This is a genomic window from Pseudomonas sp. 13159349 (assembly GCF_013305685.1).
Taxonomy (GTDB): domain Bacteria; phylum Pseudomonadota; class Gammaproteobacteria; order Pseudomonadales; family Pseudomonadaceae; genus Aquipseudomonas; species Aquipseudomonas asiatica.
Map to the genome: position 1 here is coordinate 488,061 of NZ_CP045553.1, position 115,091 is coordinate 603,151.

General features: G+C 60.6%; 95 protein-coding genes, 5 tRNA genes, 3 rRNA genes and 1 pseudogene (2 of these 104 cut by a window edge). 60 read left to right on the forward strand and 44 right to left on the reverse strand.

Annotated features, from left to right (window positions below; genetic code table 11):
* Positions 1-768 carry the final stretch of an acyl-CoA dehydrogenase C-terminal domain-containing protein gene (locus GEV38_RS02165; RefSeq protein ID WP_054573689.1) on the forward strand. The gene continues 1,011 nt to the left of window position 1, outside the view, so 768 of the gene's 1,779 nt are visible here — the last part of the coding sequence; its start codon lies beyond the left edge, outside the window; the stop codon is at positions 766-768.
* Positions 769-1,124: 356 nt separating this feature from the next.
* On the opposite strand, the gene GEV38_RS02170 is transcribed toward GEV38_RS02165, so the two are convergent.
* Positions 1,125-2,048: a LysR family transcriptional regulator gene (locus GEV38_RS02170; RefSeq protein ID WP_004375209.1), complete on the reverse strand. Its 924-nt coding sequence runs from the start codon at positions 2,046-2,048 to the stop codon at positions 1,125-1,127.
* 208 nt (positions 2,049-2,256) lie between these two features.
* Between GEV38_RS02170 and GEV38_RS02175 the strand changes: the two genes are divergently transcribed.
* Positions 2,257-3,537, forward strand: coding sequence for an aspartate aminotransferase family protein (locus GEV38_RS02175; protein ID WP_015268704.1), 1,281 nt, complete (start codon positions 2,257-2,259; stop codon positions 3,535-3,537).
* A gap of 153 nt (positions 3,538-3,690) precedes the next feature.
* A complete protein-coding gene (locus GEV38_RS02180; protein ID WP_009681539.1) occupies positions 3,691-3,849 on the forward strand; it encodes a YqaE/Pmp3 family membrane protein in 159 nt (52 codons plus the stop codon).
* 132 nt (positions 3,850-3,981) lie between these two features.
* Here the strand turns inward: GEV38_RS02180 and GEV38_RS02185 are convergent, their stop codons facing one another.
* From GEV38_RS02185 to GEV38_RS02225, 9 genes are all read right to left on the reverse strand, one after another.
* Positions 3,982-5,805, reverse strand: a complete 1,824-nt coding sequence (locus GEV38_RS02185) for a S9 family peptidase (RefSeq protein WP_054573690.1) — start codon at positions 5,803-5,805, stop codon at positions 3,982-3,984.
* The gene (gene pqqE, locus GEV38_RS02190) at positions 5,771-6,931 is read right to left on the reverse strand and encodes a pyrroloquinoline quinone biosynthesis protein PqqE (protein WP_015268706.1); all 1,161 of its coding nucleotides are present in this window, start codon (positions 6,929-6,931) and stop codon (positions 5,771-5,773) included. Before pqqE ends, GEV38_RS02185 begins: the two co-directional genes overlap by 35 nt.
* Positions 6,903-7,178 (reverse strand): pyrroloquinoline quinone biosynthesis peptide chaperone PqqD, encoded by a 276-nt coding sequence (gene pqqD, locus GEV38_RS02195; protein ID WP_004375207.1) that lies wholly within the window; start codon positions 7,176-7,178, stop codon positions 6,903-6,905. Before pqqD ends, pqqE begins: the two co-directional genes overlap by 29 nt.
* Positions 7,175-7,930: a pyrroloquinoline-quinone synthase PqqC gene (gene pqqC / locus GEV38_RS02200; protein ID WP_003255592.1), complete on the reverse strand. Its 756-nt coding sequence runs from the start codon at positions 7,928-7,930 to the stop codon at positions 7,175-7,177. Before pqqC ends, pqqD begins: the two co-directional genes overlap by 4 nt.
* 153 nt (positions 7,931-8,083) lie before the next feature.
* Entirely contained in the window at positions 8,084-8,995 is a 912-nt protein-coding gene (gene pqqB, locus GEV38_RS02205; RefSeq protein WP_024086143.1) for a pyrroloquinoline quinone biosynthesis protein PqqB, read from the reverse strand.
* A gap of 78 nt (positions 8,996-9,073) precedes the next feature.
* Positions 9,074-9,145, reverse strand: coding sequence for a pyrroloquinoline quinone precursor peptide PqqA (pqqA, locus tag GEV38_RS02210; protein WP_003243383.1), 72 nt, complete (start codon positions 9,143-9,145; stop codon positions 9,074-9,076).
* Positions 9,146-9,303: 158 nt separating this feature from the next.
* Positions 9,304-11,604 (reverse strand): pyrroloquinoline quinone biosynthesis protein PqqF, encoded by a 2,301-nt coding sequence (pqqF, locus tag GEV38_RS02215; RefSeq protein ID WP_054573691.1) that lies wholly within the window; start codon positions 11,602-11,604, stop codon positions 9,304-9,306.
* A gap of 159 nt (positions 11,605-11,763) precedes the next feature.
* Complete coding sequence (locus tag GEV38_RS02220) at positions 11,764-12,558, reverse strand: carbon-nitrogen hydrolase family protein (protein ID WP_054573692.1); 795 nt, start codon at positions 12,556-12,558, stop codon at positions 11,764-11,766.
* Between the two features lie 14 nt (positions 12,559-12,572).
* The gene (locus GEV38_RS02225; protein WP_025337446.1) at positions 12,573-14,255 is read right to left on the reverse strand and encodes an NAD(P)/FAD-dependent oxidoreductase; all 1,683 of its coding nucleotides are present in this window, start codon (positions 14,253-14,255) and stop codon (positions 12,573-12,575) included.
* Positions 14,256-14,855: 600 nt separating this feature from the next.
* Between GEV38_RS02225 and GEV38_RS02230 the strand changes: the two genes are divergently transcribed.
* The gene (locus tag GEV38_RS02230; RefSeq protein WP_015268711.1) at positions 14,856-15,146 is read left to right on the forward strand and encodes a hypothetical protein; all 291 of its coding nucleotides are present in this window, start codon (positions 14,856-14,858) and stop codon (positions 15,144-15,146) included.
* Between the two features lie 13 nt (positions 15,147-15,159).
* On the opposite strand, the gene GEV38_RS02235 is transcribed toward GEV38_RS02230, so the two are convergent.
* A complete protein-coding gene (locus tag GEV38_RS02235; protein WP_054573693.1) occupies positions 15,160-15,621 on the reverse strand; it encodes an Lrp/AsnC family transcriptional regulator in 462 nt (153 codons plus the stop codon).
* 469 nt (positions 15,622-16,090) lie between these two features.
* On the opposite strand from GEV38_RS02235, the gene nicB reads away from it, so the two are divergent.
* Positions 16,091-17,029, forward strand: coding sequence for a 6-hydroxy-3-succinoylpyridine 3-monooxygenase (gene nicB, locus GEV38_RS02240; protein WP_015268713.1), 939 nt, complete (start codon positions 16,091-16,093; stop codon positions 17,027-17,029).
* A 599-nt stretch (positions 17,030-17,628) separates the two neighbouring features.
* A pseudogene (locus GEV38_RS02245) lies at positions 17,629-18,207 on the forward strand (transposase); the annotation flags it as partial.
* Between the two features lie 182 nt (positions 18,208-18,389).
* On the opposite strand, the gene pqqA (GEV38_RS02250) reads toward GEV38_RS02245, so the two are convergent.
* On the reverse strand, positions 18,390-18,461 hold the full coding sequence (gene pqqA / locus GEV38_RS02250) for a pyrroloquinoline quinone precursor peptide PqqA (protein ID WP_003253598.1): 72 nt from the start codon (positions 18,459-18,461) through the stop codon (positions 18,390-18,392).
* Positions 18,462-18,690: 229 nt separating this feature from the next.
* Between pqqA (GEV38_RS02250) and GEV38_RS02255 the strand changes: the two genes are divergently transcribed.
* The 3 genes from GEV38_RS02255 to GEV38_RS02265 all read left to right on the forward strand — a co-directional run bounded on the left by GEV38_RS02255 (position 18,691) and on the right by GEV38_RS02265 (position 24,072).
* Positions 18,691-19,847, forward strand: a protein-coding gene (locus GEV38_RS02255; protein WP_173895541.1) for an IS3 family transposase whose coding sequence is annotated in 2 segments (ribosomal slippage) — positions 18,691-18,949 and positions 18,949-19,847 — 1,158 coding nt in all. Because the reading frame shifts where the segments join, the coding sequence is not laid out codon by codon here.
* Between the two features lie 382 nt (positions 19,848-20,229).
* On the forward strand, positions 20,230-22,665 hold the full coding sequence (locus GEV38_RS02260) for a membrane-bound PQQ-dependent dehydrogenase, glucose/quinate/shikimate family (RefSeq protein ID WP_054573694.1): 2,436 nt from the start codon (positions 20,230-20,232) through the stop codon (positions 22,663-22,665).
* A gap of 114 nt (positions 22,666-22,779) precedes the next feature.
* Positions 22,780-24,072, forward strand: a complete 1,293-nt coding sequence (locus tag GEV38_RS02265) for a carbohydrate porin (RefSeq protein WP_054573695.1) — start codon at positions 22,780-22,782, stop codon at positions 24,070-24,072.
* Positions 24,073-24,544: 472 nt separating this feature from the next.
* On the opposite strand, the gene GEV38_RS02270 is transcribed toward GEV38_RS02265, so the two are convergent.
* Positions 24,545-25,084 carry a mobilization protein gene (locus tag GEV38_RS02270; protein ID WP_081014020.1) on the reverse strand — a complete coding sequence of 180 codons (540 nt, stop codon included), beginning with the start codon at positions 25,082-25,084 and terminating at the stop codon, positions 24,545-24,547.
* 392 nt (positions 25,085-25,476) lie between these two features.
* Between GEV38_RS02270 and virB5 the strand changes: the two genes are divergently transcribed.
* From virB5 to GEV38_RS02295, 5 genes are all read left to right on the forward strand, one after another.
* Positions 25,477-26,241, forward strand: coding sequence for a P-type DNA transfer protein VirB5 (gene virB5, locus GEV38_RS02275; RefSeq protein WP_054573696.1), 765 nt, complete (start codon positions 25,477-25,479; stop codon positions 26,239-26,241).
* 1 nt (position 26,242) lies between these two features.
* Complete coding sequence (locus GEV38_RS02280) at positions 26,243-26,734, forward strand: hypothetical protein (RefSeq protein WP_054573697.1); 492 nt, start codon at positions 26,243-26,245, stop codon at positions 26,732-26,734.
* Positions 26,731-26,985: an EexN family lipoprotein gene (locus GEV38_RS02285; RefSeq protein ID WP_054573698.1), complete on the forward strand. Its 255-nt coding sequence runs from the start codon at positions 26,731-26,733 to the stop codon at positions 26,983-26,985. The genes GEV38_RS02280 and GEV38_RS02285 overlap by 4 nt, the downstream gene beginning before the upstream one ends.
* Positions 26,982-28,067: a type IV secretion system protein gene (locus GEV38_RS02290; RefSeq protein ID WP_239688304.1), complete on the forward strand. Its 1,086-nt coding sequence runs from the start codon at positions 26,982-26,984 to the stop codon at positions 28,065-28,067. The genes GEV38_RS02285 and GEV38_RS02290 overlap by 4 nt, the downstream gene beginning before the upstream one ends.
* A gap of 287 nt (positions 28,068-28,354) precedes the next feature.
* Complete coding sequence (locus tag GEV38_RS02295) at positions 28,355-28,546, forward strand: antitoxin VbhA family protein (protein WP_054573699.1); 192 nt, start codon at positions 28,355-28,357, stop codon at positions 28,544-28,546.
* Between the two features lie 275 nt (positions 28,547-28,821).
* Here the strand turns inward: GEV38_RS02295 and GEV38_RS02300 are convergent, their stop codons facing one another.
* The 8 genes from GEV38_RS02300 to rpsU form a co-directional block, all read right to left on the reverse strand.
* Positions 28,822-29,655, reverse strand: a complete 834-nt coding sequence (locus GEV38_RS02300) for a hypothetical protein (protein WP_054573700.1) — start codon at positions 29,653-29,655, stop codon at positions 28,822-28,824.
* Positions 29,652-29,888 carry a hypothetical protein gene (locus GEV38_RS27530; RefSeq protein WP_054573701.1) on the reverse strand — a complete coding sequence of 79 codons (237 nt, stop codon included), beginning with the start codon at positions 29,886-29,888 and terminating at the stop codon, positions 29,652-29,654. The genes GEV38_RS02300 and GEV38_RS27530 overlap by 4 nt, the downstream gene beginning before the upstream one ends.
* A 238-nt stretch (positions 29,889-30,126) precedes the next feature.
* A complete protein-coding gene (locus GEV38_RS02305; protein WP_004887790.1) occupies positions 30,127-31,191 on the reverse strand; it encodes a site-specific integrase in 1,065 nt (354 codons plus the stop codon).
* Between the two features lie 126 nt (positions 31,192-31,317).
* A tRNA-Ile gene (locus GEV38_RS02310) sits at positions 31,318-31,394 on the reverse strand.
* 16 nt (positions 31,395-31,410) lie between these two features.
* Complete coding sequence (locus GEV38_RS02315) at positions 31,411-35,154, reverse strand: bifunctional diguanylate cyclase/phosphodiesterase (protein WP_054573702.1); 3,744 nt, start codon at positions 35,152-35,154, stop codon at positions 31,411-31,413.
* A gap of 313 nt (positions 35,155-35,467) precedes the next feature.
* Positions 35,468-37,318: an RNA polymerase sigma factor RpoD gene (gene rpoD, locus GEV38_RS02320; protein WP_013970578.1), complete on the reverse strand. Its 1,851-nt coding sequence runs from the start codon at positions 37,316-37,318 to the stop codon at positions 35,468-35,470.
* A 67-nt stretch (positions 37,319-37,385) separates the two neighbouring features.
* Positions 37,386-39,368: a DNA primase gene (gene dnaG, locus GEV38_RS02325; RefSeq protein WP_054573703.1), complete on the reverse strand. Its 1,983-nt coding sequence runs from the start codon at positions 39,366-39,368 to the stop codon at positions 37,386-37,388.
* A gap of 303 nt (positions 39,369-39,671) precedes the next feature.
* Entirely contained in the window at positions 39,672-39,887 is a 216-nt protein-coding gene (rpsU, locus tag GEV38_RS02330; RefSeq protein WP_003255575.1) for a 30S ribosomal protein S21, read from the reverse strand.
* 204 nt (positions 39,888-40,091) lie between these two features.
* On the opposite strand from rpsU, the gene tsaD reads away from it, so the two are divergent.
* Positions 40,092-41,117 (forward strand): tRNA (adenosine(37)-N6)-threonylcarbamoyltransferase complex transferase subunit TsaD, encoded by a 1,026-nt coding sequence (gene tsaD, locus GEV38_RS02335; protein ID WP_023661234.1) that lies wholly within the window; start codon positions 40,092-40,094, stop codon positions 41,115-41,117.
* 3 nt (positions 41,118-41,120) lie between these two features.
* Here tsaD and plsY read toward each other — a convergent pair whose 3' ends face one another.
* The gene (gene plsY, locus GEV38_RS02340) at positions 41,121-41,690 is read right to left on the reverse strand and encodes a glycerol-3-phosphate 1-O-acyltransferase PlsY (RefSeq protein ID WP_013970581.1); all 570 of its coding nucleotides are present in this window, start codon (positions 41,688-41,690) and stop codon (positions 41,121-41,123) included.
* Positions 41,691-41,764: 74 nt separating this feature from the next.
* On the opposite strand from plsY, the gene folB reads away from it, so the two are divergent.
* Complete coding sequence (gene folB / locus GEV38_RS02345) at positions 41,765-42,121, forward strand: dihydroneopterin aldolase (protein ID WP_004375185.1); 357 nt, start codon at positions 41,765-41,767, stop codon at positions 42,119-42,121.
* The gene (gene folK / locus GEV38_RS02350) at positions 42,112-42,621 is read left to right on the forward strand and encodes a 2-amino-4-hydroxy-6-hydroxymethyldihydropteridine diphosphokinase (RefSeq protein WP_013970583.1); all 510 of its coding nucleotides are present in this window, start codon (positions 42,112-42,114) and stop codon (positions 42,619-42,621) included. Before folB ends, folK begins: the two co-directional genes overlap by 10 nt.
* A gap of 110 nt (positions 42,622-42,731) precedes the next feature.
* Here folK and GEV38_RS02355 read toward each other — a convergent pair whose 3' ends face one another.
* From GEV38_RS02355 to GEV38_RS02405, 11 genes are all read right to left on the reverse strand, one after another.
* Positions 42,732-43,838: a multifunctional CCA addition/repair protein gene (locus GEV38_RS02355; protein ID WP_054573704.1), complete on the reverse strand. Its 1,107-nt coding sequence runs from the start codon at positions 43,836-43,838 to the stop codon at positions 42,732-42,734.
* Positions 43,839-43,893: 55 nt separating this feature from the next.
* Positions 43,894-45,462: a SpoVR family protein gene (locus tag GEV38_RS02360; protein WP_013970585.1), complete on the reverse strand. Its 1,569-nt coding sequence runs from the start codon at positions 45,460-45,462 to the stop codon at positions 43,894-43,896.
* Positions 45,459-46,730, reverse strand: coding sequence for a YeaH/YhbH family protein (locus GEV38_RS02365; protein ID WP_013970586.1), 1,272 nt, complete (start codon positions 46,728-46,730; stop codon positions 45,459-45,461). Before GEV38_RS02365 ends, GEV38_RS02360 begins: the two co-directional genes overlap by 4 nt.
* Before the next feature lie 130 nt (positions 46,731-46,860).
* Complete coding sequence (locus GEV38_RS02370) at positions 46,861-48,783, reverse strand: PrkA family serine protein kinase (protein WP_015268718.1); 1,923 nt, start codon at positions 48,781-48,783, stop codon at positions 46,861-46,863.
* A 283-nt stretch (positions 48,784-49,066) separates the two neighbouring features.
* The gene (glpE, locus tag GEV38_RS02375) at positions 49,067-49,396 is read right to left on the reverse strand and encodes a thiosulfate sulfurtransferase GlpE (RefSeq protein WP_015268719.1); all 330 of its coding nucleotides are present in this window, start codon (positions 49,394-49,396) and stop codon (positions 49,067-49,069) included.
* A 14-nt stretch (positions 49,397-49,410) separates the two neighbouring features.
* Positions 49,411-50,277 carry a symmetrical bis(5'-nucleosyl)-tetraphosphatase gene (locus tag GEV38_RS02380; protein ID WP_015268720.1) on the reverse strand — a complete coding sequence of 289 codons (867 nt, stop codon included), beginning with the start codon at positions 50,275-50,277 and terminating at the stop codon, positions 49,411-49,413.
* The gene (gene apaG, locus GEV38_RS02385) at positions 50,277-50,657 is read right to left on the reverse strand and encodes a Co2+/Mg2+ efflux protein ApaG (protein ID WP_013970590.1); all 381 of its coding nucleotides are present in this window, start codon (positions 50,655-50,657) and stop codon (positions 50,277-50,279) included. Before apaG ends, GEV38_RS02380 begins: the two co-directional genes overlap by 1 nt.
* A gap of 320 nt (positions 50,658-50,977) precedes the next feature.
* The gene (gene rsmA / locus GEV38_RS02390) at positions 50,978-51,778 is read right to left on the reverse strand and encodes a 16S rRNA (adenine(1518)-N(6)/adenine(1519)-N(6))-dimethyltransferase RsmA (RefSeq protein ID WP_054573705.1); all 801 of its coding nucleotides are present in this window, start codon (positions 51,776-51,778) and stop codon (positions 50,978-50,980) included.
* A complete protein-coding gene (gene pdxA / locus GEV38_RS02395) occupies positions 51,775-52,764 on the reverse strand; it encodes a 4-hydroxythreonine-4-phosphate dehydrogenase PdxA (RefSeq protein WP_038408583.1) in 990 nt (329 codons plus the stop codon). Before pdxA ends, rsmA begins: the two co-directional genes overlap by 4 nt.
* Positions 52,761-54,080 (reverse strand): peptidylprolyl isomerase, encoded by a 1,320-nt coding sequence (locus GEV38_RS02400; protein WP_054573706.1) that lies wholly within the window; start codon positions 54,078-54,080, stop codon positions 52,761-52,763. Before GEV38_RS02400 ends, pdxA begins: the two co-directional genes overlap by 4 nt.
* A complete protein-coding gene (locus tag GEV38_RS02405; protein ID WP_015268723.1) occupies positions 54,061-56,862 on the reverse strand; it encodes an LPS-assembly protein LptD in 2,802 nt (933 codons plus the stop codon). The genes GEV38_RS02400 and GEV38_RS02405 overlap by 20 nt, the downstream gene beginning before the upstream one ends.
* 130 nt (positions 56,863-56,992) lie before the next feature.
* Here GEV38_RS02405 and GEV38_RS02410 point away from each other — a divergent pair, with 130 nt between their 5' ends.
* The 3 genes from GEV38_RS02410 to GEV38_RS02420 are packed head-to-tail and all read left to right on the forward strand — an operon-like array spanning position 56,993 to position 59,449.
* Entirely contained in the window at positions 56,993-58,012 is a 1,020-nt protein-coding gene (locus tag GEV38_RS02410) for an aminoglycoside phosphotransferase family protein (RefSeq protein WP_054573707.1), read from the forward strand.
* Entirely contained in the window at positions 58,009-58,680 is a 672-nt protein-coding gene (gene murU / locus GEV38_RS02415) for an N-acetylmuramate alpha-1-phosphate uridylyltransferase MurU (RefSeq protein ID WP_054573708.1), read from the forward strand. Before GEV38_RS02410 ends, murU begins: the two co-directional genes overlap by 4 nt.
* A 1-nt stretch (position 58,681) precedes the next feature.
* On the forward strand, positions 58,682-59,449 hold the full coding sequence (locus tag GEV38_RS02420) for a TerB family tellurite resistance protein (RefSeq protein ID WP_015268726.1): 768 nt from the start codon (positions 58,682-58,684) through the stop codon (positions 59,447-59,449).
* Between the two features lie 108 nt (positions 59,450-59,557).
* Here the strand turns inward: GEV38_RS02420 and GEV38_RS02425 are convergent, their stop codons facing one another.
* Positions 59,558-60,556, reverse strand: a complete 999-nt coding sequence (locus tag GEV38_RS02425; RefSeq protein WP_054573709.1) for an alpha/beta hydrolase family protein — start codon at positions 60,554-60,556, stop codon at positions 59,558-59,560.
* Positions 60,557-60,650: 94 nt separating this feature from the next.
* Between GEV38_RS02425 and GEV38_RS02430 the strand changes: the two genes are divergently transcribed.
* From GEV38_RS02430 to trpE, 9 genes are all read left to right on the forward strand, one after another.
* Positions 60,651-63,038, forward strand: coding sequence for a PAS domain S-box protein (locus tag GEV38_RS02430; RefSeq protein ID WP_054573710.1), 2,388 nt, complete (start codon positions 60,651-60,653; stop codon positions 63,036-63,038).
* Positions 63,039-63,045: 7 nt separating this feature from the next.
* Positions 63,046-63,678, forward strand: coding sequence for a response regulator transcription factor (locus tag GEV38_RS02435; RefSeq protein WP_169774891.1), 633 nt, complete (start codon positions 63,046-63,048; stop codon positions 63,676-63,678).
* Between the two features lie 294 nt (positions 63,679-63,972).
* A complete protein-coding gene (locus GEV38_RS02440; protein WP_012270208.1) occupies positions 63,973-65,097 on the forward strand; it encodes an ABC transporter ATP-binding protein in 1,125 nt (374 codons plus the stop codon).
* 40 nt (positions 65,098-65,137) lie between these two features.
* On the forward strand, positions 65,138-66,172 hold the full coding sequence (locus GEV38_RS02445) for an ABC transporter substrate-binding protein (RefSeq protein WP_015268730.1): 1,035 nt from the start codon (positions 65,138-65,140) through the stop codon (positions 66,170-66,172).
* 154 nt (positions 66,173-66,326) lie between these two features.
* The gene (locus GEV38_RS02450; RefSeq protein ID WP_013970602.1) at positions 66,327-67,574 is read left to right on the forward strand and encodes an ABC transporter permease; all 1,248 of its coding nucleotides are present in this window, start codon (positions 66,327-66,329) and stop codon (positions 67,572-67,574) included.
* 11 nt (positions 67,575-67,585) lie between these two features.
* A complete protein-coding gene (locus tag GEV38_RS02455) occupies positions 67,586-68,413 on the forward strand; it encodes an ABC transporter permease (protein WP_015268731.1) in 828 nt (275 codons plus the stop codon).
* Positions 68,414-68,631: 218 nt separating this feature from the next.
* The gene (rpe, locus tag GEV38_RS02460; RefSeq protein ID WP_003260678.1) at positions 68,632-69,306 is read left to right on the forward strand and encodes a ribulose-phosphate 3-epimerase; all 675 of its coding nucleotides are present in this window, start codon (positions 68,632-68,634) and stop codon (positions 69,304-69,306) included.
* Positions 69,303-70,121 (forward strand): phosphoglycolate phosphatase, encoded by an 819-nt coding sequence (locus tag GEV38_RS02465; protein WP_013970605.1) that lies wholly within the window; start codon positions 69,303-69,305, stop codon positions 70,119-70,121. Before rpe ends, GEV38_RS02465 begins: the two co-directional genes overlap by 4 nt.
* 69 nt (positions 70,122-70,190) lie before the next feature.
* Positions 70,191-71,672: an anthranilate synthase component I gene (gene trpE, locus GEV38_RS02470; RefSeq protein ID WP_054573711.1), complete on the forward strand. Its 1,482-nt coding sequence runs from the start codon at positions 70,191-70,193 to the stop codon at positions 71,670-71,672.
* A gap of 32 nt (positions 71,673-71,704) precedes the next feature.
* Here the strand turns inward: trpE and estP are convergent, their stop codons facing one another.
* Positions 71,705-73,585: an esterase EstP gene (gene estP, locus GEV38_RS02475; RefSeq protein WP_173895550.1), complete on the reverse strand. Its 1,881-nt coding sequence runs from the start codon at positions 73,583-73,585 to the stop codon at positions 71,705-71,707.
* A 368-nt stretch (positions 73,586-73,953) separates the two neighbouring features.
* On the opposite strand from estP, the gene GEV38_RS02480 reads away from it, so the two are divergent.
* The 4 genes from GEV38_RS02480 (at position 73,954) to GEV38_RS02495 (ending at position 77,244) form a co-directional block, all read left to right on the forward strand.
* Positions 73,954-74,547 (forward strand): aminodeoxychorismate/anthranilate synthase component II, encoded by a 594-nt coding sequence (locus tag GEV38_RS02480; RefSeq protein WP_015268734.1) that lies wholly within the window; start codon positions 73,954-73,956, stop codon positions 74,545-74,547.
* Positions 74,548-74,556: 9 nt separating this feature from the next.
* A complete protein-coding gene (gene trpD / locus GEV38_RS02485) occupies positions 74,557-75,606 on the forward strand; it encodes an anthranilate phosphoribosyltransferase (protein ID WP_013970609.1) in 1,050 nt (349 codons plus the stop codon).
* Positions 75,603-76,436 carry an indole-3-glycerol phosphate synthase TrpC gene (gene trpC, locus GEV38_RS02490; RefSeq protein ID WP_015268735.1) on the forward strand — a complete coding sequence of 278 codons (834 nt, stop codon included), beginning with the start codon at positions 75,603-75,605 and terminating at the stop codon, positions 76,434-76,436. Before trpD ends, trpC begins: the two co-directional genes overlap by 4 nt.
* Before the next feature lie 103 nt (positions 76,437-76,539).
* Positions 76,540-77,244 (forward strand): lipoate--protein ligase family protein, encoded by a 705-nt coding sequence (locus GEV38_RS02495; protein WP_015268736.1) that lies wholly within the window; start codon positions 76,540-76,542, stop codon positions 77,242-77,244.
* Here the strand turns inward: GEV38_RS02495 and crp are convergent.
* Complete coding sequence (gene crp / locus GEV38_RS02500) at positions 77,241-77,885, reverse strand: cAMP-activated global transcriptional regulator CRP (RefSeq protein WP_012270218.1); 645 nt, start codon at positions 77,883-77,885, stop codon at positions 77,241-77,243. The genes GEV38_RS02495 and crp overlap by 4 nt on opposite strands.
* 191 nt (positions 77,886-78,076) lie before the next feature.
* On the opposite strand from crp, the gene GEV38_RS02505 reads away from it, so the two are divergent.
* A complete protein-coding gene (locus GEV38_RS02505; RefSeq protein ID WP_013970613.1) occupies positions 78,077-78,505 on the forward strand; it encodes an OsmC family protein in 429 nt (142 codons plus the stop codon).
* 116 nt (positions 78,506-78,621) lie between these two features.
* Here the strand turns inward: GEV38_RS02505 and GEV38_RS02510 are convergent, their stop codons facing one another.
* From GEV38_RS02510 to hemJ, 6 genes are all read right to left on the reverse strand, one after another.
* Positions 78,622-79,662 carry a hypothetical protein gene (locus tag GEV38_RS02510; protein ID WP_015268737.1) on the reverse strand — a complete coding sequence of 347 codons (1,041 nt, stop codon included), beginning with the start codon at positions 79,660-79,662 and terminating at the stop codon, positions 78,622-78,624.
* Between the two features lie 10 nt (positions 79,663-79,672).
* On the reverse strand, positions 79,673-80,320 hold the full coding sequence (gene coq7 / locus GEV38_RS02515; RefSeq protein ID WP_015268738.1) for a 2-polyprenyl-3-methyl-6-methoxy-1,4-benzoquinone monooxygenase: 648 nt from the start codon (positions 80,318-80,320) through the stop codon (positions 79,673-79,675).
* 65 nt (positions 80,321-80,385) lie between these two features.
* Positions 80,386-80,724: a histidine triad nucleotide-binding protein gene (locus tag GEV38_RS02520; RefSeq protein WP_013970615.1), complete on the reverse strand. Its 339-nt coding sequence runs from the start codon at positions 80,722-80,724 to the stop codon at positions 80,386-80,388.
* A 63-nt stretch (positions 80,725-80,787) separates the two neighbouring features.
* Complete coding sequence (locus GEV38_RS02525; protein ID WP_013970616.1) at positions 80,788-81,570, reverse strand: SDR family oxidoreductase; 783 nt, start codon at positions 81,568-81,570, stop codon at positions 80,788-80,790.
* A 67-nt stretch (positions 81,571-81,637) separates the two neighbouring features.
* Positions 81,638-82,594: a nitronate monooxygenase family protein gene (locus GEV38_RS02530; protein WP_015268739.1), complete on the reverse strand. Its 957-nt coding sequence runs from the start codon at positions 82,592-82,594 to the stop codon at positions 81,638-81,640.
* Between the two features lie 28 nt (positions 82,595-82,622).
* The gene (gene hemJ, locus GEV38_RS02535) at positions 82,623-83,048 is read right to left on the reverse strand and encodes a protoporphyrinogen oxidase HemJ (protein ID WP_003258833.1); all 426 of its coding nucleotides are present in this window, start codon (positions 83,046-83,048) and stop codon (positions 82,623-82,625) included.
* 141 nt (positions 83,049-83,189) lie between these two features.
* Between hemJ and argC the strand changes: the two genes are divergently transcribed.
* Positions 83,190-84,224, forward strand: coding sequence for an N-acetyl-gamma-glutamyl-phosphate reductase (gene argC, locus GEV38_RS02540; protein WP_025337480.1), 1,035 nt, complete (start codon positions 83,190-83,192; stop codon positions 84,222-84,224).
* A 146-nt stretch (positions 84,225-84,370) separates the two neighbouring features.
* Positions 84,371-84,721: an iron-sulfur cluster insertion protein ErpA gene (gene erpA / locus GEV38_RS02545; protein WP_015268740.1), complete on the forward strand. Its 351-nt coding sequence runs from the start codon at positions 84,371-84,373 to the stop codon at positions 84,719-84,721.
* Between the two features lie 59 nt (positions 84,722-84,780).
* On the opposite strand, the gene GEV38_RS02550 is transcribed toward erpA, so the two are convergent.
* Together GEV38_RS02550 and GEV38_RS02555 are read right to left on the reverse strand one after the other, a co-directional pair.
* Entirely contained in the window at positions 84,781-85,872 is a 1,092-nt protein-coding gene (locus tag GEV38_RS02550; protein ID WP_015268741.1) for an anhydro-N-acetylmuramic acid kinase, read from the reverse strand.
* 4 nt (positions 85,873-85,876) lie between these two features.
* Positions 85,877-87,298, reverse strand: coding sequence for a peptidoglycan DD-metalloendopeptidase family protein (locus GEV38_RS02555; protein ID WP_015268742.1), 1,422 nt, complete (start codon positions 87,296-87,298; stop codon positions 85,877-85,879).
* Between the two features lie 213 nt (positions 87,299-87,511).
* Here GEV38_RS02555 and tyrS point away from each other — a divergent pair, with 213 nt between their 5' ends.
* The 24 genes from tyrS to tuf (GEV38_RS02675) form a co-directional block, all read left to right on the forward strand.
* Positions 87,512-88,711 carry a tyrosine--tRNA ligase gene (gene tyrS / locus GEV38_RS02560; RefSeq protein ID WP_013970622.1) on the forward strand — a complete coding sequence of 400 codons (1,200 nt, stop codon included), beginning with the start codon at positions 87,512-87,514 and terminating at the stop codon, positions 88,709-88,711.
* Between the two features lie 950 nt (positions 88,712-89,661).
* Positions 89,662-91,197: ribosomal RNA gene (locus GEV38_RS02565) — 16S ribosomal RNA — on the forward strand.
* 316 nt (positions 91,198-91,513) lie between these two features.
* Positions 91,514-94,405: ribosomal RNA gene (locus GEV38_RS02570) — 23S ribosomal RNA — on the forward strand.
* Positions 94,406-94,536: 131 nt separating this feature from the next.
* Positions 94,537-94,652: ribosomal RNA gene (rrf, locus tag GEV38_RS02575) — 5S ribosomal RNA — on the forward strand.
* The 16S, 23S and 5S rRNA genes sit together here, the layout of an rRNA operon.
* Before the next feature lie 270 nt (positions 94,653-94,922).
* Complete coding sequence (gene birA, locus GEV38_RS02580; RefSeq protein ID WP_015268743.1) at positions 94,923-95,882, forward strand: bifunctional biotin--[acetyl-CoA-carboxylase] ligase/biotin operon repressor BirA; 960 nt, start codon at positions 94,923-94,925, stop codon at positions 95,880-95,882.
* On the forward strand, positions 95,872-96,621 hold the full coding sequence (locus GEV38_RS02585) for a pantothenate kinase (RefSeq protein WP_015268744.1): 750 nt from the start codon (positions 95,872-95,874) through the stop codon (positions 96,619-96,621). The genes birA and GEV38_RS02585 overlap by 11 nt, the downstream gene beginning before the upstream one ends.
* 7 nt (positions 96,622-96,628) lie before the next feature.
* Entirely contained in the window at positions 96,629-97,054 is a 426-nt protein-coding gene (locus GEV38_RS02590; RefSeq protein ID WP_015268745.1) for a hypothetical protein, read from the forward strand.
* A 153-nt stretch (positions 97,055-97,207) separates the two neighbouring features.
* A tRNA-Tyr gene (locus GEV38_RS02595) sits at positions 97,208-97,291 on the forward strand.
* Between the two features lie 24 nt (positions 97,292-97,315).
* Positions 97,316-97,389 (forward strand) — tRNA-Gly (locus GEV38_RS02600).
* Between the two features lie 29 nt (positions 97,390-97,418).
* Positions 97,419-97,494: transfer RNA gene (locus GEV38_RS02605), tRNA-Thr, on the forward strand.
* Between the two features lie 78 nt (positions 97,495-97,572).
* Positions 97,573-98,766 (forward strand): elongation factor Tu, encoded by a 1,194-nt coding sequence (gene tuf / locus GEV38_RS02610; protein ID WP_013970626.1) that lies wholly within the window; start codon positions 97,573-97,575, stop codon positions 98,764-98,766.
* Positions 98,767-98,820: 54 nt separating this feature from the next.
* Positions 98,821-98,896 (forward strand) — tRNA-Trp (locus GEV38_RS02615).
* 44 nt (positions 98,897-98,940) lie between these two features.
* Positions 98,941-99,309, forward strand: a complete 369-nt coding sequence (gene secE / locus GEV38_RS02620) for a preprotein translocase subunit SecE (RefSeq protein ID WP_003257081.1) — start codon at positions 98,941-98,943, stop codon at positions 99,307-99,309.
* 9 nt (positions 99,310-99,318) lie between these two features.
* Positions 99,319-99,852: a transcription termination/antitermination protein NusG gene (nusG, locus tag GEV38_RS02625; protein WP_003255501.1), complete on the forward strand. Its 534-nt coding sequence runs from the start codon at positions 99,319-99,321 to the stop codon at positions 99,850-99,852.
* Between the two features lie 119 nt (positions 99,853-99,971).
* Positions 99,972-100,403, forward strand: coding sequence for a 50S ribosomal protein L11 (gene rplK, locus GEV38_RS02630; protein ID WP_003255500.1), 432 nt, complete (start codon positions 99,972-99,974; stop codon positions 100,401-100,403).
* Complete coding sequence (gene rplA / locus GEV38_RS02635) at positions 100,403-101,098, forward strand: 50S ribosomal protein L1 (RefSeq protein ID WP_013970629.1); 696 nt, start codon at positions 100,403-100,405, stop codon at positions 101,096-101,098. The genes rplK and rplA overlap by 1 nt, the downstream gene beginning before the upstream one ends.
* A gap of 197 nt (positions 101,099-101,295) precedes the next feature.
* Positions 101,296-101,796, forward strand: a complete 501-nt coding sequence (gene rplJ, locus GEV38_RS02640) for a 50S ribosomal protein L10 (protein ID WP_003257082.1) — start codon at positions 101,296-101,298, stop codon at positions 101,794-101,796.
* Between the two features lie 78 nt (positions 101,797-101,874).
* The gene (gene rplL / locus GEV38_RS02645) at positions 101,875-102,246 is read left to right on the forward strand and encodes a 50S ribosomal protein L7/L12 (RefSeq protein ID WP_013970630.1); all 372 of its coding nucleotides are present in this window, start codon (positions 101,875-101,877) and stop codon (positions 102,244-102,246) included.
* Positions 102,247-102,466: 220 nt separating this feature from the next.
* Positions 102,467-106,540 carry a DNA-directed RNA polymerase subunit beta gene (gene rpoB, locus GEV38_RS02650; protein WP_013970631.1) on the forward strand — a complete coding sequence of 1,358 codons (4,074 nt, stop codon included), beginning with the start codon at positions 102,467-102,469 and terminating at the stop codon, positions 106,538-106,540.
* Between the two features lie 64 nt (positions 106,541-106,604).
* Positions 106,605-110,804: a DNA-directed RNA polymerase subunit beta' gene (gene rpoC, locus GEV38_RS02655; RefSeq protein ID WP_173895552.1), complete on the forward strand. Its 4,200-nt coding sequence runs from the start codon at positions 106,605-106,607 to the stop codon at positions 110,802-110,804.
* Between the two features lie 211 nt (positions 110,805-111,015).
* A complete protein-coding gene (gene rpsL, locus GEV38_RS02660) occupies positions 111,016-111,387 on the forward strand; it encodes a 30S ribosomal protein S12 (RefSeq protein WP_003257088.1) in 372 nt (123 codons plus the stop codon).
* 106 nt (positions 111,388-111,493) lie between these two features.
* Positions 111,494-111,964 carry a 30S ribosomal protein S7 gene (gene rpsG / locus GEV38_RS02665; RefSeq protein ID WP_003246741.1) on the forward strand — a complete coding sequence of 157 codons (471 nt, stop codon included), beginning with the start codon at positions 111,494-111,496 and terminating at the stop codon, positions 111,962-111,964.
* Between the two features lie 30 nt (positions 111,965-111,994).
* Positions 111,995-114,142: an elongation factor G gene (gene fusA, locus GEV38_RS02670; protein WP_015268748.1), complete on the forward strand. Its 2,148-nt coding sequence runs from the start codon at positions 111,995-111,997 to the stop codon at positions 114,140-114,142.
* 27 nt (positions 114,143-114,169) lie between these two features.
* On the forward strand, positions 114,170-115,091 hold the 5' portion of the coding sequence (gene tuf, locus GEV38_RS02675; protein WP_013970626.1) for an elongation factor Tu. The gene runs 272 nt beyond the window's last position; only the first 922 of its 1,194 coding nucleotides appear in the window; its start codon is at positions 114,170-114,172; its stop codon lies off the right edge, out of view.

Consider the following 115,091-nt stretch of genomic DNA (forward strand, 5'->3'; position numbering starts at 1 on the left):
GCTGACCCGATCATCGTCCACCCGGACGTGCGCCGCATGCTGTTGACCATGAAGGCGCTGATCGAGGGTGGCCGTGCCTTCTCCAGCTACGTGGCCATGCAGCTGGACAGTGCCAAGTTCAGCGAAGACACCGCCGTGCGCAAGCGCAGCGAAGAACTGGTGGCACTGCTGACGCCGGTTGCCAAGGCCTTCCTCACCGACCTGGGCCTGGAGTGCGCGGTGCACGGCCAGCAGGTGTTCGGCGGGCATGGCTACATTCGCGAATGGGGGCAGGAGCAACTGGTGCGCGATGTGCGTATCACGCAGATCTACGAAGGCACCAACGGCATCCAGGCCCTCGACCTGATGGGGCGCAAGGTGGTGGCCAGTGGCGGGGCGTACTACCGGCTGTTCTCCGACGAGATTCGCCAGTTCATTGCCAGCGCAGGTAGCGAGCTGGATGAATTTGCCAAGCCGTTGGGTGCCTGTCTCGATCAGCTCGACGGGCTGACCGAGTGGGTGCTGGAACAGGCCAAGGGCAACCCGAACGAGATTGGCGCGGCTTCTGTCGAGTACCTGCATGCCTTTGGTTATGTCGCCTATGCCTACATGTGGGCATTGATGGCGCGGGCGGCGCAGGCGGGTGAGGGGGATGCAGCGTTCTATTCGGGCAAGCTGGGTACGGCGCAGTTCTACTTTGCGCGGTTGCTGCCGCGGGTGGATTCGCTGGTGGCTTCGGTGAAGGCGGGGAGTGAGTCGTTGTACCTGCTGGATGCCGAGCAATTCTGAGGGATTTTGGGGGGCTGCTTTGCAGCCCATCGCGACACAAGGCCGCTCCTACAGGTACCGCGCAAGCTCGAATGGCTATGCGTTCCCCTGTAGGAGCGGCCTTGTGTCGCGATGGGCCGCAAAGCGGCCCCTGTCGTGTAAGCCTTTTCCTACACAACGTGGTGACTTTTCACCACTGTTCTCAGATTGGATCCACGGTTATTCTTTACCACATGGACGTTGCGCAGGAAGCGCAAAGGACAGATCAAGGATGACGACGAAGGACACCTGCCAGGATGGCGGGGCGATACGGATGTCACAGGGAAACAGTCTGGAAAACCCCGCTTCGGCGGGGTTTTCTTTGTGCGCGTGTTTTTTCAGCCCAGCACATCCAGCGGTGATGCACCCAACAGGCGGGCGTCCGTCTCTTCCTCCAGCAGCGTGCGCAGCAGCTCCACAGATGCCTGCTGGCGTTGGGCATCGCGGAACACCAAGCCAACCTTCAGCGGTACCCGTGGCTCGCTCAATGGCTTCCACAGCAGCCCCTGGTCATCCTCGGCGGCCTCCTTGGCCCGCCCCGGCAGGATGGTGGCCAGCGCGGTATGGGCCAGGCTGTCGAGAATCCCCGCCATGTTGTTCATCTCTGCCTGCACCTGCGGCCGACGCCCCTGGCTGGCCAGTTGCGCCTGCCAGATCTGGCGGATCTGGAATTCCTCGCCCAGCATCAGCATGGGCAGCTCGGCGGCCTGGCGAATGGACACCTTCTTGAAGTCCTTTAGCGGGTGGGTAGCGGGGATGACCAGTTGCAGTTCATCTTCATAGAGCAGCAGACCATGCAGCCCCGGCTGGCGTGGCGGCAGGTAACTGATACCGATGTCCAGGCTGCCATTGAGCAAGCGCCGTTCGATCTCCAGCCCTGACAATTCGTAGATCTGCACCACCAGGTGCGGCTGTGCCCTGCGCAGGCGTTCAAGCAGCTGCGGCACCAGGCTCGGCCGCACGGTCTGCAGCACGCCGATGGCCAAGGTACGCAGCGACTGGCCCTTGAAGTTGCGCATGGCCTCGTGGGCGCGCTGCAGGCCGTCGAGCAACGGCAGGGCGTGGTTGTACAGGGTGTGGGCGGCCAGAGTCGGCAGCAGGCGCTTGTTGCTGCGTTCGAACAGGCTCAGGTCGAGGCTGTGCTCCAGCTGGCGTATCTGCTGGGAAAGCGCTGGCTGGGACAGCGACAGGCGCTCGGCGGCGCGGCCCACGTGGCCTTCTTCATACACCGCGACGAAATAACGCAGTTGGCGGAAATCCATAAGTGATACTTATCGAAAATGCTGGAAAAACGAAATGGTCGAAACCCCTCGCGAGGCCTAGTCTATCGCCGTATTCCAGAGGGTTACAGCGATGAATCGATCGATTGTTACCCCGGATGAAAAACACTTTTGATAGGCAAGGCAAAATATCGAGTGCCGCACCCAAGCCGCACCGTGACCGCCCCTGTCGTGATTGGTTGGAGCCCTGATGAACCTGTTCAACCTGCGCCGCCCGGCCCCTGCCGCCGTCGCCGAGCCCAAGCGTGCGCCGGTGATCGCGCCGGAAGCGCCGCAGCTGTCGCGTGAGCGCCTGATGCCCAGCACCGAACGCGCAGCGCAGGTATTCGTGCGTGGCCAGGGCTCCTGGTTGTGGGACAACGAAGGGCATGCCTACCTGGACTTCACCCAGGGTGGTGCAGTCAACAGCCTGGGCCACAGCCCCAGTGTGCTGGCGAAGGCGCTGGGCAGCCAGGCCCAGGCGTTGATCAACCCGGGCTCGGGCTTCCACAGCCGTGGCCTGCTGGGGCTGGTCAACCGCCTGTGCCAGAGCACCGGCAGCGACCAGGCCTACCTGCTCAACAGCGGTGCCGAAGCCTGCGAAGGCGCGATCAAGCTGGCGCGCAAGTGGGGCCAGCTGCACCGCAACGGCGCCTATCACATCATCACCGCCACCCAGGCCTGCCATGGCCGCAGCCTGGGCGCGTTGTCAGCGTCCGACCCGCTGCCCTGCAACCGCTGCGAACCGGGCCTGCCTGGCTTCAGCAAGGTGCCATTCAACGACTTGGCGGCGCTGCACGCCGAGGTGGACTCGCGCACCGTGGCGATCATGCTCGAGCCGATCCAAGGTGAGGCGGGTGTCATCCCGGCCACGCAGGAATACCTCAAGGGTGTGGAAACGCTGTGCCGCGAACTGGGCATCCTGCTGATCCTCGACGAGGTGCAGACCGGCATTGGCCGCTGTGGCGCGCTGCTGGCCGAGGAAACCTACGGCGTGCGCGCCGATATCATCACGCTGGGCAAGGGTTTGGGCGGTGGCGTGCCGCTGGCGGCCTTGCTGGCCCGGGGCACGGCGTGCTGCGCCGAGCCTGGCGAACTGGAAGGCAGCCACCATGGCAACGCGCTGATGTGCGCTGCCGGCCTGGCCGTGCTGGATACCGTGCTGGAGCCTGGCTTCTTCACCCAGGTGCGGGACAACGGCCGCCACCTGCGTGAAGGCCTGAGCCGGCTGGCCGGGCGCTATGGCCAGGGCGAAGTGCGCGGGCAAGGCCTGCTGTGGGCCCTGCAGATGAAAGAAAACCTGGCCCGCCAGCTGGTGGCGGCTGCCTTGCACGAAGGCCTGTTGCTCAACGCACCGCAGGCGGATGTGGTGCGTTTTTCGCCAGCGCTGACCGTGAGCAAGGGCAACATCGACGAAATGCTGCTGCGCCTTGCCCGTGCCTTTGCCCGCCTGCATGCCCAGCAGCAGGCCCGCCGCGAAATGCCAGCCTAGCGGCCTGGTGACATCGAGAATTCTACGAACCGTCTGGCGTTCCTGCGCATCGCCCTAGGCCTGTTTCATTCGGCCCGGGGCGTTTTTTTTTGCCTGTTGAACCTCTGTGGCGGGCGGCTAGTCTCTGATGTAACCCCTTCAGGAGAGACTCGCATGGACTTTATACGCATCATCATCGCCATCATCCTGCCGCCGCTGGGCGTTTTCCTGCAGGTGGGGTTTGGCGGGGCGTTCTGGCTGAACATCTTGCTTACCTTGCTGGGGTACATTCCGGGGATCGTGCATGCGGTGTATATCATCGCCAAGCGCTGAGATTTTTGGGGCTGCTTTGCAGCCCATCGCGACACAAGGCCGCTCCTACAGGTACAGCGCCACATTCGGGCTTGTGCGATCCCTGTAGGAGCGGCCTTGTGTCGCGATGGGCCGCAAAGCGGCCCCAGAATCTCAGCCCCCCAACACCCGGCAATAGAATTTCCATTCTTCTTCCAGCGCATGCGCCAGGTTTTCCGCCTTGCGGAACCCGTGCCGCTCCCCCGCGTAGAAGTGCCCTTCAGCCTCGATCCCGTTAGCCTGCAGCGCCGCCAGCATCGACCGCGTCTGCTCCGGCACCACCACCGCATCCAGTTCGCCCTGGAAGAAAATCACCGGTACCTTGATCTGCCCCGCATGCAGCAGCGGCGTACGCTGGCGATAGCGCTCGGCATCCTGCAGCGGGTCGCCAATCAGCCAGTCCAGGTAGTCCCCTTCGAACTTGTGGGTGGCCCGGCCCAGGGCAACCGGGTCGCTGACCCCGTACAGGCTGGCACCGGCGCGGAACACATCATGGAACGCCAGGGCGCATAGGGTGGTGTAGCCGCCCGCACTACCGCCACGGATGAACGCCTTGCGGCCATCGATCAGCCCGCGTCCGGCCAGGTATTCCACCGCTGCGCAGGCATCGGCCACATCGCTTTCGCCCCAGCGCAGGTGCAAGGCCTGGCGGTATTCCCGGCCATATCCGGAGCTGCCCCGGTAGTTGAGGTCGGCGACGGCGAAGCCGCGTTGGGTCCAGTACTGGATGCGCGGGTCGAGCACGGGATAACAGGCCGAGGTCGGGCCGCCATGGATGAACACCACCAGCGGTGCGGCTCCTTGCGACCGGGCTGCCGGGTAGAAGAAACCGTGGGCGCGATGACCGTCACTGCCGTAGTGGATCGACTGCGGCAGGCTGATATGCCTTGCCGGCAGCACTTCGGCGCCACCAGCCAATACGCTGACCTCGTGGTTGCTGCGGGCGATGGCGATGACCGCCGGCGGGCTGATCGGCGAGGCGGCAATGGCAAACAGGTGTTCGGCATCCATGGCCAGGCTGCGAAAACGCGTGTAGGCACTGGCGAAACGCTCCAGGCTACCATCGGCAGTACGCAGCCCCAGTTGCCCGAAGCCGTCTTCGAACCAGCTGGCCAGATAGCTTTGCTGTCCCAGTGCCAACCAGGTGCTGGCGCCGAGTTGCCAGGGCGCCGCAGCGTGGTCCGCGGGCTCGGCAGGCAGGGCCTGCCAGCAGTCATCGACCTCGCCCCAGGGTTGCCAGAAGCCATTGCGGTCAGACAGGCAGTAGAGTCGGCCTTCGCTATCGAAGCGCGGCTGCTGCAGCGATTCGTCAGCGCCGGCCACACATTGCGCGGGCCCCCAGTGGCCACTTGCATCACGTGTGCGGCACATCAGCCTGGTGACGGTCCAGGGTTGTGCCGGGCGGTCCCATTCGACCCAAGCCAGGCGCTGGCCGTCGGTACTCACCGTAGGTGAGGCATAGAAGTCGGCCCCCTCAGCGAGCACTTCGCGAGCTTGTTCCCACAGGGCGACCAAGCGATGCTCGACCCGTTCGCCATGCTGCTCCTCGACCGCCAGCACCAGGCCGTCGTGCCACTGCACATCGCCGTAGCGGCAGCTGGCATCATCAGTCAGGGCGCGCGGTACCGCGCCTTCCAGGGTCTGGGTATAGACCTGCTGGTCCTTTTCATTGACGAACAGCAGCCCATCACCACCCAGGCAAAAACTGCCACCGCCGTATTCGTACACCCGGCTACGTACGCTGAAGCCATCAGGTGTCAGGCAGCGGGCCTGCTGGTGCTGCCAGTGCCAGATGCGACAGGCACCATCGGCCGGGCGAAACTCGTTCCAGAACAGCCCCGCGGCGCTGACCTTGAGTTCGGCGAAGTCGGTGCCGGCGGCAACTGCCTGGGCCGCGCTGAACTCAGCCGCGGACGATGACACGGGAGTTCCGTTCATTGCGGAAGGTCATCTGTTCAATGGTGAGCTGGGCGCTTTCCGCCTCCTCGCGGGCCTTGAGGATGATGCCGTGGTCGGCCGACTTGGCGCACACCGGGTCGGCGTTGCTGGCATCGCCGGTGAGCATGAAGGCCTGGCAGCGGCAGCCGCCGAAGTCCTTTTCCTTCTCGTCGCAGGAACGGCAGGGTTCGGGCATCCACTCATAGCCACGGAAGCGGTTGAAGCCGAACGAGTCGTACCAGATGTGGTGCAGGTCGTGGTCGCGCACGTTGGGGAACTGCACCGGCAGCTGGCGCGCGCCGTGGCAGGGCAGGGCGGTGCCGTCCGGGGTGATGGTGAGGAACAGGCTGCCCCAGCCATTCATGCAGGCCTTGGGGCGCTCCTCGTAGTAGTCCGGTGTGACGAAGATCAGCTTGCACGGGTTGCCCTCGGCCTTGAGCTTTTCCCGATACTCGTTGGTGATGCGTTCGGCCCGTTCCAGCTGCGCGCGGGTTGGCAGCAGGCCCAGCCGGTTGAGGTGGGCCCAGCCGTAGAACTGGCAGGTGGCAAGCTCGACGAAGTCGGCTTCCAGGGCGATGCACAGCTCGATGATGCGGTCGATCTTGTCGATGTTGTGCCGGTGGGTGACGAAGTTGAGCACCATCGGGTAGCCATGGGCCTTCACCGCACGGGCCATTTCCAGCTTTTGCGCAAAGGCCTTCTTCGAGCCGGCCAGCAGATTGTTGACCTGCTCGTCACTGGCCTGGAAGCTGATCTGGATATGGTCCAGGCCGGCCTTCTTGAAGTCGGCGATGCGCGCCTCGGTCAGTCCGATGCCCGAGGTGATCAGGTTGGTGTAGTAGCCCAGCCGGCGGGCCTCGCCGATCAGTTCGGCGAGGTCCTGACGTACCAGCGGTTCTCCGCCGGAGAAACCGATTTGCGCGGCACCCATTTCCCGGGCTTCGGCCATCACCTTGAACCACTGTGCGGTACTCAGCTCCTGGCCCTGGGCTGCGAAGTCCAGTGGGTTGGAGCAGTACGGGCACTGCAGCGGGCAACGGTAGGTCAGCTCGGCCAGCAGCCACAGCGGCAGGCCGACTGCGGGCGTGGGCGGTAACTCAGGCGAGGACGATCCAGTGTTCGGCACGGGCCACCTCCATGAACTGCTCGATGTCATCGGCCACTTCCGGGACACCGGGGAACTGTTGTTCGAGTTCGCTGATGATCGCGGCAACGTCGCGTTGGCCGTCGATCAGGCCACCGATCAGGGCCGCGCTGTCGTTGAGCTTGATCATGCCCTCGGGGTACAGCAGCACATGGCCCTTTTGCGCCGGCTCGTACTGGAAGCGGTAGCCGGGGCGCCAGGCTGGCACTTGATTACGGTCGAAACTCATAGGGTGATCCCTTTGTGCCACACCCGTTCCTGGGTGACGGAATGATAGGGCGGGCGGTTCAGCTCGTAGGCCATGCTCATGGCGTCGAGCATGCTCCAGAGAATATCCAGCTTGAACTGCAGTATCTCCAGCATACGCTCCTGGCCCGCGCGGGTGGTGTAGTGCTGCAAGGTAATCGCCAGGCCATGCTCCACGTCACGCCGGGCCTGGCCCAGGCGGGTGCGGAAGTATTCGTAGCCGGCCGGGTCGATCCACGGGTAGTGCTGCGGCCAGCTGTCCAGGCGCGACTGGTGGATTTGCGGGGCGAACAGCTCGGTCAGCGAGCTGCTGGCCGCTTCCTGCCAACTGGCCCGGCGGGCGAAGTTGACGTAGGCGTCCACGGCAAAGCGTACACCGGGCAGTACCAGCTCCTGGGAGCGCAGCTGGTCCGGGTCCAGGCCCACGGCCTGGCCCAGGCGCAGCCAGGCTTCGATACCACCGTCCTCGCCGGGCGCGCCATCGTGGTCGAGCAGGCGCTGGATCCACTCGCGGCGTACTTCGCGGTCCGGGCAGTTGGCCAGGATCGCGGCATCCTTCATCGGGATGTTGACCTGGTAGTAGAAGCGGTTGGCTACCCAGCCCTGGATCTGTTCGCGGGTGGCGCGACCCTGGTACATCGCCACGTGGTACGGGTGATGAATGTGATAGTAGGCGCCCTTGGCGCGCAGGGCCTGCTCGAATTCGGCAGGGGACATTGGCAGTGCGTCGCTCATTCGGCTGGCTCCTGTATAGCTGAGTCTCGGCGCGATCCCTGTGGGAGCGGGTTTACCCGCGAACACCGGCGAAGCCGGTGCCATACACTGTGTGGGATTCTTCGCGGGTGAACCCGCTCCCACAGGGCCTGTGTTGCTTGTGCGATCTGGCTGTTACAACTCGATACTCATGCCATCGAAGGCCACTTCCACACCCCGGCGCAGCACTTCGGCACGCTCGGGCGAGTCTTCGTCGAGAATCGGGTTGGTGTTGTTGATGTGGATAAGTACCTTGCGCTGGCGCGGGAAGCCATCCAGCACTTCCAGCATGCCGCCGGGGCCGTTCTGCGCCAGGTGGCCCATCTCGCGGCCGGTTCGGGTGCCCACGCCACGGCGCTGCATTTCATCATCTTCCCACAGGGTGCCGTCGACCAGCAGGCAGTCGGCGCCATGCATCATCGTCAGCAGCTTGTCGTCCACCTGGCCCAGGCCCGGGGCGTAGAACAGCTTGCCGCCGGTGCGGGTGTCCTCGACCAGCAGGCCAAGGTTGTCGCCCGGGTGCGGGTCGAAGCGGTGCGGCGAGTAGGGCGGCGCGGCGCTGCGCAGGGGGAACGGGGTGAAGCGCAGGTTGGGGCAGGCGTCGATGACGAAGCTGCCTTCCAGCTCGATGCGGTTCCACTGCAGGCCACCGTTCCAGTGGCTGAGCATGTTGAACAGCGGAAAGCCCGTGGTCAGGTCCTGGTGGACCATGTCGGTGCACCACACCTGGTGCGGGCAGCCTTCGCGCAGGCTGAGCAGGCCAGTGGTGTGGTCGATCTGGCTGTCCAGCAGGATGATGGCGTTGATGCCGGTGTCGCGCAGGGCACGGGCCGGCTGCATCGGGGCAAAGGCCTGGAGTTGGGCGCGGATGTCGGGCGAGGCATTGCACAGCACCCAGTGCACGCCATCGTCGGACAGGGCGATGGAGGACTGGGTGCGCGGCGTGGCCCGCAAGGTGCCGTCACGCAAGCCCTTGCAGTTGACGCAGTTGCAGTTCCACTGGGGGAACCCGCCGCCGGCGGCGGAACCGAGAACCTGGATGTACATGGCCACTCTCTCTGCAGAAACCGTAGCGAAAAAACGAAAACGCCCCGGCAGGCCGAGGCGTTGAACCGTAAGCCGGGCTTAGCGGTTGGCGAAGTACATGGTGACTTCGAAGCCGATGCGCAGATCAGTGTATGCAGGTTTGGTCCACATGGAATTACTCCTTCCGGATGAGGGGGTGGGTTTGTCAGCTACTACTTGGGTACCGCCATTTGCTGGAGGTTCCCATGGCTGGGATTGCGCTATCTTACAAGAAAAATTTGTACCGAAAGGTTAATTATTCGAAAACTCCGTTGCGGTTTTCGTAACAATCATGGGTTTGAACCCAGCCAGGAAGTATCTGGTGCGACTGCGTTGGCAAGGCATAGCCAAGTGGAATCTTTATCGAGCAAGTGGTTCAGCAACTGGTCCATATCCGTCTGCCGCGTTTTCAGGATAGACCTGCGCAGCGCATCCAGCCTGCCGGGTTGTGTGGCCAGGAATGTCTGCCACGCCCATTCGGCGACTTCGGCGTTGCCCATCGCCGGTTCATCGAATTGCCTGGCCAGGGCCTGACGAGCGGCAGGGGCCAGGGTAACGCCCTGGCGCAGCAAGGCGAGCAGGTGGTCGAGGATCTGTACCTGGCTGGCATGAGGCGACTGGACCCCGAACAGCAGGCCGCCGACACCCTCTACCTGACGAAAGGTACTGAATACCGCATAGCCGAGTTGCAGTTCTACCCGTAGCCGTTGGTAAACCGGCCCTTGCAGCAACTGCGCGAGCAGGCGGCCAGCGGCTTCCATGGCCGCTGGCAGTGGGCAGAACAGCAGCAGGGCATGCTCACTGCCGGGTACTTCGGCATGTTGCCAACGGTGGTTGGCTAAGGCGGGCAGAGGGCCAGGCGCTGAGCCTTGCCCAGGGCAGTGCTGCAGCACGGTGCCCAATGCGTTCAGGGCGCCATCGTCGAAGCCGGCAGCCAGGCTGTGCCAGCGTGCTTGCTGCCACAGTTTGTCGAGATGCGTCTGTGCCAGGGTGCAGGCCGCAGGAGGTGCAGGCGTGGCGCCCAGCACGGCGTCGGGCAGCTGCTTGAGCAGGGCCCGGATGGGAATCAGTGCCGGAGGCTGCGTCGAACTGGGCAGCCAGCTGCCTGCCGGGGGCTTGCGCATCAGCGCCAAGGCTTGGTCTACAGTGCGCAGTACCGCTGCCGGCAGCCCGGCGCAGCGAAGTTGCCAGTATTCGCCAGCGGCATTGAACTGCAACTGCACCGATACGCGCTCGCAGCGCTCCTGCAGGGGGTGCAAGGCGCGTTCGAGCAGCGCATGCAGCCGCTGGCGCAACGGCGAAGGGACATGCCAGCGCAGGTACAGCGCCGCGTACTGACGAGCACCAGGCAGCTGGTCGCTGACTTTCAGTACCGCTGGCAGCGGGTGCGGCCTGGCATCAGGCAAGTCGGCCAGGAGCAAGGGGTCGACTGCGGGTAGTTGCCAATGCCCATGTGCGCGGCCCGGCAGGCCTTCCAGCAGGGCACGGAGCGCCTGCAAGCCTTGTGTGTCCAAACCGCTGAACGGCTGGCCGGCGCTGTCCCGGCGGGCCAGCTCAAGCGCGCTGGCACTGCGTTCGCGGCTTTGCTGCAGCAGCTCGAATTCGGCACTCAATTGCTCAGGGGCGGCCTGGCGGATGAAGCCGAACCAGCCCTGCAACAGGGCATCGGCTTCCTCTGGGCAGGCGTCCTCGCTCAGCTTCAGGTCAATGTGCCACAGCAACTGCCCGGCGAAGGCATACAGCGCCTCGGCCTTGAAGCCTTGCAGCCAGCCACGCTGGCGAAGCGCATGCAGCCAGGTGCCCGGGCGGCTATCGCCGAGGCAGGCGATGAGCAACTCAAGGGCCTGCTCGGTACCTGCCGGCAGGTTTTCGTGGCTGAACAGCAGGTGCGTGTCGGTCGCCGATAAAGGCGGTGGCAGAGCTTGTGGCACCCGTTCACCTGTTGCGAACAGCTTGGCATGCTGCCGGCCCAGTAATTCCAGTTCATCCAGCGGTTGCGGGCCGCACAGGCTCAGGGTGACCTGGCCGCCTTGGTAGAAGCGCTGGTGAAAGCCACCCAGCGCTTGCTGGAAGGCAGGGTCCTGCAAGGCCAGGGTGTGCCGGTTACCGGCATGAAAAGCGCTCAATGGATGGCCGGGCGCTGCCGATTGCAGCAAGGCGAACTGCTGCTGGGCCTGAGGGTTGCGCGACCAGGCAATGAACTCGGCATGGATTACTTCGCGTTCGCGGCGTTGGCGCTCGATGCCCAGGTCTGGTTCGGCCAACATCTGGCACAGGCGCTCCAGCCCCCCGGCCAGGGCGCTGGGCGGGACCTCGAAGAAGAAGTCGGTGGTGCGTTCGCGGGTGCTGGCATTGACCTGGCCGCCGAGGGCCTGCACATAGCGCATCAGGCCGTCGTCGAGAGGGAAGCGCGAGGTGCCGAGGAAGAACAGGTGCTCCAGGAAGTGGGCCAGGCCGGGCCATTTGGTCGGCGTGTCGTGGCTACCCGCGTGCACCCGCAGGGCCGCGGCCGAGCGCTTCAGGCGCGGGGCGTGGCGCAGGGTCAGCTGCAGGCCGTTGGCGAGGGTGAGGTGGCGGGTGGCGTCAGGCATGGAAACTCCGGGGCAGGTGTTCATGCTAACCCATTTGTGTTGGCAGGCTTGGCCCTATCGCCGGCAAGCCGGCTCCCACAGGGAATGCACATGCCTTGAAACCGGTGCGGTCGAGGTGGGAGCTGGCTTGCCGGCGAATGGGCCGCACAGCGGCCCCTGTCAGCCCTTACGCAGGTGCAGCTCCTGGCGCAGATCGCTCAGGTAAGGAAACGCCGCCCGCCCCTGTACCACCCGCTCATGCTCCAGCTCCGCCAGCAACTGGCACTCGTCTCGCCCTGCCATGGCCAGCAGGCTGCCATCCGGGCCGACGATGCTGCTCTGCCCGCAATACTGGATCTCGTCTTCCGAGCCGCAGTAGTTGGCATACACCAGGTAGCACTGATTCTCCTGCGCCCGCGCCCTCACGGTCACTTGGCAGATGAAGTCGTACGGCGACATGTTCGCAGTCGGCACCAGGATCAGCTCGGCACCGTCCAGCGCCAGGCGTCGCGCGTTTTCCGGGAACTCGATGTCGTAGCAGATCAGCAGGCCGACCTTCCAGCCATCCAGCTCCACCACCGGGAAGTGATCGGCACCTGCGCTGAACATCGAGCGGTCCAGCTCGCCGAACAGGTGGGTCTTGCGATAGTTGCTCAGGCTGCGGCCGTGACCATCGATCAACTGCACGCTGTTGTAGATCGCGCCATCATCGCCACGCTCCGGATACCCGTAGACGATGGCGATGCGGTGCGCCTGGGCGATTTCCACCACCTCCATGGCCGTCGGGCCATCGGCGGCCTCGGCCAGGCGCTCGACCTGGGCCAGGCCGATGTTGTAGCCGGTCAGGAACATCTCCGGGCACACCAGCAAACTGGCGCCGCGTTCGGCCGCCAGTTGCGCCTGGTGGCGCAACCGTTGCAGGTTGCCGGGCTCGTCGAGTGGCTTGGGCGAGCCCTGAAACAGAGCGATACGCATGCTGCCTCCTTGTCTCAGTCCGGCAGGGCGATCGGGCCGATTTCGTCGAACACGTCGCCTGGGCCGGGGTTGTCCGGGTGGGTGCGGCCACCGAAGTGGTTCATGATACCCCACACCGCATTCAGCGATGTCTGTACCGCGCCTTCCACCCAGGCCGGCGTCCACGACACGTCGTCACCGGCGATGAACATGCCGCGCTGCTCGGCAGGCATGTCCTGCTGCATGAAGTGCGCGTACATGCGCTGGTTGTAGCGGTAGTGCCCAGGCAGCGCGCCCTTGAAGGCGCCGAGGAAGTGCGGGTCGGCCTCCCAGGAAACGGTGATCGGGTCGCCGATGATGTGCCCGGCGATGTCGGTCTTCGGGTAGATCTTCTTCAGTGCGTCCAGGGCCAGTTGCACGCGTTTTTCCACTGGGTGCGGCAGCATCTTCAGCGCGTCGCTCATCCACGAGTACGACAGGCAGATCACCCCCGGCTTGTCGTCACCGTTGTCGAACAGGTAAGTGCCGCGGGTGAGGCGATCGGTGAGGGTCATGCTCATCAGGTCGCGGCCGGTTTCCGGGTCCTTGTCCTTCCAGAACGGCCGGTCGACCATGACGAAGGTCTTCGACGACTGCATGTAGCGGGTGCGGTCCAGGGCCATCCACATCTTTTGCGAGAACAGCGATTCCTCGCAGTCGATCTGGGTGGTCAGCAGCCAGGTCTGGCAGGTGGCGAGCACGGCGCTGTAGTGACGGGTGTCGCCCCAATTATCGGTGACCGCCAGGCGGCCATCGGCAGCGCGGGCGATGCGCTTGACCCCGGTACGCGGTGCGCCGCCATGCAGCCCGCTCAGGCTGGTGCCTTCCGGCCAATGCACGCAGCGCTCCGGTACATGGCGCCAGATGCCTTGCGGTACCTGTTCCACACCGCCGACTACCAGGTGCTGGTGGTCGTCGCAGTTGGTCATCACCACGCGGAAGATTTCCAGCATCGAGTTGGGGAAGTCCGAGTCCCAGCCGCCGGTGCCGAAGCCGACCTGGCCGAACACTTCGCGGTGCTGGAAGCTCAGCTGGGCGAACGAGCGCGAGGTGGCGACGAAGTCGTAGAACGTGCGGTCGTCCCACAGCGGTACCAGCTTGTTCCAAAGCTCTTTCAGGCGCGGTACGTCACGGTCGCGGATGGCCTGCTGGATGTCGGCGAACTGGGCACCGCTTTCCAGCGCGTCGGCCCAGGCATCGGCCACTTCGTGGAACAGCTTGGGCAGGTCGGTGGGTTTTTCGGCGTAGTAGGTCTGGCCTTCCAGGTCGATCACGGTGCTGCCCGAGGCCGGGGTCAGCGGGTTGGGGAACGGTTTGGTCTCCAGGCCCAGCTTGTCCACGTAGTGGTAGAAGGCAGTGGACGACACCGGGAAGCGCATGCCACCCAGTTCGGCGATGATCCCGTCAGTGCCGTTGAAGGTTTGCGAGCGCAGCCGGCCACCCAGCTTGGATGCTTCGTACACCACCGGCTTGAGGCCCAGCTTCATCAGCTCGTAGGCCGCCACCAGGCCGGCGATACCGGCGCCCACGATTGCCACTTCCTCACCATGGCGCTCGGCCGGGATGCTGCCCAGGCCTGCGGGGTGTTCCAGCCAGTCGTCGAAGGCGAAGGGGAAATCCGGGCCGAAGATGGTGACGGGTTTTTTACCATCGGCGGGGTGGCGGTTTTTCTTGTTCATGAAGTGACCTTGCCAGAGAGGCTGCGCAGGGGCGGAGCCTGAGTATAGGAGATGCCTGGAGGCCATTTTAGGGAGTGGGGTGTTCGTTATTAAGGTGCATATTGTTGTCTGAATGTAGCTTGAATCGTCGAAATGTATAAACAAGATTGCTTTATGACGAACAGGAAGCCTACCCATCTCAAGCACAGCATCGGCCCCCTGTGGGAGCGGGCGAGCCCGCGAAGAAGCCCCCGCGGTGTATGGCACGGGCTTCGCCCGTGTTCGCGGGCACGCCCGCTCCCACAGGGTGTGATCAGACAGTTCCTACACCCATGCCATGAATTAAAGAATTACCCTACGCCCGCTATAGCCTCGGTCTGGCTGCGTGGGAAACGCCTCATCGTTAACTTCACTGGGTCGCCGCTGTTCGGGCGACTGGGTGTGAGAACCCATCTCCAACTTCGTACCAAGGCTTATGTCATGGCAGCTGTGCGCGGGCAGGCTTTCGCCTGGCCGGATTTCCAAGTTGGCCGGTTCTCACCCCGTGCATGGCTGCCACCTATTTCCCGTGAGAAGGAGTTGGTAGGCGGTTTTCTCAAGACTCAATTTGGAAACTGCATCATGAAGAAGACTTATTCCGACCAACCCGAAAAACTGAAACCCACCGCAGAAAAAACCTTCTGCAACTGCGAAACCAGCCACCCGCCATTATTCGCCATACGCCCCGGCATCGACGCCGCAGACGCCTTGGTCCACGCCTGCCTGCTGGCCCGTGGCCTCAATCAGATCGCCACCGACTATGCCCAGCATCACGCCCCCGAGCGCAGCCGTGACATCGTCTGGTCGATGCAGCATTCCGCCGAAAGCCTTTCGGCGATTCTGGAAGGCCTGCTCGACGGCCAGGAGGCCTGACCGCCAGCCAGGTTCAGAGCGGCTGCCCTCGGTCCACCTTGCTGCTGAGAATGATCGACGTGGTGGTCTTCTCCACCCCGTCGACACTGCCGATCTGGTCGAGCAACTGGTCCAGTTGCTCGGGCGAATCCGTACGCAGCCAGGCCACATAGTCGAACTCGCCGCTCACTGCGCACAGCTGCTGTACCTGGCCTATGGCACTCAGGCGCCGCACCACCTCCTTGCCCGAGCGCGGCTGCACCTTGATCCCCACATACGCCTGCAGCCCACCCCCCATCACCCGCTGGCCCAGGCGCACGCCATAGCCGGAGATGACCTTGTTCTTCTCCAGCCGCTCCAGACGCGAGTTGACGGTAGTACGAGCGATGCCCAGCTGGCGGGCGAGGGTGGCGACGCTTTCGCGGGCGTTTATCTGCAACAGGGCGATCAGCTGGCGATCGATTTCATCCAGCGTGATGGAGCGGGAATCCGACATGGCGAGTCTCTACGGTTGACCCGCTAGCCTAGCCAGCCTGCGGTAAGCAGGGCAAGGGTAGACAGTTGGCCATGCGTTGCATCAGTGCTGCAATCCCGGGGCAGCTTCGCGGCCCTTTCGCGACACAAGGCCGCTCCTACAGCTGCTGCGCCGGCATGTAAGCATCGGGCGCAATGACAGAACTGCTCGATTGGTCCGGCAGGTCGAGGTGCGGTCTAGGGTGGAATAGGAGCTCACAAAATCTAACGATTTATAGCTGTTTAGATAGCCATGCCTGAGCAGAGAATGGCCCTCTCACGAACGTTGTGTTTCGGAGGACGAGGATGCCAGCCTACTACCTTGCATCAGCTCCCTCATTGCGCAATACTGCCGACAACAACTAACCCTCACGACCGGCGTGGCATGACCATCTGGTTGGAGGGGGAAAAAGCCGGCTTAAGCCGGTTTTTTCGTTTCTGGAGTGCAAAAAATGCAGAGAAAGCTTGATTCTGAGCCTCTGCGCACTCGTATCTATATCGACGGCTACAACTTCTACTACGGCTGCTTGCGCGGCACACCGTACAAGTGGCTCGACCTGCTACCTCTCTTTGAAAAGCACATCTTGCCTTCCATACTGGTCACGGACAGCCATGGCCAGATCAGGGCATGGCGGCTCCTGGAATCCCCCTCGATCAAATATTTCACGGCAAAGATCATCGAGTCGGTCGCCCGTGCTGGCGATTCAGTGTCGTCACAAGCTCGCTACCACACTGCTTTGCGCAAGCTGCATGACGGTCGAATAGAGCTCATCGAAGGTTATTACGCCGTCAATAAAATGAAGGTGAAGATCGTCGACCCTGAAAATCCGGACAAGGCTCCGCGTGAGTGCCAGGAAATCCAGGCCTGGAAGGTGGAGGAGAAACAGAGCGACGTGAATCTGGCCCTCCAGGCTTACCATGATTCGATCACGGGGCAGGTTGACCATGCCGTCATCGTTACCAACGATACTGACATCGCTCCTGCACTTCAGATGATTCGTGCTCACACAGATGTGCGGATTGGCGTGGTTGTGCCGACGTCGGGGCAAAACCGCTCGGCGAATACCGACCTGATCAAGTTTGCGCACTGGAAGCGAGAGCACATCAATTCAGGCGAGCTTGCGGCCTGTCAGCTACCGAGAGTGATTCCAGGGAGGAAACCAACCATCAAGCCGGAGTCCTGGTATGGACAACCTGAACTGCTGCAGGAAATTCTGGATTTGGCCATTCCTGTACGCGGAAGCAGGGCGGCAGCGTTCAAGTGGATGGAGCAGCCCAATCAGTTCCTCAGTGGTGAGCGGCCGATAGAGCTGGTGGAAACTGCCGAAGGTGCGACACGGGTTCTTCAGTACATACACAGCTGGATAGCCCAGCAAGAGGAGTTGCCCTAGTCAGGAGAACATGACGACTGCAGTCCCTGAAATGACAAAGGCCTACGTTCTGCAACGTAGGCCTTTGAGTTTTCTGGTGGGCCCACACGGACTCGAACCGTGGACCAAAGGATTATGAGTTGCCCGGCCAACCGATATGCCTAGCGAAACCACTCAAAGCAGAGCGTAGGCTAGCATAGCTGGAGGCCATGTAACACTTGCCGTTGAGCGTAATTTAGAAAAGCTTGGCCAAGCTGGGCAATGTACCTTGGCTGTACTGTTTTTGCCGGTTACTCGGTATAGGTATGCGTTCCTGTAGATTCCACTGATCGCGTGCAGTGCCACCGTCTAGCAATCGAGCGGCATGCTTTCTGTTACCCGGCCGATGAATAGCAGCTGTGGCTTCTAACATTCGGCGATCCGGTTGGGAAATTGCACCTGACTTGACCAAGCGCTTGCATCCCACTTGACCACCTGTTTGCATTCGATTTGACCAAGGCATTTGCCTCGGATGTGACCAGCCCACGGTACGTCTTGACCGGCAGCTATCGACCCAGGCTGTGTGAAAACACCTGCGATTGTCTAACCTTCTGATCGTCGAGATCGTGGCGGGGACGATCATGAAGCGGTTCATTGAGGGTGAGGCCCGGACGCAAGTCACGCTGCTGCCGGAGTGCCTGGATGATTACATCACCGAAGAGAACCCTGTTCGGGTGGTTGACGTTTTCGTCGATGAACTCGACCTCGGAGTGCTCGGGTTCGAGGGTGTCGATCCGGCTGCAACGGGTCGTCCGGCCTACCATCCAGCAGTCCTGCTGAAAATCTACATCTATGGCTACCTCAACCGGATTCAGTCCAGCCGCCGGCTTGAGCGCGAGGCAGAGCGCAATGTTGAGCTGATGTGGTTAACGGGCCGGTTGGCTCCTGACTTCAAAACGATTGCCGACTTTCGCAGAGACAACGGCAAAGCCATTCGTAGCGTCTGCCGGCAATTCGTAGTGCTTTGCCGCTACCTCAATCTTTTCTCCCAGTCGATCATTGCCATCGACGGCAGCAAATTCAAAGCCGTAAATAACCGCGACCGCAACTTTACCCAGGGCAAGATCAAGGCGCGCATGCAGCAGATCGAGCAGAGCATTGACCGCTATCTTGCGGCGATGGATTCGGCGGATCGGGCAGCGCCCAAGGCGCCGAGACCAAGGCTGAACGGCTGGCGGAGCCCCTATTGAGGTACGTATCTGGCATCTCAGATGCGTTACATATGCCTTAAATGTTGGTTCTAGTTTTTTCTACAGGTCCTGAATGGCCGTCTTCTATTTCAGAAATATTTTCGAAAAAGGAAGATCCCCGGCAGGCCGAGGCGTGAAGTTGCATTAGAGATTTAGCGATTAGCAAAATACATAGTGACCTCAAAGCCAATGCGCAGGTCAGTGAATGCAGGTTTTGTCCACATAATATGGCTCCTTTTGGAAAAGTGGGGGTATGATCTCACCCCTATCAGTTGGGACTCATATAGATGGGGTCAAATAATCTTACAAGAAGACTGCCCGTCTAACTCTGTCGGTTTTGGAGAAAGTCTTTTGCAAGTAACGCAACAAATCAGGCTCATTGGAACGCTAGAGGTGATCTTGCCCAGTCCCAGTGGACACCCCGTTAAGCGATAAACTGCAACGAGGTGAATCATGGCAAGACAAGCAACCCCAATGAAGCAGACCCGCACCCGCCATTCCCAAGCCTACAAGGACGAAGCGCTGGCTTTGGCCGAGCGCATTGGCGTCAGCAAGGCTGCCGAACAGCTCGGCCTGCATGCTTCCCAGCTCTACGGCTGGCGGAGCAAGAAGCACCAGACTCAGGCCGGCAGCGAGCGCGAGCAGTCGCTGGCCGACGAGAATGCCCGACTCAAGCGGCTGTTGGCCGAGCACGCCGAGGGGCTGGCCATCGTAAAAAAGGCCGCCGCGTACTTTGCCAAGAGCCTCAAGTGAAGTACGCCTTCATGAGGACTCATACCGCGCATTTCTCGATCCAGGCCATGTGTCGCGTGTTGGGCGTTGCCCGCAGCGGTTACTACGCTTGGTGCTCTCGCAGGCCGTCAATGCGCCAGCGGCGAAGAGCCGAACTGGATCGGCAGGTCGCTCAGGCATACAGCGCATGCAAGGGCCGCAGCGGGGCTCCACGGCTGTGCCACGACCTGCGGGAAGCCGGCCTACCCTGCAATCGCAAGACGGTAGCCGCCTCGATGCAACGGCAAGGACTGCGTGCCAAGGCCGCCAAGAAGTTCAAGGCCACGACCAATTCTCAGCACTCCCTGCCAGTGGCAGAGAACTTGCTCAAGCAGGATTTCAAGGCATCTGCGCCAAATCAGAAATGGGTGGGTGACATCACCTACCTGCATACGGAGGAAGGCTGGCTGTATCTGGCAGTGGTCATCGATCTGTATTCACGGATGGTGATCGGCTGGGCCATGAACGAACGCATGACGGCCGACTTGGTTTGCGATGCCTTGCACATGGCGCTGTGGCGACGCAGGCAGCCTAATGACGTGATCGTGCATAGCGACCGCGGCAGCCAGTACTGCTCAGCGGCTTACCAGGAGCTGATCCGCGCCCATCACTTGCGATGCAGCATGAGCGCCAAAGGCAACTGCTACGACAATGCCTGTGCAGAGAGCTTCTTCCACAGCCTGAAGGTCGAGTGCATCCACGGCGAGCGCTTCACGAGCCGCGCCCAGATGCGTGAAACCGTGTTTGAATACGTCGAAACCGATTACAACCGCCAGCGGCGACACAGCACGCTGGGGCACATCAGCCCAGAGGCCTTCGAGGCCAGGATGTGTGCTTAAACCCGTGTCCACGGCTGCTGGGCAAGATCACTAGACTGATTGTTGCTGATTTGCAAACAATCTTTCTCAATCGTGTGGATGTATTTGGGCGGCTGTTTTGGATTATTCTTCTAGTAGCGTTAAGCTATAGGCTACGGGCTTTAATGCAGGGCTTATACCAAGCTTATAGATCTTTCGTGTCAGCAGGCTCACCTGATTTGTTCTACAGCTAGTAGCATTTAATCTGTATCGCTGACGCTTTACACGAGATCTACTGCTGGCGAAAACCTTCCCGAAGCTTTTGTTCGTATCACCTGCTAAAACCAGAAGCCACCCTTTCCTTGGCTCGGTTGCTCGCGCCCTGAGGGAACCGCTATGTACTCACCAATTGAGCTTACACACTATGACGGATGAAAATTGCAGCAACGCTGGGAGGCGCTCGTTAAGCGGTGCCGGGCGAATTCTTTTCTCGCTACTTGTAATGTGTGTAGCGCTGGCATTGATTTATGGCGGTGCCAAGCTTCTGGCCTTGGGCGGTTCAAGTTATTACTTGCTGGCAGGGCTGGCTTACGTCGTGCTGGCTGTACTCGCATTCTTGCGCAAGAAAATCAGTACTGTACTTTCCATTCTGATATTTCTTGCCACTTGCGTCTGGGCCTTCTACGAAGTTGGCCAGTTTAGTTACTGGCAACTGCTGCCTCGCCTGGTTGTTCCAGCCATCATCCTGACCCTGAGCCTGTGGGTCGGAGCTGCGCTACCCGATACCGCGTCGGGTACACGTCGAGCCGCCAATCGCGCCGGGTTTGCTGTGTTCCTGGCCTTGATCGCCACGTTCATCGCCGCCTTCTTCCCGCACGGCGGGATCTCCAACCCGATTGCAGCTGGTAGCCAGGCAATCCCGGATGCAACCGCCGAGGCCCCGGAGAACTGGGAGTTCTTCGGGCGCAACGCTTCGGGAACGCGCTTTGCCCCCTACACACAAATTACCCCAGAAAACGTCAAGGACCTGCAAGTTGCCTGGACCTACCGGACTGGCCGCAGAACCACTGGCCCAGGTGCCGGCGTTGACGAGAACACTCCGTTGCAGATCGGCAACGTGCTCTACTCATGCACCCCGGAAAACCTGATCACCGCGCTTGATGGCGACAGCGGCAAGCCGCTCTGGAAGTTCGATCCGCACGCCAAGAGCGCCGAGCACGTGACCTGTCGAGGTGTGGGCTATTACGACATCGACCGCGACGACAGCCTGAGCGCCGAGGCCAAGGCCTCCCATGCCAGCGAACAGCAATGTCGCCAGCGCATCCTGGTGTCGTCGGTGGATGCCCGCTTGTTTGCCCTGGACGCACACACTGGCAACTTGTGCCCCAACTTTGGCGAGCAAGGTTTCGTTGACCTCAAGAAAGGCATGGGACCAACGGAAGACAGCAAGCGCTACCACCCGACATCGCTGCCTGTCGTCATGGGCCACCTCACGGTGGTGGGCGGTTGGGTACGTGACATCGTGGCCGGCGAGCCTTCCGGTGCCGTACGTGCATTCGATGTGCTGACCGGTGCGCTGGTATGGGCGTGGGATGTCGGCGCGCCTGAAGGCACCGACACCGCAGCAGCTGACCATCAGTTCGCGCTGGAAACACCTAACGTATGGACTGTTCCTACCTACGATAAGGAATTGAACCTGGTCTATCTGCCAACCGGTAACGGCCCGCCTGACTATTGGGGTGGCGATCGTAATCAGGTGAAGGAGAAGTTCGGCACAGCGATTGTCGCGGTCGACGCGTCGACGGGTAAGGCGAAGTGGGTTTACCAGACTGTCCATCATGATGTCTGGGACTACGACCTGCCTTCGCAACCCGTGCTCTACGAAATGAACAATGCGCAAGGTGTGAAGACCCCGGTGCTGATTCAGACCACCAAGACCGGCAATATCTTCGTACTGGACCGTCGTACTGGTCAGCCCGTCACTGAGGTCCAGGAACGCCCCGTTCCCACCTCACCGGCTGCAGAAGGCGAACACCTTTCGCCAACCCAACCGTTCTCGACCGGCATGCCGGTGATTGGTGCGGACCCATTGACCGAGCAATCGATGTGGGGGGTATCCACCTTCGACCAACTCTACTGCCGCATCATGTTCAAGGACTCGGTATACGTCGGCCCGTTCACACCGCCCACCGAGAAGCCGTACATCGAATGGCCAGGGCTGTTGGGTGGCATGAACTGGGGTGGTATTTCCATCGATGAAAACACCGGCATGATGTTCGTCAACGACATGCGCATGCCGTTACGCATGTCGCTGGTAACCCAGGAAAACACCCGCAAGTACAAAGTCTCGACCGATGAAGTGCCTGGTTTCATGGGCACCATTCGCCCGCAGGTTGCAGGTATCTATGGCGGCGTGAAGATCGACATTCTCCAGTCACCGCTGGGCGTGCCATGCAATACCCCACCGTTTGGCAGCATGAGCGCGATCGACCTGAATACCCAGAAGCTGGTATGGCAGGTGCCACTGGGCACGGTTCAGGATACTGGCCCCCTGGGGATCAAGACGCATATGCAGATCCCGCTGGGTATGCCGACGCTGGGTGGCCCGACCTCGACGGCATCCGGCTTGGTGTTCTTCGCAGGCACTCAGGACTACTACCTGCGTGCACTCGACTCGAAAACCGGTAAGGAAGTCTGGAAGGCCCGCTTGCCAGTGGGCGCCGTGGCGGCCCCGCTGATCTACAAGTCGCCCACCACCGGCAAACAGTATGTGGTGATCTCCGCTGGTGGCATGAGCCATTCGCCAGATGTGGGCGACTACATCATCGCGTACGCGCTGCCTGACAGCAGCAAGCCGTAACGCTTCGTTGATGCCCTATGAAAAATCCCCGTTCGCGGGGATTTTTCTTTCCAGTCGGCCCTCTCGCAAGCCTGGGCTGTGCAACGATTTCTCACGCAAGGGAGCCTGCCCACCATGTCATTACCCCTCCGCACCGTGCTGGCCTGCAGCCTGTGCAGCGGCTTGTCCCTGTGTTTCCTGCCCCTGCCTTGCGCACTGGCAGGTACTTCCAGCCTGATGACGCAACCTACGCTCACTGGCAACTGGGGCGGACAGCGCCAGAAGCTGGAGGAGCAAGGTATAAAGCTGACGGGTGACTACACCTCGGAAACCCTTTCCAACCTGAATGGCGGCATCAAGCGCGGCACCCGCTATGCACAACAGATACGTCTGGGCGCGCAGTTTGACTTGAGCAAACTGCTCGACATTCCAGATGCCGGTCGTGTGCAAGTGCTGGTCAATGATCGTCGCGGCCACAGTGCCACCGAGGACCTGATTGGCAACCGCATGTCCGCGCAAGAAATCTATGGGGGCGAGTACACCCGGCTGACGGAGTTGAGTTACCAGCGCAATCTGTTCTCCCCCGACTTGTCCGCCAAGGTTGGCTACATGGTCATGGGCACCGAGTTCGGTGGCATGCCGATCCTGGCCAACTTTGTCAGCGCCGGCTTTTGTGCACACCCGCTGACCATGTCCAGCGGCAGTGGCTGGGGTAACTACCCGACAGCCCACTGGGGTGGCGAGTTGCGGTATGACGTCAACCCGTCGCTGACGCTGCAAACGGCGTTGTTCCAAGTCAACCCGGAGTACAACGCGCGCGTATCCAAAGCCTTCGCCATGCCCGCCAATGGCACGACGGGCGCCATCATGCCACTGGAGGCGATCATCAATAACGGCGCCTTCCTCAACGGCCAGTACAAGGTGGGCTGGTACTACGATACCTCCGATTACCCCAAGATTGGCGGCACCGGTAAAAGCAGCAGTCGTACAGGCGCTTACTTGCTGGTCGACCAGGCGATCTGGCGCGATGAGCAAGACCCGGCGAGTGCCCTACGGTTGTTCGGGCAAGCTGCCACCAGTAACGCTGCGACCTCACCCATGCGTCGCTGGTACTCCGTGGGCCTGGTTAGGCAAAAGCCGTTTGACAGCCGCCCGCAAGACTCCATTTCCTTTGGCTATGGCCGCGCCGTGATCAACCCGCGCGCCCGCGATTTGCAGGAAGCCGCTGCAGCCAGTGCAGAGCAATATGCAATGTTCAGTGGCCTGGATAGCGGGGAGCAAGTGCTGGAGCTGAACTACGGCGCGCAAGTGACCCCCTGGCTACTGCTGCGCCCCGATGTGCAGTACTACATCGAGCCTGGTGCATTCTTTGGTAAGCAAAGAGGAAACGCGCTGGCGGTTGGGTTTCAAATAAAAATGACGCTTTAACGGTTTGCCTTGGCTTGCTTGCTGGTTTGATTTTTAAAGTGATCGTGGAAGGCTTGTTTGTGCGCACTGGGCTTTCGGCGATCAGAGCAGGGGAGTCCCGATAGCAAAATTCGGAGCGTTCCAGGCATCGCCCCCAAGGGTGTCGGGAAGCTCACTACGTTCGAAGGATCGGATGACGAAACGGGAACAATACGGGGAAGATTTGTGCCCTGAAACAGAAATGGCCTACGTCGATTAGACGTAAGCCATTGATTTTTTTGTGGGCCCATATGGACTCGAACCGTGGACCTTTGCCAGTTCACCGACTTCAGCTGGAAGCTCTAAATTCAAATCAAGCATATATTCCTCCGTGATGATGAAAGGGACAGGCAGATAAATTTATCAACATTCTCCCTTGGCGGTGTGTGCTTAACTATCGCTCCTACACCGTCAATGGCGCGCGTAATGCTAGTGGTCAAGTTGGGTGAACAAGCTAATCAAGGCTCCAGCGCTCTAGGCTCGCCCGGATAGCTCGACTAACTCTGGTGGTATGGTTGTCAATTAGGTACCTAAGAGCGTCTATCCGTTCTACTGTCACCGGCTCGTAACGCCCCTCATTCAAAGCCCTGGAAATTTGATTTAAGTTTCTCCCTAAAGCAAGCAGCTGATAATTAGACTCACCTAGCTGATCGATCTCTGACATTGAAAATTGTGGTTCGTGAGTCAAGCCCATACGAATGGCATCTACAATCCAGCGTCTCATAGAGCACCTCTCGGCTTGTGAACGTTGTGCAATAGCAGCTTTCTCTGATTTAGTCAGAAGTATTTCGAAGCGTTGCTTTCGCTCTTTGAATTGCTCGTTTTGTCGATAGATTTTCGGTGTCGTGCTGACATCCGCGTTAGCTAGCTGATGTTCGATTGCCTCTTTAAGCGCAGCCCCTGGTGTTTTACCTCGTACATCACAATAGGCGACCCAGCGCGCCTTTAGATCTGCCCCCAGGTGGACGTTCATAGCTCGGTTGGGCTTTCGCATAACGACCTCTCACACGCTGCAAGGTATCTCTTGAAAACTGTGTGCGCACACTTTACCGGCGATTAGCCTATCCTGCAGTAGTCCTTCGTAGCAATCGAGATTTCGTCATGACGAAGAATTTGGGATGTATGGCACTTTCAGATAGTGCGCCAAAGTGAGATAATAGATATTGCCAAAGTACAGTGCTTTGGTTTAATTGCATGAATGCTGTAATCGTCTCGCTGATGCTTAATGCATTATGGGCGCGGCCCTTAAAAGACGGGGCCTACACCGGGTAAGACTGGCGCATAGTCACCCCAAGAACGGTACATCCGTGCTGGGTGCGATTCCTAAACAGATCGACAGGTCGGACAGACGGCCCAGTGTTCACCATGTCCAATGGAGAGGTGACTATGGGTCTGTTCAAGCGTCTCGCCTACAAAGGCGTCCGGCCATTTAGTTTCGCGACAACGCTCGCGTTGATGCTCGGCTCGCAGCAGGGATACGCGCAAATCCCTGTAACCGTTACTACCCAAGTGACGGATTCCCCCATGACTGTTGCAGAGTTCGCATCTAACACGACTCGCTGGGCACAGCAGGTTCAGCAGATGACATCTCAGATTGATCAGATGAAGCAGCAGTACGGTGCGCTCACAGGGTCGCGTGGACTCGGTCGAGTATTCGATGACCCGCAGCTGCGAGATTATCTGCCACAAGATTGGCAGGCTGTGTATGACGCAGTGAAGCGTGGCGGCTATTTAGGCCTAAATGGTCGTGCTGGTTCGATCTATGCGGATAACAAGGTGTTCGATGCTTGCGGAAGCCTGGTTCAGGATCAGCAGCGCGATGCTTGCCGAGCACAGGCGGTGAAGCCTTCGCAAGATAAAGCGTTTGCGCTGGAAGCCTATGACCAGGCCGAAGCCCGACTACGCCAGATTGACCAGCTCATGGGGCAGATCAATCAAACGCAAGATCCCAAAGGGATCGCAGAGCTGCAAGGTCGCATCGCGGCAGAGCAAGCGATGATCCAGAACGAGCAGACCAAATTGCAGATGTTCCAAATGGTCGCTGAGGCTGAGGGCAAGATCCAGGAGCAGCGACAACGGGAATTGAATGCCCAGGTGCTCGACAAGAGAGGCTACAAGAATCGCGAAGTGCTGAACCTGGGAGGCAACTGAAATGATCTCGTACGCTCATATCCTCCCCTTGGTCGTGTGCTTCTTCATCCTCACTTCCTTACGACGATTCTGGATTTGTATTGGCCGGTTCGGGGCTTTGAAAGAGGTGTCACGACGTGCACCCGAGTTGTTTCAGAGCGATCTCCTGGCAGCGTCGGCCGCGATCATGCCTTTTGTGCTCGCGTTTGCGGATTGGTTGCAGATAGTGCCGCCCCGAGCAACTGGGCCAATCTCGTCAACGCTCGCCGTTTTGATCTCGTTCGCATGTGCACTGGGTTCGTCGCTATTGATTTCGAGGTCTGAATACCGCATCGCGGGTAGTTGGGCAGGGACAAGGGAAAGCGCGTTGAGAACGCTTGCAGCACTCGAGATTATCAACGCTGCTGAGCTGGCCTATTCGCTGAAATTTGCTGGGGAATTCCGCACGGAGGCGGAGCATGTGCTGCCTCGCGAAGTGAATGGGGCGGATCAGAATCGGGAGGGCCGGAAATGACAGCCTATCGTTTCTCAATTGTCGCTTTGTTCCTGCTCACGGGCTGCGGGGCGGATGAATCGGTCCATTCTGTCGATTGGTACAAAGCCCACAGTTCGGAAAGGGATATCCGTATAGCGGAGTGTGAGCGACATGCCGGGACTCTGGCCCTTACGCCGAACTGCGTTAATGCCAAGCAAGCCAGGAATGAGCAGCAGCTTGATCAGCGCGGCTATCGGAAGCGTGAAATGCTGAATCTGGAGGGGCAATGACCATGGAGTCCAATATCTACGAATGGATAGGTGGCTCAGTCGACGCGGTGTTGAATAGCTACGTTCAGCTGATGGCACATAGTGTCATTGATGACTTCTCGGGCTTGTTCGTTGTCGGCGGTGGCCTGTTTTTCATGACCCTGGGCCTTTTGTCGGTCGGTGGGTTCATCGAGCATCCCCTTCCACATCTCTTTAAGCTGATGCTGAAGTGGGTGTTTATCGGCGCACTGGCACTCAATGCTGATACGTACCTTGGTTGGGTGGTGGAAGCGATTCACGGCCTTGAGGCTGGCTTGGCAGATGCATTTTCGCCAAACGGCGACGGTGTAGCTGCGACATCGGTCTATCAGGTGATTGATAGAGCTATGACCGACGGCTTGGATATCTTTTCTGATCTCATTGCTCGTGCAGGGAGGCGTGGGATTACCGAAATAGGCATGATTCTTTATGACGGGGTCATCGCTGGAACGATGCTCTTTGCAACATTCCTGATCACGCTACCCGCTGGAGCGATGATCATTACAGCGAAGGTACTTTTAGCGTTTTTGCTTGGGTGCGGTCCGTTGTTCATTGCAATGCTGCTGTTCGGCCAGATGACCAGCAAGTGGTTCGATCAATGGTTCGCCCAGGTGATGACCTATGTCATTCAGTGTGCTGCTGTCACGTCAGTGCTGACGCTTGGGATGAAATTCTTTTCGGTAATGTTGGCAGATGTGCAGCCCACTGCTGGAAACGGCCCAGCGACCGACATGTTGGAGATCCTCGCGTTGAGCGGGATCGTGCTCTACATGGTTTATCAGGCTTACTCTTTAGGAGGTCAGCTTGCAGGTGGTTTGTCGTCCAGTGCGATCACATTGCGGCAGATGGCGCAGGCGGCGTTGAATCCAGCCAAGGCGGTCTTCAACACAGTTAATCCGATGTCAACGCGCCGTGATCTGCAGTCGGGCATGATGACCACTGCAAGAGGCTTAAATCATGTGATCGCAGGGAACAGCGTTTGGAATCCCGCCTACCGGCAGCACGTCATGCAGAACCTGGGCAAGAACTGGGGTAGGGCGAGAGGAGGGAAAGTCGGCAGTTAAAGGTCTATTGGTGCCGTGGAGCATGCTGCGCGCCCTGGCGGGCTTACCCAAAGGGGCTCTGCCCCTCTGGACTTCCCGCCCTCGCCGGTAGCAGGGGCCGCTGGGAAAGGCATCCAGCAGCCCCCGCATATAGGATTGGAGGTGCGCAGCGTCAAGGGTTCGCTTCGCCGTCATCCTCGCCCGGTCCCGTTTCACGGGCTGCGGCCTCCGGTGACGCCCTTGACACTCGTTGATCTGTTCAGCGCTGAAATTGTCTTGTTTTAGTCACCGACACGAAGGGAAAGCCCGTGAATACTTCGGAGAGCATCATCGTCACGAATGCTGAGCGGGAGCGGCGTCGGAAGGCTGTCGAGTATGCGTGCGTGTCAATCGGGCTTGAGGGCTTTGTATTGAGCGCTGAAGAAAAGCGACGCGCTCAAGCTTTTGTGGACGGGGAGCTCACCTTGGCCGAATTTGTTTCAGCCAGCATTCACGAATAGCTGGAAGCTGGGTCAAGGGCATCACCGCAAGCCGCAGCGGAGCGCAGCCCGGAGGGCGAGCACCGAACGGGTGAGGATGATGGGCGTAGCCGTACCCTTGATGCAGCTGTAAGCGACCAAGCCTAGCGACAGGGGGAGGAACAAGGCGAAGCCGCCGGACCTGCCCCTGCCGCCCGTCCGGCAAGGATAGGACGCGGGATGCAACCGAAGGGGTTGCCCAAGCGGAGCGCGGAGATGAACGGCGAATAATGGCGAGGTTTCACAGCGCTTCGCTCCTACGCTTGTGGCTGCTGATATTTTCTATTCAGAACTGCAGCTATGTGCTTTGGCATGCCGGAGATGTTTGCATCCGCAACCGATCTCGTCTTGATCACCCGCTTCGTTTTGCGGGGCTGGTCTGGCAATGACGAATTCTGCTTATTTGCCATAGCGCGTGCAATCGTGGGCGAGAACTTACCTTCTCTGTAGCGTTTGAGAACTGCTTTGAACCATCTGTTAGGTGCTTTAACTCTGCCCGCTTCCAGATTGCCTGCTAGCTCATCAAGAAGCATCTGAGCGGCTTGTTGGTCCACGTCTATCAACAATGGCTCAATGAGGCTCCGCTCTGTGGCGGCCAGTGTTGGCCATGCGAGCGTATGCTTCGGTGAAGTCTCGCTGGTGTTAGGTTTTGTTCTAGTTTCTTTTATATTGGTATGGTTTGTATTGTTTTCTCTTTTTATTGGTATATCCCCCTGGGGGCCAGGGGATGGTTTCCCGGGCAGTGGCTCACCATGGCATGACCGACCACCCCCTGGTTTTTGGGGGGATGGTTCACTGGGGTTATACGTGACAAAATTCTCCCAGATGATCTTCCCGGATTCATTCTGGAATCGCTCCTGCTTGAAGTAGCCTAGCGCCCGTAGCTCCTTGCTTGTAGCGCTCCATTGCTGCTCGCTGAGGCCGAATTTTCCACGTATGTGGCCGACCCTAAGCTCCCAGCCTTCGTTCTGACCCAGCATCCAAGACAAGATCACGCGCGCACGCCAGCTCAGTCTGCTCTCGGTTAGGACGCTTGCTGGAACAATGCAGTAGGGCGGCTTTTTAACTTTGAAGGTTTGATCCGTGCTCATGGGATTGCACTTCCACGCTCCCCGTCGAGCGACAATACCTCCTTGACCTGGAGGGTGCGGAAATAAACTCGCCGGCCGATCTTGAGCATCGTAGGTTTGAGTCTTTTAGAGATTTCGGTGTTTGAGTAAAGGGCCACTCTGACTCCTTCTGGCGATCGGCCTAATATCGCGGCAATGTCTACGATGCTCATTAGTGGGCCAAAGCGCTCAAGCAAATATTGTTCGGTCGTCATTGTCAATCAACCATAGTTGCTAATAGTTAGGCGTATCTTTGGGTAGTGAAGCGCAGTCGTCAAATGGCTACGCCTCGGTTTTCAACCAAGGCGTATTAGTTTGGATTAAAGACTTTGTTGGTTTGTGGTTGCCAAAATATATGGTTTTGGTTAATTGGCAGACGTGGAAAAGCTAATGTATATAGGGGTTTTCCTGAAATCTATTGTCGGCGAATATGTAATAGAAATTATTTTTTGCCTATTTTTTAGCTTTCAAGCTATCAAGCCTCACCACCAGGTCCTCCGCGCGAAGATGCGTATATCGTTTCAACATCTGCATTGACTTGTGGCCGCTGATGCTAGAAACCTCTTGGTCTGAAAGCCCACCTTCAACCAATCGGCTGACTGCCTCATGGCGAAGGTCGTGGAAGCGGAAATCTGGCATGCCCAGCTTAGATTTGAGCAATCCCCAGATTTTCGTGAAGGCATAAGGGCGCCGCTTCCCGTCCTTTCCAGGTTCACCAAAAAAGATCAAATCGCAATCGATGGGGCGCACAGGGTTTTGAAGCGCTGCTTGGAATGTTGCTGCAGCGAGCTTGCTAAGTGGCACAGTCCGGGCGCTGTCGTTCTTCGTTACCAGAAGGCGTGCTACGCGCTTTTTGACATCGACCTGATGCCGACGTAGCCCTGTGATTTCAGACGATCGCATACCCGTTTCCAAGGCGATGCTGACGATCCATCCGAGCATAGGGTTGCTGTGTTTGTTTACCTCTTTCAGCAAGCGACGTTCCTCGTCTGCTGTAAGCCGACGATTTCGGCCTTCACCTGGGCTCGGTTTCCGAATGTTGAGCACAGGGTTGTATGTGAGTCCGAGGCCCCATTCCTGAATTGCGACAGTGAATAGGTGGCTGAGGAGGGCAAGCTCTAGCCGCACGGTGTTATTGCTGGTGGGTTGGCCGCGGTTGGTCAGGGAGCCCAGGCGTGTATCGCGATAGTTGGCAATAACCTCGGATGACAGAGCCGCCAGCGAGTATTTGCCCAGGTGCTTGATCAACTGCTGAGCCTTGGTCGCCTCGGCCTTCTGCGTGGTGGGCTTCTTGGTAGGGCTGACTTCGCGCAGATACCGCTGCAGCGCATTTTCGAGTGTCAGTCGCTCGGAACCGCTGCGTTGGATATACACACCCCGCACCATTTCATCTTCGGTGCGTCGTGACCAATCCTCGGCGTCACGTTTGGTGCGGAAGGTTTTGGCGTTGGTCGGCCATCCGGTCTTGCGGATGACGGCCTTCCAGGTGCCGGCAGGGGTTTTGACGATTGTGGCCATCTGAAGGACTCCAAAGGCGTGCAAGCGAAGCCGCACTGTACCTAATTTGTACCTTCGGACCATAGGACTGATCCGGCTGCCACAAACCCAGAAAGCTGAAAGCCGCGTAATACGCGGCTTCAAGGTTGGTGGGCCCACACGGACTCGAACCGTGGACCAAAGGATTATGAGTCCTCTGCTCTAACCGACTGAGCTATAGGCCCTCAGTAAGTGGCCGGATTATAACGAGGGTTTCGCACCTGTGCCATCTGAAAGATCCGATAGTGCTATGCGAAGAAACGTCGCCGCGAACTCGTCCGGGGGCAGGGGCAGGCTGACGATGTAGCCCTGGATCTGCTCACAGCCCTCTGCCGCCAGGAACCGTTGCTGGGCCTGGTTTTCCACGCCCTCGGCAATGATGGTCAGCTGCATGCTGCGGCCCAGGGCGATGATGGCGCGGGCGATGGCGGCGTCATGAGGGTCGTCGGGCAGCCCGCGGATGAACGACTTGTCGATCTTGAGAATGTCCAGTGGCAGGCGCTTGAGGTAGCTCAGCGATGAATAACCGGTGCCGAAATCGTCGATGGCCAGCTGCACGCCCAGTTTCTTCAGCTGGTACAACACGGCCAAGGCTTCCTCTGCCTGGCTCATGATGAAGTTTTCGGTGATTTCCAGCTGCAGGTCACCGGCTGTGAGCTGGTAGTGCTTCAGCAACTGTTCGATGCGCCTGGCAAGGTGGGGATGGCGTAGCTGGGCGCCGGCGAGGTTTATCGACAGCGGGCCGAAGGGGTCGTAGTGCATCTTCCAGGCCTGCATCTGCCGGCAGGCCTGCTCCAGTACCCAGTCACCGATCTGGAGTATGGTGCCGTTCTCTTCCGCCAGGTGAATGAAGTGCTCCGGCGGCACTTCACCAAAGGTCGGGTGGCTCCAGCGTATCAGTGCTTCGGCACCGACCAGGCTCTGTGTCTTGAGGCTGAGCTTGGGCTGGAAGCACAGGCTCAGTTCGTTGCGCTCGATGGCGCGGCGCAGTTCGTGCTCCAGGGCGATGCGTTCGCTGGCCTGGGCGGTGAGGTCGAGGGTGTAGGCTTCGACGCGGTTTCGGCCCTTGGCCTTGGAGCGGTACATGGCGGCGTCGGCGTTGCGAATCAGTGTGGCAACGTCGGTACCGTCCTGTGGATAAAGGCTGATGCCGATGCTGGCGCTGGTGAAGAACTCATGCTCGCCAGCCTGGAATGGCGCGTTGAAGCAGGTCAGCAGCTTGTTGGCGATGGCGCTGGCGTCACTGGGTTTGTGCAGGCCGGGCAGCAGGATGATGAACTCATCGCCACCCAGGCGGGCCACGGTGTCGACATCACGCACCTGCTCTTTCAGGCGTTGGGCGATGCCCTTGAGCAGCAGATCGCCGACCGGGTGGCCGAGGCTGTCGTTGATGTGCTTGAAACGGTCGAGGTCAAGGAACAGCACCGCGCCCTTGCGGTTGGAGACCTGCGCGCAGGTGAGCGCGGCCTGCAGGCGGTTCTCGAACAGGGCACGGTTGGGCAGGCCGGTCAGTGGGTCGTGGTGGGCCTGGTAGTCAAGCTTGGCCTGGGCGTGCTTGAGGCTGGAGATGTCGGCGAACACAGCGACGAAGTGGGTAATCTCGCGCTCGCTGTTGCGTACGGCGCTGATGGTCAGCCAGCCGGGGTACAGTTCGCCGTTCTTGCGCTTGTTATAGATCTCGCCTTGCCAATGGCCTTCATCGGTCAGCTGGTGCCACATGGCGGCATAGAACGCACTGTCGTGCTGGCCGGAGGCGAGCAGGCGTGGGGTCTGACCGAGGGCTTCGATCTCACTGTAACCGGTGATTTCGCTGAAGGCGCGGTTTACGGCACTAATGTGCTGGTCGATGTCGGTGATCAGCACGCCTTCGGCGGTGTTCTCGAACACGGTGGCGGCCAGCTGCAGCTTTTCCTGCATCAGATGGCGCTCAGTGATGTCGCGGGCGATGGTCAGTATGCAGTCGTCGCCAGCAATCGGCAGCGGCCGTGCAGAGAGTTCGCAGAGGCGAATCTGCCCGTCGCTGCGGCGCAGGTGGCACGTGAAGTCGCGTACGAAGCCGTCGCGTTTTAGCTGTTGGACCAGACGCTTGCGCTCGTTGAGGTCGACCCAGATGCCCAGGTCCAGCGAGGTCTGGTCGATGGTCGGGCTGAGATCATAGCCGGTCAGGCGGCAGAAGCCTTCGTTCACTTCGAGCAGCAAACCGTCGCTCTGGCGCGACAGCAGCAGGCCATCGGGCGAGGCATGGAAGGCCTTGGCGAATTTCTCTTCCGAGGTTTGTAGCTGCTCCTGGGTTTCCTTGAGCTGGCTGATATCGCGTACCGCCACCACGAGCGCGAGGTTGCCGTCGAGTTCAAAGGTTTCGGCCGAGGTCAGGCCGGTGAAGAGTTGGCCGTTGCTGCGGCGGAAGCTCATTTCCAGGTTGCGGATACCGCCTTGGTGCAGGCGTTCGAGCAGCCGCGGGCCGTCGCCTTCGACGCCCCACAGGTTGAGCTCGGTGGCGGTGCGGCCAATTACCTGGCTCGGGGTGAGGCCGATCTGCTCTTCGAAGGCCTCGTTCACCTCCAGCAGGCAGCCGTCGCTGTGGCGGGCGATCAGCAGGATGTCGGGGCACTGCTGGAACACCGAGGCGAACTTCTGTTCGGACAGGCGCAGGGCGTCCTCGGTGCGCTTGGTCTCGCTGATGTCGATCATCAGGCCACGCATCACCGGCTGGTGGCCATGCTCGATCATGCTGACGATGTTGCGTACCCACAGTGGCTGGCCATCGGCCCTGATCACCCGGTAGTCGAGGCTGTGGTCGCGGCCGGCGGCAGTCTCGCTGTCGCAGTAGGCCTGGGCCCAGAGGGCATCCTCCGGGTGCAGGATGCTGCGCCAGAAGCCAGGTTTGAGCCAGTCGGCCAATGGGTAGCCGAGCAGGCCTTCTGCGTGGGGCGAGACGTAGCTGTAGGTGAAGTCGTTGGCGTCGGCCTCCCAGGCTATGGCGGACAGGCTCTCGACCAGGCTGCGATAGTGGTACTCGCTGCTGCGCAGTTCCTGCTCCAAGGCGATGCGCCGTGAAATTTCCGAACTGAGCCGGCGGTTGATGCGGATGACCGCTGCCAGCACGGCCATCAATACCAGCACCGTGGGCAGGCCATACACCAGCAGGTCCGACCAGAACATCCGTTGGTCGACAACATTGCCCACCCAGCGTTGCTGGATCTGGCTGACTTCGCTGCTGCTCATGTCGGCTATCACTTTGTCGAGAATGCCGACCAGTACTTTCTTGTCGCGCGGGGCGGCCATGGCCAGTTGGTAGCGGTAGGGCGTTTCGCCGCTGACGTAGAGGCCGTCGAGCTTGAGCTGGCGCAGGCTCCAGATGCTTGAAGCGAGGTCACCGACCACGGCGTCCACTTCGTCGGTGGCCAGGGCCTGCAGGGTAGAGCTGACGTTAGGTAGGGCCACCAGGTTGAGGTCTGGGTGTTGGGTGCGCAGCAGTTCGTGCGGGGCGTAGTTTTCGACCACGGCGATCTTCAGGCCGTAAAGGTCGTCCAGGTTGCGCGGCTGTGCACCGCCTTTGTGGGCGAGGATAACGATGGGGAAGTCGAGGTACGGCCGGGTGAAGGCCAGGTAGCCTTGGCGCTCGGGGGTGGACATGATGCCGGGCAGCAGGTCGATGCGGCTTTCGCGTGCTTGCGCCAGTACCTCGGTCCAGCTGCTGGGTTCGACCGGTTTGAGCGTCACGCCCAGGCGTTGCTGGATCGTGGCGATGTAATCGGCGGCCAATCCCTGGTACCGGCCCTCCTGGTCGCGAAACTCGAACGGTGGCCAAGAGGCGTCTACACCCAGGCTCAGCTGCGGGTGGGCAGCCAACCAGGCTTTCTCCTCGTCTGTCAGGGTCAGGGCGCCGGCCGTTGTGTTCCACAAGATCAGGAGCAGCAACAGGATGGCCGGCATCAGCGGCATAGCGGCCTCACATTCAAGTGGTATGAAGTCGAGTGTAGACGGGCATTGCTGTAGGTGTACGGTGGAAGGCAGGGTCTTTTGTCAGAGGCAACAGGGCCTTGCGGGTGTGGGGCGACCTGCATGGCCTTCATGGCATGCGCGCCCCCTGTAGGAGCAGCCTTGTGCTGCGAAGACGCCAGTCAGGCGAAAGATCATCTACTGTTGCAATGGACTCTTCGCAGCACAAGGCTGCTCCTACAGAGATCGCGCCAGAATTCAGATTTTGCGCAACAGCCGGAAAAGAAAAACCCCGGCCTGGGCCGGGGTTTTGTCATCACTCGTCGAGGAAGGAGCGCAGATGCTCGCTGCGAGTCGGGTGGCGCAGTTTGCGCAACGCCTTCGCTTCGATCTGACGGATCCGCTCGCGGGTCACGTCGAACTGCTTGCCCACCTCTTCGAGGGTGTGGTCGGTGTTCATGTCGATACCGAAGCGCATACGCAGCACCTTGGCTTCGCGTGCGGTCAGGCCCGAGAGCACGTCACGAGTGGCTTCCTTGAGGCTTTCGACCGTGGCCACGTCAATCGGGGACTGCATGGTCGAGTCCTCGATGAAGTCGCCCAGGTGCGAATCTTCGTCGTCACCGATCGGGGTTTCCATGGAGATCGGCTCTTTGGCGATCTTCAGTACCTTGCGGATCTTGTCCTCAGGCATTTCCATGCGCTCGCCCAGCTCTTCCGGGGTCGGTTCGCGACCCATTTCCTGCAGCATCTGGCGGGAAATACGGTTGAGCTTGTTGATCGTCTCGATCATGTGCACCGGAATACGGATGGTGCGCGCCTGGTCGGCGATCGAACGGGTGATCGCCTGGCGGATCCACCAGGTGGCATAGGTCGAGAACTTGTAGCCGCGACGGTATTCGAACTTGTCCACCGCTTTCATCAAGCCGATGTTGCCTTCCTGGATCAGGTCGAGGAATTGCAAGCCACGGTTGGTGTACTTCTTGGCGATGGAGATCACCAGACGCAGGTTCGCCTCGACCATTTCTTTCTTGGCGCGGCGGGCCTTGGCTTCACCGATCGACATACGACGGTTGATTTCCTTGATCTCGGCAACGGTCAGGCCGGTTTCGGTCTCAAGGTCGATCAGCTTCTGCTGGCAAGCGACGATGGCAGCGTCCTTTTCACCCAGGGCGGCAGCCCATTTGGTGTTGCGCTTGGCCAGGTCACCGCTCCAGGTCTGGTCGGTTTCGTTGCTCGGGAACATGCGCAGGAAGTCGGCACGCGGCATGCGGGCGTCACGCACGCACAGCTGCATGATGGCGCGTTCCTGCTGGCGCAGGCGGTTCAGGGCGTCACGAACACGCTCTACCAGTACCTCGAACTGCTTCGGTACCAGCTTGATCGGCATGAACAAATCGGCCAGGGCCTGCAGGGCGTCGATGCTTTCCTGGTGGGTGCGACCATTCTTCTTCAGAACCTTGTTGGTGGCCTGAAGCTGGTCGTTGACCGCGCCGAAACGCTGACGGGCGACTTCCGGGTCCGGGCCGCTCTCGGCCTCTTCCTCGTCGTCACCACTTTCGGATTCGTCCTCGTCGTCGTCGGACTCTTCCTTCGCAGCGGCGGCCTTGGTGCCTGGGATCGGCACTTCTTCGGTCGGCGCGGCGATATTGTCGTCAGGATCGATGTAACCGCTGAGAACGTCCGACAGACGGCCGCCTTCGCTGGTGACACGGTCATATTCGCTGAGAATGTAGTCGACAGTGCCCGGGAAGTGAGCGATGGCGCCCATGACTTCACGGATGCCTTCCTCGATACGCTTGGCGATTTCGATCTCGCCTTCGCGGGTCAGCAGCTCGACGGTGCCCATTTCGCGCATGTACATGCGCACCGGGTCGGTCGTGCGGCCGATATCGGTTTCAACTGCCGCCAACGCAGCAGCGGCTTCTTCGGCCGCGGCTTCGTCGGTGTCGGCTTCCGCCAACAGAAGGGCATCCGCATCCGGAGCACTCTCGAATACGTTGATCCCCATGTCGTTGATCATGCGGATGATGTCTTCCACCTGTTCCGGATCTGAAATATCCTCAGGCAGGTGGTCGTTGACCTCCGCGTAAGTCAGGTAGCCCTGCTCACGACCGCGGGTGATCAACTCTTTGATACGAGACTGCTGTTGCGCTTTTCCGGACATAACACCCTATCCACTGAAGGTCTTGGCGGGCAAAAAACAAGCCGAGGATTATACCCGAGCATGGGCCTCACGCGCCAGATGAGGTCGGCGTTTGTGCGGGAACATTCCGGCTCAGCAGGGCGAGGAGCTGGGTTTTTTCCTCGCTGGTCAATTCGCTTTGACGTGATTTCCTGAGCAGTTGTTCCAGGCTGCGCTCGCGTTGGCGGGCGGACAAGCTAGTTATAGTGTCGAAAAACTGTTGTTCAAGGTTGTCGGCCACGATCAGCCATTCCTTTTCCGCCAGGGCCCGCAGCAGGCGCCCCTGTTCGGTGCCGTGCCAACGTGCGATCAACTGCATTGAGCTTAGCCCAGGATTTTTCTGCGCGGCTTCGATCAGTGCCACCAGCAGCTGGCTGTACAAGTGTTCTTCATCGGCGAAGTGGCTGGCATCTTCCACCTTGCCGGCCAGCAGAGGGTGGTGCAGCAACGTGCGCAGGGCGGCCAGGGTGGGTGGCTCGACCGGGGCCGGTACGCGTGGTGGTGCTTCGTCACGCTGCTGCCATGGCTTGCCACCCTTGCGGTTCTTGTCCCAGGGTTTGTCGCTCCACTGCTTCTTGCCAGCGCCCTTGTTCGGCTTCCACTCCTGTTCCTGATGAACGGGGGCGAAGTCGTGCTGCGGCATGTCGCCGTAATCGGGGGTATAGCTGGCCATGGCGTCATAGTCGTAGCCAGGGTCGTAGTCCGGCACGCTGCTGGTGGCCGGGGCGTGTTGCGCCAGTTGCTCGACCTGCTGCGGGTCGAGGCCGGTGATTTCCTTAAGGCGGTTGCGCATCAGCTGGCGCAGGTTGGCGCCGGGGATCTTTTCGATCAGCGGTGCGGCAAGGGTCGCCATGTGCGCCTTGCCTTCCAGCGAGCGCGGGTCGGCTTCGACGCTTAGCTGCTCGAAGAAGTAATCGGCCAGCGGCTGGGCGTGCTGGTTGATGCGGGCCATGAAGGCGTCGGTGCCTTCGGCGCGCACCAGGCTGTCCGGGTCTTCGCCTTCGGGCAGGAACAGGAAGCGCGCGCGGCGGCCGTCCTGCAGGTTCGACAGGGTCGACTCCAGGGCGCGCCAGGCGGCCTTGCGCCCGGCCTGGTCACCGTCGAAGCAGAACAGCACGCTGGGTACCACGCGGAACAGGCGCTTGAGGTGCTCTTCGCTGGTGGCGGTGCCGAGGGTGGCCACGGCGTTGCGCAGGCCCTGCTGGGCCAGGGCAATGACGTCCATGTAGCCCTCGACGACGATGATTTCGTCGAGGTTGCGGTTGTGCTTGCGTGCCTCGTACAGGCCGTAGAGTTCCTGGCCCTTGTGGAACACCGGGGTTTCCGGGGAGTTCAGATACTTGGGCTTGTCGTCGCCGAGCACTCGGCCACCAAAGGCGATGATGCGTCCTCGGCTGTCGCGGATCGGGAACATCACCCGGTCGCGGAAACGGTCGTAGCGCTTGCCGCTTTCGGCGTTTTCGATCAACAGGCCGGCATCGATCATCACCTTCTGCTGCAAGGTGTCGGCACCCAGGTGCTTGAGCAGGTTATCCCAGCCTGGCGGGGCGAAGCCCAGGCCGAAGTCACGGGCGATTTCCCCGGACAGGCCGCGGCCCTTGAGGTAATCCACCGCTGCCTTGCGGGTCGGGTGGCTGCGCAGGGCCTGGCGGTAGAACTCCGAGGCGGCGTCCAGCAGCGGGTACAGCGGCGAATCGGTTGGCTGGCGCGGCTTGTGGTCGCGGCGACCTTGCTCGCGGGGTACTTCCATGCCGGCGGCGCGGGCCAGCTCCTCGACCGCCTGGGGGAAGTCCAGGTTGTCGTGGTCCATGACGAAGCCTAGGGCGTTGCCGCCGGCGCCGCAGCCGAAGCAGTAGTAGAACTGCTTGTCGGGGCTGACCGTGAAGGAGGGGGTTTTTTCCTTGTGGAACGGGCAGCAGGCGGAATAGTTCTTGCCGGTTTTTTTCAGCTGGACGCGCGAACTCACCACGTCGACGATGTCGAGGCGGTTGATAAGGTCGTCAATGAAACTCTGGGGAATCAGCCCGGCCATGGCAGTCTCGTCATCTGGCAGCTGGCAAGTCTAATCGCTCACGCGCCGAATGGGGCGAGTGCCGCTTGGGAAAGTGCGAGGGAATGTGTGCTCGTCGCCAGCCCCTGAGGGCCCGTCAGTCGGACGTGCACGTCTGGTCATACAACAAGGAGGACCAGCTCTGACGTTTCAGGCAGGTTGCCCATGTGCAGTTCGCATGAAGCTTGTGCAGGGCCTTGAGCTAGCTGCTCAAGTTTGAAACGACCACTGCCATCGCCCGGCGGTTAGCCGGGCAGGGCAGAAGCTTTGCGTAGAACGCCTGTATTAGTACAGACGAACGGCGCGGCGCTGTTCGCGCTGAACTTTCTTGGCGTGACGCTTAACAGCAGCAGCTGCTTTGCGCTTACGCTCGGCGGTCGGCTTCTCGTAAAACTCGCGGCTACGAACTTCAGCCAGTACACCGGCTTTTTCGCAGGAGCGCTTGAAACGACGCAGAGCTACGTCGAAGGGTTCGTTCTCTTTAACTTTGACGGCTGGCATCCAGGGCTACCTTAATTCATTACCGGGGTAGACGTGCTCCTGGCAAAACAAAGGTGTGCTGGAGAACGTCGGTTTTCAAGGGTTGCGGATGTTAACCCTTAGCAAGCCGGAATGCAAAGCCTCTGATCGAAAACCGCTGGTCGGCATCCGACACGGGGACTATCATGCGCGGCTTCGAATTCAGCCCCCACAAGGGACGAACCCATGCTAGTACTGGGATTGGAAACATCCTGCGACGAAACTGGCGTCGCATTATACGACAGCGAGCGCGGTTTGTTGGCCGACGCGCTGTTCAGCCAGATCGACCTGCACCGCGTGTTCGGCGGTGTGGTGCCAGAGCTTGCCTCGCGCGACCACGTCAAGCGCATGCTGCCACTCATCCGCCAGGTGCTGGATGAGGCCGGCTGCGTCGCCACCGAGATCGACGCCATCGCCTACACCGCAGGCCCTGGCCTGGTCGGTGCCCTGCTGGTGGGGGCCTCGTGCGCCCAGGCGCTGGCCTTTGCCTGGGACATCCCGGCGATTGGCGTACACCACATGGAAGGCCACCTGCTGGCACCCATGCTGGAGGAAAACCCACCGGAGTTTCCGTTCGTCGCTTTGTTGGTTTCCGGTGGTCACACCCAGCTGGTGCGGGTCGATGGCATCGGCCAGTACGAGCTGCTGGGCGAGAGCCTGGACGACGCCGCCGGCGAAGCGTTCGACAAGACCGCCAAGCTGATCGGCCTGAACTACCCCGGTGGCCCGGAAATCGCCCGCCTGGCCGAGCGCGGCGTGCCTGGCCGCTTCGTGTTCCCGCGGCCGATGACCGACCGCCCGGGCCTGGAGTTCAGCTTCAGCGGCCTGAAAACCTTTGCCCTGAACACCTGGCAGCAGTGCCGCGATGCCGGCGACGACAGTGAGCAAACCCGTTGCGACCTGTCCCTGGCATTCCAGCAGGCGGTGGTGGAGACTTTGACCATCAAGTGCAAGCGGGCGTTGAAGCAGGCAGGCCTCAAGCGCCTGGTCATTGCTGGTGGCGTCAGCGCCAACAAGGCCTTGCGTGCGTCCCTCGAGGACATGCTCGGCAGCATCAAGGGCAACGTGTACTACGCGCGCCCGCAGTTCTGCACCGACAACGGCGCGATGATCGCCTATGCCGGCTGCCAGCGGTTGTTGGCCGGGCAAAAGCAGGACCTGGCAATCAGCGTGCAGGCACGCTGGCCGATGGAGCAGTTGCCGCCGGTTTAAGCGTTAGAAGTGCCGTTCGCGGCCTGCGAACAGGTCGCGAAGGTTGCTGCGGTGGCGCCATACGATCATTGCCGTCAGCACAGTGATCGGTAGCAGGGCCTCTGGCTCGCGCCAGGCCAGCAACGGCAAGGTCAGCGGTGTGGCGATCAGCGCCGCCAGCGAGCTGGTGCGGGTGAGGTAGAAGGTCAGCAGCCAGGCGCCAATGGCCAGCAGCGCGGCCGGGAAGTACAGGGCCATGAGCATGCCGGCGGCGGTTGCCACGCCCTTGCCGCCCTGGAAGCGGAAGTACAGCGGGAACAGGTGGCCCAGCACTGCGCACACGCCAACCCAGGCCTGCGCGTGCAGGTCCAGCCCGGCACCGCGGGCGAGCAATACCGGCAACAGGCCCTTGCACAGGTCGCCAAGCAGGGTCAGGATCGCCAGTTTGCGGCCTGCCAGGCGTAGCATGTTGGTGGCGCCGGCATTGCCTGAACCGCTGGAACGCGGGTCCGGGCTGCCCGTAAGGCGGCTGAGGACGATGGCGAAGGACAGCGAGCCGAGCAGGTAGGCGAGCAACGCCAGTAACCAAAACATGCTAACTATTCCGGGCGAGGACGCCCTGATTCTAACGGCGCCAGTCGCCCTTGTCGTGCTGTGGAGAGAAGTGCTTGGACAGAGTGTTCATCGAAGGCCTGGAAGTCGATACCGTCATCGGTGCCTATGACTGGGAGCGGGATATTCGCCAGTGCTTGCGCCTGGACCTGAGCTTTGCCTGGGATAACCGCCCGGCTGCGGCGGGTGACGACCTGAACCTGGCGCTGGATTATGCCAGTGTGTCGGCCCGTATCCAGGCGTTTGCCGAACAGGCGCGTTTCGAGTTGGTTGAAACTTTCGCCGAGCGCCTGGTGGCGACGTTGATGGAAGAGTTCCACATCCCGTGGGTGCGGTTGAAGCTGACCAAGCCGGGTGCGGTACCGGCGGCCCGTGGCGGTGTTGGCGTGGAGATCGAGCGCGGATGTCTCTGAGCACGGTTTACCTGGGGCTTGGCAGCAACATTGATCGCGAGGTGCACTTGTGCGCCGGGCTCGATGCGTTGGCAGGCATCCTGACCGACATGCGCTGCTCGCCGGCGTTCGAAAGCCAGGCGGTGGGGATCAAGAGCGGTCCGTTCATCAACTTCGTGGTGACTGGGCAGACTGCGTTGCCGTTGATCGAACTGGACCGCCGGTTGAAGTTCATCGAGGCCGACAATGGCCGCTATGCCCCGGACCGCAAGGGGCTGCCGCTGGATATCGACGTGCTGATGTATGACGACTTGCACGGCACGTTCGATGGGCTGGTGTTGCCTCGGGCCGAGATCCTGAAGAACGCCTTTGTGCTGTGGCCGCTGTCGCTGCTGGCGCCGGAGCTTGTGCATCCGGGGGTAGGCAAGACAATGGCGCAGTTGTGGCAGGAGGCGCGGATTGATCAGGTGTTGGCCCCGGTTGCCTTTGAGTGGCGTGGGTTGCAGCTGACTCCCGCGTAAGCCTGTACCGGCCCTTTCGCGGCTAAAGCCGCTCCCACAGGTACAGCGACAACCTCGAGAGCAACGCCGTCCCTGTGGGAGCGGCTTTAGCCGCGAAGGGGCCGGTATGTTCAACCGAGCTTGTAAGCTTCGAGGGCTTTCAGCCGCTCACCTTTGAGCGCTTCACCCAAGGCCTGGCCGGTCAGCCCTGCCTGCACCAATGGCTTAACATCCACTGCCCGCGCCGCCGCCGCTGCCCCTCGCAGGTATTCGGACTGTGGATAACCCGCTTTGCCCTCGCCCAGCGCTGCCATCTCGGAAGCGATCAGGAAGTCTTCGAATCGCTGTGGCCGCCGGTACACATCGAACTTCTGCAGCAGCCCCAGCAGTGCCGTGGCGGGCAACTCCTGCGCCTGGTTGCCCAGCTTCAGGCACTCACCCGTCAGCAGCGCCAGCTCCTGGCACTCCCGCGGCGCCTTCAGGCGCTGGTTGATGGCTTTGATCGCGGCCGGTGTCAGCGACTGCAGCAGGCAGGCCCAGCGTACATGCAGGGGCTGTTCGTGCATTGCCGACTGTTCCAGCGCTGCCAGGGCCTGAGGGGCGTCATCTAGCTCTGGCAGCAGCTCCTGCAGGGCCCCACAAGCATGCAGCACCTGGAAGAACACCTGCGGCTGCGCCTCCATCAGCGCCCGCTCGATTTCCTTCCAGCTGCGCTCGGCGGTCAGTGCCTGCAATTCGCCAGAGGCACTGATCTGACGCATCAGCTCAAGCGTCTCATCGGCAACCCGGAATCCCAGCGGTGCATAACGGGCAGCAAAGCGCGCAACTCGCAGCACACGCAATGGATCTTCGGCGAATGCCGGGGAAACATGGCGTAAAAGGCGCTGGTCGATATCGTCCTGGCCATGATAGGGATCGTATACCGTACCCGTCTCGTCCTCGGCCATTGCATTGATGGTCAGGTCACGACGGATCAGGTCTTCTTCCAGGGTCACATCGGGGCTGGCGTGGAAAGTGAAGCCGCCGTAGCCCCGCCCGCTCTTGCGCTCGGTGCGCGCCAGGGCGTATTCCTCGCCGGTTTGCGGGTGCAGGAACACCGGGAAATCAGCGCCGACCGGTCGAAAGCCCTTAGCGTGCATTTCCTCGACCGTGGCGCCGACCACCAGCCAGTCGATATCGCTGACAGGGCGGCCGAGCAGGCGGTCGCGCACGGCGCCGCCGACTTTGTAGATGTGCATGTGCAGCTCTCCATAACTGCCGACAGGATAACCCGTCGGCAGCCTTGAAGTTGCACTAGAGGTGGTGAATGACAGCCAGATCCATGCGGCCATAGTCGGCGCTTTCGCCGTGCTCGCCGCGTGGTGGCATGTGGTGGGTTTTCATCACCTGCTCTCCTTGGACGGTCTCCAGGTGGATGTCGAAGCCCCACAGGCGGTGCAGGTGCTTGAGCACTTCATCGGTAGAATCGCCCAGCGGTTTGCGGTTGTGTTGCTGGTGACGCAAGGTCAGCGAGCGGTCGCCGCGGCGGTCAACGCTCCAGATCTGCACGTTCGGTTCGCGGTTGCCCAGGTTGTACTGCGCCGCCAGTAGTTCGCGAATGGTCCGGTAGCCGGCCTCGTCGTGGATGGCAGGTACATACAGGTCGTCGCGCTGGTCGTCATCGAGGATGCTGAACAGCTTCAGATCGCGAATGACCTTCGGCGACAGGTACTGCAGGATGAAGCTCTCGTCCTTGAAGCTGCTCATGGCGAACTTGATGGTAGAAAGCCAGTCGCTGCCGGCAATGTCGGGGAACCAGCGCCGATCTTCTTCGGTCGGGTTTTCGCACATGCGGCGGATGTCGGTATACATCGCAAAGCCCAGTGCGTAGGGGTTGATGCCGTTGTAGTAGGGGCTGTCGAAGCCGGGCTGGAATACCACGCTGGTGTGCGACTGCAGAAACTCCATCATGAAGCCTTCGGTGATCAGCCCCTCGTCGTACAGGTCGTTCATCAGTGTGTAGTGCCAGAACGTCGCCCAGCCTTCGTTCATCACTTGGGTCTGGCGCTGCGGGTAGAAATACTGGGCGATCTTGCGCACGATGCGCACCACTTCACGTTGCCAGGGCTCCAGCAGCGGGGCGTTCTTCTCGATGAAATACAGGATGTTTTCCTGCGGTTCGGCGGGGAAGCGCGCATCATCTCGCTCGTTACCCTTGTCGGCGCTCTTCGGAATGGTCCGCCAAAGGTCATTGATCTGCCGCTGCAGGTGCTCCTCGCGCTCCTTCTGCCGCCGCCGCTCCTCTTCAGCGGAAATCGGATAAGGCCGCTTGTAGCGGTCGACGCCGTAGTTCATGAGGGCATGGCAGGAGTCGATTAGGTCTTCCACGGCATCAATGCCATGGCGCTCTTCGCACTGGGCGATGTACTGCTTGGCGAACACCAGGTAGTCGATGATTGAACTGGCGTCGGTCCAGGTGCGGAACAGGTAGTTGCCCTTGAAGAAACTGTTATGGCCGTAGCAGGCGTGGGCGATCACCAGTGCCTGCATGCACATGGTGTTTTCTTCCATCAGGTAGGCGATGCAGGGGTCGGAGTTGATCACGATCTCGTAGGCCAAGCCCATCTGGCCACGGCTGTAGGACTTCTCCGTGCTGAGGAACTGCTTGCCGTAGGACCAGTGGTGATAACCCAGCGGCATCCCGACCGAGGCGTAGGCGTCCATCATCTGCTCGGCGGTAATGACCTCGATCTGGTTGGGGTAGGTGTCCAGGGCGTAACGCTCGGCCAGGCGGCTGATTTCCCGGTCGTAGGTCTGGATCAGTTCGAACGTCCACTCGGACCCGGTGGAAATAGGTTGGCGTCTCTGTGCTCTGGCGGTCATGTGGCTAACCTGCGCTGGAAGAGTTCACGGAAGACCGGGTAGATATCGCCGGCCGATACCAACTGCTGCTGGGCGAACGTGTCGGGGAAGGCTTCGCCGATGCGCTCGTATTCGTACCACAGCGCCTGGTGTTCACGCGGGGTGATTTCAACGTAAGTGTAGTACTGCACATGCGGCATGATCTGCTTGGCCAGGATGTCACGGCAGATCGGCGAGTCGTCGTTCCAGTTGTCGCCGTCGGAGGCCTGGGCGGCGTAGATGTTCCAGTCGCTGGCCGGGTAGCGTTCGGCCATGACCTCCTGCATCAGCTTCAGCGCGCTGGAAACGATGGTGCCGCCGGTTTCCCGCGAATAGAAGAATTCTTCCTCGTCGACTTCACGAGCGCTGGTGTGGTGGCGGATGAACACCACTTCGATGCGGTCGTAGTTACGCTTGAGGAACAGGTACAGCAGGATGAAGAAGCGCTTGGCGATGTCCTTGGTGGCCTGGGTCATCGAGCCGGACACGTCCATCAGGCAGAACATCACAGCCTTGGAGCTGGGGTTGGGCTGCTTGACCAGCAGGTTGTACTTGAGGTCGAAGGTGTCGAGGAAGGGCAGGCGGTTGATGCGTGCCTTCAGGCGTTCGATCTCGTGTTCGACTTCCTGGATATCGGTGAAGTTGTCTGGCTCCTCGACCTTCAGTCGGGCGAGTTCCTTTTGCGCTTCGCGCAGCAGTGCGCGGCTGCTGCCGGTCAGGGCGATGCGCCGGGCATGGGCCGAACGCAGGGTGCGCACGATGTTGATGCGTGACGGGTTGCCTTCGTTGGCGATACCGGCGCGCACGGTCTTGAAAGTGTCGGCCCCGGTCAGGTGACGTTTGACCAGGTTGGGTAGCTCGAGGTCCTCGAACATGAACTCGAGGAATTCTTCCTGGGTGATCTGGAATACGAAGTCATCCATGCCTTCGCCGGAGTTGCCGGCCTTGCCTCGGCCGCTGCCACCGCCACCGCCTTGTGGCCTGGGGATGTGTTCACCGGCGGTGAATTCCTTGTTGCCTGGGTGCACGATGGTCTGCTTGCCCCCGCGACCATGGTGCAGCACCGGTTCGTCGATGTCGCGCCCCGGAATGCTGATCTGCTCGCCATGTTCCATGTCCATGATGGAACGGCGGCTTACCGCCTCTTCGACGGCTTTCTTGATGTGTTCGCGGTACCGCCGCAGGAAGCGCTGGCGGTTCACCGTGCTCTTGTTCTTGCCGTTCAGGCGTCGATCTATAACGTAGCTCATGGTCCCTCCGGTAGCTGGGAACAGCTGCACGCTTCAAGCTACGAGCTGCTGCACATAAAGGCAGCAAAGCAGCTGCCGCCGCCCAGGGCTGGCATGGCAGCCCTGGGCGCGCGGTGGGTAGCTTGTCGCTTTATTGCGATTTCCTGACCCGCAGGTACCATTCCGACAGCAGACGAACCTGTTTGTCGGTGTAGCCACGCTCTACCATACGCGTGACGAAGTCGTTGTGTTTCTGTTGGTCCTCCTTGCTTGCCTTGGCGTTGAAGCTGATGACCGGCAGCAGGTCTTCGGTGTTGGAGAACATTTTCTTCTCGATCACCACCCGCAGCTTTTCGTAGCTCAGCCAGCTCGGGTTCTTGCCGTTGTTGTTGGCGCGGGCGCGCAGCACGAAGTTGACGATTTCGTTGCGGAAATCTTTCGGGTTGCTGATGCCGGCCGGCTTCTCGATCTTCTCCAGTTCTTCGTTGAGGGCGATACGGTTGAGGATTTCGCCGGTTTCCGGGTCGCGGTATTCCTGGTCCTGAATCCAGAAGTCTGCATACAGCACGTAGCGGTCGAAGATGTTCTGGCCGTACTCGCTGTAGGACTCCAGGTAGGCGGTCTGGATTTCCTTGCCAATGAACTCGATATAGCGCGGGGCCAGGTACTCCTTCAGGTAGCGCAGGTAGCGTTCGCGCACTTCCGCCGGGAATTGTTCCTGCTCGATCTGCTGCTCCAGCACATAAAGCAGGTGCACCGGGTTGGCGGCCACTTCATGCGGATCGAAGTTGAACACCTTGGACAGGATCTTGAACGCGAAGCGGGTCGACAGGCCGTTCATGCCTTCGTCGACGCCGGCGGCATCGCGGTACTCCTGGATCGACTTGGCCTTCGGATCGGTGTCCTTGAGGTTTTCCCCGTCGTACACCCGCATCTTCGAGTAGATGTTGGAGTTTTCCGGCTCTTTCAGGCGCGACAGCACGGTGAACTGGGCGAGCATCTTCAGCGTATCTGGCGCGCAGTGCGCCTTGGCCAGCGAGCTGTTGATCAGCAGCTTGTCGTAGATCTTGATTTCGTCGCTGACGCGCAGGCAGTACGGCACCTTGACGATGTAGATCCGGTCGATGAACGCCTCGTTGTTCTTGTTGTTACGGAAGGTGTGCCACTCCGATTCGTTGGAGTGGGCCAGCAGAATCCCGGAGTAGGGGATGGCGCCGAGGCCTTCGGTACTGTTGTAGTTGCCTTCCTGGGTGGCGGTGAGCAACGGGTGCAGGACCTTGATCGGGGCCTTGAACATCTCGACGAATTCCATCAGGCCCTGGTTGGCCCGGCACAGCGCGCCCGAATAGGCATATGCGTCGGCGTCGTTCTGCGGGAATTCCTCGAGCTTGCGGATGTCGACCTTGCCGACCAGGGCCGAAATGTCCTGGTTGTTCTCGTCGCCAGGTTCGGTCTTGGCGATGGCGATCTGGTTGAGGATCGACGGGTACAGCTTCACCACCTTGAACTTGCTGATGTCGCCGCCGAACTCCTGCAGGCGCTTGGTGGCCCAGGGCGACATGATGGTGTTCAGGTAGCGCCGCGGGATGCCGAACTCTTCCTCGAGAATGGCCCCGTCTTCGGTGGCATTGAACAGGCCCAATGGCGACTCGAATACCGGCGAGCCCTTGATGGCGTAGAACGGTACCTTTTCCATCAGCTGCTTGAGTTTTTCGGCCAGCGACGACTTACCGCCGCCCACCGGGCCCAGCAGATAGAGGATCTGTTTCTTCTCCTCCAGGCCTTGGGCGGCGTGGCGGAAGTAGGACACGATCTGGTCGATGCACTCTTCCATGCCATGGAAGTCGGCAAAGGCCGGATAGCGGCGGATAACCTTGTTGGAGAAGATTCGCGACAGTCTGGAGTTGGTTGAGGTGTCGATCAGCTCCGGCTCACCGATGGCCAGCAACAGCCGTTCGGCCGCCGATGCGTAGGCACTGCGATCCTCTTTGCACAGCTCGAGGTACTCCTGCAGCGAGAGTTCTTCCTGGCGCGTAGACTCGAAACGTTGTTGGAAGTGGCTAAAAATACTCATGACGTCACCTCGCTCGATACGTGGAGACGACGCCGGATCAGTCAGCTGATGCTGGCATGCAACCGGGGCTGCCGATTGCTGTATACCCCCCAGAACACCCTGTAACGCTACCGATGACCCGCACGCCGGTGTACCGGCTCTCCCCTTTTTCTGGATGGCCTGCGCTTAAGAATAGTTGGTTATCCGCAAGGTCAAGGGCGAGGCGTGGAGAAGTTGCGAACGACCGTTCGTCAGATAAGCCGCAAGCCCGCATGGGGCGCGGGCTGCAGTAAAAATGAAAAAATTATTCGGCAGTGCCCTGGGCGGTTTCGGCCGGGTAGGTGGCGCGCCACAGCTCAAAGCCGCCGTCGACGCTGTATACGTCCGAGAAACCCTGGTTCACCAGATAGGCCGCAGCGCTCTGGCTGGAATTGCCGTGGTAGCACACCACCAGGGTTGGGGCGTCGAGGTCGGCATTGCGGATGAACTCGGCGACAGAATGGTTATCCAGATGCTTGGCGCCAGTGATGTGGCCGGCGGCAAAGGCCTGCGGGTCGCGAATGTCGACGACTACCGCACCTTGCGCGCGAAGGGCCAGGGCCTGTTCGGGATGGATGCGCTTGAATTCGCTCATGGGTACGGCTTCCTTCAGGATTGATCGTTCAGTGTAGGCGTTTGGGTGGGGAGGCGTAAGTTGCCGTCGTCGCTGCAGTCACAGCGGTGGTATTCGCCGCTGTCGACGTTGTACAGGGTCATGGCACCGCCCCATACGCAACCGGTGTCCAGGGCGATGATGCCGGGCTCGTCGACCTGCCCCTGCAGGGCGGCCCAGTGGCCGAAGATGATCTTCACGTGGCGTGAGCGGCGGCCTTTGTGTGCGTACCAGGGCTTGTAGCCCTTGGGCGCGGTATCCAGGCCTTCCTTGCTCTTGAGGTCGAGCTTGCCCTCGGCGGTGCAGAAGCGCATGCGCGTGAGGCAGTTGGTGATGACCCGCAGGCGTTCGATGCCGGTGAGGCTCTTGCTCCACTTGTTCGGCTCGTTGCCGTACATGCCGTCCAGGTACAGTTTCAGGCGCTCATCGTCACGCAGCACTTCCTCTACCTCGGCGGCCAGTTCCAGGGCTTTGCCCAAGGTCCATTGCGGTGGAATGCCGGCGTGAACCAGCGCAATGCCACGGGGTTCGTCGTAATGCAGCAGCTTTTGCTGGCGTAGCCAGTCGAACAGCTGATCGGCGTCCGGTGCTTCGATGATCTCGCGCAGTGTGTCGCTTTTCTTCAGGCGTTCGACGTTATGCCAGACGGCCAGCAAGTGCAGGTCATGGTTGCCTAGCACGCACACCAGCGACTGGCGGATCGAATAAAGGAAGCGCAGGGTTTCCAGTGACTCGGGGCCGCGGTTGACCAGGTCGCCGACCAGCCACAGGTGGTCGACGGCGGGGTTGAAATTGACCCGTTCGAGCAGGCACTTGAGTGGCTGCAGGCAGCCCTGCAGGTCACCGACGGCATAGGTAGCCATCAGTGCAGCGCCCCGGGCACCGCCAGGCGGAAGGGGGCGATCTCGGCATCGAAGCGTTTGCCGTCTTCGGCGAACATCTGGTAGCTGCCCTGCATGGTGCCCACGCGGGTGCTGATGACCGCGCCGCTGCTGTAGGTATGGCTCTGGCCCGGGTCGATATTGGGCTGCTGGCCGACCACGCCGGCGCCACGCACCTCCTCGACCTCGCCGTCACCGTTGGTGATCAGCCAGTGGCGCGACAGCAGCTTGGCCTTGAGCGAGCCATTGTTCTGCACGGTGATGGTGTAGGCGAAAGCGAAACGACTGTTTTCGGGGTCGGATTGTTCTTTGAGGTAGCGGGTCACGACGCTAACGTCGATTTTATAGCGAGGGTCGGACATGCAAGGGCCTTGGGCAAACTGACGCAATAATGCAGTCTAGGCCATTGGGAGGGGTGAGGGCCAGCGGTGAGGGGCTTGGGGGTTTGTGTTGTCTGTTCCGGCCCTTTCGCGGGTAAACCCGCTCCCACCTGGAGAGCATGGGTTTCAAGGTATGCACAGGACCTGTAGGAGCAGCCTTGTGCTGCGAAGAGGCCATTACTGTCGAAGAAAATCCTTCTTCGCAGCACAAGGCTGCTCCTACAAGGTACTACGCAGATTTTGAGGGCTGTGCAGTACCTGTGGGAGCGGGTTTGCCCGCGAAGAGGCCGGTACAGGCGATATCAGGCTTGCTGATCGGCCAACTGGTCAGCCAGGCGCACGAAGGCGGCCAGGTCCAGCTGTTCAGGGCGCAGGCTGCCATCCACGCCGGCAGCTTCGATGGCCGGGCTGTCGAGCAGGCCTTTCATGGTGTTGCGCAGGGTCTTGCGACGCTGGTTGAAGGCTTCGCGTACCACCTGCTCCAGCAGCTTTGCGTCCTTGGCCGGGTGTGGCAGCACTTCGTGCGGCACCAGGCGGACGATGGCCGAGTCCACTTTCGGCGGCGGGTTGAAGGCGCCCGGGCCAACGTTGAACAGGTGCTCGACCCGGCAGTGGTACTGCACCATTATCGACAGACGCCCCCAGTCACCACCGCCAGGGCCGGCGGCCATCCGCTCGACCACTTCCTTCTGCAGCATGAAGTGCATGTCGCGGATCAACCCGGCATGGCTGAGCAGGTGGAAGATCAGTGGGGTGGAAATGTTGTAGGGCAGGTTGCCCACCACCTTGAGGCTGCGCGGTGGCACGCCTAGCTGGTTGAAGTCGAACTTCAAGGCGTCGCCCTGGTGCAGACGGAAATTGCTGCGGTCGGCGAACTTGTGCTGCAGGATCGGCACCAGGTCCTTGTCCAGTTCCACCACGTCCAGTTGTGCCCCGCTGCCCAGCAGGCCTTCGGTCAGGGCGCCCTGGCCGGGGCCGATTTCCAGCAGATGTTCGCCGGCCTTGGCGTTGATGGCACGCAGGATGCGGTCGATGATGCCGGCGTCGTGCAGGAAGTTCTGGCCGAAGCGCTTGCGCGCCCGGTGTTGGTATTGCTCGTTCATGGTCGGTTCTCGGCCATCTGGTAGGCGGTTTCCAGCGCGACGCGCAGGCTGCCGGTGTCGACCTTGCCGGTACCGGCCAGGTCGAGGGCGGTGCCGTGGTCGACCGACGTGCGGATGATCGGCAGGCCCAGGGTCACGTTGACCGCAGCGCCGAAGCCTTTGTACTTGAGTACGGGCAGGCCCTGGTCGTGGTACATCGCCAGCACCGCGTCGCAGTGCTCCAGATATTTGGGGGTAAACAGGGTATCGGCCGGCAGCGGCCCGCGCAGGTCCATGCCTTCGGTGCGCAGGCGGGCCAGGGTCGGCTCGATGATGTCGATTTCTTCGCGGCCCAGGTGGCCGCCCTCGCCCGCGTGAGGGTTGAGGCCGCACACCAGGATGCGCGGGTTGGCAATGCCGAACTTGTCGCGCATGTCGGCATGCAGGATACGGGTTACACGCTCGACGCGCTCGGCAGTGATGGCGTCGGCAATGTCGCGCAGCGGCAGGTGCGTGGTCACCAGGGCCACGCGCAGGCCACGGGTGGCCAGCATCATCACCACTTGCGCGGTGTGGGTCAGCTCGGCAAGGAATTCGGTATGCCCGGAGAAGGCGATACCGCTTTCGTTGATTACGCCCTTGTGTACAGGGGCGGTGATCATCCCGGCGAAATGCCCTTCCAGGCAGCCTTGCCCGGCACGGGTCAGGGTTTCCAACACAAACGCGGCATTGGCCTTGTCGAGCTGGCCCGGCACCACCGGGGCCGCCAGGGGGGTATCCCAGACGTACAGGCTACCCGCTGGCGCCGGCTGCTCGGGCCATAGGCCCGGCGCTACCGGCAGCAGGTTGACGGCCAGCCCCAGCTGCGTGGCCCGCTCGGCGAGCAGGTCACGGCTGGTGATGGCGATCAGGGGATGGGGCTGGGCGTCTGCGGCGAGCAGCAGGCACAGGTCAGGGCCTATGCCGGCCGGCTCGCCGGGGGTGACGGCGAAGCGCAGGGGCTTCACTGGGCGGCCTGGTCAGCGCCAGGCAGCTTGATTTCAACGTAGGCCTCGTCGCGGATCTGGCGCAGCCAGGTCTGCAGCTCTTCGTCGTACTTGCGGTTGCGCAGTACGTTCATGGCCTGTTGCTCACGAGCCTGCTCGGTGCTGTCGGTGGCGCGACGGCCCAGCACTTCCAGGACATGCCAGCCGTACTGGGTCTTGAACGGACGAGTGACCTCGCCTTGGGCGGCGTTGGCCATCTGCTCGCGGAACTCCGGTACCAGGCTGTTCGGGTCGACCCAGTTGAGGTCGCCGCCGTTGAGCGCCGAACCCGGGTCTTCCGAGAAGCTCTTGGCCAGCTCACCGAAGTCTTCACCGTTCTTGATGCGCTCGTACAGGCGCTCGGCGAGTTGCTCGGTGGCCGCCTCGCTGCGGATCTCGCTCGGCTTGATCAGGATGTGGCGAACGTGCACTTCGTCACGCAGCACGTTCTCGCTGCCACCGCGCTTCTCCTCGAGCTTGAGGATGATGAAGCCGTTGGGGATGCGGATGGGCTGGGTAATTTCGCCAACCGGCATGCTGCTGAGCATCTTGGCGAAGTCTGGTGGCAGCTGGCCGGCTTTACGCCAGCCCATCTCGCCACCTTCCAGGGCGTTTTCGCTGGCGGAGCGGGCAATGGCCATCTGGGCGAAGTCCGCGCCCTGCTTGAGCTGCTGGTACACATCGCCAACCTGGCGCGCGGCGGCCTGGATGGCTTCCGAGTTGGCCGCTTCCGGGGTCGGGATCAGGATGTTGGCCAGGCGGTACTCTTCCGACATCTGCATCTTGCCAAGGTCGGAGTTGAGGAAGTTCTTCACTTCCTGCTCGGAGACCTGGATACGCTCGGCCACGCGGCGCTGGCGCACGCGGCTGATGATCATCTCGCGCTTGACCTGCTCGCGGGCGTCGTCGAACGACATGCCGTCACGAGCCAGGGCGGCGCGGAACTGGTCCAGCGACATACCATTGCGCTGGGCAATGGTGCCCATGGCCTGGTTCAGCTCTTCGTCGGTGATGCGGATGCCGGAACGCTCGCCGATCTGCAACTGCAGGTTCTCGACGATCAGGCGTTCCAGCACCTGCTGATCCAGCGCACCGGCAGGCGGCATGCCGCCGCCACGCTTGGCGATGGTTTGCTGAACCTCGCGGACACGCTGGTCCAACTGGCTTTGCATGACCACGTCGTTGTCGACGATGGCCACCACGCGATCAAGAGGTTGTACCGCGGCATGCACCGCGCCACTCAGCAATGCAACGCCCAGCAACGCCGGGCGCAGTCGATCAATAAGCTTGGTCTTCACGTTCACGATAACCTTGAATGCCTTGGTCGAGGAAAGATTCGACCTTGTTGCCGACTACACCACCGAGGCCTTTCAGGACGATTTGAAGGAAGATGCCGTGGTCGCCTTTTTCGTTCGCCGGGAGGGCTTGGCTGAAGTCGTCGTAGTCGATCCAGTAACGGTTGATCAGACGCAGCTTCCAGCAGCAGTTGTCGTACTCGAAACCGCCCATGGCTTCCAGGGTGCGATTGCGGTTGTAGTCATGCTGCCAGCGAGCGATGACGCTCCACTGCGGAACGATCGGCCAGATGACCGAGAAGTCATGCTGCTGGATCTTGTAGTAGTCCTTGATGTAGTTCTCGCTGCCTGGGACGCCGTAGTCGCCACCGCCCACTTTCCAGGTACCGGTCGTGGAGTCGTAGGAGATGGTGTCGTTACGGTAGCGATAACCGAGGTTGACCACTTTGTTCGGGTTGTCTTCAGGCTGGTAATGGAACATCGCGCTGCCCGAGCGGGTGCTGCGGCTGTCCGGGTCCCAGTTGAAGTCCGAATTGAAGCGCCAGTCGCGGTTGAAGTAGTAGTTGTACACCAACGCGTATGGCGACACATCGGACTGCGAGTCGCTGCGGGTACGGTAATCGATACCAGGGAGCTGAACTTTGCGGTCCTTGAAATAGAAAGCCTGACCGATGCTGAAGTTCTGGCGTTCGAAACCGTTTTCTTCGATCCAGCGGGTGGTCACGCCCAGCGACAGCTTGTTCTCGTCACCGATGCGGTCGGTGCCGCTGAAGCGGTTGTCGCGGAATAGCGAATCGTAGCTGAACAGGGTTTCACCCGAGTCGAACAGCGGGATGTCCTTCTGGTCCTTGTACGGGACGTAGAGGTAGTACATACGCGGTTCGAGGGTTTGCTTGTAGTTGGTGCCGAACAGCGAAGTTTTGCGGTCGAAGTACAGGCCGCTGTCCACGCTGAAGATCGGTACGTCGCGGTTCAGCGAGCTGTTGTAGCTGCCATACGCTGGGTTGGCCGATTGCGCGATAGCCTGGGTTTTACCCTGGCTGTCCAAGTCCAGATCGTAGTGGGTATACGCATATTTCAGCTTGGGGGTCAGGAAGCCGTAGCTGGCTTCCATCGGCAGGCTGATCGATGGTGCGACGTTGAAACGGTTGCCGTTGGCGCGGGCGATGCCGCTGACGTTCTGGTCCAGGCGGCGACCAGGCGCACCCGCCGAAGTGTCGGGAAGGCCATCTTCGTTCAATACGAAGTCGTCTTTCAGGTCACGATCGAAACGGACTGCCTCGGTTTCGTAAGCAATATTGAGCCCACCTGGCTCGTACGGCAGCTTGCCATTGAAGGTAATCTGCGGCAGGCGATCATACGGGGTGATCTTCGAGATGGTCGCCATTTCGTAGGCATGCACATTCAACCGTGCGGTGTAGCTGTCACCACGGTAGGTCAGTGCACCCTGCTGGTTCAGCAAGTCCTGGGTTTCAATACCGATCTGGTCGGATTCCAGGTCCTGGAAGTAGAACGGATCGCTGATGTCGGTGTAGTCCACTTCAGCCATCAGGCGCTCGTCCAAGCCGCCCTTGTGCTGCCAGTTGACCATCCAGCGCTGCTCTTTGTAGTCAGTCTGGTCTTTACGGTCGTCGTTCTTGTCGTTGAGGTACGCGCCACCGAACTGGCCTTCGCTGGAAGGCGTCAGGTAGCGGAACTCGCCTTCCATCAGCAGGCCGCGCTTGGTCATGTAGCGCGGATACAACGTGGCATCGTAGTTCGGCGCCAGGTTGAAGTAGTACGGCGTGACCAGCATGAAGCCGGTATCGCTGGTGCTGCTGAACGATGGCGGCAGGAAGCCGGACTGGCGACGGTCGTCGATCGGGAAGTAGATGTACGGTGTGTAGAACACCGGGAAATCCTTGACCCGCAGCGTAACGTTGGTCGCGGTACCGAAACCGGTGGCCGGGTTCAGGGTGATGTTGTTGCCCTTCAGCTGCCAGGCGTTGCTGCCCGGTTCGCAGGTGGTGTACGTACCGTCCTTGAGGCGGATGATGGCGTTCTCGCCACGCTTGGCGTACAGGGCACTGCCGCGGATGTGCGACTTGTGCATCACGTATTCGGCGTTGTCGACCTGGGCCTCGCCCGTGTCGAGCTGGATCTGTGCCTCGTCACCGACCACCAGAGAACCGTTGTCACGGATCTTGACGTTGCCCTTGAGCTCGCCACGGTTTTCGGTCTGGTAGAGGTTGGCCTCGTCGGCCTCGGCCTGCATGCTGCCCTGGCGCATCACCACGTCACCGGCGAGGGTAGCGATCTGCTGCTCTTGCTGGTACTTGGATACCTTGGCGTTGATGTAGGTCGGCGACTCGTCCTTCGGCGTGGTGTCGGCCATGCCAGGGCGGGTTGGCTCGATGTAGGCGCCTCCGCAGTACGGGCCGGTTTCGGCCAACTGTGCGGCAGTGAGCTTTTCACGCGGAACCCAGTCCAGGTGGCTGTAGTCTTCGCTACGCGACTTCAGGCCACGGCCCTTGGCCTCGGTGACCAGCATCGGCCGGTCCGCGGTTTCGCCTTCGCTCGCGGCTTCGGTGCCGGTGCTGACTGCAGCACCCTCGTGCACCGGGCGCGGTGGCAGGTTGTTGGTTGGGGTCTTGGGCTTGCAGTCCCAACCACCGGAGGCGGACACTTGGCAGTCGAACTGTTCGGCTGCCACCACGTAAGACGTGGCCAGAGGTTGCAGGGCCAGCAGACCGCCGGTTACCAGCAACGGAAACTTTCTACGAAACGCGGGGGATTTCAATGCCATCTTATTAGTCCGGGCTTCCTGCGTGCCATCTGCCCGCGTGTGGGGCCGCACGCCTCTCGATGGTCTGAAAAAGATGCTGGATAATAAAGCATGACCCGCTTGACGGCTAGGGCCGTCGGAGACCCTTGTAATGCCTGAACACGATGTACGCCTGCAACAACTGACGGTCTGGCTCGATGAGCAGCTCAATGATCTTTTCCGGAAAAACGCCTGGGGCGACGTGCCTGCAGGCAGCTTGACCGCGGCCAGCAGTGACGCCAGCTTCCGCCGTTATTTCCGCTGGCAGGGTGCCGGCCACAGCTTCGTGATCATGGATGCACCACCTCCACAGGAAAACTGCCGACCGTTCGTCGCCATCGATCACCTGCTGGCCAGCGCCGACGTGCACGTGCCGCTGATCCATGCCCAGGACCTGGAACGTGGCTTCCTGCTGCTGGGTGACCTGGGCCATCAGACATACCTTGATATCATTGATGCGGACAACGCCGACGGCCTGTTCGCCGATGCCATCGACGCGCTGCTGGCGTTCCAGCGCCTGCCGATGGACGCGCCGTTGCCCAGCTACGACGATGCGCTGTTGCGCCGTGAAGTCGAGTTGTTCCCGGAGTGGTACGTGGGTCGTGAGCTTGGGCTGGCCTTCAGCGATGCCCAGAAAGCCACTTGGCAACGAATCAGCCAGCTGCTGATCGACAACGCACTGGCCCAGCCCAAGGTGCTGGTGCACCGCGACTACATGCCGCGCAACCTCATGCAGAGCACGCCCAACCCCGGTGTGCTGGACTTCCAGGATGCCGTGTATGGCCCGGTCACCTACGACATCACCTGCCTGTTCAAGGACGCGTTCCTCAGCTGGCCGCAGGCGCGGGTCGAAGGCTGGCTGCGCGACTACTGGCAGAAGGCGCAGGCTGCCGGCATCCCGGTGCAGGCCGATTTCGAGGCGTTCCAGCGTGCCAGCGACCTGATGGGTGTACAGCGCCACCTGAAGGTGATCGGCATCTTCGCCCGTATCTGCCACCGCGACGGCAAACCCCGTTACCTGGGCGACGTACCGCGCTTCTTCGCCTATATAGAAGAAGTGATCAGCCGCCGGCCCGAATTGGCGGAGCTGGGTGAGCTGATTGCCGAGTTGCAGGCCGGAGCGCGTGCATGAAGGCAATGATCCTGGCAGCGGGCAAAGGCGAGCGCATGCGCCCGCTTACCCTGCACACCCCCAAACCGCTGGTCCCGGTCGCCGGCCAGCCATTGATCGAGTACCACCTGCGGGCCCTGGCTGCGGCGGGCGTCACCGAGGTGGTGATCAACCATGCCTGGCTCGGCCAGCAGATCGAGGACCACCTGGGTGACGGCAGCCGTTTCGGCCTGAGCATCCGCTATTCGCCCGAAGGAGAGCCGCTGGAAACCGGCGGTGGCATCTTCAAGGCCCTGCCATTGCTGGGTGACGCGCCGTTCCTGTTGGTGAACGGCGATGTCTGGACCGACTACGACTTCGCGCGCCTGCAGGCTCCCCTGCAAGGCCTGGCTCACCTAGTGCTGGTCGACAACCCAGGCCATCACGGCCGCGGCGACTTCCGCCTGGTGGGTGAGCGGGTGGTCGATGGTGATGATGCGCCTGGCACGCTGACCTTCAGTGGCCTTTCGGTGCTGCACCCGGCGCTGTTCGAAGGCTACCAGCCTGGCGCCTTCAAGCTGGCGCCGTTGCTGCGTCAGGCCATGGCTGCGGGCCAGGTCAGTGGCGAGCACTACCGTGGGCACTGGGTTGATGTCGGTACGCTCGAACGCTTGGCCGAGGCCGAGCGCCTGATCCGCGAGCGTGCCTGACATGTGGTGGCCAAGCACGGTGATTGGTGTCGGTGCCGGCTTTGCCGTTGCCAGCATCCCCGGGGCCTTGCTCGGGGCGTTGCTCGGGCAGGCCATGGACCGTCGCCTGCGTTTGCAAGGCTGGGAGGACATGCGTGAACGCCTGGGTGGGCGCCCGGCGTTGCAGGACGACGAATTGCTGTTCGTGATGCTCGGGCGCCTGGCCAAGTGCGATGGCCGGGTGGGCGAGCAGCATATTCAGCAGGCGCGCCAGGAGATGGTGCGCCTGGACCTGGCCGAAGAGGCTCGGCTGCGTGCGATTGCTGCGTTCAACCGCGGCAAGGCGGGCAAGGACCGGCTGGGTGGGCACCTGCGGCGCATTCGCCAGCAGCCGCATGCGGCCGAAGGTACCCTGCGTGCCTGTTGGCGCATGGTCTGGGCCGACGGCAAGATGGGCAACAAGGAGCGTGAACTGCTGCTGGACTGGGGGCAGAAACTGGGCCTGAGCCGGCGGCAGGTGCAGGCCATGTCGCTGGAGTACGAACCACGCAAGGCGGCGGGGCCGGAAGGGGTCGCCATGACCTATGCGGCGGCGTTGCGCTTGCTGGCGGTCGAGGCGGATACCGATGGCGACAAGGTCAAGCAGGCGTATCGTCGGCTGGTCAGCCGGCACCACCCGGACAAGCTGGCGGGTACTGGTGCCAGTGAGTCGCAGGTGCGTGAAGCAACCGAGCGGACCCGGGAGCTGCATCAGGCTTATGCCATGATCCGCAAGCGGCGCGGGCTTTGATGGCCCTATCGCGGGCAAGCCAGCTCCCACAGGTATTGCACTGACCCTGAACACTGTGGTGTACCTGTGGGAGCTGGAGTGCCGGCGACAGGGCCATCATGGCAAACCTTACCCCTGCGGACTCATCCACCCCCGCACCCGGCGGAACAGTTGCTCCTGCTCGGCCGCCTTGTTCCCCGGCATGGCAATCAGCGACAACTGCCGGTACTTGTTGTCCTTCTGCCGCTTGCTGGCCTGCAGGCGCTGTGCGGCTGCATTGCGGTCACTGCTGCGGGTGGCGTAGTAGATGTCGGCAGTCGGCACTTTCAAGGTTGGCGCCAGGCTTTCCAGGTCATGCTCCACCCGTGCTGGTGTCTGCGCGGCAACCATTACCAGTTTCTGCACCTGTGGTGGCTGCCTCTCGCTCAGATAGCGGGCCGCCCAATATGCGCCGCTGCCATGGCCGATCAGCACGATGCTGCGGGCGTTGTGCTGCTGGGCAAAGGCCACCGCAGCATCCAGGCGGGCGAAAATGCGCTCGGCATCGGCTGGGTCGGTTTGTTCGCTGGCCTGTTTGGCGTCAGTGCTCTCTGCGGTGTCGGCATCGGCTGCGGTAGCCTGGGCGACGTTAGCATTGGCATCGGCCGGCATGTCCTTGGCCGGGGCGCTTTCGCCCTTGTCTGGCTCCGGCTCGGTAGCCGGCTTGGCCTCGACTCGCGCCTGCGGGCTGTCGGCGAGCAGGTCAGGCAGGCTGATGCTGAGGCTGTGCCAGCCGATATCGGGGAACTTCTGCCGCAGCGGGCCGACCGCATTCGGCCAGTCAGCCGTTTCGCCAGCCCCCGGGACGATGATGACCGCGCCCTGTGGATCGCTGTCGTTGGCTGGTTTCCACAAGGCCAGGAAGCTGTCGGCACCGGCCTGAAGGGTCTGCTGTTCGGCCTTGGGCACCAGCCGTTCAAGTGCCTGGGCATCCTCCTGGCTGCGTTCCAGCAGCGGCGGGCGAGGAGCTTGGGCAACGGGTGCCTCGGTGGTGGTGGATGGTTTTTCGGCATCGGCGGCCAGGGCGCCGAGTGGAAGGATCGAGGCCAGGCAGCACATTGCCAGCGTCGTGCGATAAAGTGTGGACATGAGTCAACCCAGGGCCAGAATGATACCGGCAGCCTAATGGTATTTGCCCGTGACGGCCATGCTGCATGGCCGCTTTGCCAAGACGAGCGTGTAGATGAAGCGAGTGCGTCGCCTGTTGGTTATCGGCTGCTTTTGGCTGCCCTTGATTGCATTGGCAAGGCCCGAAGCGGTGCCCACGGTTGCCCTGGAACCTGCCCAGCAGCAATGGCTGGATACACATCGTAGCCTGCGTGTCGGCCTGGTGTTGCAGGCGCCCTACGCTCAGTTCGACCGGCGCCTGCAGCAACTGTACGGTGCCAACGTGGAACTGGTGAGCAGCCTGGCGCAGGCGCTGCGGCTGGACCTTACCTGGCGCAACTTCGCCGACCAGGCCAGCCTCGAACATGCCCTCCAGGCCGGCGAAATCGACTTTGCCCCGGGGCTTACCCAGACCCCTGCCAGCCTGCGTCTGTGGCTGTTCAGCGACCCTTACATGCGCGTGCCGCAACTGGTGGTGGGGCCGCGCACCGGGACGATGGCCGTGGAACTGGAAACGCTCGGAGCCGAGCAGCGGGTGGCGGTGCGCATGCCCAGCCAGCTGGCGGACTACCTGCGCGGTAACTACAGCAACCTCAACCTGCAAGGGGTACCCAACGAGCGCGAGGCCCTGCAATTGGTGGTGGGCGGCCAGGCCAGTTTCGCCGTGCTGGATGAAGCTCAGCTCAGCCGCCTGTCGCGCGAAAGCGAGTTTGGCGAGCTGGCTGTGGTCGGCGATATCGGCCTGCCGCAACTGTTGCGCATCGGTTCGCGGCGCGACTGGCCGCTGCTGGCTGATGTGCTGGAGCGTGGCCTGCAGGCGCTGCCGGCCAAGGAACTTGAGCAACTGCACCAGCGTTGGCTGCAGCCAAAGTACCCACGCTTGAGCGAGTCGACAGGATTCTGGAAGAACCTGGCACTGCTGTTCGGCTTGCTGCTGTTGTGCGCGCTGGCCACCCTGGTGTGGCAGCGTCGGCAACAGCGCCAGCTGGAGCGCAGCCTGTTGGCCACGCGCGAAAGTCTTGTGGAGCGGCAAGTGCGCGAAGAAGCGTTGCGCCTGAGTCAGTTTGCCATCGACCAGAGCACGGTGGGCATCCTCTGGGTCAACTGGGACAGCCACGTACGCTACGCCAACCATGCCGTCGAGCGCATGCTGGGCTACGGCGAAGGCGCACTGCTGGAGCGGCCGCTTAGCGACTTTGAACCCAGCCTGACCATGGATCGCTGGCTGGAGCTGTGGAAGGGCGCACGTACCGGGGCGGGCGGTGTTGGTCAGTTCGAGACGCAGTGCCGCCGGGCTGACCACAGCCTGTTGCCGGTCGAGCTGTCGCTGAGTTTTCTGCGCTTTCGTGACTCCGAGTACCTGGTGGTGTACCTCGCCGATGTCACCGAGCGCTACCGCGCCCTGGCGGCCCTGCGCGAAAGCGAGGCGCGGCTCAAGGGCATTGCCGGCAACGTGCCGGGGCTGGTGTTCCGCCTGGAGCGCGACCCGGCCGAGGGCGACCTGGAATTCCCCTACATCAGCGAAGGCAGCGAGGCCTTGGTGGGCTATTCGCCCAGTGAGATCCAGGACCCGCAGATGGGCCTGCGCAACCTGGTGCACCCTGAGGACCGTGCCGATTACCACCGGGTGCAGGACCTGGCCTTGGCCAGCGACCAGGACTGGTCCTGGCAGGGGCGCATCCTCACCCGCCAGGGTGAACAGCGCTGGGCCGACATCAAAGCCAGTACCCGGCGCCTGGGTAACGGCCGGGTGGTATGGGACGGTGTGGTTTGGGACATCACGCAGGGCAAGCGGGCCGAGCTGGCGCTGGCCAGGTCCCAGGAGCAGCTGCGCGAACTGTCGGCCCACCTGGAAAGCGTGCGTGAGGAAGAAAAAGCCCGCATCGCCCGAGAAGTGCACGATGAACTGGGGCAGATGCTGACCGTGCTCAAGCTGGAAGTGTCGATGTGCGAGCTGGCCTTCGCCGAGCTGGACCCGGGGCTGAACGAGCGGCTGGCCAGCATGAAGCGCCTGATCGCCCAGCTGTTCCAGCTGGTGCGCGACGTAGCCACTGCCTTGCGTCCTCCGATTCTCGATGCCGGCATCGCCTCGGCCATTGAATGGCAGGCGCGGCGCTTTGAAGCACGCACGCAAATCCCCTGCCTGGTGCAAGTACCGGATAATCTGCCAGCATTGAGCGATGCCAAGGCCATCGGGCTGTTCCGTATCCTCCAAGAGGCGCTGACCAACGTGATGCGCCATGCCCAGGCCCATAGCGTGGAGATCGAACTGGTGCGTGAGCACGGGCAATTGCGCATGACCGTCAGCGATGACGGCCAGGGCTTTTGCCGCGACCAGCCTCGGCCCACCTCGTTCGGCCTGGTAGGGGTACGTGAGCGGGTGCTGATGCTGGGCGGCAGCATGGCGCTGGACAGTGAACCGGGCGAAGGCACCAGCCTGAGCGTGGCCATACCGTTGGAGTAGGAGAGCGATCGTGATTCGAGTGCTGGTGGCCGAAGACCACACCATTGTCCGTGAGGGCATCAAGCAGTTGATTGGCCTGGCCAAGGACATGCAGGTGGCGGGGGAAGCCGGTAACGGCGAGCAGTTGCTGGAAACCTTGCGCCACACCCCGTGCGAGGTGGTACTGCTGGATATTTCGATGCCGGGCGTGAATGGCCTGGAAGCGATTCCGCGAATCCGCGCGTTGCAGGACGCCCCGGCGATCCTGATGCTGTCGATGCACGATGAAGCGCAGATGGCGGCGCGGGCGCTGAAGGCCGGAGCGGCGGGCTATGCCACCAAGGACAGCGACCCGGCGCTGTTGCTGACGGCGATTCGCCGGGTTGCCGCTGGCGGGCGCTATATCGACCCGGCGCTGGCCGACCGCATGGTCTTCGAGGTGGGCCTGACCGAGTCGCGGCCGTTGCACACCCTGCTGTCGGAGCGAGAGTTTTCGGTGTTCGAACGCCTGGCCCAGGGCGCCAACGTCAACGACATCGCCCAGCAGCTGGCGCTGTCGAGCAAGACCATCAGCACCCACAAGGCGCGCCTGATGCAGAAGCTGAAAGTGAATTCGCTGGCTGAGCTGGTGAAGTACGCCATGGAGCACAAGCTGGTCTGATTGCGACATGCCTGTTCTCGGAACTTGCCGAGGTCCCTGTGGGAGCGGGCGTGCCCGCGAAAGGGCCTGACATGCCGATCTCTATGGCTGAACCGGCCCCTTCGCGGGCATGCCCGCTCCCACAGGTTGGGCGGGTGGCTCGGATGAGCATTCCAAACCCGCCATCTTTGTAGGGGAATCCCTACAACAAATCTTCCATCCGGATGATGGCATTCTCTCAGCACCCCCGATTTTCCGGCGCTTGCCGCTTGTCTAGTCTATGCCTACGCAGTCATCCAACAAGAAGGTGCAGGCATGAGCGAGGCGAAGTCGAACGCTGCAACCAGCGAAACGCTGGTCAGCTTCCGTGGTGTGCAGAAGAGCTACGACGGCGAGTCGCTGATCGTCAAAGACCTCAATCTGGATATTCGCAAGGGCGAGTTCCTTACCCTGCTTGGCCCGTCCGGCTCGGGCAAGACCACCAGCCTGATGATGCTGGCTGGCTTCGAAACCCCCACCGCCGGTGAAATCCAGCTGGCCGGGCGTTCGATCAACAACGTGCCGCCGCACAAACGCGACATCGGCATGGTGTTCCAGAACTACGCGCTGTTCCCGCACATGACCGTGGCCGAGAACCTGGCGTTCCCGCTGACCGTGCGCAACCTGAGCAAGACCGACATCAGCGAGCGGGTAAAGCGGGTGCTGAACATGGTCCAGCTCGATGCCTTCGCCAAACGCTACCCCGGCCAGCTGTCCGGCGGCCAGCAGCAGCGTGTGGCCCTGGCCCGGGCACTGGTGTTCGAGCCGCAGCTGGTTCTGATGGACGAACCGCTGGGCGCGCTGGACAAGCAGCTGCGCGAGCACATGCAGATGGAGATCAAGCACATCCACCAGCGCCTGGGCGTGACCGTGGTGTACGTGACCCACGACCAGGGCGAAGCGCTGACCATGTCCGACCGGGTGGCCGTGTTCCATCAGGGCGAAATCCAGCAAATCGCCGACCCGCGCACGCTGTACGAAGAACCCTGCAACACCTTCGTCGCCAACTTCATCGGCGAGAACAACCGCATCAACGGCACCTTGCTGGCCAGTGATGGCAAGCGCTGCCAGGTGCAGTTGCCGCGTGGCGAGCGGGTCGAGGCGCTGGCGGTGAATGTCGGCCAGGCCGGCGAGCCGGTGACCCTGTCGATCCGCCCGGAGCGCGTGCGCCTGAATGGCCACAGCGAAAGCTGTGTTAACCGTTTCTCGGGCCGGGTGGCCGAATTCATTTACCTGGGCGACCACGTGCGGGTGCGCCTGGAAGTTTGCGGCAAGGGCGATTTCTTCGTGAAACAGCCGATTGCCGAGCTCGACCCGGCCCTGGCCGTGGGCGATGTGGTACCGCTGGGCTGGGAGGTGGAGCACGCCCGCGCGCTCGATCCGATTGCCGAAGCCCATTGATGGATTGCTTCACCAACCCTGTACTGTGGAGAGAATAATAATGCGCAAGCAGTTGAAACTGACCGCCCTGGCCCTGGGGCTGTTCGCCGCTGGCCAGGCCATGGCCGCAGACCTGACTGTTGTCTCGTTTGGTGGTGCCAACAAGGCGGCCCAGGTGAAGGCGTTCTACGAACCGTGGGAGAAGGCCGGCAAGGGCAAGATCATCGCAGGCGAGTACAACGGCGAGATGGCCAAGGTCAAAGCCATGGTCGACACCAAGAGCGTGTCGTGGAACCTGGTGGAAGTGGAGTCGCCAGAGTTGGCCCGTGGCTGTGACGAGGGCATGTTCGAAGAACTCGACCCGGCCCTGTTCGGTAATGAGGCCGACTATGTGCCGGGTGCCATTCAGCCATGTGGTGTTGGCTTCTTCGTATGGTCCACGGTGCTGGCCTACAACGCCGACAAGCTGAAGACCGCACCGACCAGCTGGGCCGATTTCTGGGATACCAAGAAATTCCCGGGTAAGCGCGGCCTGCGCAAGGGCGCCAAGTACACCCTGGAATTCGCCCTGATGGCCGACGGTGTGGCGCCGAAGGATGTGTACCAGGTGCTGGGCACCAAAGAGGGCGTGGACCGCGCCTTCAAGAAGCTCGACGAACTCAAGCCAAGCATCCAGTGGTGGGAAGCCGGCGCCCAGCCGCCGCAGTACCTGGCCTCGGGTGACGTGGTCATGAGCTCTGCCTACAACGGCCGCATCGCTGCGGTGCAGAAAGAGAGCAACCTGAAGGTGGTGTGGAACGGCGGCATCTACGACTTCGATGCCTGGGCCATCCCGAAAGGTGCCAAGGATGTCGAGGAAGCGAAGAAATTCATCGCCTTCAGCGTGCAGCCAGAGCAGCAGAAGACCTACTCCGAGAACATCGCCTACGGCCCGGCCAATTCCAAGGCCGTGAGCCTGCTGTCGGACGCTGTGAAGAAGGACATGCCGACCACGCCTGAAAACATCGCCAACCAGGTGCAGATCGATGTGGCCTTCTGGGCCGACAACAGCGAGCAGCTGGAGCAGCGCTTCAACGCCTGGGCGGCGAAGAAGTAAACGACCAGTGTAGGGGGCCGCTTTGCGGCCCATCGCCGGCAAGCCAGCTCCCACAGGGGGCCGCTCTAGAGCCAGCGCAGTATCTGTAGGAGCTGGCTTGCCTGCGATGGGCTGCGCAGCAGCCCCATTTTCAGTTCGTATCGCGGAGTTCGCCATGGCCATTGCAGTGCCCCTCAAAGAAGGCGCAGGTCCAAGTCTCAAGCAGCGCCTCAAGCATGCCGAGCGGGTCAACCGCTGGAAGGCGCAGGCGTTGATCGCGCCGCTGGCGCTGTTTCTCCTGCTGGTGTTCCTGGTGCCTATTGCGGCGCTGCTGTACAAGAGCGTCGGCAACCCGGAAGTGGTTGGCGGCTTGCCGCGCACCGTTGGCGTCATCACCCAGTGGGATGGCAAGAGCCTGCCGGGCGAGGACGTTTACAAGGCGTTGAGCCAGGATTTGGCCGAATCGCGCAAGAACCAGACCTTGGGCGACCTTTCCAAGCGCCTGAACATGGAGCTCGCCGGTTACCGCAGCCTGTTGGCAAAGACCGCGCGGGCGCTGCCGTTCAAGAGCGAACCCGCTTCGTATAAAGATGCCTTGCAGGCTCTCGACGAGCGTTGGGGCGACCCGGCCTACTGGCAGGCAATCCGCCGCAACACCAGTACGGTCACCTCTTTCTACCTGCTGGCTTCGCTCGACCACCGTATCGATGACCTTGGCGAACTGGCCAAGGCCACCCCGGACCAGGCCATTTACCTGGACATCTTCGCCCGCACCCTGTGGATGGGTGTGGTGATTACCGCAATCTGCCTGGTGCTGGCCTACCCGCTGGCGTACCTGCTGGCCAACCTGCCGACCCGGCAGAGCAACCTGCTGATGATCCTGGTGCTGCTGCCGTTCTGGACCTCGATCCTGGTGCGGGTGGCGGCGTGGATCGTGCTGCTGCAGTCGGGCGGCCTGATCAACAGCGCGCTGATGGCCATGGGCATCATCGACCAGCCGCTGGAACTGGTGTTCAACCGCACCGGCGTGTACATCTCGATGGTGCACATCCTGTTGCCTTTCATGATCCTGCCGCTGTACAGCGTGATGAAGGGCATTTCGCCGAGCTACATGCGTGCGGCGATCTCGCTGGGCTGCCACCCGTTCGCCAGTTTCTGGCGGGTCTACTTCCCGCAGACCTACGCCGGGGTTGGCGCTGGTTGCCTGCTGGTGTTCATTCTGGCCATCGGCTACTACATCACCCCGGCACTGCTGGGCAGCCCGAATGACCAGATGGTCAGCTACTTTGTGGCCTTCTACACCAACACCAGCATCAACTGGGGCATGGCCACCGCGCTTGGCGGGCTGTTGCTGCTGGCGACCGTGCTGTTGTACCTGATCTATAGCTGGCTGGTCGGCGCCAGCCGCCTGCGCCTGAGCTGAGGAGCCTTGTCATGCTGAGCCCTTACATGTCGCCCGTGGAGCGGGTGTGGTTCTACAGCCTGCGCATTCTTTGCGGCTTGATCCTGCTGTTCCTCATATTGCCGGTGCTGGTGATAGTGCCGCTGTCGTTCAACAGTGGCAGCTTCCTGGTGTACCCGCTGCAGGGCTTCTCGCTGCAGTGGTACCAGGACTTCTTCGGTTCGGCCGAGTGGATGCGGGCCTTGAAGAACAGCATCATCGTCGCCCCGGCAGCCACGGTGCTGGCCATGGTGTTCGGCACCCTGGCGGCCATCGGCCTGACCCGTGGCGACTTCCCGGGCAAGTCGCTGGTGATGGCGCTGGTGATTTCGCCGATGGTGGTGCCGGTGGTGATCATCGGTGTGGCCAGCTACCTGTTCTTCGCCCCGCTGGGCATGGGCAACAGCTTCACCTCGCTGATTCTGGTGCATGCGGTACTCGGCGTGCCGTTCGTGATCATTACCGTGTCGGCGACCTTGCAGGGCTTCAACTACAACCTGGTGCGTGCGGCAGCCAGCCTGGGCGCCTCGCCACTGCTGACTTTCCGCCGGGTAACCCTGCCGTTGATCGCGCCCGGGGTGATTTCGGGGGCGTTGTTCGCCTTTGCCACGTCGTTTGACGAAGTAGTGGTGACCCTTTTCCTGGCCGGGCCGGAGCAGGCGACCCTGCCGCGACAGATGTTCAGTGGTATTCGCGAGAACCTGAGCCCGACCATTGCCGCGGCGGCGACCTTGCTGATTGCCTTCTCGGTAGTGTTGCTGCTGACCCTGGAATGGTTGCGTGGGCGTAGCGAGAAGCTGAGGACCCAGCAGCCGACTTGATTAGTAGCTCAAGGCCTGCGCATTACCCTTGTAGGAGCAGCCTTGTGCTGCGAAGAGGCCGGTAAGACAAAAGCTATTCTTCGGCCCTACCGGCCTCTTCGCAGCACAAGGCTGCTCCTACAGACGCGAAGAGGCCGGTACAGGTTGATGCTAATCAGCCTTCATCCGCTTCCCTGGGTTACAATGCGCGCCACCGTGATTCTGCCAACAGGTGCGCCATGCAGCCCTACGCTATTGCCCCCTCCATTCTCTCCGCCGATTTCGCCCGTCTGGGCGAGGACGTCGACAAGGTATTGGCCGCGGGTGCCGACATCGTCCACTTCGATGTGATGGACAACCACTACGTCCCCAACCTGACCATCGGTCCGATGGTCTGCACCGCTTTGCGCAAGTACGGCGTCACCGCCCCGATCGACGTGCACCTGATGGTCAGCCCGGTCGACCGCATCATCGGCGACTTCATCGAAGCTGGTGCCACCTACATCACCTTCCACCCGGAAGCCTCGCAGCACATCGACCGTTCTCTGCAGTTGATCAAGGACGGTGGTTGCAAGGCCGGTCTGGTGTTCAACCCGGCCACCAGCCTGGATGCCTTGAAGTATGTGATGGACAAGATCGACATGGTGCTGCTGATGAGCGTCAACCCGGGCTTTGGCGGGCAGAAGTTCATCCCTGGCACCCTCGACAAGCTGCGCGAGGCGCGTGCGCTGATCGACGCCAGCGGCCGTGATATCCGCCTGGAAATCGACGGTGGCGTCAACGTCAACAACATCCGCGAAATCGCTGCCGCTGGCGCCGACACTTTCGTGGCCGGCTCGGCGATCTTCAACGCCCCGGATTACCAGGAAGTAATCGCCAGGATGCGCGCCGAACTGGCTCAGGCCCGCCCATGAGCGGCTTCGAGCAGCTGTTCCCCGGGACGCTGCCCAGGCTGGTGATGTTCGATCTGGACGGTACCCTGATCGATTCCGTGCCAGACCTGGCCGCCGCCGTGGACCGCATGCTGCTCGAACTGGGGCGCCCGCCTGCCGGCCTGGAGGCGGTGCGCCACTGGGTGGGCAACGGTGCCCAGGTGCTGGTGCGCCGGGCGCTGGCCGGCGGCATCGACCACGCTGCCGTGGAAGATGCGCTGGCCGACCAGGCGCTGGCGCTGTTCATGGACGCCTATGCCGAAAGCCACGAACTGACCGTGGTCTACCCCGGTGTGCAGGACACCCTGCGCTGGCTGCGCAAGCAGGGCGTGGAGATGGCTCTGATCACCAACAAGCCCGAGCGCTTCGTTGGCCCGCTGCTGGACCAGATGAAGATCGGCAACTACTTCCGCTGGATCATCGGTGGCGACACTCTGCCGCAGAAAAAGCCCGACCCTGCGGCGTTGCTGTTCGTCATGCAGATGGCCGGTGTCACCCCGCAGCAGTCGCTGTTTGTCGGCGATTCACGCAGTGACGTGCTGGCGGCCAAGGCGGCTGGCGTGCAGTGCGTCGGCCTGACCTACGGCTACAACCATGGCCGGCCGATCCACGACGAATCCCCCAGCCTGGTGATCGACGACCTGCGTGCATTGCTGCCCGGTTGCGCAGACCCGGCCACTGGGATAACGTTGGCGGACCTTCAAGCCTCACAAGACAGAGAGTCCACCGTGGCGGTTACCGGCAAATTCTGGATGAAAGTCATCAAGGCCTTGGCCCGTTGGCGTTGGCGCGCCTGACTTCAGCCTGCCGGCGCGTGCCGGCCCGTCCGTTTGCCTGACCTATTGCTGCTTGCCACGAGGCTACCCATGACCCGCGAAGAATTCCTGCGCCTGGCCGCTGCCGGCTACAACCGCATTCCCCTGGCCTGCGAAACCCTGGCCGACTTCGACACGCCGTTGTCGATCTATCTGAAACTGGCCGACCAGCCCAACTCGTACCTGCTCGAATCGGTGCAGGGCGGCGAGAAATGGGGCCGTTACTCGATGATCGGCCTGCCGTCGCGCACCGTGATGCGTGTGCACGGTTACCACGTCAGCATCCTGCAGGATGGCGTGGAGGTGGAAAGCCACGATGTCGAAGACCCGCTGGCCTTCGTCGAAACCTTCAAGGACCGTTACAAGGTCGCCGATATCCCTGGCCTGCCGCGCTTCAACGGCGGCCTGGTCGGCTACTTCGGCTACGACTGCGTGCGCTATGTGGAAAAGCGCCTGGGCACCAGCCCCAACCCGGACCCGCTGGGTGTGCCGGATATCCTGCTGATGGTGTCCGATGCGGTGGTGGTGTTCGACAACCTGGCGGGCAAGATGCACGCGATCGTGCTGGTCGACCCGGCGGAAGAGCAGGCTTTCGAACAGGGCCAGGCACGCCTGCAAGGCCTGCTGGAAACCCTGCGTCAGCCGATCACTCCACGCCGTGGCCTGGACCTGAGTGGCCCGCAGGCTGCCGAGCCGGAATTCCGCTCCAGCTATACCCGCGAGGATTACGAGAACGCCGTCGGCCGCATCAAGGAATACATCCTGGCTGGTGACTGCATGCAGGTGGTGCCGTCGCAGCGCATGTCGATCGACTTCAAGGCGGCGCCTATCGACCTGTACCGCGCGCTGCGCTGCTTCAACCCGACGCCGTACATGTACTTCTTCAACTTTGGCGACTTCCATGTGGTCGGCAGCTCGCCCGAGGTGCTGGTACGCGTCGAGGACAACCTGGTCACCGTACGCCCGATTGCCGGCACCCGCCCGCGTGGTGCTACCGAAGAGGCCGACCGCGCGCTGGAAGACGACCTGCTGTCGGACGACAAGGAAATTGCCGAGCACCTGATGCTCATCGACCTGGGCCGTAACGACGTCGGGCGCGTGTCCTCGACCGGCAGCGTGCGCCTGACCGAGAAGATGGTGATCGAGCGTTACTCCAACGTGATGCACATTGTGTCCAACGTCACTGGCCAGCTGCGCGAAGGGCTGACGGCGATGGACGCACTGCGGGCGATACTGCCGGCCGGTACGCTGTCGGGTGCGCCGAAAATTCGTGCGATGGAAATCATCGACGAGCTGGAGCCGGTCAAACGTGGGGTTTACGGTGGTGCCGTCGGTTACTTCGCATGGAACGGCAACATGGATACCGCCATTGCCATCCGTACCGCGGTAATCAAGGACGGTGAGCTGCATGTGCAGGCCGGGGGTGGCATCGTTGCCGACTCGGTGCCGGCGCTGGAATGGGAAGAGACCATCAACAAGCGCCGAGCGATGTTCCGCGCGGTGGCGTTGGCTGAGCAGACTTCCGCCAAATAAGTTGATCGGGGCCGCAAAGCGGCCCCATCAATTCAAAAGTCGACGCTGATGCCCAAGCTCACTCCCTGCTGCGTCAATTCATCACTCTTGCGCCAGTTGTAGTTGCCGCGCAAATGCACCCCCGCCACCACTTCATGGCTCACCCCCAGGCTCGCCCGGGTCAGGTCGCTGTGCGGCGTATACCCTGTCACGGTGAAATCGTTCGCCGGCAGGCTGGTCAGGTGCATCGTCACATCCTGCTGGTCATCCTCGAACTCGTGCTCCTGCGCCACCTCGGCGAACAGCCGAGTACCTGGCAGCACCTGCACGCTACCCAGCAACCCCACGCCCAAACGGCGTGATGTACGTTCCTGGTCATCGAAACCCAGCGCCGTCGAGCGCCCGGTCTTCTCGTCATAGCCATCCACCTTCACTCGCGCATAGTCGGCGCTGATGAACGGCGCCAGCTGCCAGCTGCTGCTCTCGGCTGCCAGGTTGTAGCCCAGTCGCCCCGACATCGCCCAGGCCTCGCCATTGGTGTCGCCCTTTTCGCTGCGGTCGTTCACGCCAAGGGCGAAGGTGCGCTTGAGGTCGCTGTAGTCCAGGTGCCCGGCGGTCAGCGCCGCGTCGGCCCACCAGCGGTCCTGGCGGTATTGGGCGAAGGCGCTGGCAAGGTAGCTGTCCAGCTTGTAGTCCGAGTCCTGTGCGCCGGCTTCCAGCTTCTGCCGGTACACGCCTCCGGCCAGGCCCAGGCGCCATGCATCGTTCAGGCGGTAGCTGCCGCCCAGAGTCAGGTTGTAGCCGCGGCCGTCGCCGCTGGCCGCGCTGCGCTGGCCGTCGATGTCCAGGTCCTGTGCGCCGGTGGCAACGAAGGCCTGCCACTGGCCAACTGCCTGCCAGGGTGTCTGCCACTGGTTGCGCAGTTCGTCCTGGTGAGCGCGTAGGCTGGCGTGGGCCATTTCCGGGAGCAAGGTCAGTTCCCAGGGGGCGGCGATGATCGAATAGGCGTAGTCGGCAATCAGTTGCTGGCCGGCAATGGTCGGGTGCACCGAGTCGTTGAACAGCAGCTTGGTCGGGTCTGGCGTGGCGCCGTTGATGCCATACACGGGATTTCCCACACAGCCTTCGCCGCTGTAGCAGGTGCCGACCAGATTCTGGCCGCTGGCCAGGCCGAACTGCTCGGGGCTGGCCAGCGCTTCGCTCAGCAGCACAGGGATGTTCAGCGGAATGATTTCGGCATCGATCTGCCCCAGTTGGCTGAGCAGCGACTGGTTGAACGCGCCGGATAGCCGCGACAGTGGGTTTTGTTGCGGCGTACCGCTGAAGTTCGGTGTTTGCCCGAGGTCGGGCAGCAGCCAGACCATGATGTAGCGGGCGCCGCCTTGCTGCAGGGCCTGGGCGCTGGCGGCCAGGCGGGCGCCGGCGGCCACGGCATCGGTCGGGCTGTTGACCAGGCCTTGCAGGAAGTCATTGCCGCCGCCAGTCAGGTAATACAACGCGTTGGGGTCGGCGCGCAGGCCGTTGGCCAGGTAGCCCGGTTTATCACGCAGTACCAGCCCGGCGCCGGGTCGCCCTGGCGGGATGACGGTTTCGGAGGTACTGGTTATCGAGTCCAGGATCTGCTGGGTGGTGTAGCCACCGACTGCCCAGTTGTTGCCGTCGGGAAGGCCCAGCACCGGATTGACCGGTGAGGTGGAAGGGCCAAGCTCGGTCGGGCTCACACCGAGCCGCCCGCCCAGGATCATCGGTGACACTGGCGCATAATTGCCATTGGCATCGCGGTTGGTGAAGCGCACCCCGCCAAACTGCCCGGCGTCGCTGAGGCTGTCACCAAACACGATCATGCTGGAGTAGGGCGAGGGTGTCGCGAAGGCCTGGCTGCAGGCTAACGTCAATGAGGCGAGGGTAAAGCGCAATAACGGTGCTTTTCGCATCAGGGAACATCCTTTTCTTTGTTTTTATCAGGACAACCCCATCGACCTTAGCAAATCGCAGTGCATCCCTCCCAAGTCCATTCGTTTCCCCGTGTTTACGGGCATATTGCGCCCGCCGCCCCGGTAGGCTACTGTGCCGGAACGTATGAGCGAGACCTATCCTGTGTTGATCGTCAGCAAACTCTTGATGCGCGTTATCAAGGCCCACGCCCGTTGGCGTTGGCGCGCCTGACTTTATCCCCTGCCGGCCCGTCCGGCCCGCCCCCGTTTGCCTTCCTGACTACCGCCCCTGAATGGCCAAGCTGCGCCTTTGGCAGAAGCAGGAAGGTTCGAATTTTGAAGTCAGTAGATTCAAGAGGTTTAACCCGATGTTACTGATGATCGACAATTACGACTCATTCACTTACAACGTCGTTCAGTACCTTGGCGAGCTGGGTGCCGATGTAAAGGTCATTCGCAATGACGAAATGACCATTGCCCAGATCGAAGCCCTCAATCCCGAGCGCATCGTCGTATCTCCAGGCCCGTGCACGCCGAGCGAGGCGGGCGTGTCCATCGAGGCCATCCTGCACTTTGCCGGCAAGCTGCCGATCCTTGGCGTATGCCTGGGCCACCAGTCCATCGGCCAGGCCTTTGGTGGTGATGTGGTACGTGCCCGCCAGGTGATGCACGGCAAGACCAGCCCGGTACATCACCGTGACCTGGGCGTGTTCGCCGGCCTCAACAACCCGTTGACCGTTACCCGTTACCACTCGCTGGTGGTAAAGCGCGAAACCTTGCCCGACTGCCTGGAAGTGACCGCCTGGACCGCCCATGCTGACGGCTCGGTCGACGAGATCATGGGCTTGCGCCACAAGACGCTGAATATCGAAGGGGTGCAGTTCCACCCCGAGTCGATCCTGACCGAACAGGGCCACGAACTGTTCGCCAACTTCCTCAAGCAGACCGGCGGCCGCCGCTAAGGATCGAACATGGATATCAAGAGTGCGTTGAGCCGTATCGTCGGTCAGCTGGACCTTTCTACCGAAGAAATGCGCGACGTCATGCGCCAGATCATGACCGGCCAGTGCAGCGAAGCGCAGATCGGCGCCTTCCTGATGGGCATGCGCATGAAGAGCGAAAGCATCGACGAGATCGTCGGTGCGGTGTCGGTGATGCGCGAGCTGGCAGACAAGGTCGAACTGCAGAGCCTCGATGGCGTGGTCGATATCGTCGGTACCGGCGGTGATGGCGCCAACATCTTCAACGTGTCCACCGCCTCGTCGTTCGTACTGGCGGCGGCAGGTTGCACCGTGGCAAAGCATGGCAACCGCGCGGTATCGGGCAAGAGCGGCAGTGCCGACCTGCTGGAGGCCGCCGGTATCTACCTGAACCTGACGCCCACCCAGGTGGCCCGCTGCATCGATAGCCTGGGCATCGGCTTCATGTTCGCGCAAAGCCATCATTCGGCCATGAAGCACGCAGCCGGCCCGCGTCGCGACCTGGGGCTGCGCACCCTGTTCAACATGCTCGGCCCGCTTACGAACCCGGCCGGGGTGAAGCACCAGGTGGTCGGTGTATTCGCCCAGACCCTATGCCGCCCGTTGGCTGAAGTGCTGCAGCGCCTGGGCAGCAAGCACGTGCTGGTGGTGCACTCGAAAGACGGCCTGGACGAGTTCAGCCTGGCTGCACCGACCTTCGTCGCCGAACTGAAGAATGGCGAAATCACCGAATACTGGGTAGAGCCGGAAGACCTAGGCATGAAGAGCCAGAGCCTGCACGGCCTGGCCGTCGAGAACCCGCAGGCGTCGCTGGAGCTGATCCGCGATGCACTGGGCCGACGCAAGACCGAAAACGGCCAGAAGGCCGCCGAGATGATCGTGCTCAATGCCGGCGCGGCGCTATATGCCGCTGACCATGCCATGAGCCTGAAAGCCGGTGTGGAACTGGCCCACGACGTACTGCACACCGGGCTGGCCTGGGAGAAGCTGCAGGAGCTGGGTGCCTTTACTGCAGTATTCAAGGTGGAGAACGAAGCATGAGTGTGCCGACGGTGCTGGAAAGGATCATTGCCCGCAAGTTTCAGGAAGTGGCCGAGCGCAGCGCGCGCGTCAGCCTCGCCGAACTGGAGGGCCTTGCAAAGGCTGCCGACGCCCCGCGTGGTTTTGCCAAGGCTCTGATCGAGCAAGCCGCACGCAAGCAGCCGGCGGTGATTGCCGAAATAAAGAAGGCCTCGCCGAGCAAAGGCGTGATTCGCGAGCATTTCGTGCCGGCGGAAATCGCCGTCAGCTACGAGAAGGGCGGGGCGACCTGCCTGTCGGTACTGACCGATGTGGATTACTTCCAGGGCGCCGACGAGTACCTGCAGCAGGCCCGCGCGGCGGTGTCGCTGCCGGTGATCCGCAAAGACTTCATGGTCGACCCGTACCAGATCGTCGAGGCCCGGGCCCTGGGCGCGGACTGTGTACTGCTGATCGTGTCGGCGCTGGATGACGTGAAGATGGCTGAACTGGCGGCCACGGCCAAGGATGTCGGCCTCGACGTGCTGGTGGAAGTGCACGACGGCGATGAGCTGGAGCGCGCGTTGAAAACCCTGGATACACCGCTGGTGGGGGTGAACAACCGCAACCTGCACACCTTCGAGGTCAGCCTGGAAACCACCCTCGACCTGCTGCCGCGTATTCCGCGTGATCGCCTGGCGATTACCGAGAGCGGCATCTTGAACCGGGCCGATGTGGAGCTGATGGCGATCAATGAGGTCTACTCGTTCCTGGTAGGTGAGGCATTCATGCGCGCCGAGCAGCCAGGGCTTGAATTGCAGCGGTTGTTCTTCCCGGAACAGGTGAAGAAGACTGTTCAGCAACTGGACTGATCGAATGAAGCCGGCGTTATTGCCGGCTTTTTTGTATGCCTACAATGGCCTCTTCGCGGGCGAGCCCTCGAAGAGGCCGGTAAAAAAAGACATAGGTGGATCAATGACCGATCAACCCCTGACCCTGACCGTAGAACAAGGCCTGCACGCCGAACAGGAATTGCTGGCCGCCGTCTGCCGCGGGGAGTGCGACAGTGGCGTGCTGTTCTGGCGCCCGACCGACCACGCCCTGGTCATGCCCCGGCGCATGAGCCGTCTGGAAAACTTCGAAGCCGCCTGCGCGGAGCTGGCGATTGCCGGCTGGCCGGTGCTGCTGCGCGAAACCGGCGGCGAACCGGTGCCGCAGTCACACTCCACGGTGAACGTAGCCCTGGTCTATGTTGCCCCCCGCAGCGAAGGAGACCACGGCCGTATCGAAAACGCCTACGAGCGCTTGTGCCTGCCGCTATGCGACGTGCTGCGCGAGTGGGGTGGGGTGGCATCGGTGGGCGAAATCGACGGTGCCTTCTGCGATGGCCGTTACAACGTCAACCTCAATGGCCGCAAATTGGTCGGCACCGCCCAGCGCTGGCGCCAGGGGCTGGGTGGCAAGCGCCCGGTGGTGCTGGTGCACGGTGCGTTGCTGCTGGACAACGAGCGTGATTCGATGGTGGCTGCGGTCAACCGCTTCAATGAGTGCTGCGAACTGGAGCAGCGCTGCCGTGCCGATGCGCACATCGCCCTGCACGAAGTGGCGCCCGCGGCCCCATGGTTCGAGCGGCTGTCGCAGGCCTATGCCAAGGTGCTGACCGACCTGCCCAGAGACTAGCGGGTACCGTAGACCACCATGGTCTTGCCTTTGACCTGCACCAGGCTGCGTTCCTCAAGGTCCTTGAGGACGCGGCCGACCATTTCCCGCGAGCAACCGACGATGCGGCCGATTTCCTGACGAGTGATCTTGATCTGCATGCCATCGGGGTGGGTCATGGCGTCGGGTTGCTTGCACAGCTCCAGCAGGCAACGTGCGACACGCCCGGTAACGTCGAAGAACGCCAGGTCGCCGACCTTGCGCGTGGTGTTGCGCAGGCGCTGGGCCATCTGGCTGCCCAAGGCATAAAGGATTTCCGGGTCTTGGCGCGCGAGTTCGCGAAATTTCTCATAACTGATTTCGGCCACTTCGCATTCGGTCTTGGCGCGCACCCAGGCACTGCGCTGCTGTTCACCTTCGACTGGTTCGAACAGGCCCAGCTCGCCGAAGAAGTCGCCATTGTTGAGGTAGGCGATGATCATTTCATGGCCGTCATCGTCCTCGATGAGGATGGTGACCGAACCCTTGATGATGAACGACAGTGTCTCGGCCCGGTCGCCGGCGCAGATGATGTTGCTTTTGGCGGTATAGCGACGGCGCTGGCAGTGCACCAGCAGCTTGTCGATGTTCTTGATCTTGGCGGGTAGGGCGGAAGCAACCATCACGAAATCCTGTTCGATATGACGCATAGGCTTTATATAAAGGTTGGCTGGCGGAGCGCGCCAGTCATTTGGCGCCAGCTTATCAGACACTACAGGATGTTTCGGTACTAAACCGACATGACTCGTACTTTTCCCACAGCCGTACAAGGTCTAAGCTGACACCCTTTTTCGTAAATCAGGAGTCCGGGTAGATGAAGGCACGTATCCAGTGGGCCGGTGAGGCGATGTTCCTCGGCGAATCGGGGAGCGGCCATGTCGTCGTGATGGACGGCCCGCCCGAGGCCGGTGGCCGTAACCTGGGCGTGCGCCCGATGGAAATGTTGTTGCTGGGCCTGGGTGGCTGCAGCAGCTTTGACGTGGTCAGCATTCTGAAGAAGTCGCGCCAGGCGGTGGAAAGCTGCGAGGCGTTCCTGGAGGCCGAGCGTGCCAGCGAAGACCCGAAGGTGTTTACCAAGATCCACATGAACTTCGTGGTGAAGGGGCGTGGGCTCAAGGAAGCCCAGGTCAAGCGTGCGGTGGAGCTGTCGGCGGAGAAGTATTGCTCGGCTTCGATCATGCTCGAGCGTGCCGGGGTTGAGATTTCCCACGGGTACGAGATTGTAGAGCTGGGTCAAGGCTGACATTTTGGGGCCGCTTTGCGCCCCATCGCGACACAAGGCCGCTCCTACAAGGGATCGCGTACCACCTGTAGGAGCGGCCTTCTGTCGCGATGGGGCGCGGAGCGGCCCTGGCAATTTCAGCTGCGAAGCGCCGGCAGCGCAGCCCGCACCCATCCCGGCAAACAATCGCGCATCACCCGGCTCAACCGCTCCCGCCGCTTCTGGTAAACCAGCCCCAGCCCGATAACCCCCAGCCCGATCAGGGTCACCACCACCGGGAACAGCAGCGAGTCGGCAAACACCTCGTACGACAGGTACCCCAGGTAAGCCGCCACACCCAACGCCCCGAACACCATGAACACCGGCCGGCGCAACAGCACCGCCATACCCATCAGGGCAATATTGATCAGGCAGTACAGGGCCTTGCCCAGCTCACTGCCGCTGTCCACCAGCGTCAGCCCGCCCCAGAATGCCGCCAGCCCGGCCAGGTAGCCCCAGTGGGCATAGTCTTCGCGGGTGCGGCCGTCCACACCAACAAAAAACACCAGCAAGCCCAGACCGAACCACAGCGAAACCTCGCGGCGCTGTTCCCAGCTGAATGGCGAGCCGAAGAACCATTCGCTCAAGTCCATCGACATGAACCACAGGGCGACGGCAATCGGCATGACGATAAACGGGTAGGGGATCAGCCTCAGCATCAACAGTCCGGCAAGTACCGTGGCTGCTTCCATTGCCAGCCAGCCGCCCTGCACGTAGGTGTAGTACTGGTGATAGTTCGCCTGCGCATCATCCATTGGCCACCAGCCGACCAGCCGTTCGATGGCGAACACCGCCAACGGCACGATGCTGACCGCCACCGCCGCCAGCACCCCGGCCGCGACGGGCTGTACGCGCCGTTGCAGGTTAACGGCGAACAGTGTGAGCAGCAGAATATAGAGGCTGGCGATGAGCAGCAGCGCCCAGTCGCCGATGCGCATCCAGGCTTCGGTGAGCAACCAACCCATGGCTGCCATGATCAGCATGGCGCCGAAGTAGAACGCGACATGGGCCAGCTGGAAGCTGCCACGCTGTGCTGGTCGCTGGCGCAGGAACGCCAGCAGGGCCTGGTCCTGGCCTGGCTGGAGAATGCCGGCTTGCACGGCGCGCGCCAGGTCCTTGGCGTCGAAACGGTCCGTCATGGTGATGCCTTCAGATACGGTAGGTACTCTTGGTCATGACTTTGGCCAACAGGCTCATGCCAAAACGGACTGGGGCAGGGAAGCGATAACCGCCGGCTTCCAGTGCAGACTCGGCGTGCTGTTCCTCGTCGACGCGCATCTGTTCGAGGATGGCCCGGGACTTTTCGTCTTCCTGCGGAATCTGCTCCAGGTGCTCGTCGAGGTGCTTGCACACCTGATGCTCGGTGGCGGCGACGAAGCCAAGGCTGACCTTGTCGCTGACCAGCCCGGCGAGTGCACCGATACCGAACGACATGCCGTAGAACAACGGGTTGAGCACGCTGGGGTGGCTGTTCAGTTGGCGAATGCGCTGTTCGCACCAGGCCAGGTGGTCCACTTCTTCCTCGGCGGCGTGTTCCATGGCCTTGCGCACTTCGGGCAGCTTGGCGGTCAGGGCCTGGCCCTGGTACAGCGCCTGGGCGCAGACTTCACCGGTGTGGTTGATACGCATCAACCCGGCAACATGGCGGGCCTGCTGTTCGTCAAGGTCGACGTCCGGCTGGACGATGGCCGGCGAAGGGCGGGTGGGTTGGCCGCTGAAGGGCAGCAAGGTGCGCATGGCGGTATCGGCCTGCAGCAACAAGCGGTCGAGCGGCGAGTAGTGACGTTCGGTAGCCATCGGGCACCTCCGCAAGAATGTGCCCGACAGTTTACCGCAATAGTGGCAGGGTCGCTTGCCGTGGATCAGCCCGGTGGCCAGTGCATCTGGCGCTGGCCAAGCACGTGCATGTGGATGTGGTAGACGGTCTGGCCGCCTTGCTCGTTGCAGTTCATGACTACGCGGAAGCCTTCTTCGCAGCCAAGTTCCTTGGCCAGGCGCTGGGCGGTGAACAAGATGTGACCAGCCAGGCCTTTGTCTTCCTCGGTCAAGTCATTGAGAGTGCGGATGTGCTTTTTCGGGATGACCAGAAAATGCACGGGCGCCTGGGGGGCGATATCGTGGAACGCCAGAACCTGGTCGTCCTCGTAGATGATCTTCGCCGGGATTTCCCGGTTGATGATCTTGATGAATAAATCGTCCACAACACTTGCTCCATGGTGAGGGTCGGGCCGAGTGTACTCAGCCGGGCGCCGCTCGCCCAGTAGCTATTCCATACCAACCGGGCAATAGCGGCGGTGGATGGCACCGGCCAGCTTGCGCACCAGCCAGCGCGGCAGCAGACGCGGGGCGAACGCCAGCCAGCGGTTGCGCCGGCCGGGCATGATCAGCGCGCGGTTCTTGTCCAGCGCGCGCACCGTGTACAGCGCAACTTCCTCAGGGCTGAGGCAGCGTGGCTTGCCATCCAGCCGCGGAATGCGCCGGCGCGAGGAGTGCACCGGGCCTGGGCACAGTACCGAAACCTTGATGCCGGTGCGCTTGAGTTCTTCACGCAAGGCCTGGGAGAAGCTCAGTACATAGGCCTTGCTAGCGGCATAGGCGGCCATCCACGGGCCTGGCGCCACCCCGGCCAGGCCCGCGACATTGAGGATCTGTCCGCCGCCCTGCACGGCCATCAGGTTACCGATGGCGTGGCACAGGCGGCTCAGGGCCAGCACGTTGACTTCCAGCAAGTCCTGCTCGTCCGCCCACTCATGGGCCAGGAATGGCCCGTAGGTGCGCAGGCCGGCACAATTGACCAGCAGGTCTATACGTCGCTCGCCTTCCTCCAGTTCAAGCACGAAGCCTGACAGGCGTAACGGTTGGCTGAGATCGCAGGCGCGGAATAGCACCTCGACACCGAAGCGTTGGGTCAGTTCGATGGCCACCGGCTCCAGCGTTTCACGCTGGCGAGCCACCAGGATCAGGTTGCGCCCGCGCCGCGCCAGGGCTTCCGCCAGGGCGAGGCCCAGGCCGCTGGAAGCACCAGTGATCATGGCGTAACGGGTCATGCAAGGCTCCTGGGGGCTGAAGAGGGCGCCTAGTGTACAGCTTGGCCAGTCAAGGTGTTGCCTTTTGCTACAAGGTACGGGCGCGCAGGGCCTGGCAGCGCTCCAGGGCGTCCCGGTACTCGTCATGCAGCCGTCCGATCAGCGCGCTGGCGCTGGGCAGGTCGTCTATACCGCCGACCCCCTGGCCCGCCGACCACACGGTCTTCCAGGCCTTGGCTTCGTCGTCGATCGGCTTGAGCTTGCCTTGCTCATGGCCGCCCTTGATGGCGTTCATGTCATAGCCGGCCTGTTCCAGGCTCGGGCGCAGGAAGCTGGCGGGGACGCCGGACACCGCCGGGGTGTGGACGATGTCGGCGGCATGGGAATCGAGCAGCATCTGCTTGTAGGCGCCCGGGGCCTGGCTTTCTGCGGTGGCGATGAAGCGGGTGCCCATGTACGCAAGGTCCGCACCCAGCATTTGCGCGGCGAGGATCTCGTGGCCGTGGTTGAGGCAACCGGCCAGCAGCAGGGTCTTGTCGAAGAACTGGCGGATCTCCGCGGCCAGGGCGAACGGGCTCCAGGTGCCCGCATGGCCGCCTGCGCCTGCAGCAACGGCGATCAGGCCATCGACACCGGCTTCGGCGGCTTTCTCGGCATGGCGGCGGGTGGTGACATCGTGGAACACCAGGCCACCGTAGCCATGCACGGCATCGACCACTTCCTTCACCGCGCCGAGGCTGGTGATGACGATCGGCACGCGGTGTTCCACGCACAACGCCAAGTCGGCCTGCAGGCGCGGGTTGGTCGGGTGGACGATCAGGTTGACGGCATAGGGTGCTGGCGCCTGCAGCTGTGCCAGGCCTGCCTCTATTTCCTCCAGCCAGGCCTTGAAGCCGGTGCTGTCGCGCTGGTTCAGGGCCGGGAAGCTGCCGACCACGCCGCTGGAGCAGCAGGCCAGTACCAGCCTGGGGTTGGAGATCAGGAACATCGGTGCGGCAACCACGGGCAGGCGCAGGCGTTGTTCGAGGGAGGCAGGTAACGACATGGCAAGGCTCCTTGAGCGGGTGGCTATGTCAGAACGGTTTGACCACCACCAGAATTACGATACCCAGCAGGAACAGCACGGGCACTTCGTTGAACCAGCGATAGTAGACGTGGCTGCGGGTGTTGCTGCCGCTGGCGAAGCGCTTGCGCTGGGCGCCGCACATGTGATGGTAGACGGTCAGCAGGATGACCAGGGTCAGCTTGGCATGCAGCCAGCCCTGGCTGAGCCAGCCGGGCGTGAGATAGAGCATCCACGCGCCGAACACGTAGGTGGCGATCATCGCCGGGTTCATGATGCCGCGAAACAGCTTGCGCTCCATGGTCACGAAGCGTTCCTGGCTGATGCTGTCCTGGCTTTGGGCGTGGTAGACGAACAGCCGCGGCAGGTAGAACAGGCCGGCGAACCAGCAGACCACGCTGACGATATGCAGCGCTTTGATCCATAGGTAAAGCATGGGGGAGTTCCTTCAGGTATTCACGGTCGTCAGATAGTAGTGGTCAAGCGCCCGAAGGGTCACCCGAAGAGTTGTTACAGGCGCCTTGCGCCCCTATTATCGTGCGCTTTCCAGACGGCTCGTTGATAAGGGGCAAGCGTTATGATCAAGGTCGGTATCGTCGGCGGCACGGGTTACACCGGCGTCGAACTGTTGCGTCTGCTGGCACAGCATCCACAGGCCGAAGTGGCGGTCATCACTTCGCGCTCCGAGGCGGGCGTTGCAGTGGCGGACATGTACCCGAACCTGCGCGGCCACTATGACGGGCTGGCGTTCAGCGTGCCGGACAGCAAGACCCTGGCAGCCTGCGACGTGGTGTTTTTCGCCACCCCGCACGGTGTTGCCCACGCCCTGGCTGGCGAACTGCTGGCGGCCGGTACCAAGGTGATCGACCTGTCGGCCGATTTCCGCCTGCAGGACGCTGCCGAGTGGGGCAAGTGGTACGGCCAGCCGCACGGTGCGCCAGAGCTTCTCAAGGACGCGGTATACGGCCTGCCTGAAGTCAACCGCGAGAAGATTCGCCAGGCGCGCCTGATCGCTGTGCCGGGTTGCTACCCGACTGCTACCCAACTGGGCTTCCTGCCGCTGCTGGAAGCTGGCCTGGCCGACCCGTCGCGCCTGATCGCCGACTGCAAGTCGGGTGTCAGCGGCGCTGGCCGTGGTGCGGCGGTGGGCTCGCTGTTCTGCGAGGCCGGCGAAAGCATGAAAGCCTATGCAGTGAAGGGCCATCGCCACCTGCCGGAAATCAGCCAGGGCCTGCGCCTGGCCGCTGGCAAGGATATCGGCCTGACTTTCGTGCCGCACCTGACGCCAATGATCCGTGGTATCCATGCAACCCTGTACGCTACCGTCGCCGACACCTCGGTCGACCTGCAGGCGCTGTTCGAGAAGCGTTACGCCGATGAACCGTTCGTCGACGTGATGCCGGCTGGCAGCCACCCGGAAACCCGCAGTGTGCGCGGCGCCAACGTCTGCCGCATTGCCGTTCATCGCCCGCAAGGTGGTGACCTGGTGGTGGTGCTGTCGGTGATCGACAACCTGGTCAAGGGCGCGTCCGGCCAGGCGGTGCAGAACCTCAACATCCTGTTCGGCCTGGATGAGCGCATGGGCTTGTCACACGCGGGCCTGCTGCCGTAAGCCGCCAGCGTTCAAAAAGGCCCGCGTCGTGCGGGCCTTTTTATAGGTCGCGACTAAAGCCGCACAATTCTTGACCGATTTTCTCGGGAAAGCGGATAATGCGCGTCATCGAGTTTTATGGCGGCTACCACGCCGGGAGAATCAACATGAGCGTCGAAACCTTCACCCCCACCGCTTTGGAATTCACCCACGGCGCTGCGCAAAAGGTGAAGAACCTGGTTTCCGAGGAAGGCAACGATCGTCTGAAGCTGCGCGTGTTCGTCACCGGTGGTGGCTGCTCGGGGTTCCAATATGGCTTCACCTTCGATGAAGACGTGGCTGAAGACGACACCATCGTCGAGCGCGAAGGTGTTTCCCTTGTGGTCGACCCAATGAGCTTCCAGTACCTCGCCGGCGCCGAGGTGGATTACCAGGAAGGTCTGGAAGGCTCGCGCTTCGTGATCAAGAACCCGAACGCTGCCACCACCTGTGGCTGCGGCTCCTCGTTCTCGATCTGAGGCCTGGCCATACGAAAACGCCGCGCAATTGCGCGGCGTTTTGCTTTCTGGCGTAACGTTCAGGCCGGGTAGATTGCGCCGAGTACGCGCAGGCCCTTGGCCGCTGTCACGCTAGGGCGATTGGCAGCGATGCCTTCCAGGCAGCAGTGGGCCAGCCAGGCGAAGGCCATGGCTTCGACCCAGTCCGGGTCCACGCCATGGGCGCCGGTGCTGGCGACACGGGCGTCGGGCAGCAACTGGCCAAGGCGTGCCATCAGGGCGCCGTTGCGCGCACCGCCACCGCAGACCAGCAGCGCTTCGGTGCCTTGCTGGGCGTTGCTCAACGAGTCGATGATGCTGCGTGCGGTCAGTTCCAGCAAAGTTGCCTGTACGTCCTCGTCGCGGTAAGCGGGCAGGCGGGCCAGGTGACCTTCCAGCCAGGACAGGTTGAATACTTCGCGACCGGTGCTCTTCGGGCCGATTCCGGCGAAGAACGGGTCGGCCAGCAGTGCGCTGAGCAAGTCGGCTTGCACCAAGCCCGAGGCAGCCCAAGCCCCATCCGCATCGTAGGCCTGGCCGCGCTTGCGTTCGATCCAGGCATCCAGCAGCACGTTGCCCGGGCCGCAGTCGAAGCCGTGGACTGGCTTGTCGTGTTCGATCAGGCTGAGGTTGCTGAAGCCGCCCACGTTGAGAATTGCCAGGCGCTGGCCCAGATGGCTGAACAGGGTTTCATGGAAGGCCGGCACCAGTGGCGCACCTTGTCCGCCGGCGGCCACATCGCGGCGGCGGAAGTCGGCTACCACGCTGATACCGGTAAGCTCGGCCAGCAGCGCCGGGTTGCCGATTTGCACGGTAAAGCCGCGTGCAGGTTCGTGGCGAATGGTCTGGCCGTGGCTGCCGATGGCGCGGATGGCTCCGGCCGGCAGCCCTTGCCTGGCCAGCAGTTGGCAGATGCCTTCGCCTGCCAGGCTGGCCCAGCGGTTTTCCGCCAGTGCAGCGCGGGCGATCTCGTCAGGGCCGCTGCTGCAAAGGCCCAGCAGTTCCTGGCGCAGGTCGCCGGGCATGGGCAGGTAGTGGGTGGCGAGCAGTTCGAGCTGCTCGCCTTGTTCGATCAAGGCAATGTCCAGGCCATCGAGGCTGGTGCCGGACATCACCCCCAGGTATAGCGCCATGTGCTTAGCGCTTGTTCGCTGCGAGCAGGGTGGCCTTTTCCTGATCCATGCGGGCGATCAAGGGCTGGCTCTGCTGCAGGAAACGCTGGCGTTCGTTCCTGGCAATCGGGTCGGCCATTGGCACTTTCTGGCTCAGCGGGTCAACGTGCACACCGTTGACCTGGAACTCGTAGTGCAGGTGCGGTCCGGTGGACAAGCCGGTGGTGCCGATATAGCCGATGATCTGGCCCTGCTTGACCGAGCTGCCGGTCTTGATGCCCTTGGCAAAGCCTTGCATGTGGCCGTACAGCGTCTTGTAGCGGTTGCCGTGCTGGATGATCACGGTATTGCCGTAACCACCGCGGCGCCCGGCCAGTTCGATGCGGCCGTCACCGGCTGCCTTGATCGGGGTGCCGCGTGGGGCGGCGTAGTCGACGCCTTTGTGGGCACGGATCTTGTTCAGGATCGGATGCTTGCGGCCGGCAGAGAAGCGCGAGCTGATGCGGGCGAAGTCGACCGGAGTGCGGATGAATGCCTTGCGCAGGCTGTTGCCATCTGCGGTGTAGTAACTGGTGTTGCCCTGCTTGTTGGTATAGCGCACGGCGGTGTAGGTCTTGCCGCGGTTGGTGAAGCGCGCGGAGAGGATGTTGCCGGTACCGACGACCTTGCCGTCCATCACCTTCTGCTCGTAGACCACGTCGAATTCATCGCCCGGGCGGATGTCCTGGGCGAAATCGATGTCGTAACCCAGCACGCGAGCCATGTCCATGGTCATGCTGTGGGACAGGCCGGCACGTTGGGCCGAGGCCGACAGCGAGCTTTTGATCACACCGTGGGCGTAGGCGGTACGCACAACCGGCTTGCTGATCTCGCGGTTGAAGGTATAGCCCTTGTCGGTCTTGGTCAGGCGAATGGTTTCGAGGTTGCTGACCTTGCTGTGCAGGCTGGCCAGCTGGCCGTCCTTGTCAAGCTCGAACTGCAGCACCTGGCCATGCTTGAGCTGGCTGAACTGCTTGGCCTGCTTGTTGCTGGCCAGAAGGTCGTGCACCGCGTTGCTCGGCAGGCCGACCTTGGCGAACAGTGTGGACAGGGTGTCGCCACGGGCCACGGTGACTTCGCGGTGGCTGGGCTGCTTGGCAGCTTCGACGACCGGTTCGGCCGCAGGGGCTTCCTGCTCGGCCTTCTGGGTCTCGGGGGCGGCCTCTTCGATCTGGGCGAATGGTGAGCCTTGCTCACCTTCTGCCTGCACCAGGGGCGCAGCGCGGGATTCGTCCTTCAACTGCTCGGCAGGGCTCTCCAGCTCGAGGTTGAGGGTGGTTTTCTTGGCTTCCACTTCGCTGGAAGGAAACACCAGCAGGGCCAGGCTGAGCAGGGCGGCTATGCCGCTGGCGGCCAACAGATGGCTTTTCGGATAAAGCGGGGGCGCTTTAGGCGGTTCGTTGGTCATGGGCAAGGTGACTTTGAAAAAGGTGAAATGGAAAAGATGAATGACATGATGAAGATGAAATAACTGTATAAAATATAACCAAAACCATTTTCACGCAAGGGCGCGTAGACGCCGCAAGCCCGGGCTCGGGTCACATTCCTTTGCGAAACTTGTAATTGACGGCCGATCTTGTATGGTTGGCTCCCCCTGAATCTGAGCCTTGCGGGTTTGTCTATGAAGTCGGTTGAAGAGCAGCTGGCGCTTATCAAGCGCGGCGCGGAAGAAGTACTGGTCGAGTCGGAACTGGTGGAGAAGCTCAAGCGCGGCCAACCTCTGCGCATCAAGGCCGGCTTCGACCCGACCGCGCCTGACCTGCACCTTGGGCACACGGTGCTGATCAACAAGCTGCGCCAGTTCCAGGATCTGGGGCATCAGGTCATCTTCCTGATCGGTGACTTCACCGGCATGATCGGCGACCCGAGCGGCAAGAGCGCCACGCGCCCGCCGCTGACCCGCGAGCAGGTGCTGGAAAACGCCGAGACGTACAAGCAGCAGGTGTTCAAGATCCTTGACCCGGCCAAGACCGAGGTTGCATTCAACTCCACCTGGATGGACAAGCTGACTCCGGCTGATTTCATTCGACTGGCGTCGCAGTACACCGTGGCGCGCATGCTCGAGCGCGATGACTTCGACAAGCGCTACACCACCAACCAGCCTATTGCCATCCACGAGTTCCTGTACCCGCTGGTGCAGGGCTATGACTCGGTGGCACTGAAGGCTGATGTCGAACTCGGTGGCACTGACCAGAAGTTCAACCTGCTGATGGGGCGTGAACTGCAGCGCGCCTATGGCCAGGAGGCGCAGAACATCGTGACCATGCCGCTGCTCGAAGGGCTCGACGGCGTGAAGAAGATGTCCAAGTCGCTGGGTAACTATGTAGGTATCCAGGAAGCGCCGGGGGTTATGTACAGCAAGTTGGTGTCGATCCCGGATACCCTGATGTGGCGCTACTTCGAGCTGCTGAGCTTCCGTTCCATGGAAGAGATCGAGCAGTTCCGTACCGACGTCGCCAATGGCGCAAATCCACGCGACATCAAGATCAAGCTGGCGGAAGAGATCGTTGCACGCTTCCATGGCGAGGAGGCTGCGGCCAATGCTCACCGTGCCGCGGGTAACCGCATGAAGGAGGGCGAGTTGCCGGAAGATCTGCCGGAGGTCGAAGTGGCTGCGGCTGAAAGCCTGCCAATTGCTGCCGTGCTGAACCGGGCTGGCCTGGTGAAGAACTCGGCTCAGGCGCGTGATTTGCTGAGTGGTGGTGCGGTCAAGGTTGATGGCGCGGTGGTCGATCGTGACTTCGTGTTTGCGCTGGGTGCAACCCATGTGTGCCAGGCGGGCAAGAAGTCGTTTGCTCGGGTTACCCTCAAGGCTGAGTGATAGCCGGTAGGTGTAGCTATGTAAAAGCGGGGAGGTCGGTAGGCCTCCCCGCTTTGTTTTTGGGTTGTTGGTTGTTGGTTGTGTCAGGGCTGCCGGGTGCCTGTCTTGAGATGGCATTGGCTTTGAGAGGTGGCTGTCTTGGGTTTTCTGGCGCCTGTGAGATCGAGCGCCGCCCGCGCGGCGCTTCGCAGCACAAGGCTGCTCCTACCGTTTGTTTCGGGCCAATTATTCCTGTGAGAACGGCACGCGACCGCCTTGGCGTCCACCTCGATGTCGCGTCGGGCAAACAAGGCGGTCGCGTGCGCAGGCACAGGCGTGACTGGCCCGAAACAGATGTAGGAGCAGCCTTGTGCTGCGAAGCGCCGCGCGGGCGGCGCTCGATCTCATAGGCGCAGAAGGTGTTGTGGCGAACATCTGGTGGCCTTTATAAGGTCTTCGCCTGGGATATTTCAAATAAATGAAATTAACCCTTGACCGCCTTCTGAATCCCCTTATAATGCGCCCCACTTCCAGCGACGCCGGAACGACAAACTCCTTGATTTTCAAAGAGTTAGATAGTTGAAGCGAAGTTGAAAGGGCTACGATCAAATGATCGGCAGCGGTTGAGATGATGGTTGACAGCGCTTCTAAACGCTGTATGATTCGCCTCCCGCTACGAGAGATCGCAGCGAGTCAAGTGTTTGAAGCTAAACGAGTTTCTCGCAAAAAACTTCAAAATAAACGCTTGACAGCAAATGAGGAAAGCGTAAAATGCGCGCCTCGGTTGAGACGAAAGGCTCTTAACCAAACGCTCTTTAACAAATCGAATCAAGCAATTCGTGTGGGTGCTTGTGAGTACGGACTGATAGTCACAAAGATTATCAGCATCACAAGTGGCCATGCGAGAAATCACATAGTCATTTGAGATTGCTGAGCCAAGTTTAGGGTTTCTTAAAAACCCAAGCAGTATTGAACTGAAGAGTTTGATCATGGCTCAGATTGAACGCTGGCGGCAGGCCTAACACATGCAAGTCGAGCGGATGACGGGAGCTTGCTCCTTGATTCAGCGGCGGACGGGTGAGTAATGCCTAGGAATCTGCCTGGTAGTGGGGGACAACGTTTCGAAAGGAACGCTAATACCGCATACGTCCTACGGGAGAAAGCAGGGGACCTTCGGGCCTTGCGCTATCAGATGAGCCTAGGTCGGATTAGCTAGTTGGTGAGGTAATGGCTCACCAAGGCGACGATCCGTAACTGGTCTGAGAGGATGATCAGTCACACTGGAACTGAGACACGGTCCAGACTCCTACGGGAGGCAGCAGTGGGGAATATTGGACAATGGGCGAAAGCCTGATCCAGCCATGCCGCGTGTGTGAAGAAGGTCTTCGGATTGTAAAGCACTTTAAGTTGGGAGGAAGGGCAGTAAGTTAATACCTTGCTGTTTTGACGTTACCGACAGAATAAGCACCGGCTAACTCTGTGCCAGCAGCCGCGGTAATACAGAGGGTGCAAGCGTTAATCGGAATTACTGGGCGTAAAGCGCGCGTAGGTGGTTCGTTAAGTTGGATGTGAAAGCCCCGGGCTCAACCTGGGAACTGCATCCAAAACTGGCGAGCTAGAGTACGGTAGAGGGTGGTGGAATTTCCTGTGTAGCGGTGAAATGCGTAGATATAGGAAGGAACACCAGTGGCGAAGGCGACCACCTGGACTGATACTGACACTGAGGTGCGAAAGCGTGGGGAGCAAACAGGATTAGATACCCTGGTAGTCCACGCCGTAAACGATGTCAACTAGCCGTTGGAATCCTTGAGATTTTAGTGGCGCAGCTAACGCATTAAGTTGACCGCCTGGGGAGTACGGCCGCAAGGTTAAAACTCAAATGAATTGACGGGGGCCCGCACAAGCGGTGGAGCATGTGGTTTAATTCGAAGCAACGCGAAGAACCTTACCAGGCCTTGACATGCAGAGAACTTTCCAGAGATGGATTGGTGCCTTCGGGAACTCTGACACAGGTGCTGCATGGCTGTCGTCAGCTCGTGTCGTGAGATGTTGGGTTAAGTCCCGTAACGAGCGCAACCCTTGTCCTTAGTTACCAGCACGTTATGGTGGGCACTCTAAGGAGACTGCCGGTGACAAACCGGAGGAAGGTGGGGATGACGTCAAGTCATCATGGCCCTTACGGCCTGGGCTACACACGTGCTACAATGGTCGGTACAGAGGGTTGCCAAGCCGCGAGGTGGAGCTAATCTCACAAAACCGATCGTAGTCCGGATCGCAGTCTGCAACTCGACTGCGTGAAGTCGGAATCGCTAGTAATCGCGAATCAGAATGTCGCGGTGAATACGTTCCCGGGCCTTGTACACACCGCCCGTCACACCATGGGAGTGGGTTGCACCAGAAGTAGCTAGTCTAACCTTCGGGAGGACGGTTACCACGGTGTGATTCATGACTGGGGTGAAGTCGTAAAAGGTAGCCGTAGGGGAACCTGCGGCTGGATCACCTCCTTAATCGACGACATCAGCCTGCTGATGAGCTCCCACACGAATTGCTTGATTCATGGTTGAAGACGATCAAGATCCTGTATGGATCTTGTGTTGTTCCTGTCAGAACTTGGAAATGAGCATTCGTTTCGAATGTTGATTTCTGACTTTTGTCAGATCGTTCTTTAAAAATTCGGATATGTGATAGATATAGACTGATGACCAGTTTCACTGCTGGTTAATCAGGCTAAGGTAAAATTTGTGAGTTCTGCTCGAAAGAGCAACATGCGAATTTTCGGCGAATGTCGTCTTCACAGTATAACCAGATTGCTTGGGGTTATATGGTCAAGTGAAGAAGCGCATACGGTGGATGCCTTGGCAGTCAGAGGCGATGAAAGACGTGGTAGCCTGCGATAAGCTTTGGGGAGTCGGCAAACAGACTGTGATCCAGAGATCTCTGAATGGGGGAACCCACTCAGCATAAGCTGAGTATCTTGTACTGAATACATAGGTGCAAGAGGCGAACCAGGGGAACTGAAACATCTAAGTACCCTGAGGAAAAGAAATCAACCGAGATTCCCTTAGTAGTGGCGAGCGAACGGGGACCAGCCCTTAAGTTGATTTGAGATTAGTGGAACGCTCTGGAAAGTGCGGCCATAGTGGGTGATAGCCCCGTACACGAAAATCTCTTGTCAATGAAATCGAGTAGGACGGAGCACGAGAAACTTTGTCTGAATATGGGGGGACCATCCTCCAAGGCTAAATACTACTGACTGACCGATAGTGAACCAGTACCGTGAGGGAAAGGCGAAAAGAACCCCGGAGAGGGGAGTGAAATAGAACCTGAAACCGTATGCGTACAAGCAGTGGGAGCCTACTTTGTTAGGTGACTGCGTACCTTTTGTATAATGGGTCAGCGACTTATATTCAGTGGCGAGCTTAACCGAATAGGGGAGGCGTAGCGAAAGCGAGTCTTAATAGGGCGTTTAGTCGCTGGGTATAGACCCGAAACCGGGCGATCTATCCATGGGCAGGTTGAAGGTTAGGTAACACTGACTGGAGGACCGAACCGACTACCGTTGAAAAGTTAGCGGATGACCTGTGGATCGGAGTGAAAGGCTAATCAAGCTCGGAGATAGCTGGTTCTCCTCGAAAGCTATTTAGGTAGCGCCTCATGTATCACTCCAGGGGGTAGAGCACTGTTTCGGCTAGGGGGTCATCCCGACTTACCAAACCGATGCAAACTCCGAATACCTGGAAGTGCCGAGCATGGGAGACACACGGCGGGTGCTAACGTCCGTCGTGAAAAGGGAAACAACCCAGACCGTCAGCTAAGGTCCCAAAGTCATGGTTAAGTGGGAAACGATGTGGGAAGGCTTAGACAGCTAGGAGGTTGGCTTAGAAGCAGCCACCCTTTAAAGAAAGCGTAATAGCTCACTAGTCGAGTCGGCCTGCGCGGAAGATGTAACGGGGCTCAAACCATGCACCGAAGCTACGGGTGTCATCTTTGATGACGCGGTAGAGGAGCGTTCTGTAAGCCTGTGAAGGTGAGTTGAGAAGCTTGCTGGAGGTATCAGAAGTGCGAATGCTGACATGAGTAACGACAATGCGAGTGAAAAACTCGCACGCCGAAAGACCAAGGTTTCCTGCGCAACGTTAATCGACGCAGGGTTAGTCGGTCCCTAAGGCGAGGCTGAAAAGCGTAGTCGATGGAAAACAGGTTAATATTCCTGTACTTCCAGTTATTGCGATGGAGGGACGGAGAAGGTTAGGCCAGCCTGGCGTTGGTTGTCCAGGTTTAAGGTGGTAGGCTGAAATCTTAGGCAAATCCGGGATTTCAAGGCCGAGAGCTGATGACGAGTTGCCTCTAGGCGACGAAGTGGTTGATACCATGCTTCCAAGAAAAGCTCCTAAGCTTCAGATAACTGGGAACCGTACCCCAAACCGACACAGGTGGTTAGGTAGAGAATACCAAGGCGCTTGAGAGAACTCGGGTGAAGGAACTAGGCAAAATGGCACCGTAACTTCGGGAGAAGGTGCGCCGGCGAGGGTGAAGGACTTGCTCCGTAAGCCCATGCCGGTCGAAGATACCAGGCCGCTGCGACTGTTTATTAAAAACACAGCACTCTGCAAACACGAAAGTGGACGTATAGGGTGTGACGCCTGCCCGGTGCCGGAAGGTTAATTGATGGGGTTAGCGCAAGCGAAGCTCTTGATCGAAGCCCCGGTAAACGGCGGCCGTAACTATAACGGTCCTAAGGTAGCGAAATTCCTTGTCGGGTAAGTTCCGACCTGCACGAATGGCGTAACGATGGCGGCGCTGTCTCCACCCGAGACTCAGTGAAATTGAAATCGCTGTGAAGATGCAGTGTATCCGCGGCTAGACGGAAAGACCCCGTGAACCTTTACTATAGCTTTGCACTGGACTTTGAATTTGCTTGTGTAGGATAGGTGGGAGGCTTTGAAGTGGGGACGCCAGTTCTCATGGAGCCATCCTTGAAATACCACCCTGGCAACTTTGAGGTTCTAACTCAGGTCCGTTATCCGGATCGAGGACAGTGTATGGTGGGTAGTTTGACTGGGGCGGTCTCCTCCCAAAGAGTAACGGAGGAGTACGAAGGTGCGCTCAGACCGGTCGGAAATCGGTCGTAGAGTATAAAGGCAAAAGCGCGCTTGACTGCGAGACAAACACGTCGAGCAGGTACGAAAGTAGGTCTTAGTGATCCGGTGGTTCTGTATGGAAGGGCCATCGCTCAACGGATAAAAGGTACTCCGGGGATAACAGGCTGATACCGCCCAAGAGTTCATATCGACGGCGGTGTTTGGCACCTCGATGTCGGCTCATCACATCCTGGGGCTGAAGCCGGTCCCAAGGGTATGGCTGTTCGCCATTTAAAGTGGTACGCGAGCTGGGTTTAGAACGTCGTGAGACAGTTCGGTCCCTATCTGCCGTGGACGTTTGAGATTTGAGAGGGGCTGCTCCTAGTACGAGAGGACCGGAGTGGACGAACCTCTGGTGTTCCGGTTGTCACGCCAGTGGCATTGCCGGGTAGCTATGTTCGGAAGAGATAACCGCTGAAAGCATCTAAGCGGGAAACTTGCCTCAAGATGAGATCTCACTGGGATCTTGAATCCCCTGAAGGGCCGTCGAAGACTACGACGTTGATAGGTTGGGTGTGTAAGCGCTGTGAGGCGTTGAGCTAACCAATACTAATTGCCCGTGAGGCTTGACCATATAACACCCAAGCAATTTGCTAACGCAGATTGCGGTGGTGAAGACGAAGCAACCGAAAGTTCGCAACATCACAAATATCGCATATCCGAATTCGCTGGGCTGTCCATCTGGACATTCTGGCAACAGAATTTCTTGACGACCATAGAGCATTGGAACCACCTGATCCCATCCCGAACTCAGCAGTGAAACGATGCATCGCCGATGGTAGTGTGGGGTTTCCCCATGTGAGAGTAGGTCATCGTCAAGATTCATTTCGCAAAACCCCTATCTGCACATGCAGGTAGGGGTTTTGTCTTTGTGGCGCAAAAATTCCCGGGCATACAGCGGGTTCACCTGCGAACACCAGCAAGGCCGGTGCCATCCACCGCGTCGCCTGCTTTGCGGCGAAAGCCCATAAGTGCGGCGGGGTCTTCAGGGTATGCTGCAGGATCCCCATCGCCCTGCCGGCGGGCCCTTTTCCTATGCAAGCCAACGGCCCATAGCTATCATGCCTGCCTTATTCCAAGTCGAGACTGGCATGCTGAAGTTGTTGAATCTCCTCAAGGATGGTCGGTTCCATTCCGGAGAAGCTCTGGGGTCGGCCCTCGGGGTAAGTCGCAGCGCCGTTTGGAAGCAGCTGCAGCACCTGGAGAGCGAACTGAACCTCACCATTCACAAGGTTCGTGGGCGCGGCTATCAGCTGGCGGCGCCACTGGCTTTGCTCGATGCACAGGCGATCTCCGAGTTTGCCGAAGGCGAGCGTTGGCCCGTGTTCATCCACGAAACCATCGACTCGACCAATGCCGAAGGCTTGCGGCTCGCCGGGGAAGGGCAGATCGCTCCATTCCTGGTCCTGGCCGAGCGCCAGAGCGCCGGCCGTGGTCGGCGCGGTCGGCAGTGGGTCAGCCCGTTTGCCGAAAACCTCTATTACAGCCTGGTTCTCCGCGTGGATGGTGGCATGCGCCAGCTCGAGGGCTTGAGCCTGGTGGTTGGATTGGCGGTAATGCGTACCCTGCAGGCTTTTGGTGTAAGGGATGTGGGGCTCAAATGGCCCAACGATGTCCTCGTTCGCGGGCAAAAGATCACCGGTATCCTCCTGGAGTTAGTGGGCGACCCGGCAGATGTTTGTCATGTGGTGCTGGGTATTGGCATCAATGTGAACATGCAAACCAACGATCAGGTCGACCAGATGTGGACCTCGATGCGTCGCGAAATAGGTGCGGCAATAGACCGTAACCGGCTGGTAGCGTTGCTCAGTCAGCAGTTGCAGCACGAATTGGCACGGCATCGTCGCTATGGGTTTGCCGCATTCCAGGAAGAATGGGAACAGGCGCACCTCTGGCAGGGGCGCAGTGTTTCTCTGGTTGCCGGTAGCACGCGTATTGATGGCGTGGTTCTTGGCGTCGACGGGCAGGGCGGCTTGCGCCTTGAGGTGGACGGGGTGGAGAAGAGCTTCAGTGGTGGTGAGCTCAGTTTGAGGTTGCGTGATGATTCTTGAGCTCGATTGCGGTAACAGCTTCATCAAATGGCGAGTAATCCATGTCGCTGATGCAGTGATTGAAAGCGGCGGTATCGTCGACTCCGATCAGGCGCTGGTGGCCGAAGTGGCTGCACTGGCTTCGGTGCGTCTCAGCGGTTGCCGCATTGTCAGTGTGCGCAGTGAGGACGAAACCGATGCGCTTTGCGCGCTGATTGCCCAGGCGTTTGCCGTGCAGGCACGGGTGGCGCACCCGGCCCGGGAAATGGCGGGTGTGCGCAATGGCTATGACGATTACCAGCGCCTGGGCATGGACCGTTGGTTGGCGGCGCTAGGAGCCTTTCACTTGGCCAGGGGCGCCTGCCTGGTCATTGATCTGGGGACCGCTGCAAAAGCGGATTTCGTGGCGGCGAATGGCGAGCATCTGGGTGGCTACATCTGCCCGGGGATGCCATTGATGCGTAGCCAGTTGCGTACGCACACCCGGCGTATCCGTTATGACGATGCTTCCGCCGAGCGGGCATTGGCCAGTCTGGCGCCGGGACGCTCGACGGTCGAGGCGGTCGAGCGCGGTTGCGTGTTGATGCTTCAGGGTTTTGCGCGTACCCAGCTCGAACAGGCGCGTGCATTGTGGGGGGAGGATTTCACGGTGTTCCTCACAGGTGGCGATGCGCCGCTGGTAAAGGAGGCCGTCCCCCAGGCGCGTGTCGTGCCTGACCTGGTTTTCGTAGGCCTGGCCATGGCCTGCCCATTGGATTGAGGTGCCTATGCGTTGGTTGTTTCTGCTGTTACTGGTGCTTAACGTCTTCTATTACGTGTGGCACCAGCAGGAAGCCCCGCTGAAGGTCAAGGAAGTCGCGCCCTTGTCGCTGTACAAGGGCAATCAGCAAGAAATCCGCCTGTTGCGCGAAACAGGGGTGTCGGCACCGCCCAAGCGGCGGGACGAGTGCCTGGTGGTCGGTGGTGTGATGGGGCAGGGGCAGCTCGATGCGCTGCGTCAGCGTTTGATGAGCTTGGATATTGCCACGCTGCCGGTGGTGGGGCAGCTGCCAGGGGCGGACGGTCGTTGGCTCAAGGTTGCCCCGGAAAGCGAGCGTTTGCTGGACCAAACCGTCCTTGCGACTCTTTCCAACGATTTCAAAGACTTAAAACACAAAATTATTTTCTGCCAGGGTATTGCAACTGGCGAATAGCTTGATAGAATGGCGCCCGCTTCACAGGGAAGACCACTCAGGTGGCAGAACTGGAAGCAGTGTCAAAGCAGCTAAGTTTCAGATTTGATTGAAAAAATTTGAAAAAAACGCTTGACACTAGGGCGGCAGACAAATAGAATGCCGGCCACATCTGGAGGGATTCCCGAGCGGTCAAAGGGGACGGACTGTAAATCCGTTGCGAGAGCTTCGAAGGTTCGAATCCTTCTCCCTCCACCAGTTTTAGCGAGAGCCGCAAGCTCCGCGGGTATAGTTTAGTGGTAGAACCTCAGCCTTCCAAGCTGATGATGCGGGTTCGATTCCCGCTACCCGCTCCAAGTTTGCTGGATTTTGCACAAAGTGTTTCGCTCTTGTAGCTCAGTTGGTAGAGCACACCCTTGGTAAGGGTGAGGTCAGCGGTTCAAGTCCGCTCAAGAGCTCCATATAAACAAGGCAGATATGAAAATATCTGCCTTTGTTTTATCAGCGCAAGACTATTTCTTCTGCGGAGGATTGTATCGATGGCTAAGGAAAAGTTTGATCGTTCCCTTCCCCACGTTAACGTCGGCACTATCGGCCACGTTGACCACGGTAAGACCACTCTGACCGCAGCTCTGACTCGCGTCTGCTCCGAAGTTTTCGGTTCGGCAGTCGTTGAGTTCGACAAGATCGACTCGGCTCCGGAAGAAAAAGCGCGCGGTATCACCATCAACACCGCTCACGTCGAGTACAACTCGAACATTCGTCACTACGCTCACGTTGACTGCCCAGGTCACGCTGACTACGTGAAGAACATGATCACCGGTGCTGCCCAGATGGACGGCGCGATCCTGGTTTGCTCGGCCGCCGATGGTCCGATGCCACAAACCCGTGAGCACATCCTGCTGTCCCGTCAGGTAGGCGTTCCTTACATCGTGGTCTTCCTGAACAAGGCTGACCTGGTAGACGACGCCGAGCTGCTGGAACTGGTCGAGATGGAAGTTCGCGACCTGCTGTCCACCTACGACTTCCCAGGCGACGATACCCCGATCATCATCGGTTCGGCTCGTATGGCCCTGGAAGGCAAAGACGACAACGAAATGGGTACTACCGCTGTCAAGAAGCTGGTAGAAACTCTGGATGCCTACATCCCTGAGCCAGTTCGTGCCGTTGACCAGCCGTTCCTGATGCCGATCGAAGACGTATTCTCGATCTCGGGTCGTGGTACCGTTGTTACCGGTCGTATCGAGCGTGGTATCGTCCGCGTTCAGGATCCGCTGGAAATCGTTGGTCTGCGTGACACCACCACCACCACCTGCACCGGTGTTGAGATGTTCCGCAAGCTGCTGGACGAAGGTCGTGCTGGCGAGAACTGCGGCGTTCTGCTGCGTGGTACCAAGCGTGACGACGTTGAGCGTGGCCAGGTTCTGGTCAAGCCAGGTTCGGTCAAGCCGCACACCAAGTTCACCGCAGAAGTCTACGTTCTGTCGAAGGAAGAAGGCGGTCGTCACACTCCGTTCTTCAAAGGCTACCGTCCTCAGTTCTACTTCCGTACCACTGACGTGACCGGTAACTGCGAACTGCCGGAAGGCGTTGAAATGGTAATGCCAGGTGACAACATTCAGATGACTGTCACCCTGATCAAGACCATCGCAATGGAAGACGGTCTGCGCTTCGCTATCCGTGAAGGCGGTCGTACCGTCGGCGCCGGCGTCGTAGCAAAAATTATTGAATAAGTAGTTGATTTACTTGATCAGGCCGGTATAATGGCCGGCCTGATACAGCGTTACAGGTCAGTAGCTCAATTGGCAGAGCGACGGTCTCCAAAACCGTAGGTTGGGGGTTCGATTCCCTCCTGACCTGCCATTTCACCTCGGTGTGATGGCTTTCTTCTCACAGGATCCTCCTCGATGACTCCCAAAACTGAAGCCCAAGAATCGCGTTTTGATCTGTTCAAGTGGCTGGCTGTAGTGGCTTTGGTGGTTGTCGGTGTAGTGGGTAACCAGTATTACTCCGCCTCCCCGATCCTGTATCGCGTCCTTGCACTTCTCGTCCTGGCTGCTGTCGCGGGCTTTGTAGCTCTGCAGACTGCGAAGGGCAAGTCGTTCTTTGCGCTGGCGAAGGAAGCTCGTACCGAGATTCGTAAAGTCGTGTGGCCGACCCGCCAGGAAACCACCCAGACCACGCTGATTGTCGTGGCTGTCGTGCTGGTTATGGCACTGCTGCTGTGGGGTCTTGATTCCCTGCTCGGCTGGGCGGTCTCCTTGATCGTTGGCTAAAGGTGTCCCGTGGCTAAGCGTTGGTATGTTGTGCATGCTTACTCGGGTTACGAGAAGCATGTAATGCGCTCCCTGATCGAGCGCGTCAAGCTGGCTGGCATGGAAGACGGTTTCGGCGAGATCTTGGTCCCGACCGAAGAAGTCGTCGAAATGCGCAATGGCCAGAAGCGCAAGAGTGAGCGTAAATTCTTCCCTGGCTATGTACTGGTCCAGATGGAGATGAACGAAGGGACTTGGCACTTGGTCAAGGACACCCCTCGTGTGATGGGCTTTATTGGCGGCACCGCAGACAAGCCTGCGCCGATCACCGATAAAGAAGCAGAGGCTATCCTGCGTCGCGTTGCCGACGGTAGCGACAAGCCGAAGCCGAAGACGCTGTTCGAGCCGGGTGAAGTGGTTCGAGTCATTGACGGTCCGTTCGCTGACTTCAATGGTAGTGTCGAAGAGGTTAACTACGAAAAGAGTCGCCTGCAGGTAGCGGTGCTCATTTTCGGTCGCTCTACTCCGGTGGAGCTCGAGTTCAGCCAGGTCGAAAAGGTCTAGGCGGACGAAGCATCCCATACCCCGCAGCCCTGTGTGCTGCGGGGTTTTGTCGTCACTGGGATAAAACGCAAGTCATCCGGGGAGCCAACAGGCGTTCGTACCCGATTTTGGAGTAGCTCATGGCTAAGAAGATTCAGGCTTACATCAAGCTGCAAGTTAAGGCCGGCCAGGCCAACCCAAGCCCACCCGTTGGTCCAGCACTGGGTCAACACGGTGTGAACATCATGGAATTCTGCAAGGCCTTCAACGCCCGTACCCAGGGTCAAGAAGCCGGCCTGCCGACTCCTGTGATCATCACTGTCTACAGCGACCGTAGCTTCACCTTCGAGACCAAGAGCACCCCTGCCTCGGTTCTGCTGAAGAAAGCTGCTGGCCTGACCAGTGGTTCGGCTCGCCCGAACACCGTTAAAGTCGGTACCGTTACCCGTGCTCAGCTGGAAGACATCGCCAAAGCTAAACAGGCTGATCTGACTGCCGCTGACCTGGACGCTGCTGTACGCACCATCGCTGGCTCTGCCCGCAGCATGGGCCTGAACGTGGAGGGTGTGTAATGGCTAAGCTGACCAAACGCCAAAAGGCAATCGCCGAGAAAATCGAAGCAGGCAAGGCCTACAACTTCGAAGAAGCGGCCACTCTGCTGGCTTCGCTGCCGGCTGCCAAGTTCGTAGAGTCCTACGACATCGCCGTTAACCTTGGTGTTGACCCGCGTAAATCTGACCAGGTCGTACGTAGCGCTACCGTGCTGCCACACGGCACTGGCAAGACCGTTCGCGTTGCTGTCTTCACCCAGGGTCCAGCTGCTGAAGCCGCTCTGGCTGCCGGCGCTGACCGCGTAGGTATGGACGATCTGGCTGCCGAAATGAAAGGCGGCGACCTGAACTATGACGTCGTCATCGCATCGCCTGATGCCATGCGCGTTGTAGGTCAACTGGGTCAGGTTCTGGGTCCTCGCGGCCTGATGCCTAACCCGAAAGTTGGTACCGTGACCCCAGACGTAGCCGGCGCTGTCAAGAACGCCAAGGCTGGTCAGGTTCGCTACCGTACCGACAAGAACGGTATCATCCACACCTCCGTTGGCAAGGTCGGCTTCGAAGCCGGCAAGCTGAAGGAAAACGTTGAAGCCCTGATCGCTGATCTGAAGCGTATCAAGCCAGCTTCCTCGAAAGGTATCTACGTCAAGCGCGTTACCCTGAGCACCACCATGGGCCCAGGTCTGGTCATCGATCAGAGCTCGCTGAACGTGTAAGAACATGGTGGCGCGACCTGTCGCGCCACCAGCAAAAATTGGGGTCCCTGCCTGGCGGGGGCTATCCAAGACCGTAGGCGGCGCAAGCCTTAAAATACCAGCCCACGCAGATGGTGCTCCCGATTCGTTACCGAATCAGACACCAAAACGACATCCGGCTTCGGCCAGATGAAACGGTAAAAACCAGGAGTAAACCCGTGGCAATTAAACTCGAAGACAAGAAGGCCATCGTCGCTGAAGTCAACGAGGCTGCCAAAGTCGCTCTGTCCGCTGTCGTGGCTGATGCCCGTGGTGTGACTGTAGGCGCAATGACCGGACTCCGTAAAGAGGCCCGCGAAGCTGGCGTATACGTACGTGTCGTACGTAACACCCTGCTGAAGCGCGCTGTTGAAGGCACCGAATTCTCGATCCTCAACGACGCGTTCAAAGGCCCGACCCTGATTGCTTTCTCCAACGAACACCCGGGCGCTGCTGCTCGTCTGTTCAAAGAGTTCGCCAAGGGTCAGGACAAGTTCGAGATCAAGGCAGCTGCGTTCGACGGCAAGTTCCTTGCCGCTAACCAGATCGACGTGCTGGCAACCCTGCCAACCCGCGACGAGGCTATCGCACAGCTGATGAGCGTAATCCAAGGTGCAACCAGCAAGCTGGCTCGTACCCTGGCAGCTCTGCGCGACCAGAAAGAAGCTGCTGCTGCCTAAGGCACGCGCAACTCTTTCAAAATCATACGTTTAATTTGATGGCTGCGTAGGCTGTCACCCCAATACAGGATTTAAGTCATGTCTCTGACTAACGAACAAATCATCGAAGCGATCGGCCAGAAAACTGTTCTGGAAATTGTTGAACTGATCAAAGCGATGGAAGAAACCTTCGGCGTTACCGCTGCTGCCGCTGTTGCTGCTGGCCCAGCTGCTGGCGCTGCTGCCGCTGTTGAAGAGCAGACCGAGTTCAACGTCGTTCTGACCGAAGCTGGCGACAAGAAAGTAAACGTGATCAAGGCCGTTCGTGAACTGACCGGTCTGGGCCTGAAAGAAGCCAAAGAGAAAGTCGACGGCGCTCCTCAGGTTATCGCTGAAGGCGTTTCGAAAGAAGCCGCTGAAGACGCGAAGAAGAAGCTGGAAGAAGCTGGCGCTAAAGTCGAGCTGAAGTAATCTCGACCTTGCGACTCCAGTCCGAGCGTTGAGCGAAGGGCTGATGGCTGGTGGCTTATGCCACCGGCCTTTTTCCGTTATTGGTGGCCGGTCAGGCCGGCCCCGATAACAAGCTGCAAGACACCCATGTGGGTGGCGCAAACCAAGAGGTTTGCACGATTTTCTGGCTGCTCCCGCCGGGAGAAGCCAAACAAGCAGGTGACCAAGCTGGGGAACGCTGATGGCTTACTCATACACTGAGAAAAAACGTATCCGCAAGGACTTTAGCAAGTTGCCGGACGTCATGGATGTGCCTTACCTCCTGGCCATCCAGCTGGATTCGTATCGCGAATTCCTGCAAGCGGGAGCATCCAAGGATCAGTTCCGCGACGTCGGCCTGCACGCGGCCTTCAAATCGGTATTCCCGATCATCAGCTACTCCGGCAATGCTGCCCTGGAGTACGTAGGCTATCGCCTGGGCGAACCCGCCTTCGATGTGAAGGAATGTGTCCTGCGTGGCGTGACCTTCGCGGTCCCACTGCGGGTCAAGGTGCGCCTGATCATCTTCGACAAGGAATCGTCGAACAAAGCGATCAAGGACATCAAAGAGCAAGAAGTCTACATGGGTGAAATCCCCCTGATGACTGAGAACGGTACCTTCGTTATCAACGGTACCGAGCGTGTGATCGTTTCCCAGCTGCACCGTTCGCCTGGTGTGTTCTTCGACCACGATCGTGGCAAGACTCACAGCTCCGGCAAGCTGCTGTACTCCGCTCGCATCATCCCTTACCGCGGCTCCTGGCTGGACTTCGAGTTCGACCCGAAGGACTGCGTGTTCGTGCGTATCGACCGTCGCCGCAAACTGCCGGCCTCGGTGCTGCTGCGTGCCCTGGGTTACAGCACTGAAGAAGTGCTGAACACCTTCTACACCACCAACGTGTTCCACATTTCCGGCGAGAAACTCAGCCTGGAACTGGTACCGCAGCGTCTGCGTGGTGAGGTTGCAGTCATGGATATCCATGACGAAACCGGCAAAGTCATCGTCGAGCAGGGCCGCCGTATTACTGCGCGCCACATCAACCAGCTCGAGAAGGCCGGCGTCAAGCAGCTGGACGTTCCAATGGAATACGTCCTGGGCCGCACTACTGCCAAGGCTATTGTGCATCCGGCTACCGGCGAGATCCTGGCTGAATGCAACACCGAGATGACCACTGAACTGCTGATCAAGGTCGCCAAGGCTCAGGTCGTCCGTATCGAGACCCTGTACACCAACGACATCGATTGCGGTCCGTTCATCTCCGACACCCTGAAGATCGACACCACCAGCAACCAGCTGGAAGCCCTGGTCGAGATCTACCGCATGATGCGTCCTGGCGAGCCGCCAACCAAGGATGCTGCCGAGACCCTGTTCAACAACTTGTTCTTCAGCGCCGAGCGTTACGACCTGTCCGCCGTTGGCCGCATGAAGTTCAACCGTCGGATCGGTCGTACCGAGATCGAAGGTTCGGGCGTGCTGAGCAAGGAAGATATCGTCGAGGTTCTGAAGACCCTGGTCGACATCCGTAACGGCAAAGGCATCGTCGACGACATCGACCACCTGGGTAACCGTCGTGTACGTTGCGTCGGTGAGATGGCCGAGAACCAGTTCCGCGTTGGCCTGGTGCGTGTCGAGCGCGCGGTCAAGGAACGCCTGTCGATGGCGGAAAGCGAAGGCCTGATGCCGCAAGACCTGATCAACGCCAAGCCGGTTGCGGCAGCGGTGAAAGAGTTCTTCGGTTCCAGCCAGCTGTCCCAGTTCATGGACCAGAACAACCCGCTCTCCGAGATCACCCACAAGCGCCGCGTCTCCGCACTCGGCCCAGGCGGTCTGACCCGTGAGCGTGCCGGCTTCGAAGTCCGTGACGTACACCCGACCCACTACGGCCGTGTGTGCCCGATCGAGACCCCTGAAGGTCCGAACATCGGTCTGATCAACTCCCTGGCAGCCTATGCCCGCACCAACCAGTACGGCTTCCTGGAAAGCCCGTACCGCGTAGTGAAGGAAGGCGTGGTCAGTGACGACATCGTGTTCCTGTCGGCCATTGAAGAGGCGGATCACGTCATCGCCCAGGCTTCGGCCGCGATGAACGAGAAGAAGCAGCTGATCGATGAGCTGGTAGCTGTTCGTCACCTGAACGAATTCACCGTCAAGGCGCCGGAAGACGTCACCCTGATGGACGTTTCGCCGAAGCAGGTTGTTTCCGTCGCTGCGTCGCTGATTCCGTTCCTCGAGCACGACGACGCCAACCGTGCATTGATGGGTTCGAACATGCAGCGTCAGGCTGTACCGACCCTGCGCGCCGACAAGCCGCTGGTAGGTACCGGCATGGAGCGCAACGTTGCCCGTGACTCCGGTGTCTGCGTGGTTGCTCGTCGCGGTGGCGTGATCGACTCGGTCGACGCCAGCCGTATCGTTGTTCGCGTTGCCGACGACGAAGTGGAAACCGGCGAAGCAGGTGTGGATATCTACAACCTGACTAAGTACACCCGTTCGAACCAGAACACCTGCATCAACCAGCGTCCGCTGGTGAGCAAGGGTGACAAGGTTCAGCGTGGCGACATCATGGCCGACGGCCCGTCCACCGACATGGGTGAACTGGCACTGGGTCAGAACATGCGCATCGCGTTCATGGCGTGGAACGGCTTCAACTTCGAAGACTCCATCTGCCTGTCCGAGCGTGTGGTTCAGGAAGACCGCTTCACCACCATCCACATCCAGGAACTGACCTGTGTGGCGCGTGACACCAAGCTTGGCCCAGAGGAAATCACTGCGGACATCCCGAACGTGGGTGAAGCCGCACTGAACAAGCTGGACGAAGCCGGTATCGTCTACGTGGGTGCCGAAGTCGGCGCTGGCGACATCCTGGTCGGCAAGGTAACGCCAAAAGGCGAAACCCAGCTGACTCCGGAAGAAAAACTGCTGCGCGCAATCTTCGGTGAGAAGGCCAGCGACGTTAAGGACACCTCCCTGCGCGTGCCAACCGGCACCAAGGGTACCGTCATCGACGTACAGGTCTTCACCCGTGATGGCGTCGAGCGCGACAGCCGCGCTCTGGCCATCGAGAAGATGCAGCTGGACGAGATCCGCAAGGACCTCAACGAAGAGTTCCGCATCGTCGAAGGTGCAACCTTCGAGCGTCTGCGTTCTGCTCTGAACGGCCAGGTGGTCGACGGTGGCGCGGGCCTGAAGAAAGGCACCGTGATCACTGACGAAGTGCTGGATGGTCTGGAGCACGGGCAGTGGTTCAAACTGCGCATGGCCGAAGATGCACTGAACGAGCAGCTGGAAAAGGCTCAGCAGTACATCGTCGATCGTCGCCGTCTGCTGGACGACAAGTTCGAAGACAAGAAGCGCAAGCTGCAGCAGGGTGATGACCTGGCACCGGGCGTACTGAAGATCGTCAAGGTTTACCTGGCAATCCGCCGTCGCATCCAGCCGGGTGACAAGATGGCCGGTCGTCACGGTAACAAGGGTGTCGTCTCGGTAATCATGCCGGTCGAAGACATGCCGCACGACGCCAACGGTACTCCGGTCGATGTCGTACTGAACCCGCTGGGTGTACCTTCGCGTATGAACGTCGGTCAGATCCTCGAAACCCACCTGGGCCTGGCGGCCAAAGGTCTGGGCGAGAAGATCGACCGCATGATCGAAGAGCAGCGCAAGGCCGCTGAACTGCGCGTGTTCCTGACCGAGGTCTACAACGAGATCGGCGGTCGTCAGGAAAACCTGGACGAGTTCACCGACGAAGAGATCCTGGCCCTGGCCCACAACCTGAAGAAGGGCGTGCCAATGGCTACCCCGGTCTTCGACGGTGCCAAGGAGCGCGAGATCAAGGCCATGCTGAAGCTGGCCGACCTGCCAGAGAGCGGCCAGATGGTGCTGTTCGATGGCCGTACCGGCAACAAGTTCGAGCGTCCTGTGACCGTTGGTTACATGTACATGCTCAAGCTGAACCACTTGGTGGACGACAAGATGCACGCGCGTTCCACTGGTTCCTACAGCCTGGTTACCCAGCAGCCGCTGGGTGGTAAGGCGCAGTTCGGTGGTCAGCGTTTCGGGGAGATGGAAGTGTGGGCGCTGGAAGCATACGGCGCGGCATACACCCTGCAAGAAATGCTCACAGTGAAGTCGGACGACGTGAACGGCCGTACCAAGATGTACAAGAACATCGTGGATGGCGATCACCGTATGGAGCCGGGCATGCCCGAGTCCTTCAACGTGTTGATCAAAGAGATCCGTTCGCTCGGTATCGATATCGATCTGGAAACCGAATAACACGTGACGCGAAGGGGAGTGGGGCAGGTAATGCCCGCTCCCTGCTCCGCCAGGAGGAAAGGCCTTGAAAGACCTACTGAATTTGCTGAAAAACCAGGGTCAAGTCGAAGAGTTCGACGCCATCCGCATCGGTCTGGCGTCGCCTGAAATGATCCGTTCGTGGTCGTTCGGTGAAGTTAAGAAGCCGGAAACCATCAACTACCGTACGTTCAAGCCTGAGCGTGACGGCCTGTTCTGCGCCAAGATCTTTGGCCCAGTCAAGGACTACGAGTGCCTGTGCGGCAAGTACAAGCGCCTCAAGCATCGCGGCGTGATCTGCGAGAAGTGCGGCGTTGAAGTTGCCCTGGCAAAAGTTCGTCGTGAGCGCATGGCGCACATCGAACTGGCCTCGCCGGTTGCCCACATCTGGTTCCTGAAGTCGCTGCCGTCCCGTATCGGCCTGCTGATGGACATGACCCTGCGTGACATCGAGCGCGTGCTCTACTTCGAGAGCTACGTCGTTATCGACCCGGGCATGACCACCCTGGAAAAAGGCCAGCTGCTGAACGACGAGCAGTACTTCGAAGCGCTGGAAGAGTTCGGTGATGACTTCGACGCCCGCATGGGTGCCGAGGCTGTCCGCGAGCTGCTGCACGCTATCGACCTGGAGCACGAGATCGGTCGCCTGCGCGAAGAGATTCCGCAGACCAACTCGGAAACCAAGATCAAGAAGCTGTCCAAGCGCCTGAAGCTGATGGAAGCGTTCCAGGGTTCGGGCAACCTGCCTGAGTGGATGGTCCTGACCGTCCTGCCAGTGCTGCCGCCGGACCTGCGTCCGCTGGTACCGCTGGATGGCGGCCGCTTCGCGACCTCCGACCTGAACGACCTGTATCGTCGGGTGATCAACCGTAACAACCGTCTGAAGCGCCTGCTGGATCTGTCGGCGCCGGACATCATCGTGCGCAACGAAAAGCGCATGCTGCAGGAGGCGGTCGACGCCCTGCTGGACAACGGCCGTCGCGGTCGCGCCATCACTGGCTCGAACAAGCGTCCGCTGAAGTCCCTGGCCGACATGATCAAAGGTAAGCAAGGTCGCTTCCGTCAGAACCTGCTCGGTAAGCGTGTGGACTACTCCGGCCGTTCGGTAATTACCGTAGGCCCGACCCTGCGTCTGCACCAATGCGGTCTGCCGAAAAAGATGGCTCTCGAGCTGTTCAAACCGTTCATTTTCGGCAAGCTGGAAATGCGTGGTCTGGCGACCACCATCAAGGCTGCCAAGAAGATGGTCGAGCGTGAGCTGCCAGAGGTGTGGGACGTGCTCGCCGAGGTGATCCGCGAACACCCCGTGCTGCTCAACCGCGCACCGACCCTGCACCGTCTGGGTATCCAGGCATTTGAACCGGTTCTGATCGAAGGCAAGGCTATTCAGCTGCACCCGCTGGTCTGTGCCGCGTACAACGCCGACTTCGACGGTGACCAGATGGCCGTTCACGTGCCGCTGACCCTGGAAGCCCAGCTCGAAGCGCGCGCGCTGATGATGTCGACCAACAACATCCTGTCGCCAGCCAACGGTGAGCCAATCATCGTTCCGTCGCAGGACGTGGTACTGGGTCTGTACTACATGACCCGTGAAGTCATCAACGCCAAGGGCGAAGGTCGCGTGTTCGCCGACCTGCAGGAAGTCGACCGCGTATTCCGCGCCGGCGAGGCTGCCCTGCACGCGAAAATCAAGGTTCGTATCAACGAAACCGTGAAAGAGCGTGACGGCTCCGTGGTCAAGAACACCCGCATCGTCGACACCACCGTCGGCCGTGCGCTGCTGTTCCAGGTCGTACCGGCAGGCCTGCCTTACGACGTGGTCAACCAGCCGATGAAGAAAAAGGCGATCTCCAAGCTGATCAACCAGTGCTACCGCGTGGTTGGTCTGAAAGAGACCGTTATCTTCGCTGACCAGCTGATGTACACCGGTTTCGCTTACTCGACCATTTCCGGCGTTTCGATCGGTGTTAACGACTTCGTTATCCCGGACGAGAAAGCACGCATCATCGGTACCGCTACCGACGAAGTGAAGGAAATCGAGAGCCAGTACGCCTCCGGTCTGGTAACCCAGGGCGAGAAGTACAACAAGGTCATCGACCTGTGGTCGAAGGCGAACGACGAAGTGTCCAAGGCGATGATGGCCAACCTCTCGAAAGAGAAGGTCATCGATCGCGAAGGCAAGGAAGTCGAGCAAGAGTCCTTCAACTCGATGTACATGATGGCTGACTCCGGTGCGCGGGGTTCCGCAGCCCAGATCCGTCAGCTGGCCGGTATGCGTGGCCTGATGGCCAAGCCGGACGGCTCCATCATCGAGACGCCGATCACTGCGAACTTCCGTGAAGGTCTGAGCGTTCTGCAGTACTTCATTTCGACCCACGGTGCTCGTAAGGGTCTGGCGGATACCGCACTGAAGACCGCCAACTCCGGTTACCTGACTCGTCGTCTGGTAGACGTTGCCCAGGATCTGGTTGTTACCGAGATCGACTGCGGCACCGACCAGGGCCTGCTGATGACCCCGCACATCGAAGGTGGTGACGTTGTAGAACCGCTGGGTGAGCGTGTGCTGGGTCGTGTCATCGCCCGTGACGTGTTCAAGCCAGGCACCGAGGACGTCATCGTTCCGGCCGGTACCCTGGTCGACGAGAAGTGGGTCGAATTCATCGAGCTGAACAGCATCGACGAAGTGGTCGTGCGTTCGCCGATCAACTGCGAAACCCGCTACGGCATCTGCGCCAAGTGCTACGGTCGTGACCTGGCTCGCGGTCACCAGGTGAACATCGGTGAAGCTGTCGGCGTTATCGCTGCGCAGTCGATCGGTGAGCCGGGTACCCAGCTGACCATGCGTACGTTCCACATCGGTGGTGCTGCAAGCCGTACCTCGGCTGCCGACAGCGTCCAAGTGAAGAACGGCGGTATGGTGCGTCTGCACAACCTGAAGCAGGTAGAACGTGCCGATGGCAACCTGGTTGCCGTATCGCGTTCGGGCGAGTTGGCCATTGCCGACGAGTTCGGTCGTGAGCGTGAGCGCTACAAGCTGCCTTATGGTGCGGTAATTTCGGTCAAGGAAGGTGAAAAGGTCGAAGCTGGCGCTATCGTCGCCAAGTGGGACCCGCACACCCACCCGATCGTTACCGAACTGAAAGGTACCGTGACCTTCGTTGGCATGGAAGAAGGCATCACCATCAAGCGTCAGACTGACGAATTGACGGGTTTGACCAACATTGAAGTACTGGACGTCAAGGATCGCCCGGCCGCTGGCAAGGAAATCCGTCCTGCTATCAAGATGGTCGACGCTTCTGGCAAGGATCTGTACCTGCCAGGTACCGACGTACCTGCCCAGTACTTCCTGCCGGCCAACGCCCTCGTCGGCGTGGCTGACGGTGCCCAGATCGGTGTTGGTGACGTTATCGCGCGTATCCCGCAAGAAACGTCGAAGACCCGTGACATCACCGGTGGTCTGCCGCGCGTTGCCGACCTGTTCGAAGCGCGCCGTCCGAAAGAGGCCTCGATTCTGGCTGAAGTCAGCGGCACCATCGCGTTCGGCAAGGAGACCAAGGGCAAGCGTCGTCTGGTCATCACCCCGACCGACGGTAGCGATCCGTACGAAGAGCTGATTCCGAAGTGGCGCCACCTGAACGTCTTCGAAGGCGAACAGGTAAACCGCGGCGAAGTTATCTCCGACGGCCCGAGCGATCCGCACGACATTCTGCGTCTGCTGGGTGTGAGCGCGCTGGCGAAGTACATCGTCAACGAGATCCAGGACGTTTACCGTCTGCAAGGCGTTAAGATCAACGACAAGCACATCGAGACCATCCTGCGTCAGATGCTGCGCAAGGTCGAGATAACCGAGTCGGGTGACTCCAGCTTCATCAAGGGCGACCAGATGGAACTGACCCAGGTACTGGTAGAGAACGAGCGTCTCGCCAGCGAGGACAAGTTCATCTCCAAGTTCTCCCGCGTGCTGCTGGGTATCACCAAGGCCTCGCTGTCGACCGAGTCGTTCATCTCCGCGGCTTCCTTCCAGGAAACCACCCGCGTACTGACCGAAGCGGCGGTAACCGGTAAGCGCGACTACCTGCGCGGCCTGAAAGAGAACGTGGTCGTGGGTCGTCTGATTCCGGCCGGTACTGGTCTGGCCTACCACAGCGAGCGTAAGCGTCGCCGTGATGCCGACAAGCCGCTGCGTGTGAGCGCCAGTGAGGTGGAAGCCGCACTGACCGAAGCGCTGAACTCCAGCGGTAACTAAGTACAGGGCAGGGCCCCGGCAAGCCCCGAGCGATCAGCGGCGACATGAAATGTTGCCGATGATCGGGCGGGGAGGGCCGGGGCCTCGTCTTGACTGGGTGCAAGATCCTCTTTAGACTTTTGTACCCTTAAATTTGGTGAGGCTCCGTCTCGCCAATTTTTGGCTTTCTTGCAAGACAATAGCGTCGCAAGACAATCAGTGGAGCTAGTAGATGGCAACTATCAACCAGCTGGTACGTCAGCCGCGTAAGCGTACCGTCGAGAAATCCGACGTACCTGCGCTGCAGAACTGCCCGCAGCGTCGTGGCGTGTGCACCCGCGTGTACACCACCACGCCGAAAAAACCTAACTCGGCACTGCGTAAAGTATGCCGTGTGCGTCTGACCAACGGTTTCGAGGTTTCCTCGTACATCGGTGGTGAAGGCCACAACCTGCAAGAGCACAGCGTCGTCCTGATCCGTGGCGGCCGTGTAAAAGACTTGCCAGGTGTTCGTTACCACACCGTTCGCGGCTCTCTGGATACTTCGGGCGTTAAAGGCCGTAACCAGGGTCGTTCGAAGTACGGTACCAAGCGTCCGAAGTAATCGGCCGTTTGCAGACATCCATTTATTTGAGTCGATAAGAGTAAGGTCGGGCAGGGGTCGAAAGACCTGGTCCCGGGCTAACCTGAAGACCGTTTGAGGGCTTATCATGCCAAGACGTCGTGTAGCAGCAAAACGTGAGATCCTTGACGATCCGAAGTACGGATCCCAGATTCTCGCCAAGTTCATGAACCACGTGATGGAAAGCGGCAAGAAGGCCGTAGCCGAGCGCATCGTTTACGGTGCCCTGGATACCGTCAAAGCACGCAAGAACAGCGACCCCCTGGAAATCTTCGAGAAAGCTCTCGACGCCATCGCTCCGCTGGTCGAAGTTAAGTCCCGCCGTGTTGGCGGTGCCACTTACCAGGTTCCGGTTGAAGTTCGTCCGTCCCGTCGTAACGCTCTGGCAATGCGCTGGCTCGTAGACTACGCCCGCAAGCGCGGCGAGAAGTCGATGGCCCTGCGCCTGGCCGGCGAACTGCTGGATGCTGCTGAAGGCAAGGGTGCTGCAGTCAAGAAGCGTGAAGACGTGCACCGTATGGCCGAGGCCAACAAAGCGTTCTCGCACTACCGCTTCTAATTCAAGCATCAATCATTTTGCGAGGGCTTTATGGCTCGTACTACAGCAATTAACCGCTACCGTAACATCGGTATCTGCGCCCACGTTGACGCGGGCAAGACTACCACTACCGAGCGGATCCTGTTCTACACAGGTCTGAGCCACAAAATGGGCGAGGTGCACGACGGCGCCGCGACCACCGACTGGATGGTGCAGGAGCAGGAGCGCGGTATCACCATTACCTCCGCTGCCGTTACCACCTTCTGGAAAGGTTCCCGTGGTCAGTACGACAACTACCGCGTAAACGTCATCGATACCCCCGGCCACGTTGACTTCACCATTGAAGTAGAGCGTTCGCTGCGTGTACTCGACGGCGCGGTCGTTGTGTTCTGCGGTACCTCCGGCGTTGAGCCGCAGTCCGAAACCGTATGGCGTCAGGCCAACAAGTACGGCGTTCCACGTGTTGTCTACGTGAACAAGATGGACCGTGCTGGTGCCAACTTCCTGCGAGTTGTCGGTCAGATCAAGAACCGCCTGGGTCACACCCCGGTTCCGGTCCAGCTGGCTATCGGTGCAGAAGACGACTTCCAGGGTCAGGTCGACCTGATCAAGATGAAAGCCATCTACTGGAACGAAGACGACAAGGGCACCACCTACCGCGAAGAAGAAATTCCAGCGGACATGGTCGACCTGGCTAACGAATGGCGCAACAACATGGTTGAAGCCGCCGCCGAAGCCAGCGAAGAGCTGATGAACAAGTACCTTGAAGAAGGTGAGCTGACCGTCGAAGAAATCAAGGCAGGCCTGCGCGCGCGCACCCTGGCCAGCGAGATCGTTCCGGCTGTCTGCGGTTCGTCGTTCAAGAACAAGGGCGTTCCCCTGGTTCTCGACGCCGTTATCGACTACCTGCCTGCTCCGACCGAAATTCCTGCGATCAAGGGTATCCATCCTGATCTGGCCGAAGTGCCGAAGGATGAAGTCACCCCAGAGCAGTACGACGAGCGTCATGCTGACGACGATGAGCCGTTCTCGGCTCTGGCGTTCAAGATTGCCACCGACCCGTTCGTTGGTACTCTGACCTTCGTTCGCGTTTACTCGGGCTTCCTGACCTCCGGTGACTCCGTCATCAACTCGGTCAAGGGCAAGAAAGAGCGCGTTGGTCGTATGGTGCAGATGCACGCCAACCAGCGTGAAGAGATCAAGGAAGTGCGTGCGGGCGATATCGCCGCTCTGATCGGCATGAAGGACGTCACCACTGGTGACACCCTGTGCAACGCCGACAAGCCGATCATCCTCGAACGTATGGACTTCCCGGAGCCTGTGATTTCGCTCTCCGTAGAGCCGAAAACCAAGGCTGACCAGGAGAAGATGGGTATCGCACTGGGCAAGCTGGCCCAGGAAGACCCGTCGTTCCGCGTCAAGACCGACGAAGAAACTGGTCAGACCATCATCTCCGGTATGGGTGAGCTGCACCTGGACATCCTCGTTGACCGCATGAAGCGCGAGTTCAACGTCGAAGCCAACATCGGCAAGCCGCAGGTTTCGTACCGCGAGAAGATCACCAAGTCCAACGTCGAGATCGAAGGCAAGTTCGTTCGTCAGTCGGGCGGTCGTGGTCAGTTCGGTCACTGCTGGATCCGTTTCTCGGAGCCGGATCAGGACGACAAGGGCAACATCACCGAAGGTCTGGTGTTCGCCAACGAAGTCGTTGGTGGTGTGATTCCTAAGGAATACATCCCTGCGATCCAGAAGGGTATCGAAGAGCAGATGAAGAACGGCGTTGTTGCCGGCTATCCTCTGATCGGCCTGAAGGCCGCGGTATTCGACGGTTCGTACCACGACGTCGACTCCAACGAAATGGCGTTCAAGATCGCCGCTTCGATGGCAACCAAGCAACTGGCCCAGAAGGGCGGTGGCGTGGTTCTCGAGCCGATCATGAAGGTCGAAGTTGTAACTCCGGAAGACTACCTGGGTGACGTGATGGGTGACCTGAACCGTCGTCGTGGTCTGGTCCAGGGTATGGATGAATCGGTCTCTGGCCGTGTCGTCCGCGCTGAAGTTCCGCTCGGAGAGATGTTCGGTTACGCAACCGACGTTCGTTCCATGTCTCAGGGTCGCGCAAGCTACTCCATGGAATTCTCCAAATACGCCGAAGCTCCGTCGAACATCGTCGAAGCACTCGTTAAAAAACAAGGCTAATCCCCTTTAGGCAAGAGGTTCACTGTCGTGGCTAAAGAAAAATTTGATCGTTCCCTTCCCCACGTTAACGTCGGCACCATCGGCCACGTTGACCACGGTAAGACCACTCTGACCGCAGCTCTGACTCGCGTCTGCTCCGAAGTTTTCGGTTCGGCAGTCGTTGAGTTCGACAAGATCGACTCGGCTCCGGAAGAAAAAGCGCGCGGTATCACCATCAACACCGCTCACGTCGAGTACAACTCGAACATTCGTCACTACGCTCACGTTGACTGCCCAGGTCACGCTGACTACGTGAAGAACATGATCACCGGTGCTGCCCAGATGGACGGCGCGATCCTGGTTTGCTCGGCCGCCGATGGTCCGATGCCACAAACCCGTGAGCACATCCTGCTGTCCCGTCAGGTAGGCGTTCCTTACATCGTGGTCTTCCTGAACAAGGCTGACCTGGTAGACGACGCCGAGCTGCTGGAACTGGTCGAGATGGAAGTTCGCGACCTGCTGTCCACCTACGACTTCCCAGGCGACGATACCCCGATCATCATCGGTTCGGCTCGTATGGCCCTGGAAGGCAAAGACGACAACGAAATGGGTACTACCGCTGTCAAGAAGCTGGTAGAAACTCTGGATGCCTACATCCCTGAGCCAGTTCGTGCCGTTGACCAGCCGTTCCTGATGCCGATCGAAGACGTATTCTCGATCTCGGGTCGTGGTACCGTTGTTACCGGTCGTATCGAGCGTGGTATCGTCCGCGTTCAGGATCCGCTGGAAATCGTTGGTCTGCGTGACACCACCACCACCACCTGCACCGGTGTTGAGATGTTCCGCAAGCTGCTGGACGAAGGTCGTGCTGGCGAGAACTGCGGCGTTCTGCTGCGTGGTACCAAGCGTGACGACGTTGAGCGTGGCCAGGTTCTGGTCAAGCCAGGTTCGGTCAAGCCGCACACCAAGT

What these genes read in the sequence shown, in the direction of transcription:
- GEV38_RS02170 (WP_004375209.1), bottom strand. Translation starts at nt 2,048, where the DNA reads ATGGATTTCCGCCAACTGCGTTATTTCGTCGCGGTGTATGAAGAAGGC.
- GEV38_RS02175 (WP_015268704.1), top strand. Translation starts at nt 2,257, where the DNA reads ATGAACCTGTTCAACCTGCGCCGCCCGGCCCCTGCCGCCGTCGCCGAG.
- GEV38_RS02180 (WP_009681539.1), top strand. Translation starts at nt 3,691, where the DNA reads ATGGACTTTATACGCATCATCATCGCCATCATCCTGCCGCCGCTGGGC.
- GEV38_RS02185 (WP_054573690.1), bottom strand. Translation starts at nt 5,805, where the DNA reads ATGAACGGAACTCCCGTGTCATCGTCCGCGGCTGAGTTCAGCGCGGCC.
- pqqD (WP_004375207.1), bottom strand. Translation starts at nt 7,178, where the DNA reads ATGAGTTTCGACCGTAATCAAGTGCCAGCCTGGCGCCCCGGCTACCGC.
- pqqC (WP_003255592.1), bottom strand. Translation starts at nt 7,930, where the DNA reads ATGAGCGACGCACTGCCAATGTCCCCTGCCGAATTCGAGCAGGCCCTG.
- pqqB (WP_024086143.1), bottom strand. Translation starts at nt 8,995, where the DNA reads ATGTACATCCAGGTTCTCGGTTCCGCCGCCGGCGGCGGGTTCCCCCAG.
- pqqF (WP_054573691.1), bottom strand. Translation starts at nt 11,604, where the DNA reads ATGCCTGACGCCACCCGCCACCTCACCCTCGCCAACGGCCTGCAGCTG.
- GEV38_RS02220 (WP_054573692.1), bottom strand. Translation starts at nt 12,558, where the DNA reads ATGCGTATCGCTCTGTTTCAGGGCTCGCCCAAGCCACTCGACGAGCCC.
- GEV38_RS02225 (WP_025337446.1), bottom strand. Translation starts at nt 14,255, where the DNA reads ATGAACAAGAAAAACCGCCACCCCGCCGATGGTAAAAAACCCGTCACC.
- GEV38_RS02230 (WP_015268711.1), top strand. Translation starts at nt 14,856, where the DNA reads ATGAAGAAGACTTATTCCGACCAACCCGAAAAACTGAAACCCACCGCA.
- GEV38_RS02235 (WP_054573693.1), bottom strand. Translation starts at nt 15,621, where the DNA reads ATGTCGGATTCCCGCTCCATCACGCTGGATGAAATCGATCGCCAGCTG.
- nicB (WP_015268713.1), top strand. Translation starts at nt 16,091, where the DNA reads ATGCAGAGAAAGCTTGATTCTGAGCCTCTGCGCACTCGTATCTATATC.
- GEV38_RS02260 (WP_054573694.1), top strand. Translation starts at nt 20,230, where the DNA reads ATGACGGATGAAAATTGCAGCAACGCTGGGAGGCGCTCGTTAAGCGGT.
- GEV38_RS02265 (WP_054573695.1), top strand. Translation starts at nt 22,780, where the DNA reads ATGTCATTACCCCTCCGCACCGTGCTGGCCTGCAGCCTGTGCAGCGGC.
- GEV38_RS02270 (WP_081014020.1), bottom strand. Translation starts at nt 25,084, where the DNA reads ATGCGAAAGCCCAACCGAGCTATGAACGTCCACCTGGGGGCAGATCTA.
- virB5 (WP_054573696.1), top strand. Translation starts at nt 25,477, where the DNA reads ATGGGTCTGTTCAAGCGTCTCGCCTACAAAGGCGTCCGGCCATTTAGT.
- GEV38_RS02280 (WP_054573697.1), top strand. Translation starts at nt 26,243, where the DNA reads ATGATCTCGTACGCTCATATCCTCCCCTTGGTCGTGTGCTTCTTCATC.
- GEV38_RS02285 (WP_054573698.1), top strand. Translation starts at nt 26,731, where the DNA reads ATGACAGCCTATCGTTTCTCAATTGTCGCTTTGTTCCTGCTCACGGGC.
- GEV38_RS02290 (WP_239688304.1), top strand. Translation starts at nt 26,982, where the DNA reads ATGACCATGGAGTCCAATATCTACGAATGGATAGGTGGCTCAGTCGAC.
- GEV38_RS02300 (WP_054573700.1), bottom strand. Translation starts at nt 29,655, where the DNA reads ATGAGCACGGATCAAACCTTCAAAGTTAAAAAGCCGCCCTACTGCATT.
- GEV38_RS27530 (WP_054573701.1), bottom strand. Translation starts at nt 29,888, where the DNA reads ATGACGACCGAACAATATTTGCTTGAGCGCTTTGGCCCACTAATGAGC.
- GEV38_RS02305 (WP_004887790.1), bottom strand. Translation starts at nt 31,191, where the DNA reads ATGGCCACAATCGTCAAAACCCCTGCCGGCACCTGGAAGGCCGTCATC.
- GEV38_RS02315 (WP_054573702.1), bottom strand. Translation starts at nt 35,154, where the DNA reads ATGCCGCTGATGCCGGCCATCCTGTTGCTGCTCCTGATCTTGTGGAAC.
- rpoD (WP_013970578.1), bottom strand. Translation starts at nt 37,318, where the DNA reads ATGTCCGGAAAAGCGCAACAGCAGTCTCGTATCAAAGAGTTGATCACC.
- dnaG (WP_054573703.1), bottom strand. Translation starts at nt 39,368, where the DNA reads ATGGCCGGGCTGATTCCCCAGAGTTTCATTGACGACCTTATCAACCGC.
- rpsU (WP_003255575.1), bottom strand. Translation starts at nt 39,887, where the DNA reads ATGCCAGCCGTCAAAGTTAAAGAGAACGAACCCTTCGACGTAGCTCTG.
- tsaD (WP_023661234.1), top strand. Translation starts at nt 40,092, where the DNA reads ATGCTAGTACTGGGATTGGAAACATCCTGCGACGAAACTGGCGTCGCA.
- plsY (WP_013970581.1), bottom strand. Translation starts at nt 41,690, where the DNA reads ATGTTTTGGTTACTGGCGTTGCTCGCCTACCTGCTCGGCTCGCTGTCC.
- folK (WP_013970583.1), top strand. Translation starts at nt 42,112, where the DNA reads ATGTCTCTGAGCACGGTTTACCTGGGGCTTGGCAGCAACATTGATCGC.
- GEV38_RS02355 (WP_054573704.1), bottom strand. Translation starts at nt 43,838, where the DNA reads ATGCACATCTACAAAGTCGGCGGCGCCGTGCGCGACCGCCTGCTCGGC.
- GEV38_RS02360 (WP_013970585.1), bottom strand. Translation starts at nt 45,462, where the DNA reads ATGACCGCCAGAGCACAGAGACGCCAACCTATTTCCACCGGGTCCGAG.
- GEV38_RS02365 (WP_013970586.1), bottom strand. Translation starts at nt 46,730, where the DNA reads ATGAGCTACGTTATAGATCGACGCCTGAACGGCAAGAACAAGAGCACG.
- GEV38_RS02370 (WP_015268718.1), bottom strand. Translation starts at nt 48,783, where the DNA reads ATGAGTATTTTTAGCCACTTCCAACAACGTTTCGAGTCTACGCGCCAG.
- glpE (WP_015268719.1), bottom strand. Translation starts at nt 49,396, where the DNA reads ATGAGCGAATTCAAGCGCATCCATCCCGAACAGGCCCTGGCCCTTCGC.
- GEV38_RS02380 (WP_015268720.1), bottom strand. Translation starts at nt 50,277, where the DNA reads ATGGCTACCTATGCCGTCGGTGACCTGCAGGGCTGCCTGCAGCCACTC.
- apaG (WP_013970590.1), bottom strand. Translation starts at nt 50,657, where the DNA reads ATGTCCGACCCTCGCTATAAAATCGACGTTAGCGTCGTGACCCGCTAC.
- rsmA (WP_054573705.1), bottom strand. Translation starts at nt 51,778, where the DNA reads ATGAACGAGCAATACCAACACCGGGCGCGCAAGCGCTTCGGCCAGAAC.
- GEV38_RS02405 (WP_015268723.1), bottom strand. Translation starts at nt 56,862, where the DNA reads ATGGCATTGAAATCCCCCGCGTTTCGTAGAAAGTTTCCGTTGCTGGTA.
- GEV38_RS02410 (WP_054573707.1), top strand. Translation starts at nt 56,993, where the DNA reads ATGCCTGAACACGATGTACGCCTGCAACAACTGACGGTCTGGCTCGAT.
- murU (WP_054573708.1), top strand. Translation starts at nt 58,009, where the DNA reads ATGAAGGCAATGATCCTGGCAGCGGGCAAAGGCGAGCGCATGCGCCCG.
- GEV38_RS02420 (WP_015268726.1), top strand. Translation starts at nt 58,682, where the DNA reads ATGTGGTGGCCAAGCACGGTGATTGGTGTCGGTGCCGGCTTTGCCGTT.
- GEV38_RS02425 (WP_054573709.1), bottom strand. Translation starts at nt 60,556, where the DNA reads ATGTCCACACTTTATCGCACGACGCTGGCAATGTGCTGCCTGGCCTCG.
- GEV38_RS02430 (WP_054573710.1), top strand. Translation starts at nt 60,651, where the DNA reads ATGAAGCGAGTGCGTCGCCTGTTGGTTATCGGCTGCTTTTGGCTGCCC.
- GEV38_RS02440 (WP_012270208.1), top strand. Translation starts at nt 63,973, where the DNA reads ATGAGCGAGGCGAAGTCGAACGCTGCAACCAGCGAAACGCTGGTCAGC.
- GEV38_RS02445 (WP_015268730.1), top strand. Translation starts at nt 65,138, where the DNA reads ATGCGCAAGCAGTTGAAACTGACCGCCCTGGCCCTGGGGCTGTTCGCC.
- GEV38_RS02450 (WP_013970602.1), top strand. Translation starts at nt 66,327, where the DNA reads ATGGCCATTGCAGTGCCCCTCAAAGAAGGCGCAGGTCCAAGTCTCAAG.
- GEV38_RS02455 (WP_015268731.1), top strand. Translation starts at nt 67,586, where the DNA reads ATGCTGAGCCCTTACATGTCGCCCGTGGAGCGGGTGTGGTTCTACAGC.
- rpe (WP_003260678.1), top strand. Translation starts at nt 68,632, where the DNA reads ATGCAGCCCTACGCTATTGCCCCCTCCATTCTCTCCGCCGATTTCGCC.
- GEV38_RS02465 (WP_013970605.1), top strand. Translation starts at nt 69,303, where the DNA reads ATGAGCGGCTTCGAGCAGCTGTTCCCCGGGACGCTGCCCAGGCTGGTG.
- trpE (WP_054573711.1), top strand. Translation starts at nt 70,191, where the DNA reads ATGACCCGCGAAGAATTCCTGCGCCTGGCCGCTGCCGGCTACAACCGC.
- estP (WP_173895550.1), bottom strand. Translation starts at nt 73,585, where the DNA reads ATGCGAAAAGCACCGTTATTGCGCTTTACCCTCGCCTCATTGACGTTA.
- GEV38_RS02480 (WP_015268734.1), top strand. Translation starts at nt 73,954, where the DNA reads ATGTTACTGATGATCGACAATTACGACTCATTCACTTACAACGTCGTT.
- trpD (WP_013970609.1), top strand. Translation starts at nt 74,557, where the DNA reads ATGGATATCAAGAGTGCGTTGAGCCGTATCGTCGGTCAGCTGGACCTT.
- trpC (WP_015268735.1), top strand. Translation starts at nt 75,603, where the DNA reads ATGAGTGTGCCGACGGTGCTGGAAAGGATCATTGCCCGCAAGTTTCAG.
- GEV38_RS02495 (WP_015268736.1), top strand. Translation starts at nt 76,540, where the DNA reads ATGACCGATCAACCCCTGACCCTGACCGTAGAACAAGGCCTGCACGCC.
- crp (WP_012270218.1), bottom strand. Translation starts at nt 77,885, where the DNA reads ATGGTTGCTTCCGCCCTACCCGCCAAGATCAAGAACATCGACAAGCTG.
- GEV38_RS02505 (WP_013970613.1), top strand. Translation starts at nt 78,077, where the DNA reads ATGAAGGCACGTATCCAGTGGGCCGGTGAGGCGATGTTCCTCGGCGAA.
- GEV38_RS02510 (WP_015268737.1), bottom strand. Translation starts at nt 79,662, where the DNA reads ATGACGGACCGTTTCGACGCCAAGGACCTGGCGCGCGCCGTGCAAGCC.
- coq7 (WP_015268738.1), bottom strand. Translation starts at nt 80,320, where the DNA reads ATGGCTACCGAACGTCACTACTCGCCGCTCGACCGCTTGTTGCTGCAG.
- GEV38_RS02525 (WP_013970616.1), bottom strand. Translation starts at nt 81,570, where the DNA reads ATGACCCGTTACGCCATGATCACTGGTGCTTCCAGCGGCCTGGGCCTC.
- GEV38_RS02530 (WP_015268739.1), bottom strand. Translation starts at nt 82,594, where the DNA reads ATGTCGTTACCTGCCTCCCTCGAACAACGCCTGCGCCTGCCCGTGGTT.
- hemJ (WP_003258833.1), bottom strand. Translation starts at nt 83,048, where the DNA reads ATGCTTTACCTATGGATCAAAGCGCTGCATATCGTCAGCGTGGTCTGC.
- argC (WP_025337480.1), top strand. Translation starts at nt 83,190, where the DNA reads ATGATCAAGGTCGGTATCGTCGGCGGCACGGGTTACACCGGCGTCGAA.
- erpA (WP_015268740.1), top strand. Translation starts at nt 84,371, where the DNA reads ATGAGCGTCGAAACCTTCACCCCCACCGCTTTGGAATTCACCCACGGC.
- GEV38_RS02550 (WP_015268741.1), bottom strand. Translation starts at nt 85,872, where the DNA reads ATGGCGCTATACCTGGGGGTGATGTCCGGCACCAGCCTCGATGGCCTG.
- GEV38_RS02555 (WP_015268742.1), bottom strand. Translation starts at nt 87,298, where the DNA reads ATGACCAACGAACCGCCTAAAGCGCCCCCGCTTTATCCGAAAAGCCAT.
- tyrS (WP_013970622.1), top strand. Translation starts at nt 87,512, where the DNA reads ATGAAGTCGGTTGAAGAGCAGCTGGCGCTTATCAAGCGCGGCGCGGAA.
- birA (WP_015268743.1), top strand. Translation starts at nt 94,923, where the DNA reads ATGCTGAAGTTGTTGAATCTCCTCAAGGATGGTCGGTTCCATTCCGGA.
- GEV38_RS02585 (WP_015268744.1), top strand. Translation starts at nt 95,872, where the DNA reads ATGATTCTTGAGCTCGATTGCGGTAACAGCTTCATCAAATGGCGAGTA.
- GEV38_RS02590 (WP_015268745.1), top strand. Translation starts at nt 96,629, where the DNA reads ATGCGTTGGTTGTTTCTGCTGTTACTGGTGCTTAACGTCTTCTATTAC.
- tuf (WP_013970626.1), top strand. Translation starts at nt 97,573, where the DNA reads ATGGCTAAGGAAAAGTTTGATCGTTCCCTTCCCCACGTTAACGTCGGC.
- secE (WP_003257081.1), top strand. Translation starts at nt 98,941, where the DNA reads ATGACTCCCAAAACTGAAGCCCAAGAATCGCGTTTTGATCTGTTCAAG.
- rplK (WP_003255500.1), top strand. Translation starts at nt 99,972, where the DNA reads ATGGCTAAGAAGATTCAGGCTTACATCAAGCTGCAAGTTAAGGCCGGC.
- rplA (WP_013970629.1), top strand. Translation starts at nt 100,403, where the DNA reads ATGGCTAAGCTGACCAAACGCCAAAAGGCAATCGCCGAGAAAATCGAA.
- rplL (WP_013970630.1), top strand. Translation starts at nt 101,875, where the DNA reads ATGTCTCTGACTAACGAACAAATCATCGAAGCGATCGGCCAGAAAACT.
- rpoB (WP_013970631.1), top strand. Translation starts at nt 102,467, where the DNA reads ATGGCTTACTCATACACTGAGAAAAAACGTATCCGCAAGGACTTTAGC.
- rpsL (WP_003257088.1), top strand. Translation starts at nt 111,016, where the DNA reads ATGGCAACTATCAACCAGCTGGTACGTCAGCCGCGTAAGCGTACCGTC.
- rpsG (WP_003246741.1), top strand. Translation starts at nt 111,494, where the DNA reads ATGCCAAGACGTCGTGTAGCAGCAAAACGTGAGATCCTTGACGATCCG.
- fusA (WP_015268748.1), top strand. Translation starts at nt 111,995, where the DNA reads ATGGCTCGTACTACAGCAATTAACCGCTACCGTAACATCGGTATCTGC.